Source organism: Sphingomonas psychrolutea (assembly GCF_014636175.1).
In the GTDB taxonomy this organism is placed as follows: domain Bacteria; phylum Pseudomonadota; class Alphaproteobacteria; order Sphingomonadales; family Sphingomonadaceae; genus Sphingomonas; species Sphingomonas psychrolutea.
In genome coordinates, this window is record NZ_BMDW01000016.1 from 1 (window position 1) to 93043 (window position 93043).

General features: G+C 64.4%; 88 protein-coding genes, 1 tRNA gene and 1 pseudogene. 36 read left to right on the forward strand and 54 right to left on the reverse strand.

Annotated features, from left to right (window positions below; all coding sequences use genetic code 11):
- Positions 1-139: 139 nt before the first annotated feature.
- The 3 genes and pseudogenes from IEV62_RS12695 to IEV62_RS12705 all read right to left on the reverse strand — a co-directional run bounded on the left by IEV62_RS12695 (position 140) and on the right by IEV62_RS12705 (position 2947).
- A pseudogene (locus IEV62_RS12695) lies at positions 140-1206 on the reverse strand (DUF4917 family protein).
- 62 nt (positions 1207-1268) lie between these two features.
- Positions 1269-2681, reverse strand: a complete 1413-nt coding sequence (locus IEV62_RS12700) for a DUF6538 domain-containing protein (RefSeq protein ID WP_188448042.1) — start codon at positions 2679-2681, stop codon at positions 1269-1271.
- Positions 2682-2860: 179 nt separating this feature from the next.
- Positions 2861-2947: transfer RNA gene (locus IEV62_RS12705), tRNA-Leu, on the reverse strand.
- Positions 2948-3083: 136 nt separating this feature from the next.
- On the opposite strand from IEV62_RS12705, the gene IEV62_RS12710 reads away from it, so the two are divergent.
- The 8 genes from IEV62_RS12710 to IEV62_RS12745 all read left to right on the forward strand — a co-directional run bounded on the left by IEV62_RS12710 (position 3084) and on the right by IEV62_RS12745 (position 12858).
- Positions 3084-4016 (forward strand): complex I NDUFA9 subunit family protein, encoded by a 933-nt coding sequence (locus tag IEV62_RS12710; RefSeq protein WP_188448044.1) that lies wholly within the window; start codon positions 3084-3086, stop codon positions 4014-4016.
- Between the two features lie 23 nt (positions 4017-4039).
- Positions 4040-4849, forward strand: a complete 810-nt coding sequence (locus tag IEV62_RS12715; protein WP_188448046.1) for an undecaprenyl-diphosphate phosphatase — start codon at positions 4040-4042, stop codon at positions 4847-4849.
- 156 nt (positions 4850-5005) lie between these two features.
- Entirely contained in the window at positions 5006-6448 is a 1443-nt protein-coding gene (locus IEV62_RS12720) for an NAD(P)-dependent oxidoreductase (RefSeq protein ID WP_188448048.1), read from the forward strand.
- The gene (locus tag IEV62_RS12725; protein ID WP_188448050.1) at positions 6445-6741 is read left to right on the forward strand and encodes a nucleotidyltransferase domain-containing protein; all 297 of its coding nucleotides are present in this window, start codon (positions 6445-6447) and stop codon (positions 6739-6741) included. The genes IEV62_RS12720 and IEV62_RS12725 overlap by 4 nt, the downstream gene beginning before the upstream one ends.
- A complete protein-coding gene (locus IEV62_RS12730; protein WP_188448052.1) occupies positions 6738-7217 on the forward strand; it encodes a hypothetical protein in 480 nt (159 codons plus the stop codon). Before IEV62_RS12725 ends, IEV62_RS12730 begins: the two co-directional genes overlap by 4 nt.
- Entirely contained in the window at positions 7214-11725 is a 4512-nt protein-coding gene (gltB, locus tag IEV62_RS12735; RefSeq protein WP_188448054.1) for a glutamate synthase large subunit, read from the forward strand. The genes IEV62_RS12730 and gltB overlap by 4 nt, the downstream gene beginning before the upstream one ends.
- A gap of 77 nt (positions 11726-11802) precedes the next feature.
- Entirely contained in the window at positions 11803-12474 is a 672-nt protein-coding gene (locus IEV62_RS12740) for a glutathione S-transferase family protein (protein WP_188448056.1), read from the forward strand.
- Positions 12475-12486: 12 nt separating this feature from the next.
- Positions 12487-12858, forward strand: a complete 372-nt coding sequence (locus IEV62_RS12745; protein WP_188448058.1) for a tRNA-binding protein — start codon at positions 12487-12489, stop codon at positions 12856-12858.
- Here IEV62_RS12745 and IEV62_RS12750 read toward each other — a convergent pair.
- The 12 genes from IEV62_RS12750 to IEV62_RS12810 form a co-directional block, all read right to left on the reverse strand.
- Positions 12850-14322, reverse strand: coding sequence for a glycosyltransferase family protein (locus IEV62_RS12750; protein ID WP_188448060.1), 1473 nt, complete (start codon positions 14320-14322; stop codon positions 12850-12852). The genes IEV62_RS12745 and IEV62_RS12750 overlap by 9 nt on opposite strands.
- A gap of 4 nt (positions 14323-14326) precedes the next feature.
- Positions 14327-14839, reverse strand: coding sequence for a DUF2306 domain-containing protein (locus IEV62_RS12755; protein ID WP_188448061.1), 513 nt, complete (start codon positions 14837-14839; stop codon positions 14327-14329).
- Between the two features lie 22 nt (positions 14840-14861).
- A complete protein-coding gene (locus IEV62_RS12760; protein WP_188448063.1) occupies positions 14862-15287 on the reverse strand; it encodes a hypothetical protein in 426 nt (141 codons plus the stop codon).
- 14 nt (positions 15288-15301) lie between these two features.
- The gene (locus tag IEV62_RS12765) at positions 15302-15838 is read right to left on the reverse strand and encodes a demethoxyubiquinone hydroxylase family protein (protein WP_188448065.1); all 537 of its coding nucleotides are present in this window, start codon (positions 15836-15838) and stop codon (positions 15302-15304) included.
- Entirely contained in the window at positions 15835-16305 is a 471-nt protein-coding gene (locus IEV62_RS12770; RefSeq protein WP_188448067.1) for a disulfide bond formation protein B, read from the reverse strand. The genes IEV62_RS12765 and IEV62_RS12770 overlap by 4 nt, the downstream gene beginning before the upstream one ends.
- A gap of 1 nt (position 16306) precedes the next feature.
- On the reverse strand, positions 16307-17644 hold the full coding sequence (locus IEV62_RS12775; protein ID WP_188448069.1) for a S41 family peptidase: 1338 nt from the start codon (positions 17642-17644) through the stop codon (positions 16307-16309).
- Positions 17645-17758: 114 nt separating this feature from the next.
- Positions 17759-18943: a murein hydrolase activator EnvC family protein gene (locus tag IEV62_RS12780; RefSeq protein WP_188448071.1), complete on the reverse strand. Its 1185-nt coding sequence runs from the start codon at positions 18941-18943 to the stop codon at positions 17759-17761.
- Between the two features lie 3 nt (positions 18944-18946).
- Positions 18947-19369 carry a 23S rRNA (pseudouridine(1915)-N(3))-methyltransferase RlmH gene (locus IEV62_RS12785; protein ID WP_188448073.1) on the reverse strand — a complete coding sequence of 141 codons (423 nt, stop codon included), beginning with the start codon at positions 19367-19369 and terminating at the stop codon, positions 18947-18949.
- Positions 19370-19521: 152 nt separating this feature from the next.
- Positions 19522-19923 carry a ribosome silencing factor gene (gene rsfS / locus IEV62_RS12790; RefSeq protein ID WP_188448075.1) on the reverse strand — a complete coding sequence of 134 codons (402 nt, stop codon included), beginning with the start codon at positions 19921-19923 and terminating at the stop codon, positions 19522-19524.
- Positions 19924-19931: 8 nt separating this feature from the next.
- A complete protein-coding gene (locus tag IEV62_RS12795; protein WP_188448077.1) occupies positions 19932-20549 on the reverse strand; it encodes a nicotinate-nucleotide adenylyltransferase in 618 nt (205 codons plus the stop codon).
- Positions 20546-20854 carry a type II toxin-antitoxin system RelE/ParE family toxin gene (locus IEV62_RS12800; protein WP_188448079.1) on the reverse strand — a complete coding sequence of 103 codons (309 nt, stop codon included), beginning with the start codon at positions 20852-20854 and terminating at the stop codon, positions 20546-20548. Before IEV62_RS12800 ends, IEV62_RS12795 begins: the two co-directional genes overlap by 4 nt.
- 257 nt (positions 20855-21111) lie before the next feature.
- Positions 21112-22371 carry a glutamate-5-semialdehyde dehydrogenase gene (locus IEV62_RS12810; RefSeq protein WP_188448084.1) on the reverse strand — a complete coding sequence of 420 codons (1260 nt, stop codon included), beginning with the start codon at positions 22369-22371 and terminating at the stop codon, positions 21112-21114.
- 78 nt (positions 22372-22449) lie between these two features.
- Here IEV62_RS12810 and IEV62_RS12815 point away from each other — a divergent pair, with 78 nt between their 5' ends.
- A complete protein-coding gene (locus IEV62_RS12815) occupies positions 22450-23499 on the forward strand; it encodes a DUF3667 domain-containing protein (RefSeq protein ID WP_188448086.1) in 1050 nt (349 codons plus the stop codon).
- A 3-nt stretch (positions 23500-23502) separates the two neighbouring features.
- Here the strand turns inward: IEV62_RS12815 and IEV62_RS12820 are convergent, their stop codons facing one another.
- The 14 genes from IEV62_RS12820 to IEV62_RS12885 form a co-directional block, all read right to left on the reverse strand.
- Positions 23503-23877 carry a hypothetical protein gene (locus tag IEV62_RS12820; RefSeq protein WP_229733110.1) on the reverse strand — a complete coding sequence of 125 codons (375 nt, stop codon included), beginning with the start codon at positions 23875-23877 and terminating at the stop codon, positions 23503-23505.
- Between the two features lie 136 nt (positions 23878-24013).
- The gene (gene ftsH / locus IEV62_RS12825) at positions 24014-25981 is read right to left on the reverse strand and encodes an ATP-dependent zinc metalloprotease FtsH (protein WP_188448088.1); all 1968 of its coding nucleotides are present in this window, start codon (positions 25979-25981) and stop codon (positions 24014-24016) included.
- 79 nt (positions 25982-26060) lie between these two features.
- Positions 26061-27113: a tRNA lysidine(34) synthetase TilS gene (tilS, locus tag IEV62_RS12830; RefSeq protein ID WP_188448090.1), complete on the reverse strand. Its 1053-nt coding sequence runs from the start codon at positions 27111-27113 to the stop codon at positions 26061-26063.
- 1 nt (position 27114) lies between these two features.
- Positions 27115-28080: a tetratricopeptide repeat protein gene (locus tag IEV62_RS12835; RefSeq protein WP_188448092.1), complete on the reverse strand. Its 966-nt coding sequence runs from the start codon at positions 28078-28080 to the stop codon at positions 27115-27117.
- A gap of 63 nt (positions 28081-28143) precedes the next feature.
- On the reverse strand, positions 28144-29124 hold the full coding sequence (locus IEV62_RS12840; protein WP_188448094.1) for a helix-turn-helix domain-containing protein: 981 nt from the start codon (positions 29122-29124) through the stop codon (positions 28144-28146).
- A 109-nt stretch (positions 29125-29233) separates the two neighbouring features.
- On the reverse strand, positions 29234-31504 hold the full coding sequence (ptsP, locus tag IEV62_RS12845) for a phosphoenolpyruvate--protein phosphotransferase (RefSeq protein ID WP_188448095.1): 2271 nt from the start codon (positions 31502-31504) through the stop codon (positions 29234-29236).
- 94 nt (positions 31505-31598) lie between these two features.
- The gene (locus tag IEV62_RS12850; protein ID WP_188448097.1) at positions 31599-32195 is read right to left on the reverse strand and encodes a hypothetical protein; all 597 of its coding nucleotides are present in this window, start codon (positions 32193-32195) and stop codon (positions 31599-31601) included.
- Between the two features lie 105 nt (positions 32196-32300).
- The gene (ruvB, locus tag IEV62_RS12855) at positions 32301-33320 is read right to left on the reverse strand and encodes a Holliday junction branch migration DNA helicase RuvB (RefSeq protein ID WP_188448099.1); all 1020 of its coding nucleotides are present in this window, start codon (positions 33318-33320) and stop codon (positions 32301-32303) included.
- Positions 33317-33670 carry a hypothetical protein gene (locus tag IEV62_RS12860; protein WP_188448101.1) on the reverse strand — a complete coding sequence of 118 codons (354 nt, stop codon included), beginning with the start codon at positions 33668-33670 and terminating at the stop codon, positions 33317-33319. The genes ruvB and IEV62_RS12860 overlap by 4 nt, the downstream gene beginning before the upstream one ends.
- Entirely contained in the window at positions 33667-33885 is a 219-nt protein-coding gene (locus IEV62_RS12865) for a type II toxin-antitoxin system HicA family toxin (protein ID WP_188448103.1), read from the reverse strand. The genes IEV62_RS12860 and IEV62_RS12865 overlap by 4 nt, the downstream gene beginning before the upstream one ends.
- The gene (locus IEV62_RS12870; RefSeq protein ID WP_188448105.1) at positions 33863-34084 is read right to left on the reverse strand and encodes a type II toxin-antitoxin system HicB family antitoxin; all 222 of its coding nucleotides are present in this window, start codon (positions 34082-34084) and stop codon (positions 33863-33865) included. The genes IEV62_RS12865 and IEV62_RS12870 overlap by 23 nt, the downstream gene beginning before the upstream one ends.
- A 20-nt stretch (positions 34085-34104) precedes the next feature.
- Positions 34105-34698: a Holliday junction branch migration protein RuvA gene (gene ruvA / locus IEV62_RS12875; protein ID WP_188448194.1), complete on the reverse strand. Its 594-nt coding sequence runs from the start codon at positions 34696-34698 to the stop codon at positions 34105-34107.
- A 115-nt stretch (positions 34699-34813) separates the two neighbouring features.
- Positions 34814-35299: a crossover junction endodeoxyribonuclease RuvC gene (gene ruvC / locus IEV62_RS12880; protein WP_188448107.1), complete on the reverse strand. Its 486-nt coding sequence runs from the start codon at positions 35297-35299 to the stop codon at positions 34814-34816.
- A gap of 142 nt (positions 35300-35441) precedes the next feature.
- Positions 35442-36185, reverse strand: coding sequence for a YebC/PmpR family DNA-binding transcriptional regulator (locus IEV62_RS12885; protein ID WP_188448109.1), 744 nt, complete (start codon positions 36183-36185; stop codon positions 35442-35444).
- Between the two features lie 180 nt (positions 36186-36365).
- Between IEV62_RS12885 and IEV62_RS12890 the strand changes: the two genes are divergently transcribed.
- On the forward strand, positions 36366-36908 hold the full coding sequence (locus tag IEV62_RS12890; RefSeq protein WP_188448111.1) for a hypothetical protein: 543 nt from the start codon (positions 36366-36368) through the stop codon (positions 36906-36908).
- Between the two features lie 2 nt (positions 36909-36910).
- Here IEV62_RS12890 and IEV62_RS12895 read toward each other — a convergent pair whose 3' ends face one another.
- Entirely contained in the window at positions 36911-37150 is a 240-nt protein-coding gene (locus IEV62_RS12895) for a DUF2312 domain-containing protein (protein ID WP_188448113.1), read from the reverse strand.
- A gap of 62 nt (positions 37151-37212) precedes the next feature.
- Positions 37213-37518, reverse strand: coding sequence for a DUF1244 domain-containing protein (locus IEV62_RS12900; RefSeq protein ID WP_188448115.1), 306 nt, complete (start codon positions 37516-37518; stop codon positions 37213-37215).
- A gap of 70 nt (positions 37519-37588) precedes the next feature.
- Here IEV62_RS12900 and pyk point away from each other — a divergent pair, with 70 nt between their 5' ends.
- Positions 37589-39061 (forward strand): pyruvate kinase, encoded by a 1473-nt coding sequence (pyk, locus tag IEV62_RS12905; protein ID WP_188448117.1) that lies wholly within the window; start codon positions 37589-37591, stop codon positions 39059-39061.
- Positions 39062-39190: 129 nt separating this feature from the next.
- Here pyk and IEV62_RS12910 read toward each other — a convergent pair whose 3' ends face one another.
- Positions 39191-39799, reverse strand: coding sequence for an HAD family hydrolase (locus tag IEV62_RS12910; protein WP_188448119.1), 609 nt, complete (start codon positions 39797-39799; stop codon positions 39191-39193).
- A gap of 5 nt (positions 39800-39804) precedes the next feature.
- A complete protein-coding gene (gene ykgO / locus IEV62_RS12915) occupies positions 39805-39930 on the reverse strand; it encodes a type B 50S ribosomal protein L36 (protein WP_010160916.1) in 126 nt (41 codons plus the stop codon).
- Positions 39931-40089: 159 nt separating this feature from the next.
- On the opposite strand from ykgO, the gene IEV62_RS12920 reads away from it, so the two are divergent.
- The 5 genes from IEV62_RS12920 (at position 40090) to IEV62_RS12940 (ending at position 44389) form a co-directional block, all read left to right on the forward strand.
- A complete protein-coding gene (locus IEV62_RS12920) occupies positions 40090-40701 on the forward strand; it encodes a DUF4136 domain-containing protein (RefSeq protein WP_308511043.1) in 612 nt (203 codons plus the stop codon).
- Entirely contained in the window at positions 40698-41828 is a 1131-nt protein-coding gene (locus IEV62_RS12925; RefSeq protein ID WP_188448120.1) for a M14 family metallopeptidase, read from the forward strand. Before IEV62_RS12920 ends, IEV62_RS12925 begins: the two co-directional genes overlap by 4 nt.
- A 118-nt stretch (positions 41829-41946) precedes the next feature.
- A complete protein-coding gene (gene gpmA, locus IEV62_RS12930) occupies positions 41947-42633 on the forward strand; it encodes a 2,3-diphosphoglycerate-dependent phosphoglycerate mutase (RefSeq protein ID WP_188448122.1) in 687 nt (228 codons plus the stop codon).
- A 66-nt stretch (positions 42634-42699) separates the two neighbouring features.
- Positions 42700-43191 (forward strand): 5-(carboxyamino)imidazole ribonucleotide mutase, encoded by a 492-nt coding sequence (gene purE / locus IEV62_RS12935; protein ID WP_188448124.1) that lies wholly within the window; start codon positions 42700-42702, stop codon positions 43189-43191.
- A 130-nt stretch (positions 43192-43321) separates the two neighbouring features.
- On the forward strand, positions 43322-44389 hold the full coding sequence (locus IEV62_RS12940) for a 5-(carboxyamino)imidazole ribonucleotide synthase (protein ID WP_188448126.1): 1068 nt from the start codon (positions 43322-43324) through the stop codon (positions 44387-44389).
- A 134-nt stretch (positions 44390-44523) separates the two neighbouring features.
- On the opposite strand, the gene IEV62_RS12945 is transcribed toward IEV62_RS12940, so the two are convergent.
- The 5 genes from IEV62_RS12945 to IEV62_RS12965 all read right to left on the reverse strand — a co-directional run bounded on the left by IEV62_RS12945 (position 44524) and on the right by IEV62_RS12965 (position 54492).
- Positions 44524-46416, reverse strand: coding sequence for a CocE/NonD family hydrolase (locus IEV62_RS12945; RefSeq protein WP_188448128.1), 1893 nt, complete (start codon positions 46414-46416; stop codon positions 44524-44526).
- 179 nt (positions 46417-46595) lie between these two features.
- Entirely contained in the window at positions 46596-46895 is a 300-nt protein-coding gene (locus IEV62_RS12950) for a hypothetical protein (RefSeq protein WP_188448130.1), read from the reverse strand.
- A 23-nt stretch (positions 46896-46918) separates the two neighbouring features.
- A complete protein-coding gene (locus IEV62_RS12955; protein ID WP_188448132.1) occupies positions 46919-49744 on the reverse strand; it encodes a M16 family metallopeptidase in 2826 nt (941 codons plus the stop codon).
- A 119-nt stretch (positions 49745-49863) separates the two neighbouring features.
- Positions 49864-52023: a penicillin acylase family protein gene (locus IEV62_RS12960; RefSeq protein WP_188448135.1), complete on the reverse strand. Its 2160-nt coding sequence runs from the start codon at positions 52021-52023 to the stop codon at positions 49864-49866.
- Positions 52024-52125: 102 nt separating this feature from the next.
- The gene (locus tag IEV62_RS12965) at positions 52126-54492 is read right to left on the reverse strand and encodes a TonB-dependent receptor (RefSeq protein WP_188448137.1); all 2367 of its coding nucleotides are present in this window, start codon (positions 54490-54492) and stop codon (positions 52126-52128) included.
- Between the two features lie 213 nt (positions 54493-54705).
- Between IEV62_RS12965 and clpB the strand changes: the two genes are divergently transcribed.
- A complete protein-coding gene (gene clpB / locus IEV62_RS12970) occupies positions 54706-57285 on the forward strand; it encodes an ATP-dependent chaperone ClpB (RefSeq protein WP_188448139.1) in 2580 nt (859 codons plus the stop codon).
- Between the two features lie 67 nt (positions 57286-57352).
- Here clpB and IEV62_RS12975 read toward each other — a convergent pair whose 3' ends face one another.
- The 4 genes from IEV62_RS12975 to xseA all read right to left on the reverse strand — a co-directional run bounded on the left by IEV62_RS12975 (position 57353) and on the right by xseA (position 62993).
- On the reverse strand, positions 57353-60226 hold the full coding sequence (locus tag IEV62_RS12975) for a TonB-dependent receptor plug domain-containing protein (protein WP_188448141.1): 2874 nt from the start codon (positions 60224-60226) through the stop codon (positions 57353-57355).
- A gap of 230 nt (positions 60227-60456) precedes the next feature.
- Positions 60457-61395 carry a M23 family metallopeptidase gene (locus tag IEV62_RS12980; RefSeq protein WP_229733114.1) on the reverse strand — a complete coding sequence of 313 codons (939 nt, stop codon included), beginning with the start codon at positions 61393-61395 and terminating at the stop codon, positions 60457-60459.
- Positions 61392-61589, reverse strand: coding sequence for a DUF2093 domain-containing protein (locus IEV62_RS12985; RefSeq protein ID WP_188448142.1), 198 nt, complete (start codon positions 61587-61589; stop codon positions 61392-61394). Before IEV62_RS12985 ends, IEV62_RS12980 begins: the two co-directional genes overlap by 4 nt.
- A 12-nt stretch (positions 61590-61601) precedes the next feature.
- Positions 61602-62993: an exodeoxyribonuclease VII large subunit gene (gene xseA / locus IEV62_RS12990; protein ID WP_188448144.1), complete on the reverse strand. Its 1392-nt coding sequence runs from the start codon at positions 62991-62993 to the stop codon at positions 61602-61604.
- Between xseA and purD the strand changes: the two genes are divergently transcribed.
- From purD to phbB, 5 genes are read left to right on the forward strand one after another with little or no spacing between them, the layout of a single operon-like run.
- Complete coding sequence (purD, locus tag IEV62_RS12995) at positions 62993-64285, forward strand: phosphoribosylamine--glycine ligase (protein WP_188448146.1); 1293 nt, start codon at positions 62993-62995, stop codon at positions 64283-64285. The two genes, xseA and purD, sit on opposite strands and share 1 nt — an antisense overlap.
- A gap of 40 nt (positions 64286-64325) precedes the next feature.
- Positions 64326-64859: a helix-hairpin-helix domain-containing protein gene (locus IEV62_RS13000; RefSeq protein WP_188448148.1), complete on the forward strand. Its 534-nt coding sequence runs from the start codon at positions 64326-64328 to the stop codon at positions 64857-64859.
- A 46-nt stretch (positions 64860-64905) separates the two neighbouring features.
- Positions 64906-67155: a xanthine dehydrogenase family protein molybdopterin-binding subunit gene (locus IEV62_RS13005; RefSeq protein ID WP_188448150.1), complete on the forward strand. Its 2250-nt coding sequence runs from the start codon at positions 64906-64908 to the stop codon at positions 67153-67155.
- Positions 67155-68195 carry a ferrochelatase gene (gene hemH / locus IEV62_RS13010; RefSeq protein WP_188448152.1) on the forward strand — a complete coding sequence of 347 codons (1041 nt, stop codon included), beginning with the start codon at positions 67155-67157 and terminating at the stop codon, positions 68193-68195. Before IEV62_RS13005 ends, hemH begins: the two co-directional genes overlap by 1 nt.
- A gap of 38 nt (positions 68196-68233) precedes the next feature.
- Positions 68234-68956 carry an acetoacetyl-CoA reductase gene (phbB, locus tag IEV62_RS13015; RefSeq protein ID WP_188448154.1) on the forward strand — a complete coding sequence of 241 codons (723 nt, stop codon included), beginning with the start codon at positions 68234-68236 and terminating at the stop codon, positions 68954-68956.
- A 313-nt stretch (positions 68957-69269) separates the two neighbouring features.
- On the opposite strand, the gene IEV62_RS13020 is transcribed toward phbB, so the two are convergent.
- Positions 69270-69719, reverse strand: a complete 450-nt coding sequence (locus IEV62_RS13020; protein WP_188448156.1) for a glycine zipper 2TM domain-containing protein — start codon at positions 69717-69719, stop codon at positions 69270-69272.
- A 162-nt stretch (positions 69720-69881) separates the two neighbouring features.
- Here IEV62_RS13020 and IEV62_RS13025 point away from each other — a divergent pair, with 162 nt between their 5' ends.
- Positions 69882-70880 carry an esterase-like activity of phytase family protein gene (locus tag IEV62_RS13025; RefSeq protein ID WP_188448158.1) on the forward strand — a complete coding sequence of 333 codons (999 nt, stop codon included), beginning with the start codon at positions 69882-69884 and terminating at the stop codon, positions 70878-70880.
- Positions 70881-70883: 3 nt separating this feature from the next.
- Here IEV62_RS13025 and rpmB read toward each other — a convergent pair whose 3' ends face one another.
- A complete protein-coding gene (gene rpmB / locus IEV62_RS13030) occupies positions 70884-71186 on the reverse strand; it encodes a 50S ribosomal protein L28 (protein WP_188448160.1) in 303 nt (100 codons plus the stop codon).
- 215 nt (positions 71187-71401) lie between these two features.
- On the opposite strand from rpmB, the gene IEV62_RS13035 reads away from it, so the two are divergent.
- From IEV62_RS13035 to IEV62_RS13045, 3 genes are all read left to right on the forward strand, one after another.
- Entirely contained in the window at positions 71402-71689 is a 288-nt protein-coding gene (locus tag IEV62_RS13035) for a hypothetical protein (RefSeq protein ID WP_188448162.1), read from the forward strand.
- An 83-nt stretch (positions 71690-71772) separates the two neighbouring features.
- Positions 71773-72201 carry a nucleoside deaminase gene (locus tag IEV62_RS13040; RefSeq protein WP_188448200.1) on the forward strand — a complete coding sequence of 143 codons (429 nt, stop codon included), beginning with the start codon at positions 71773-71775 and terminating at the stop codon, positions 72199-72201.
- Positions 72202-72279: 78 nt separating this feature from the next.
- Positions 72280-73593 carry a hemolysin family protein gene (locus IEV62_RS13045; protein WP_188448164.1) on the forward strand — a complete coding sequence of 438 codons (1314 nt, stop codon included), beginning with the start codon at positions 72280-72282 and terminating at the stop codon, positions 73591-73593.
- A 118-nt stretch (positions 73594-73711) separates the two neighbouring features.
- Here the strand turns inward: IEV62_RS13045 and IEV62_RS13050 are convergent, their stop codons facing one another.
- The gene (locus IEV62_RS13050) at positions 73712-75415 is read right to left on the reverse strand and encodes a class I adenylate-forming enzyme family protein (RefSeq protein WP_188448166.1); all 1704 of its coding nucleotides are present in this window, start codon (positions 75413-75415) and stop codon (positions 73712-73714) included.
- 108 nt (positions 75416-75523) lie between these two features.
- On the opposite strand from IEV62_RS13050, the gene lgt reads away from it, so the two are divergent.
- From lgt to pgeF, 4 genes are all read left to right on the forward strand, one after another.
- Entirely contained in the window at positions 75524-76420 is an 897-nt protein-coding gene (gene lgt / locus IEV62_RS13055; protein WP_188448202.1) for a prolipoprotein diacylglyceryl transferase, read from the forward strand.
- 88 nt (positions 76421-76508) lie between these two features.
- On the forward strand, positions 76509-77585 hold the full coding sequence (locus tag IEV62_RS13060) for a class I SAM-dependent methyltransferase (protein ID WP_188448169.1): 1077 nt from the start codon (positions 76509-76511) through the stop codon (positions 77583-77585).
- Positions 77582-78106 carry a GNAT family N-acetyltransferase gene (locus IEV62_RS13065; protein ID WP_188448171.1) on the forward strand — a complete coding sequence of 175 codons (525 nt, stop codon included), beginning with the start codon at positions 77582-77584 and terminating at the stop codon, positions 78104-78106. The genes IEV62_RS13060 and IEV62_RS13065 overlap by 4 nt, the downstream gene beginning before the upstream one ends.
- Entirely contained in the window at positions 78103-78882 is a 780-nt protein-coding gene (gene pgeF / locus IEV62_RS13070; protein ID WP_188448173.1) for a peptidoglycan editing factor PgeF, read from the forward strand. Before IEV62_RS13065 ends, pgeF begins: the two co-directional genes overlap by 4 nt.
- A gap of 113 nt (positions 78883-78995) precedes the next feature.
- Here pgeF and IEV62_RS13075 read toward each other — a convergent pair whose 3' ends face one another.
- Positions 78996-79376, reverse strand: a complete 381-nt coding sequence (locus tag IEV62_RS13075; RefSeq protein ID WP_188448175.1) for a VOC family protein — start codon at positions 79374-79376, stop codon at positions 78996-78998.
- 96 nt (positions 79377-79472) lie between these two features.
- Between IEV62_RS13075 and IEV62_RS13080 the strand changes: the two genes are divergently transcribed.
- Positions 79473-80807: a cystathionine gamma-synthase family protein gene (locus IEV62_RS13080; RefSeq protein WP_188448177.1), complete on the forward strand. Its 1335-nt coding sequence runs from the start codon at positions 79473-79475 to the stop codon at positions 80805-80807.
- Between the two features lie 11 nt (positions 80808-80818).
- On the opposite strand, the gene IEV62_RS13085 is transcribed toward IEV62_RS13080, so the two are convergent.
- Entirely contained in the window at positions 80819-82375 is a 1557-nt protein-coding gene (locus IEV62_RS13085; protein ID WP_188448179.1) for a DUF6311 domain-containing protein, read from the reverse strand.
- A 108-nt stretch (positions 82376-82483) separates the two neighbouring features.
- Here IEV62_RS13085 and IEV62_RS13090 point away from each other — a divergent pair, with 108 nt between their 5' ends.
- The gene (locus IEV62_RS13090; protein ID WP_229733116.1) at positions 82484-83512 is read left to right on the forward strand and encodes an adenosine deaminase; all 1029 of its coding nucleotides are present in this window, start codon (positions 82484-82486) and stop codon (positions 83510-83512) included.
- 143 nt (positions 83513-83655) lie between these two features.
- Here the strand turns inward: IEV62_RS13090 and murA are convergent, their stop codons facing one another.
- Positions 83656-84939 carry a UDP-N-acetylglucosamine 1-carboxyvinyltransferase gene (gene murA, locus IEV62_RS13095; protein WP_188448181.1) on the reverse strand — a complete coding sequence of 428 codons (1284 nt, stop codon included), beginning with the start codon at positions 84937-84939 and terminating at the stop codon, positions 83656-83658.
- 185 nt (positions 84940-85124) lie between these two features.
- Between murA and IEV62_RS13100 the strand changes: the two genes are divergently transcribed.
- A complete protein-coding gene (locus IEV62_RS13100) occupies positions 85125-85823 on the forward strand; it encodes a Crp/Fnr family transcriptional regulator (protein WP_188448206.1) in 699 nt (232 codons plus the stop codon).
- Positions 85824-85848: 25 nt separating this feature from the next.
- Here IEV62_RS13100 and clpS read toward each other — a convergent pair whose 3' ends face one another.
- From clpS to IEV62_RS13115, 3 genes are all read right to left on the reverse strand, one after another.
- Positions 85849-86196: an ATP-dependent Clp protease adapter ClpS gene (gene clpS, locus IEV62_RS13105; RefSeq protein ID WP_188448207.1), complete on the reverse strand. Its 348-nt coding sequence runs from the start codon at positions 86194-86196 to the stop codon at positions 85849-85851.
- A gap of 143 nt (positions 86197-86339) precedes the next feature.
- A complete protein-coding gene (locus IEV62_RS13110) occupies positions 86340-87143 on the reverse strand; it encodes a phasin family protein (RefSeq protein ID WP_188448182.1) in 804 nt (267 codons plus the stop codon).
- A 121-nt stretch (positions 87144-87264) separates the two neighbouring features.
- Complete coding sequence (locus IEV62_RS13115) at positions 87265-88986, reverse strand: PHA/PHB synthase family protein (RefSeq protein WP_188448209.1); 1722 nt, start codon at positions 88984-88986, stop codon at positions 87265-87267.
- A 106-nt stretch (positions 88987-89092) separates the two neighbouring features.
- On the opposite strand from IEV62_RS13115, the gene IEV62_RS13120 reads away from it, so the two are divergent.
- The 3 genes from IEV62_RS13120 to IEV62_RS13130 are packed head-to-tail and all read left to right on the forward strand — an operon-like array spanning position 89093 to position 91538.
- The gene (locus tag IEV62_RS13120; RefSeq protein WP_188448184.1) at positions 89093-90301 is read left to right on the forward strand and encodes an LL-diaminopimelate aminotransferase; all 1209 of its coding nucleotides are present in this window, start codon (positions 89093-89095) and stop codon (positions 90299-90301) included.
- A 26-nt stretch (positions 90302-90327) separates the two neighbouring features.
- Positions 90328-91110 carry a sulfite exporter TauE/SafE family protein gene (locus IEV62_RS13125; RefSeq protein WP_188448186.1) on the forward strand — a complete coding sequence of 261 codons (783 nt, stop codon included), beginning with the start codon at positions 90328-90330 and terminating at the stop codon, positions 91108-91110.
- A complete protein-coding gene (locus IEV62_RS13130; RefSeq protein ID WP_188448188.1) occupies positions 91110-91538 on the forward strand; it encodes an acyl-CoA thioesterase in 429 nt (142 codons plus the stop codon). The genes IEV62_RS13125 and IEV62_RS13130 overlap by 1 nt, the downstream gene beginning before the upstream one ends.
- Before the next feature lie 221 nt (positions 91539-91759).
- Here the strand turns inward: IEV62_RS13130 and IEV62_RS13135 are convergent, their stop codons facing one another.
- From IEV62_RS13135 to IEV62_RS18245, 3 genes are all read right to left on the reverse strand, one after another.
- The gene (locus IEV62_RS13135) at positions 91760-92047 is read right to left on the reverse strand and encodes a helix-turn-helix domain-containing protein (protein WP_188448190.1); all 288 of its coding nucleotides are present in this window, start codon (positions 92045-92047) and stop codon (positions 91760-91762) included.
- Positions 92048-92069: 22 nt separating this feature from the next.
- Positions 92070-92420 carry a type II toxin-antitoxin system RelE/ParE family toxin gene (locus IEV62_RS13140; protein WP_229733118.1) on the reverse strand — a complete coding sequence of 117 codons (351 nt, stop codon included), beginning with the start codon at positions 92418-92420 and terminating at the stop codon, positions 92070-92072.
- A 269-nt stretch (positions 92421-92689) separates the two neighbouring features.
- Positions 92690-93043 (reverse strand): hypothetical protein (locus IEV62_RS18245; protein WP_229733120.1); only part of this gene is annotated, 354 nt, incomplete at its 5' end.

The following is a 93043-nucleotide window of genomic DNA, read 5'->3' on the forward strand; positions in this document are numbered from 1 at the left end:
GGTCCTCAAAGCGTATTTGCTACGACAAACTGCTACGGAAAAATGGCTTATCTTCAGGCCGAAAGTCCCCAAAAACCGTCGTTAATGGGGGCCGTGTTTGCTACGCCGGTGAACGATGATCGTCCAAAATAAACGCCGCTTATGGCCCCCAAACATTCGCCGACTCCGCATCGTAGAACGAGACCTCAAGCGGCCACTTCACCTGTCGCAAGTTTGAAAGGGCTTCTGCACGCGCCATGATTGCCTCGTTCACAGGGTGTAGGGGGTCGCCGAATATCCCGACATACAGCTTCTTGAAACGTCCTCGGCCGATACGAGTAAGGATGTGGTCGTCATTTTCTGCCAGCGAATGACCAAAGATGAAGAGGCAGTGCCTACCCTGCTGGACGTTGGCGGTGAACTGCTTGAAGCCCTGATAAAGGTAGGCGTTGTGCCGGATTTTTGTTTTTTTTGGCCACTTGTACCCTCGGCGACAAACAATGGGAATGCACCGTTATTTAAGGCGCTTCTGGCTTGTTCAATCAACGGGACACCTTTGCGAACCCAAGTGTATTTGAGAAGCTCCTTACCAGAGTCGAACAGATGCAGCGCTCCATGCAAGAATATCACGCACGCACTATGGGCGTTAGTTTCACCTTGCCACACGACATATTCCGCGTCTGGCGCATCTTCATCGTTGCCGAACCCGTGGCTTATCGACAAATTGATCGGATTTTCAAAAGGCATGTCATCGTGCATCAATGCCCAATAAAGTAGCAAGTCATAGTTCAAAGTAAAAACACAACCTCCCTTCTCCCCTGCAAGAAAGTGCGCGAGAAATCGACGGCATGCCCAAAACCTGTCGTGAGGTATATCCGAAGGAATATGTGGATGGTTTCCAGCGATTGTTTGCACCAAAATCTCTTTTAGGGCAGCCGCATGTTCGATCATTTTGGCGACCGACGCAGCATCGTGGGGCGCATAAGCAGGGAGGATACCTGCCGCATTTTCCAGAGCGCGGATAGCTGCCTCGAAATCTTGGGTGCCCAACGCTTCGAAGACCGCGACCACCTCGGGCACTGCCGCAAAGTCAGCTTGGGCGAACAACGAGCCATAGTGAAAAATGTCGGCTCGGCACGCGATGCTGAAACCGTTCCCCAGTAGCAGATGCCGCTTGGAAAACTGGTCCGAATCTAAAACCGCGTCGGCAAATGTTGAAAGAGCCATTGAAAACTCGCTGTCGGTCGATAGTTAGCAGTATGGTGCACTCTCCCCTTGCTTAGTCAATGTTAGGCGCGTCGATCGACGACCCCATTATCAGAGCCCATACATAAATGGTGGAGATCGATGTGGCCGAATGAGAGCTTCCTCACCGACTCGTTAAGTGTTTCTACCCGATAGCCACTGCCATAGTTTTCATGGACTGCGCTTCTTGATGACCCCGATGTCCATCCGCCCAAAAATAGAGCGATGTCGTGATCGATTCGCGCGGCGCGTAGCTCGTCTCGGAAGTTATGCCGAAACGAGTGGAACGAAGTGCGGCTTCGTTGTGCGCCGCATGCCCGTAGGAATTGGGTGAACCATTTGCTGAAAGCGACCGGTCGCGAGCCAGTTGAGCCCGTCTCGATATCGTCGAAGAGCTTCTTCTCGCCCGCGTTCCGTTTTGCGTTAGCAAAGTGAAGTAGCCCGCAATCAATGAGTATTGGATGGACCGGAATCATCCGGTCGCTGGCGGTGGTCTTCAAATGCTTGTCGGTGCTCCCGACCAGCGACTCAAGGCTAACAACGATACAATCGACACCATCGACAGTGCGGATGTCAGTCGCATCAAGCTGGCAGATTTCGCCAAGCCGCGCGCCGGTGAACAAAGCGATCAGCGGCACCCAGAACCGCGCCATGCGCGGGCGCTGATTGCCGACCTTATTGTAGCCCCGCTCCCCGTCGATGCAGCCGCGATAGAGGGGCGCGTTGAAGATGGCATCAAGCTGCGCGCGAGCGAAAGGTAGGCGCTTGTCGCGCTTGTTAATGGGGTCAGGCAGACGAAGCCCGCGAGCCGGGTTACGCGTGAGCAGTTCCTCATTGACCGCCCAGTTGAAGAAACTGCTCATGTTCGAAATGAGCGAGTTGGCGTTCGCTGCGCTGATGATCTTGATGTCGCCGCGTACGCGCGCCCGATCCGCCGCTTCGCGGGGCGAGAGCTTCGGGAATAGCTTGCCCGCGTTGGCAGGGAGGAAACGCAGAACGTCCAGCAGATCACGGCAGTGCGCGCGAGAGAGCGATGCGATGGGAACTGCCTCACCGATCACCGCGATCGCCAGCTTCCGACTCGTCTCATATGCCTCCCGCGTGCTGGCGGTCCAAGCGCGGGTCGGATCGTCGATATAGTTGTCATATGCCTCGGCGAGCGTGAGGGGCCGATCGGGCTGAAAGATAGCAACGGCTGGAGGCGATATCGGGATCGGGCGCTCGGCAGAATCGTCTTTATACGGTCGGATAAGCGTCGCATCGATCGGCAAACCCGCCATTGCCCGAATGTGCTCAATTTCTGTTTCGATCCGTGCGACGACGCCCGGCAATCTGCGCAGGGCGATGGCGAGGCTGTCGGTCCCCAGCGAGCGCCAGATTTCTATCCGAGTGAACAGTGGCTGAGCATCAACCGGGACGGTGTGCCGATAATAAAGCGTGCGGCCTCGTCGAAACACGCCCTTGGGCCAATCTCGTAGCAGGTTCCCGTAGCAAACACGGCCCCCATTAACGACGGTTTTTGGGGACTTTCGGCCTGAAGATAAGCCATTTTTCCGTAGCAGTTTGTCGTAGCAAATACGCTTTGAGGACCGTCGAGACGACGATTTCGTAGCATTTTCAACGGTTTCTGTAGTGCTGGTGCCCGGAAGAGGACTCGAACCTCCACGCCCTTGCGAGCGCCAGCACCTGAAGCTGGTGCGTCTACCAATTCCGCCATCCGGGCACAAAAGTCGTCAAGCCCAAGAGCTTTAAACATCAGGTAGGGGGCGGCCCTTAGGGCGGCTGACTTGGCCTTGTCAACCAAGGGCGTGCTGGGGCAAGGGTCGGCGACCGGGATTTGCCCCCAAGGACATGCGCACATGACGGACACATTGGTTACGCTGATTGGCGGCGGGGGGTTCCTCGGGCGCTATGTCGCGCAGGTGCTGTTGGAAGGCGGCGCGCGGGTAAGGATCGCGCAACGCGATCCGCGGCGGGCGTTTTTCCTCAAACCCTTGGGCGGACTCGGCCAGACGCAATTCGTGGCGGCCGACATTTCCAAGCCCGAATCGATCGCGCATGCCGTCGCGGGGTCGGATGCAGTGGTCAATCTGGTCGGCATCCTCAACGGCAATTTTCAGAAGGTGCAAGTCGAGGGCGCGCGAATCGTCGCCGAGGCAGCAGCGCAGGCCGGAGTCGCTGCATTCGTCCATGTTTCCGCAATCGGGGCGGATGCGGCGTCCGCTTCGGCCTATGGCCGCTCAAAGGGCGAGGGCGAGGCGGCAGTGCGCGCGGCGTTTGCTGCGGCAACGATCCTGCGGCCTTCGATCGTGTTCGGGCGCGAAGATCAATTCGTCAATCGCTTCGCCGCGATGATCGCCAGCGCCCCGATCGTGCCCGTGTTGCGCGCCGGCACCAAGTTCCAGCCGGTCTATGTCGGCGATGTCGCGCAGGCGGTGGCGGCGGCGCTGGCAAACCCCGATTTGGCAGCAGGCAAGACGCTCGAGCTCGGCGGCCCGGATATCGTGTCGATGGGCGCGCTGGTCCGCTGGATCGCCAAGGCAACGGGGCGCAAGCGGGCGATCGTCGAACTGCCTGACGCGATCGGCGCGGCGATTGCCACCTTGGGCTTCCTGCCCGGTGCGCCGATCACGACCGACCAGTGGAAGATGTTGGCAAACGACAATGTCGTCACGGGCAGCGATGGGCTAAAGGCGCTGGGTATCACACCGACGCCGCTCGACGCCGTGGCGGCGGGCTGGCTCGTGCGTTACCGCAAGGGCGGTCGCTTCGCAGCACCGACGGCCACGTGAACGCGGCTCGATAGGGGAATTTCGTGACCGATATTATCAACATCATTCTGCTCGGCATTGTCGAGGGAGTGACCGAATTCCTGCCGGTGTCCTCGACCGGTCACCTTATCCTGGCGACCAAATTGCTCGGCTACGATGCCGAGAAATGGGCAGTATTTAACATCGTGATCCAATTGGGCGCGATTCTCGCGATCGTCGTTCTGTATTGGCGGACGTTCTGGGCGGTCGGGCTGGGGCTGTTGAAGCGCGATCCGGTGTCGATCCGCTTCGTGCGCAACGTGCTCGTCGCGTTCGTGCCGGCGGCCGTGATTGGTCTCGCAATCCACAAGCAGATCGAAGCGTTGCTCGGCAATGCCGAAGTGGTGTCGATCGCGTTGATCGTGGGCGGCTTCGCGATCATCGCGGTCGAGCGGTTCGCGCCCAAGAGCGATATCGTCGGCGTGGCGGAGATTCCTCTCGGCAAAGTGGTCGGCATCGGTTTCCTGCAATGCCTGGCGATGGTGCCGGGCGTCAGCCGATCGGGTGCGACGATCCTCGGCGCGCTGGCGCTCGGGGTCGAGCGGCGGACGGCGGCGGAATTCAGCTTTTTCCTCGCAATCCCGACGATGCTCGGCGCGACGACGCTCGAACTGGTCAAGAATCGCGACGCGTTGATGAGCGGTGTCGGCGTGGGGTTCGGGGCGATCGCGCTGGGATTCGTCGTCGCGTTCGTGGTTGCCGTAATCGTGGTGCGCGGGTTCATCGGGATCGTTACCCGCTTCGGCTTCGTCCCCTTTGCCTGGTATCGCATCGTCGCGGGCAGCGCGGCGCTGATCTGGCTCTTCACGCTATAGGTCCGATACGGTCCTGCTATTGGAAAAGATCGGTCGGTTTATCGGCTCGATCTAGCGACACTCTGCTTAATAGGACATAACTCCTGTCCTATTAAGCGTTTTCTGCGTGACAGCACAGGTATGTCGCGCTATCCGCCGCACTCGAAGGGGTGCACCATGGCCGACACGTCGCTGTTGAAGTTCGTCGATCGCGATCAAGCCTATCCGGCGAAGCGCGAGCCCGAGATCCGTGCCGAGGATTTCCGTGAGATCGCCGATCGCTATGCGATGCCCGATGCCGAGGATCAGGCCGGGCGCTGTTCGCAATGCGGCGTGCCGTATTGCTCGGTGCATTGCCCGCTGCACAACCATATCCCTGACTGGCTGCGGCTGACCGCAGAAGGGCGGCTGCGCGAGGCGTACGAGCTCAGCAACGCCACCTCGACCATGCCCGAGATTTGTGGGCGCATCTGTCCGCAGGACCGGCTGTGCGAAGGCAATTGCGTGATCGAGTTTTCCGGCCATGGCGCGGTTACGATCGGCGCGGTCGAGAAGTTCATCACCGATACCGCGTGGGAAGAAGGCTGGGTCGAGCCGCTCGTGCCGGGCGCCGCGCGCGGACAATCGGTCGCGGTGATTGGCGCGGGGCCGGCGGGCCTCAGCGCGGCGGAATATCTGCGCGTCAACGGTTATGACGTCCACATCTACGACCGTTATGATCGCGCGGGCGGTCTGCTGACCTACGGCATCCCCGGCTTCAAGCTCGAGAAGCCCGTGGTGATGCGCCGCGTCGAGCGGTTGAAGGCGGGCGGGATCGTGTTTCACGAAAGCTTCGAAGTCGGGCGCGACGCGAGCATGGACGAGCTGCGCCAACGCCACGACGCAGTGCTGATCGCGACCGGCGTGTACCGCGCGCGCGCCATCAAGGCCCCCGGCGTTGAGGCGGATGGCGTGGTCGATGCGCTCGCATTCCTAACCGCGTCCAACCGCAAGGGCTTTGGCGACGCCGTCCCCGCGTTCGATGATGGCAGCCTGAATGCGGCGGGCAAGCATGTCGTGGTGATCGGCGGCGGCGATACCGCGATGGATTGCGTCCGCACCGCGGTGCGCCAGGGTGCCGCCTCGGTAAAATGCCTCTACCGCCGCGACCGCGCCAACATGCCGGGTTCGCAACGCGAAGTGACCAATGCCGAGGAGGAAGGCGTCGAGTTCGTCTGGCTCTCCGCGCCCGAGAGCTTCGTCGGCGGCGAGACCGTGACGGGCGTCAAGGCGAGCGCGATGCGGCTCGGCGCGCCCGACGCGAGCGGCCGCCGCGCGCCCGAGATCGATCCGGCCGGCGGGTTCGACATCCCCGCCGATCTGGTGATCAAGGCGCTCGGCTTTGATGCCGAGGATCTGCCAACGCTGTTCGGCGCACGCGAGCTTGGCGTGACGCGCTGGGGCACCGTGCTGGTCGACAACAAGACGCTGATGACCAGCCTCGACGGCGTGTTCGCGGCGGGCGACATCGTGCGCGGTGCGTCGCTGGTAGTGTGGGCGATCCGCGACGGGCGTGATGTCGCGGCGAGCATGCACAAATATCTGAAGGCGAAGGCGAGCGCGGGGAGGAAAGCGGCGTGAGGCTTTCAAGCGATCAGATTTCGGCGATCAAGGTCGCCGCCGCATGCGCATTTGGAGCGGACGCGGTCGTCCGCCTGTTCGGCAGCCGCGCAGACGATGCCCGACGGGGTGGCGATATCGACCTACACATCGAGGCGTCCCCCGAAATGGCCGATGTCGATCATGAGGTGCAGTTCCGAACACTGATCTGGAAAGCGCTGGACGAAGAGCAGATTGACATTGTCGTGCATGCGCGCGGTGCCGACCCTCAATGGATTGACCGCGCTGCGTTGCGCGATGGACTCATATTGTGAACCCGGACGAAGTATCAGAAGCCACCACTGAGGCCGCTCAAGCCGCCGAACACCTGGCCGCCCATCTCGATCGGTTGATCGATCGGATGCGGCATTTACTGCCCGTCGATCCCGCCGATCTGCAGAATTGGGGAGACGATCCATGGGAGCGACTGCACGCTTTGTTGCGAATGTTCGAACAACTTTACGATTTGACGAGCCGGAAGCTATTTCGAGGCTATCTGGTACTTTCGGGGGAGACCGTCGTCGGCCTGTCTGCACGAAACCAGTTCCGTCGGGTTGAAGCGCTGGGTGGTATCGCGAGCGCTGATCGTTGGTTGGAAATCAGCGCAACGCGCAATATTCTCGTCCACGATTACCCAACCAATGTCGCTGCCCGCGCGCAACGCGCCAACCGCGCATGGGCCGATCTTCCGGATCTAATCTCCCAAACCCGCCGGACCATCGCCGCTCTGCGCACGGAACATCTGATATGACCGACCAACGCGCCTATCTCGCCGAACACGGCATGTATCGCCCCGAATTCGAGGGCGATGCCTGCGGCGTCGGCCTCGTCGCCGCAACTGACGGCACGCCGTCGCGCCGTGTCGTGCAATCGGCGATCGATGCGCTGAAGGCCGTGTGGCACCGCGGCGCGGTCGATGCCGACGGCAAGACCGGCGATGGCGCGGGCCTCCACATCGATCTGCCGCTCAAATTCTTCGACGATGCGATCGCCGCCTCGGGCCACAAGCCGCTGCCCAACCGGCTCGCGGTCGGCATGATCTTCCTGCCGCGCACCGATCTCGGCGCACAGGAAGCGTGCCGCACGATCATCGAAAGCGTGATCATCGACGAGGGCTATACCATCTATGGCTGGCGGCAAGTGCCGGTCGATGTCTCGGTGATCGGGCAGAAGGGCCTCGCCACGCGCCCCGAGATCGAGCAAATCATGATCGCCGGCCCCCTGCCCGACGAGGCCAGCGCCGCCGAATTTGAGAAGAACCTCTATCTCGTCCGCCGCCGCATCGAAAAGCGCGTGATCGAAGCGCAAATCCAGGGCTTCTACGTCTGCAGCCTGTCGTGCGTGTCGATCATCTACAAGGGCCTGTTCCTCGCCGAGAGCCTGTCGGTCTTCTATCCCGATTTGTGCGACATGCGCTTCGAAAGCCGCGTCGCGATCTTTCATCAGCGCTATTCGACCAACACCTTCCCGCAATGGTGGCTGGCGCAGCCCTTCCGCTGCCTTGCCCATAATGGCGAAATCAACACGATCCGCGGCAACAAGAATTGGATGCTCAGCCACGAGATCAAAATGGCGAGCCTGTCGTTCGGCGAGCATTCGGAGGACATCAAGCCGGTGATCCCGGCGGGCGCATCCGACACGGCGGCGCTCGATTGCGTGTTCGAGGCGATTTGCCGTTCGGGCCGCGATGCCCCCACCGCCAAGCTGATGCTGGTGCCCGAAGCAATGGCGCCCAACAGCGACATGCCGCCCGAGCATCTCGCGATGTACCAATATCTCGCCTCGGTGATGGAGCCGTGGGACGGCCCCGCCGCGCTCGCGATGACCGATGGCCGCTGGGCCGTCGCCGGCATGGACCGCAATGCGCTGCGTCCCTTGCGCTACGTCCGCACGATCGACGGTTTGCTGATCGTCGGGTCCGAAAGCGGCATGGTCGTCGTCCCTGAATCGACGATCATCGAAAAGGGCCGCTTGGGCCCGGGCGAAATGATCGCGGTCGATCTCGACAAGGGCGAATTGCTCCACGATCGCGCGGTGAAAGACAAAATCGCGGGCGAAGCCGATTATGCCGCGATGATCGGCGCGTTCACCACGATCGCCGATTTGCCGATGCCAACGGGCGAGGTCATCGCGCGGTACGATCGCGCCGAGCTGACGCGTCGCCAGGTCGCCGCCGGGCAGACGATGGAGGATATGGAGCTGATCCTGTCGCCGATGGTCGAAGGGGCCAAGGAAGCGATCGGATCGATGGGCGACGATACCCCGCTCGCCGTCATTTCCGACAAGCCACGCTTGATCAGCCAATTCTTCCGGCAAAATTTCAGCCAGGTCACCAACCCGCCGATCGACCCGTTGCGCGAACGCCATGTCATGTCGCTCCGCACGCGGTTCGGCAATCTCGCCAATATCCTTGACACCGAGGACCGGCGCGATGGCGTGCTGGTGCTCGAATCGCCCGTGCTCGATGGCACCGACTGGGCGCGGCTGAAGACGCATTTCGGCGCGCAGGCGGCCGAAATCGACTGCACCTTTGAGGCCGGTGGCGGCGCGGAAACGTTGCGCGCCGCGATCGCGCGGATCAGGGCCGAAGCGGTGACGGCAGTACGCGAGGGCCGGACCGAATTGTTCCTGACCGACCGCACGATCGGCCCCGACCGGATCGGCATTGCCGGCGTGCTCGCGGCAGCGGCCGTGCATACGCATCTCGTGCGGATGGGCTTGCGCTCCTACGCCAGCATCAACATCCAGACCGCCGAATGCCTCGACACGCATTATTATGCGGTGCTGATCGGCGTCGGCGCGACGACGGTCCATGCCTATCTGGCCGAGGCATCGATCGCCGACCGCCAGGCGCGTGGGCTGTTCGGCGATCTGACGCTCGACCAGTGTCTCGCGCGGCATCGCACCGCGGTCGAAGAGGGGTTGCTCAAGATCATCTCGAAAATGGGGATCGCGGTGATCTCGTCGTATCGCGGCGGCTATAATTTCGAGGCGGTGGGTTTGAGCCGGGCGCTGGTCAACGATCTGTTCCCCGGCATGCCCGCGAAGATTTCGGGCGAGGGCTATGCCTCGCTCCACCTCAACGCGCAATTGCGCCACGACAAGGCGTTTGACGAGGGCGTTGCGACGCTGCCGATCGGCGGTTTCTATCGCCAGCGCCACACCGGCGAGACGCACGCTTACTCGGCGCAATTGATGCACTTGCTGCAAAATGCGGTCGCGACCGATTCCTACTCGACCTATCTGCAATTCTCGCGCGGGGTGGAAAGCCTGCCGCCGGTCTATCTGCGCGATTTGCTACAGTTCAATTTCCCGGCGGAGGGCGTCGCGGTCGATCAGGTCGAGGCGATCACCGAGATCCGCAAGCGCTTCGTGACGCCGGGCATGTCGTTGGGCGCGCTCAGCCCCGAAGCGCATGAGACGCTCGCCATCGCGATGAACCGGATCGGCGCGAAGGCCGTGTCGGGCGAAGGCGGCGAGGACAGCGCGCGCTATCACCCCTATCCAAACGGCGACAACGCCAATTCGGCCGTGAAGCAAATCGCGAGCGGGCGTTTCGGTGTGACGGCGGAATATCTCAACGCTTGCGACGAGATCGAGATCAAGGTCGCGCAAGGGGCCAAGCCCGGTGAGGGCGGGCAATTGCCCGGCTTCAAGGTGACCGAATTCATCGCGAAGCTGCGCCACGCCACCCCCGGCGTGACGCTGATCTCCCCACCGCCGCACCACGACATTTATTCGATCGAGGATCTGGCGCAGCTCATTTACGATCTGAAGCAGATCAACCCGATCGCGCGGGTGTGCGTCAAACTCGTCTCCTCGGCCGGGATCGGCACCGTCGCGGCGGGCGTCGCCAAGGCGCATGCCGACGTGATCCTGATCGCCGGCCATGTCGGCGGCACGGGCGCGTCCCCGCAGACCAGCATCAAATATGCCGGCACACCGTGGGAAATGGGGCTTTCGGAGGTCAACCAGACGTTGACGCTCAACGGCCTGCGCGGGCGGATCAAGCTGCGCACCGATGGCGGGCTCAAGACCGGACGCGACATCGTCATTGCCGCCATCCTCGGGGCCGAAGAATTCGGCATCGGCACGCTCAGCCTCGTCGCGATGGGCTGCATCATGGTCCGCCAATGCCATTCGAACACGTGCCCGGTCGGGGTCTGCACGCAGGATGAGAAGCTCCGCGCCAAATTCAGCGGATCCCCCGAAAAGGTCATCAATCTGATGACCTTCATCGCCGAAGAAGTCCGCGACATCCTCGCCCGGCTCGGCTTCCGCAGCCTTGACGAAGTGATCGGTCGCACCGAATTGCTCCGCCAGGTCAGCCGCGGCGCGGAGCATCTCGACGATCTCGACTTGAACCCGATCCTCGCCAAGGTCGACGCGCCCGACGATCAGCGCCGCTTCAGCCTGACCGGGCGGCGCAACGAAGTCCCCGACAGCCTCGATGCGCAGATCCTCAAGGATGCCGCTGCGGTGTTCAGCCGGCGCGAGAAGATGCAGCTGACCTATTCGGTGCGCAACACGCACCGCGCGGTCGGCACGCGCCTGTCGAGCGAGATCACGCGCACTTTCGGCATGTCGGCGCTGGCGGACGGGCACGTCCATGTCCGGCTGCGCGGATCGGCGGGGCAATCGCTCGGCGCCTTCCTGTGCAAGGGCATTACGCTCGAAGTGTTCGGCGACGCCAATGACTATGTCGGCAAGGGCCTGTCCGGTGGCATCATCGCGGTGCGCCCGGTCGTCTCCTCCCCGCTCGCGAGCCAGGACAATACGATCATCGGCAACACCGTGCTGTACGGCGCAACCTCGGGCAGCCTTTATGCCGCTGGCCAGGCCGGCGAACGTTTCGCGGTGCGCAATTCGGGCGCGAGCGTCGTGGTCGAAGGCTGCGGCGCCAATGGCTGCGAATATATGACCGGCGGCATCGCGGTCGTACTCGGTACGGTCGGCGCGAATTTCGGCGCTGGCATGACCGGGGGGATGGCGTTCGTCTATGATCCCGAAGGCCGCTTCCCGCGCCGCGCGAACCCAGAGAACATCACGTGGAACCGGCTGTCCTCGCTGCATTGGGAAGCGACTTTGCTCGGTCTGGTGCGCGCGCATCACGCAGCGACCGATTCGAAATGGTCGGGTGCTTTGCTCGACGATTGGGGCCGCGTGGTCGAGCATTTCTGGCAAGTTGTGCCGAAGGAAATGCTGACGCGGTTGAGCCACCCGCTCGATGACCAGTTGGAGCAAATCGCGGCGGAGTGAGCGCCTACGCGCGGATAATCGGCGACGGCGCGTCACCGCGTCTTCCGTCTGGTGTCCGACGGGGCTAACGTCGCGCAATGTGGCAACTCCATCAATTCGCGCTCTGTCCCTTTTCACGCAAAGTCCGCCTTTTGCTCGGCGAAAAGGGCGTGGGGTGCGAACTCGTGCGCGAATATCCGTGGGAGCAGCGCGACGAATTCCTCGACATGAACCCGGCGGGGCAAGTGCCGGTGATGACCGACGCCGCACGCAGCCTGCGGCTGATGGATTCGATGGCGATTTGCGAATATCTTGAGGAAACTGTCGATAAGAATGCGATGATCAGCGGCACCGCGGTCAACCGCGCCGAAATCCGGCGGCTGGTCGCGTGGTTCGACACACAATTCTTTGCCGATATCGTCGCACCGTTGCTGCACGAGCGGATGGAGAAAAGGATCGTCACCAAGGCACCGCCCGATTCAAACAAGCTGCGTGCGGCGATGAAGGCGGCAGTACGCCACCTCGAATATACCGATTTTCTGCTCGACCGGCACAATTGGATGGCGGGCGCGACGATGAGCCTCGCCGATCTGGCTGCCGCCGCACAGATTTCGGTCGCGGATTATCTCGGCGGGATCGACTGGAAGCACCACGAGCAGACCGCGAAATGGTATCGGGGGTTCAAGAGCCGCCCGAGCTTCCGTCCCTTATTGTCGGAACGGATGGAGGGGATCGTTCCGCCCAAACATTATGACGATGTCGATTTTTGACGGGGTGGGCCGATGCACGCGACGCATGATCCCGCCGCCGAAGCGGCCCCGCTGATCGGCTTCGACGATTTCCTGAAGGTCGACATCCGCGTCGGCACGATCATCGAGGCACTACCCTTTCCCGAAGCGCGCAAACCCGCCTACCGGCTGCTGATCGATTTCGGCCCGGTGATCGGCATCAAGAAATCCTCGGCGCAGATCACCGCGCACTATACGATCGCGGAATTGCCTGGGCGGCAGGTCGCCGCGGTCGTCAATTTTCCGCCGCGCCAGATCGGGAAAATGATGTCCGAAGTGCTGACGCTCGGTTTTCCCGATGCGGCGGGCGAGGTGGTGCTGATCGAGCCGAACCGGTCGGTGCCCAATGGCGGGCGGCTATTCTGAGCGGAGACGATCGGCCCGCCGCGTCCACCACAGCATCAACCCCAGCAGCGGCAGCGCAATATCGAGATACAGCGCAAAGCCCCACCACGGCTGCCACCCCCAATAGAGATTGGGCACCGTATTGAGCTTGGCGTGCGCAAACAGCCCGACAAAATTGCGCGTCCACACCGGGGTGATCATCGTCTCGGGCGCGAAGATATCGGTCGCGGCCACCACCAAATTGAGCAGCATCGACGCGCCAAGCAAAGCCGCCGCCGCGACCTTCGCCCCCATCCCCCGGAGCGACGCCCAAAACGGCGCCAGACCAAGCGCAAGGAACGGGATCGCCGGCACCGAATGGCGCGGGCCTACGGATGCGCCCCCGTCCCAATAGGCGTATGACGCGTTGACCGCGAGCACGATCAGAATGACCGACAGCGCCAGCACCCCCAGATCGCGCGTTGCCGGCGCGCGGATCATTCGCGACACGCCGAGCGCGCCGAGCACGAGCACGGGTGCCACCCACAACATCCCGCGCCGCGTGCCGAACAGAATCTCCCACAGGACAGCGGGCTTGGGATAGGTCAGGCCGAACAATCCCTCATTCATCCCGCCAAAGCCGACCACGCCCTGATACCCCGTCATGAACGGCGTCCCGAACGCGAACTGGTTATAGGCGGCGAGCGGCAGGACCGCGACCAGCGCCGTGCCGACCGCGATCAGATACAGCCGCCGCCGCATCGGCCATGCCGCCTCGCGGCTACGCCACAGCGCCCACAGCCCGATCGCGATGCCGCCCAAGGCCGAGGGAAATTCGATCGCCACCGCCCAGCCGAGCGCCGCGCCCGCCATCAGCGGATAGCGCCAGCGCCCGATTTCCCGGTCGCCCGACGTGCCGCGCCAGATCGCCCAGGTCGCCATCAGCAGGAGCGCCGCGACGGGTGCATGGCCGAACAACGTGGTCGACCAGCCCCACACGATCGACCCCAGCGCATATCCCAAGGCGGCGAACAACCCTGCCGCTGGGCTCCCGGTGATGCCAGTGCCGAGATCGAGCAGCAATACCGCCGCAAACGCCGTCAGTAGCGCCGCGCCGAACGCCACGGCGAGCCCGAGGCGCAAGCGCAAGAAATCGGCGAGCTTCGGGTTGGTGATGTCGATCACCTGATCATAGGAATTGCCGCCGGTGATCCAATTGGTCGCCCACACCACGGGTGCCGCCATCAGCGTCACGCCCGGCGCCTTGTCCATGTAATAATGTACGCCGGATTTGCGCGTGAACTGCGCCTTGTCGATCGTCAGGGTTTGATAGCGATCGATCGTCGCCTCGCCGCGCTCGACCAGCGACAGCGCGCCGAACAGCCGGGTCGCGTTGTTGGGATTCAGCTCGAACGACCCGAACCAGACGCACGACAACCATACCAATGCGAACAACAGCAAAGCGACGCCGTGCGGCCCGCGAACAATCCCGTCCTGCTTGGTCATCCGGTCAGGCGAACAGCCACCGGCCGAGCAAGCGCCCGAAAGGCAAGGTGAAGAAGCCCGCGATCAGCAAGGCCCCGGTCACCATCCCGCGCACTTGGCTACGGTGTGCGGCGATCCGGTGGGTGCGCGCGCTCCACCACAGCAACGGGGTGACGATCACGACATAGGCCGAGATGAGATGGATGAAGCTGAAATTGCCATGATTGCTGAAGCGCACGAAGAACGATTCCACCGCGGTCAGGAACATTGCGGCGACCCAGACCCGACCGAGCATGCGATGCGTGGTGTCTCCACGCGGCCGCAGCAGCATCACGGGCGTGAGCGCGAGCGCCGTCATCACCGTGACGAGATGCCCCCAAACGACCAACGGCAATTGTCCCCAGTGCGCAGAGCCCTTGGCGAGCGCGAACAGGATCGTCACGAACAGCAGACCGGCGGCGATCGCCAGAAAGCGTTCATAGCTGTCGGACACCAGCGATTTGGCGGTGGACCGCGTTTGTCGTGCGAGTGTCGCCATGCCGCCCCCTCAGCGCATCAGATCAGGGAACGATCGCCGCATCGACCGCGCGCTGATCGGCCTTGTTTTCCTGTTTCTGCTTTTTGTAAGCGCGGCCAGCCTGAACGAAGCATCCCGTCGCACCGCCCGCCCCAACGTTCGAGCAGCTGCCGATGCCGTCCTGACCGACGCGATCGTTCGCGGACGCCTTGGCCGCCCAGCTTTCGTTTTCCGGGGTCACCTTCAGTTCGCGCAATTCCTTGGGAATGCGGAATTGTTCACCGGGCGGGCGCTTTACGCATACCACAATTTCATTGCCATCGGCATCGGTCGGGCATTTCTGGCTGCCGTAGATGATCAGCGGTGGCGCGGTGACGCCCTGCGCGACGGCGGGTGCTGCGGTCAGCCCGCCAAAAGCCGCCATCGTCGCTGCCACTGCCGTTACGGCCTTTGTCGTCAGGCTTTTCATGATCCCGTCTCCCGTCAAATCCGTTTCGCGGTCGCGATCGCGACCTTACACCCGAGGCGGATCAGGCCGCTCAACACCGGATAGCCCGGCGTGTTTTCTGCCCCCGCCGCCAGCGCGGTCTCGCGATGCTCGACCTCTTCGGCCTGGAAATCGCGGATCGCATCCGACAATTCCGGATCGCTATCGCCTAGCACAACGAGCTGTTCGGCATAATGCTTGTCGATCTCGGTCTCCACCGCAGCCGTACACGCCATCGCCGCCTCTGGCCCAAACGCTGCCGTCACCGCACCGAGTGCGAAGCCTGCGACGTTCCAGATCGGTTGCAGCAGCGTCGGGCGCACGCTGCGCCGCGCCATCATTGCATCGAAAAACGCACGGTGGCGGGCTTCCTGATTGGCCATGCCCGCAATCGCGCGCGCGGCAGGGCTGCGATCGCCCAGCACCGCCAGCTGACCGGCATAGATACGCGTCGCACCATATTCGCCCGCCTGATCGACTCGAACCATCGAATCGGTCAGCCGCTTGGCATCTCCCGGCTTCCATCCACTCATGCGCGTTTCCTCTGCATCAGGGCGAAGATGGCGATTGCACCGCCGATCGAAAAGAGCGCGTTGAACCCGGCAAGCGATATTCCCAACAAACGCCATTGCGCGACGTCGCAGCGCACGATCGGCGCGCTCATGATGCTGTCGAGCGTGACCGGACCCGACATCGTCGAGGTGCATGCGGTGAAGCCCTGCCACCAATGATATTCCACCCCGGCATGGAACACGCCGATCGCGCCGCTAAGCAGGATCGCAACCGCCGCCAGCCCAACCAAAACACCGCGCGCGGGACGCCCCGGCATGACGAAGGCGAGCGCCGCCAAGGCAAGCGCGGCGATATGCGGATAGCGCTGATACCAGCACAGCTCACACGGATAGAGATGCCCGACATATTGCGAGATCAGCGCACCGCCAAGCAGCGCCAGCGGCACGCCTAGCGCGAGCAAGCGCGCCGTATCGAACCGATCGCGCACGCTACTTCGCCGCCACCGCTTGCGGCGCGCCCGACAGACGACCGATCGTCTTCAGCGCATAGCTCAATTGGAAATCGTCCACGCCTTTTGCCTTGAGTTGATCGGCGGTGGCCGCGAAGCGCGGGTCGGGTTTGCCATCCTCTTCGATCGCGGCATTGTCGGCCTTGACCTCATTGATCAAATGACGGCGCAGATCGTCTTCGCGGAACACAGGACGCGACTTGTAATCGGGGTCGGAGATTTGCGGGACGGCGATATCGGGTTCGATCCCACCTTCCTGCACCGATCGGCCCGACGGCGTATAATAACGCGACGTGGTCAGGCGCAGCGCGGCATTGTCGCCGAGATCGATCACGGTCTGCACCGATCCCTTGCCGAACGACCGCTCGCCCATCACCAGCGCGCGGTGATGATCCTGTAGCGCGCCCGCGACGATCTCCGACGCCGACGCGGTCCCCGCGTTGGTCAGCACGATGATCGGCACGCCGTGCGCCAGATCGCCCTTTACATAGGATTCGGCGTAGAATGGCTCGATATCGGCCTTGTCGCGTCCGCGCTGCGAAACGATTTCGCCGCCGGACAGGAAATTGTCGGCGACCGCAATCGATTCGTCGCGCAAGCCGCCGCCATTGTCGCGCAGATCTACGATATAGCCGAGCGGATCATGGCCGAGCTGCTTCTGGATGCCCCTGATCGCCGCCGTCACCGCTTCGCCGGTATGTTCGGAAAAGGCGTTGATGTTGATCACGCCGACGCCGTCCTTGACGCTCCATTTGACCGGCTTCTGCACGATCTTCTCGCGCACCAGCGCGACTTCGATCGGCTTGGGCCGACCGGGACGGAGCAAGGTGAGCGCGATCCGCGTGCCGGGCTCGCCGCGCATCGCGCTGATCGCTTCGTCGAGCGTCTGGCCGAAAATGAGCTTGCCATTGATGTGCGTGATATAGTCGCCCGATTTGATTCCGGCGCGCCAGCCCGGCGAATCCTCCTGCGGCGCGATCACCTTCACTGCGCCGTCTTCCATCGTAACGGTCAGGCCGAGTCCGCCATAGCTGCCGAGAGTCTGGATCCGGAGGTTCTGATAATCGAGCCCGGTTTCATACGCACTGTGCGGATCAAGCGCGGCGAGCATCCCCTCGATCGCACCTTTGACCAGCACCTTATCATCGACCTTGTCGACATATTCGGCCTTCACGCGGTTATACACGTCAAGAAACACCGACATCTCGCGATACGCACCGGTATCGACCGCCGCCATCGCGCTGGTGCCCACGGGGACGATCGCGAGCACCGCAGCGATCGCGGATGCCTGGAGCAGCGAAGTAGTGAAGCGCGACATCGTCGGATACTCGTGACAGCGGGGTGTTGGGCGGGGTGTTTGGCAGACTGTAGCGGGGTTTGTCCGCGGATCAAAGCGCAGGTGGGATGAACGGCGGCTGACGTTCAGCCAGCCTCATCCGACCAGAGCGGTCAGATCGATCGCACGGTCGCGTCGCCGTAGCTCGACCGTGACGCGCGGGTTTGTGCCATTACCCGCTTGGCCGATCGGCGCGCCCTGTACGACCGTATCGCCGATCTGGGTAGAAACCACGGCGAGTCCGGAAACCAGCGACGTCCAGCCGCCACCATGATCGATGATTACGATGCTGCCATACGCGCGGAACGGGCCGGCGAAGGCAATCCGACCAGCGGCGGGCGCGACGATCTCGGCGCTGGCGAGCGGTGCGATCGTGATCCCGCGCGACCGCACGCCCGCATCCGAGACCTCCCCGAGGCCGGTGACGATCTTGCCCTGAACCGGCAGCCGGTATGGCGGCGCAGCGCGCGACCAGGCGATGCGGTCGATCGGCGCGACACTTTCGCCGGGGCGCGGCGGACGCGGAAGGGGGCCGGGGAGCGATTCGAGCGCCTCGCGCGTCGCGGCCTGATTGCCGATCGTCCCCATCAGATCGACGATATCGCGCGCCTTTTCGCCGAGCGCGATCGCGCGGTCGGATTCGAACAAAGCATCGCGCCCGAGCGCGCGCGAGCGCAGGCGGTGTTCCGCCTCAAGCCGGGTGAGCGCGAGCCGCTGCGCCTCAAGCCGGGCACGGCTTTCGGCGAGTGCTGCGGTCGCAACACTGGCCTGTGTCTGGAGCGCGCGGGTGCGCGCGAGATCGGCGCGCACATCGGCGGTGCGCGCGCGGATCACGGGCATCGTGTTGGCGAGCACCGCGCGGACATGGACCAGATCATCGACCGATCCGGGCTGGACCACGCTGATAATCGCGGGGCGTCGCGCCAGCGATTGCAGCGCCGCCATCAACCGCACGACCGGCGCTTGCTTCGCGGCCAGCCGCGCGCGCTGCTCGCCAAGCAAGCGCTCGACGATCGCGATCCGCGCCTGTCCGGCGGCGATATCGGTCTCGGCCTGCTGAACACGGGCGGCAATGGCGGCTTCCTGCGCGCGCGCTTGCTGCGCCTGATCGCGTTCGGCGGCGGCTTGCCGTTCCAGATTGGCCGAGCGAGCCGCTGCAGCCTCGGATTGCGCCTTCGCCTCGGCCAGGCGCGCGCGTTGGTCGTCGGGGGATTGCGCGAGTGCAACGCCCGCGCCAGCCGCGCCGATCGCCATCGCCAAGAGAAGAAGCCGCCCCCGCATGGCTCACCCTTCGCGGTGATACGGATGGTTGGCAAGGATGCTCGTCGCGCGCCACAATTGTTCGGCGAGCATCGCGCGCGCCAGCAAATGCGGCCAGGTCGCCCGCCCGAAGCTGAGCAGCAGGTCGGCCGCGCTACGCTGCGCATCGTCGAAGCCGTCGGCCGCGCCGATCAGGAAGCGCGCCTCGCGCACGCCCGCATCGCGCCACTTTTCGAGAGTCGCGGCGAAATCGCGCGAGGGCAGGACTTGCCCGGTCTCGTCAAGCATGACGATACGGCAGCCCGGCTCAACCGCGGGCATCTTGCCGCCGGTATCGGGCAATTCGGTCAGCTTGTACGGCCAGGACAACCGCTTGACGTAGCGCTCGACCAGTTCCGCCTCGGGCCCACGCCCGATCCGCCCGCGCGCGACGATGTGCAGGAGCATCCCCACCTCCGTTGCGAAGGGACCGTCCCCACGCTTCCCCGGCGAAGGCCGGGGCCTAGTTGCGACGGCTTCGGTCACGAAGCGCCGCGCTCGCCATCTCGCCGCGCGCTGCTGGACCCCGGCCTTCGCGGGGGAAGCGCGGTCGGGAAGCTCTAGTCCCCAAGCACCGGCACGACCGGCGGGGTCGGTGCATCGCCAAACGCCCACATCCGTTCGAGATTGTAGAAGCTGCGCACTTCGGGCCGGAACAGATGGACGATCACGTCCCCGGCATCGAGCAACACCCAATCCGCCGTCGGCAAGCCTTCGATCCGCGAAGGGCGGCCGAACTCGGCCTTGATCTTCTCGGCGAGCTTTTGCGCCATCGAGGCGACCTGCCGGGTCGAGCGACCGCTGGCGATCACCATATAATCGGCGATGCTCGATTTGCCCGCCAGCGGGATCGAAATCGTGTCGACCGCCTGATCGTCGTCGAGCGACGCGAGTACCAGCCGATGGAGCGCCTCGACCGCATCGGGTTCGGACGCGCGATACGCAGGAGAAGATGAGGCCAAGATGATTCCTATTCTGACGGTGGAGACGGAGCGGCTGGCAGGAAATGCCGCTGCCAGGCGGGATCGGCAGCACGAAGCTGTGTCGCGGAGCGCGGGTCGGGGCGGAAGCGCAACAGCACGAGTGCCGGCAATCTCCACTGCGTCCAGTTCTTCGCCTGGTATGCGGGCCGAACTGCGCGCCGCAACCAACCCATCGCGGGAGCCGCGAGAGCCGCCCGTTCATACCCCGGACGCGCGATAACCGCAATCGGAACCTCACGCGCGATCCGCCGCCACCCTTTCCACTGGTCGAACTGCGCCAGATTGTCCGATCCCATCAGCCAGATGAACTGTTTTTTGGGGTAGAGCCGCCGCAATTTGGCGAGAGTGTCGACCGTGTAGCGCGTGCCGAGTCGCTGTTCGATCGCGCTCACCCGGATTGGCGCATGCCGCGCGACTCGGACCGCCGAGGCGAAGCGCGCGGCGAACGGGGCCATGTCGCCGCTCTGCTCCTTGAGCGGATTGCCGGGCGAGACCAGCCACCAGACTTCATCGAGCCCGAGCGCATCGAGCGCGGCGAGACTGATCGCACGGTGCCCGCCATGCGCCGGGTTGAACGACCCGCCGAGAATGCCGATGCGGGTCATGTATCGCGCCAATGTTCGCGATAATGTCGCACGCGTCGAATTTCGATTTCGGCTTGGCGCACGACATAGAAGAGAAGAAACGGCGTTCCGCGGACCCTCCATTTTCGATAGCCCCCGTCGACGGGGGAGCCGATGCTCGGGTTTGACAGAAGCGATGTTGGCCCGTGGTCGATCCGCGCTGCGATGTCGTCAGCAAATGCGGGATCAATCGCATCGTAATAGTCGAGAATATCGAAGATATCGTCGCGGGCCGGAAACGACCATATCACGCGGGTCAAACGGGACGCTTCCGATTCTGCCTCCACCGCTCGACCTCGGCTACCATCTCCTCCTGAGTCAGATAATCCCCGCGGTCGATCGCATCCTCGCCTTCCTTAAGGGACGCCAAAAACGCACTCTCGTCTTCGACATATTTCGTGACCGCTTTGGCAACGAGCCATGCTCGGGAGCGATCATACTGCGTCGCCAGACGACTAAGACCCTCAGCAATATCTGATTCGACTCGTGCGGTGATGACAGCAGTCTTCCTCATGCATCGAATGTATACATCCGATACACCCGGTCAACCCCGCACCTGTCCCGTCCCGAGGCCGACCCATTTGTACGTCGTCAAACCCTCCAGCGCGACAGGGCCGCGGGCGTGGAGGCGGCCAGTGGCAATGCCGATTTCGGCGCCAAGCCCGAACTCGCCGCCATCGGCGAATTGTGTCGAGGCGTTCCACAGGACGATCGCGCTGTCGACTTGGCCAAGGAACCGGGTCGCCACCGCTTCGTCTGCCGCGACGATCGCGTCGGTGTGGTGCGATCCGTGCCGCGCGATATGGGCAATCGCGCCAGCGACGCCGTCGACCAGCGCGGCGCTCGCGATCGCATCGAGATATTCGGTATCCCAATCCGCCTCGGTCGCTTGCGGAAGCGCGTCGGACAGCCCCGGCCCGACACGAACCTCGCAGCCCGCCGCAACCAGCCGGTCGATCAGCGCGTGTGGATCGGGAAAAGCGCGATCGATCAACAGCGTCTCCATCGAGCCGCAAACCCCGGTACGCCGCAATTTAGCGTCGATCACGATTGCCGCCGCCATTGCTGGATCGGCCGAGCCGTCGACATAGACATGGTTGATCCCGTCGAGATGCGCGAGCACGGGCACGCGCGCCTCGCTCTGGACGCGCGCGACGAGGCCCTTGCCGCCACGTGGCACGATCAGGTCGATCGCTCCTGTTCCATTTGATCCGTCGGCGGCCAGCATCGCGCCCACCGCGGCGCGGTCGGTAACCGGCACCCATTGCGCTGCATCGACCGGCACGCCGCCCGCAACGAGGCCCGAAACCATCGCGGCATGGATCGCGCGGTTGCTCTCGATCGCTTCGGACCCGCCGCGCAGGATCACGGCATTGCCCGCCATCACGCCAAGCGCGGCGGCATCGGCGGTGACGTTGGGACGGCTTTCATAGATGATGCCGAGCACCCCGATCGGTACGCGCACGCGGCGCAGGACGAGGCCGTTAGGCCGCGTGGTTTCGTCGATCACCGCGCCGACCGGATCGGCAAGCCCCGCGACCGCAGCAACCCCGTCGGCCATCGCCGCGACGCGCCCGGCATCGAGCTGCAACCGATCGAGCATCGCGCCCGACAGACCCGCCTCCGCCGCCTTTGTCATGTCGACCGCATTGGCCGCCAGGATTACCGGTTCGGCCCCGCGCAGCGCCTCGGCGGCGGCGCGCAGCGCTTGCGCCTTGGTCGCGGTCGACAGCGTCGCGAGCATGCGTGCGGCCGCGCGGGCGCGCGTCGTAAACTCGGCGATCAGGGCGACGGTGTCGGTCATTGCGGGGGCGGTATCACGGGAGCGTGCAGTGCCGCAAAAACTATCGCTTCTGCCGCAGCCGGTGATATGTTGCGGTCCATGTCGGGGGAAATGGCAGCAGCAGGCGATATCGCCACGGGGGCATTGCTCGGTCGCGCGGTCGAGCCGCATGCGGGGGAGACGCGCGCCAGCGGGCAACACGAGCACGGCCTGTGTCTCAATTGCGGGACCACGCTGCGCGGCGAATTCTGTTACGCCTGCGGCCAGGCGGGCCATGTGCATCGTACCCTCGCCTCGATCGGGCACGATCTGCTGCACGGCGTCTTCCATTTCGAGGGCAAGATCTGGCGCACCTTGCCGATGCTGTTCACCCGCCCGGGCGAGCTGGCGCGGCGCTATATCGCAGGGGAGCGTGCGCGCTTCGTCTCGCCGCTCGCGCTCTTTCTGTTTTCCGTCTTCCTCATGTTCGCGACGATTCATACCTTCAGCGGCGACGTCGACGGCATTGGCCTAACGCCCAAGCAGCAACTGGTTGCGGTGGAGAACATCGACAAGCAGATCGCATTGGCGAAGGTCGCGCTTGCGGCGGCAGAGGCGACGCAGAAGGGCAACGGCGACACCGCGCGGACGATCGAGGCACGGAGCCAGTTGCGGACGCTCAACAAGGCGCGCAATCTCGTCGCGCCTGCCAAGGGCACCGCACAATTTTATACGAAATGGCCGATCCTCGACAAAAGTATTGCCAAGATAAATGCCAATCCCGGCCTAATGCTCTATAAGCTACAATCGAGCGCCTATAAATATAGCTGGGCGCTTATTCCGATCTCGCTGCCGCTCGTCGCCCTGCTGTTTTTGTGGCGACCGCAGTATAAATTGTACGATCACGCGATTTTCGTGACCTATTCCTTGTCCTTCATGATGTTCTTGGTCGTGGTCGTCAGCCTTTGCGGCACTATCGGTGCACCGGATTGGCTATTCGTTATCCTGCTATGCCTGGCCCCGCCGGGGCATATGTTCGCGCAATTGCGTGGTGCCTATTCGCTGCGCAAACGTTCGGCATTGTGGCGCACGATCGCTCTTCTGTCCTTCGCCGGAGTGGCGCTAACGGCGTTCGGGCTGCTTTTGGTCGTTATGGGATTAATGGGCTAACGCTCACTTGCAAGGGAAGCGGCGGTCCATCATCGCGTAGAAGGCGGCTTGAACGCTGACTTTGCGCTTGGCCAGCGGGATGGCTTCAAATTCCGCCATCACCACCTTCGAATCGATCTTGGCCTGGCCGACCGGTGGGGGACAGGCGCGGCGCGGCTTGCCGGCAAGGCGATCGGCCTCGATCTGCGCGCGGTACGCGGTCCCGGCATCCTTCACCTCATCGCGCAACAATGGCAGATCGGACGATCCAAGCGCGAAAGGCCCTTTGGCCTGCAACGCCTTCGCCTTGGACAGAAAAGTCTCGACCGTCATGGCCTCTGCCGCCACCGGCAGAAGCACGCCTGCGAGCACCAAAATCCGCAACCCGATCCGCATCATTGCCTCCCCGAAAAAGCACGCGCTTTTGGCAATTCTGCGCGTGAACCAATACTGAACCGTGCCACTTGCCGCACCGTCAAGAAAAAGCCGCGCCCGATCAACATCGAACGCGGCCTTTTCGGGACCCTTACGTAGCTCAGGCGCCGGCGGGTGCCGGGTTGCCAAACGGACCACCACCCTTGGGACGGCGCGTCTTGGGGATCGACGTCCCTGCCCCCGGCACCGCCGGGGTCGCCGCATCGGGATCGTCGCGCCCGATATCGCCTTCGAACGCCAGCCGTTTGATTTCATCGCCGGTCAGCGTCTCATATTCGAGCAAAGCGCCGGCAATGCGGTGCAACTGATCAATATGTTCGGTCAGCACTTCGCGCGCCCGCGTCAGACCGCCGTCGACCAGCTTGCGGATTTCGCTGTCGATCATCAGCGCGGTTTCGTTCGACATGTTCTGCCGCTGCGTCTGCGAATAGCCGAGGAAGGTCTCGCCCTGCTGCTCTTCATATTGCAGCGGACCGAGCGCGTCGGACATGCCCCATTGCGACACCATCGCACGCGCCAATTTGGTCGCTTGCTTAATGTCGCCAGACGCACCCGAGGAGACCTTGTCATAACCGAAGATCAATTCCTCGGCGACTCGGCCGCCCATGACGGTCGCGAGATCGGCATACATCTTATCGCGGTGGTACGAGTAATTGTCGCGCTCCGGCATCGACACGACCATGCCGAGCGCACCACCACGCGGGATGATCGTCGCCTTGTGGATCGGATCCGACGCCGGCTCATGCACACGGACCAAAGCGTGGCCCGCCTCATGATAGGCGGTCATGCGCTTTTCCTCGGGCGTCATCACCAGCGAGCGCCATTCGGTGCCCATGATGACGCGGTCCTTGGCGGTCTCGAACTGCGCCATCGCCACCAGGCGCTTGCCAAGCCGCGCCGCCATCAGTGCGGCCTCGTTGACGAGATTGGCGAGATCGGCACCCGACATGCCCGGCGTACCGCGTGCCAGCACGCGCGCATCGACGTCGGGCGCGAGCGGCACCTTCTTCATATGGACTTGCAGGATCTTCACGCGGCCCTCGATATCGGGCAGCGGCACCGTCACGCGGCGATCGAAGCGGCCCGGACGCAGCAACGCGGGATCGAGCACGTCAGGGCGGTTGGTCGCCGCGACGATGATGATGCCTTCGGATGCCTCAAACCCGTCCATCTCGACCAGCAACTGGTTGAGCGTCTGTTCGCGCTCGTCATTGCCATTGCCGAGCCCGGCGCCGCGATGGCGACCGACCGCATCGATTTCGTCGATGAAGACGATGCACGGCGCTGATTTCTTGGCTTGCTCGAACATGTCGCGGACGCGGCTCGCGCCGACGCCGACGAACATTTCGACGAAGTCCGAACCCGAAATCGTGAAGAACGGCACGCCAGCCTCCCCCGCAATCGCGCGGGCGAGCAAGGTCTTGCCGGTGCCGGGTGAACCGACCAGCAGCGCGCCCTTGGGGATTTTGCCGCCGAGGCGCGCAAACTTCGTCGGGTCCTTCAGGAACTCGACGATCTCCTGCAACTCCTCCCGCGCTTCGTCGATGCCCGCGACATCGTCGAAGGTCACGCGGCCTTCTTTCTGCGTCAGCATCTTCGCGCGGCTCTTGCCGAAGCCCATCGCGCCCGAGCCTGTATTCTTCTGCATCTGGCGCAGGACAAAATAGCCAAGCCCCAGGAACAGGAAAAACGGCAGCGAATTGACGAGCAAGACTTGCCAGATCGGCGCGCCCTCCTCGGGCTTCGCACTGATCATCACGCCCTTTTCGCGCAAGCGATCGGTGAGGCGCGGATCCTGCGGGGCGTAGGTGCGGAATTTGGAGGCATCGGCGAACGTGCCGGTGACGACGTCGCCCGCAATGTTCACGTCCTTCACGCCGCCTTGCTCGACCCGGTCGAGGAACGCCGAATAGGCGATCGCCGTCGAACCCGGGCTGGCCGAACGGTTGTCGATCAACGTCACGAACAGCGCCAGCGCCACGAGGATGCCGACCCAGATGAGCAGCGATTTCATCCAGGGGTTGGCCCCATTATTGTCGGAGCCTGGCTGCTTGTCGTTATCGTTCATACAGAAACGTACCTTTCTCGAGGCACCAAGATAAGCACAGCGCGATTAATGGCAATGGAACAGCGCCGCATTTCGTCGATCACACAGAGCGACGCGGTGGTTCTTCCACGAATCGCCACACATTGCCCTTTACCGACACCAGAATTCCGGCCTGAGTCGCGCTTTTCCCGGCTTCGAGCGCGTCGAGCAACGGCTCGATATTGGTCGAGTCGTCGAACGCCGGGCGGGCGATGGCGTTGACCGCGCGGACCGATTCGATCGCCGAGCGGCACATCCGGCGTTTCAGTTCGCGCGGCAAATCGGCGATATCGAGCCAGCTTTGGAAATCCGGATCTTCGACCCCGACCGGCACGATCTTGCGCGTCCGCCACAGCCAGTTTTCGATCTCGCGCAGCGTCGCATCGGCCTCAGCCGCATAGGCGGCAGATTTGGCGAGCTGCGACGGATCGAGCCACCGCGTCGCCTGCAACAACGCGCGGAAGCGGGTGCGGTCATAATGGTCGTCCGCATTACTGGGATCATCGACGAACGGCAGCGCGAGCGCCACCGCGAGCGCGCGCAGTTCCGCGACGCGCCAGTGCAGCAGCGGTCGCACGAGGGCGACCGTGCTGACATCGAAGACCATGCCGGAATCGCCGACCGGCTTCGATACCTCACGCGTTTGCAACGCGCGGATGCCGGCCAGCCCCGCGACCCCGGACCCGCGCGCGGCCCGCATCAGGAAGGTTTCGGCCTGATCATCGGCATGATGCGCGGTGGCGAGGTTTTTCGCGCCGCTATCGACCGCCCAGCGCAGCAGGAGCGGATAGCGCCGCTCGCGCGCCCGCGCCTGGACGGCGCTGGTGCCGATCTCATCCTCCACCGGCAAGATTGCGTGCGGAATCGCCGCAGCCTCACACCAACCGGCAACCATCGCCGCTTCGTCCGCAGATGCCGCGCGCAAACGATGATCGACCGTCGCCGCCACCACCTGTCCCGGAAAGGCTGCGTATGCCAGCGCGAGCATCGCCATACTGTCGGGCCCGCCCGACACGGCAAGCGCCACGCGCTCACCCGGCGAGACCGATCGGCCCAGCGCGCGCGCGAAATCACCGCGAAACCGCTCGACCGTGGCCCGGTCGAGCGCGTTCATCTCACGAACAGCTCGAATCCGCGCGGCCCTTGGCCACGCCCGCCTTCATCCGCGGATCGGCCTCGACCTTGGCACCATAGCTGCGCGTCAACTCGGTATAGACCTTGCAGACTTGCACAGCTGGTTTGCCGAGCTTCACCAGCGCCTGGGCGAGGTAATACAGGCTCTCCGGGGCACGATCGCCATCGGGCCATTTCTTGTAATTGTCATAGAAAGCGAGGCTCGCCAGCGACGGCTTGCCCTCTTCCAGATACGAGCGCCCAAGCAGATTTTGCGCGTAGCTCGCGCGTTTATGCGTCGGGAATTTCGTCGTGACCGTGGTGAATTGCGCCTCGGCCTCGGGATAGAGTTTCGCGGCCCACAAGCGATATCCATACAGATACGTGTCTTCCGCGACATCCCCGGTGGTGGGTCGCTCGACCGCAGCAACGCTGGTGCTGCGCGCAGGGTCAGTCGCGCCCACGGCCTTGGTTGTCGCGACGGCAGGAGCCTTCGGCGGAATCGGCTTGGTGACGACGGGCTTGTCGATCGGCGGTTTGGACGGAAGCGGCCGCTCGATCGGCCCCGCATCGATCGGCGCAGCCGAAGGGGCAGGGGCCGCCGCGGCACTCGCCTCCAGCGCCTTGATCCGCGCATCGAGCAGTTGGACCTTGTGCTGGTTGGTCTCGATCTGGGCGATCATGCCGCGCAACTGCGTCTCGAGCGAATCGACGCGCGTCGTCAAATCGGCGACCGGGCTGGTCGGCGATCCGGGCAGGATCGTTTCGGGGTTGGCCGGTCGATTGTCGGGCTGCACGTATTGCCCGCTGCCGCCGGGGAACACCTTGCGCTGAACGGCGCGCATCTCCCCCTCGAGCCGATCGACCCGCCCCTCGATCGCGCCGCGCTGCCCGCTTTGCGCGTGCGCCGGCGGCGCGGTCACTGCGGCTCCGCTCAGCAGGATGACGGACAGTATAAGGTTACGCATGATACACCCCCCGGTGCGGTAAAGTCTTGAGCATAGCGGAACACCGCACGGTGTCGCCAGCCTTCACGGTGTCGGAGTCGGGCCCGACGCAGGCGCGACGGGTTCGGGTGCAACCGGGACGGGTGCAGCGATGTTGAGCGGTGCCGACGCCGACGGGATCGCGCGGCTGGCACGCGGCGTGGCGCGCGCGGTTGGCCGGGATGGGATCGTGGTCGGCGCGGCGGACGGCGCAGCGGCGGGTACAATCGGCTGCGCCCCTGCCGCCGTCGGAACGCCACGCGCCGTCAGCGAGGCGGCATCGATCGCCACATCCTTGATCGCGACCCGGCCATCGCCCAGCGGCGCGACCGGTGCGCCGCCAACGGTGATCTGCAACTTGTCGGGCCGACCGACATTGATCAGCGGCGTCGTCGCATCGGCCGGGACGGTATAGACCTCCCCCGCCTTCAACGTGCCTAGGAACAGCGTCTTGCCCGCCGCGTCATAGACTTTGAGCCAGACCTCGCCAGTCGCGGTCAGCACAACCGCCCCGGTCGGGACGCTGGGCGTCGCGACAGCGGCGGGCGCGGGGGCCGCTTCGATCTTATTCTCGACGACGGGCGCCGGGGCAGACTCCTCGCCGCGGAACAGCGTGGTACCATAGAACAAGCCGACCCCGACCAGGAGCAGTACAGCGACGATCAATGCGCCGATCGCCAGCCCACGCGTCGGCACGCGCGACGGTTCGTCAATCTCATACGCTTCATATTCGGTGCGGCGGACAGCGCCGGGCTGATCGCTCGCGCCGCGCACTTCGCGCGCGATTGCAACCTCGTCGAGATCAACCGCACGAGCATAGGCCTTGGCGAAACCGACCGAGTACGTGATCGAGGGCAGCGCCGCGTAATTGCCCGCCTCGATCGCCTCGAGCTGCCGCACCGGCACGCGCGTGCGCGCGGCGATTTCGGCCAGCGACAACCCTTGCGCCTCGCGCGCCTCGCGCAGTTTTTCGCCGGCGGTCTTGGGAAACAGGGTCGCCTCTTCGGGCGGATTCGGGTCGGTCATCAGTCTCTCCGACAGGATGGGTGCGGCCCGATCATTGTCCTGTCCTGCCCGCGTGTCTCACAAAGGGACGCCGACAAGTCAACGGCCCGTGGCGTGATCTGCGCTGCGATCACGCCAGTTCGACATGGTTTTCGCTCGCCCAGGCGCCAAGCGCGCCGCGCATGTCGCGCGGGGGCGCCTTGAGCAGTTCGGCCATATGCGCCGTGAGCGCAGCGCGATCGAGCGAGCGGAGCATCGCCTTGATCGGTCCGACGGCCGCCGGCGTAATCGACAGCCGTTCGATCCCGAGGCCAATCAACGCCATCGCCTCGAGCGGACGCCCGCCCATTTCGCCGCACACCGTGAGTTGCACCCCCGCCGCACGCGTCGGTTCGACCAGTTTTGCCAGGAACCGCAAGATCGCCGCACTTAGCCAATCGTAGCGCTCGGCGAGCTTCGGATTGGCGCGGTCGGCGGCAAACAGAAATTGCGTCAAATCGTTGGTGCCGACCGACAAGAAGGAAATGTTGGGCAGCAACAGATCGAGCTGTTCGGCGAGCGCGGGAACTTCAAGCATCGCGCCGTAGCGGATTTCGTTCGGCAACTTCTTGCCGCGGCCGATCAGCCAATCGCGCTGCGCTTCGAACAGCGCGCGTGCTTCGTCGAATTCCCACGGCTCGCTCACCATCGGGAACATGACGCTGAGCGTCCGCCCGGCCGCCGCCTCGAGCAAAGCGCGCGCCTGCACCTTCATCAACCCGCCGCGTTCGAGCGCGAGCCGGATCGCGCGCCAGCCCATGGCGGGATTCTCTTCGTCGGCATCCTCTTTGTTGAGATAGGGCAGCGCCTTGTCGCCGCCGATGTCGACCGTGCGAAAGATAACGGGGCGATCCCCCGCGGCATCGAGCACGTCCTTGTAGAGCCGCTGTTGACGCTCACGCGACGGCAGCGTGGCCGAAACGAGGAACTGGAATTCGGTGCGGAACAGGCCGATTCCGTCCGCGCCAGTCACATCGAGCGCCGACACGTCATCGCGAAGTCCTGCATTGACCATCACCGTGACGCGGTGACCGTCCAGCGTCACCGGTGCCACGCTCTTGAGCGCAGCGAACACCGCCTTGCGTTTCTGGCGAAGGTCGAGCGCGGTTTCGAACGCTTCCTCCATCGCGGTCGAGGGCCGCGCAAAGACATTGCCCGCGGTCACGTCGAGCAGCAACAGATCGCCCTCGCCGATCAGCCGCCGCACATCGCGCACCCGCCCTAGCACCGGCACCCCCATCGCCCGCGCGACGATCGTCACATGCGCGGTGAGCGAGCCTTCCTCGAGCAGCACGCCCTTCAGCCGCCGCCGATCATATTCGAGCAGCTCGGCCGGCCCGAGATTGCGCGCGATCAGGATCGTGTCCTGGCGCAAGCCCATTTGCGCCGCGGTGCCCATCTGGCCCGAGACCGTGCGCAGCAGCCGGTTCGAAAGATCCTCGAGATCGTGCATCCGGTCGGCAAGCAACGGATCGTCGATTTGCCGCATCCGCATCCGCGTGCGCTGCTGCACGCGCTCGATCGCCGCCTCGGCGGTCAAGCCGCTGTCGATCGCCTCGTTGATGCGGCGGCTCCAGCCCTCATCATAGGCGAACATCTTGTAGGTTTCGAGCACCTCTTCATGCTCGCCACCGACACCGAATTCGGCTTGCGCGGCGATCCGCTCGATCTGCTCGCGCATCTTGTCGAACGCGGCATAGACGCGGTGGCGCTCGGCCTCGGTATCCTCGGCCACGGTATGTTCGACATGCACGCGCGGCTGGTGGAACACGGCATAACCGCTCGCCATCCCCTCGACGAGCTTCAGCCCGGCGATGCGCATCGGTGCGGTCGATTGCGGGCGCACGGTCGCGGCGCCGGTCGCATCGACCAGTTCGGCATTGGCGATCAATTCGCTCAGCACCATCGCAACGGTCTGCAGCGCCTCGATCTCGACATCGTCATATTTGCGGCTTTCGACATGCTGGACGCACAGCACGCCGACCGCTTGCTCGCGCCGGATGATCGGCACCCCGGCAAAGCTGTGGAAACGGTCCTCTCCGGTTTCGGGCTTATAGGCGAAATCGGGATGCGACGCGGCTTCGTCGAGGTTGAGCGTCTCGACTTGCGCGGCGATCGTACCGACCAAGCCCTCGCCCAACGCGAGCTTGGTGACGTGGACCGCCTCCTGCGCGAGGCCGCGCGTCGCGTAGAGTTCAAGCACGCCTTCGCGCAGCAAATAGATCGAGCAGACCTCGCTCGCCATCGCTTCGCCGACGATGCCGACAACGGCGTTGAGCTTGGCTTGCGGCGCTGTGCGCGACGCCATCACATCGTGAAGACGGCGCAGGATTTCTCGGGCGGAGGCAGCGGCGGAGGGCATTGCAACGGGGCTAACAGATTGTGGCCGCCCTTGGCTATCGTGCGACGCACAAGATTTGCTTTGGCCGACCCGTACGATCAAGCCGGGCGCGGCTTTAGGCGGTGGCGATCATCCGCTGGAACGCTTCGATGTGCCGAAGAATTTGCGTGGCATCGCCGCCGAGGGCGTCGAGTTGCTTCAGCCACGCCGCCCGTGCACGGCGCAGCGCACGCGGATTGCGGGCATGCGCCAAGGCCGCCTTGTACGACAGCATCAAATTGTAATCCGCCGTCGCCAGATCCCAGCGCGTGCAGACCAGCGAACGGCTGGTGGACAAGGCACCGGCGCACCCAAAGCTCTGGACGCGGGTGGCAGCGCGCGGATCAGAAACGCCGGAATCGGGCTCGTCCGCCGCCGCGAATTCCGGCCGTTCCGGTCGGGGTGCCGCAAAGAGCTTGGTGAGCCACGCGGCGGCCGAGCGATTACCGGCATCCACGGTTGCGTACGACGCGTCGCCAGTTCCATGAACCGAGGCCGCGACCGCCGCTTGCGCCGGGGCGGCACGTTCGGTCGACTTCCCATTTGCCAGCGAAGCCACGCCAAAGATCGCAGCGACCCCTGCCAACCCGGCCAATCCCATCGCGAACAGCACTTTCGGCGAGGCGCGCTGCGGTGTTCGAGCAAGCGGGCAGCGCGCGTCGGAACAGCGCACCAGCGCGGCCCGCTCGGCAGATTTGCTACAAAGGCTGCACCGTTCCGTCGCCATGATATCGGAACGCTAGTGAAACAGTGTTAAACTCGGGTTAGCCGGACATGCTCAATCGAACAGCCCGTCCTGGCTGCCGGCGGGCGGATTGAGCCCGAGATGTTTCCAGCCACCTGCATTGAGGCAGCGCCCGCGCGCGGTGCGCGCAATCAGCCCTAATTGGATGAGATAGGGTTCGATCACTTCCTCGACCGTGTCGCGTGGTTCGCTAAGGCCGGCCGCGAGCGTTTCCACCCCAACCGGGCCGCCGCGATAAATGTCGGCAATCATCATCAGATACCGCCGGTCCATCGCGTCGAGGCCGAGGCCATCGACTTCGAGCCGGTTGAGCGCCGAATCGGCGGCATGGGCATCGACTTGGGTCTGTCCGGCGGCATGCGCGAAATCGCGCACCCGGCGGAGCAAGCGCCCGGCGATACGGGGCGTGCCGCGGCTACGGCGCGCAACTTCGGTGGCACCCTCGGGCGAGATGGCGAGGCCGAGCAGCCCGGCGGCACGCGTCACCACACTGGTCAGTTCCTCGACCGTGTAGAAGGTCAGTCGCACCGGGATGCCGAAGCGATCGCGTAAGGGCGTGGTCAGCAACCCTTGTCGGGTCGTCGCGCCGACGAGCGTGAAGCGCGGCAAATCGATCCGCACCGAGCGTGCCGACGGCCCCTCGCCGATCATCAGATCGAGCGCGCGATCCTCCATCGCCGGGTAAAGCACTTCTTCCACGGCGGGTTGCAGGCGGTGAATCTCGTCGATGAAGAGGACATCGCCGTCCTCGAGATTGGTGAGCAGCGCCGCGAGATCGCCCGACTTGGCGATGACCGGCCCCGACGTCGCGCGGAACCCCACCCCCATCTCGCGCGCAACGATCTGCGCGAGCGTCGTCTTGCCGAGCCCTGGCGGGCCGAAGAACAGGACATGATCGAGCGCATCGCCGCGTGCCTTGGCGGCGGCGATGAAGATGCGGAGGTTTTCGCGTGCCGCCTTCTGCCCGACGAAATCGTCGAGCGACTTCGGGCGCAGCGCCGCGTCGACATCCTCGGGCGTGCGGGATGCGGTGAGGAGGGGGTTGTCGGTCATGCCCGCCACGCGCCCTCAATGAAGGCTGGGCGAAAGACCCGGGTGTCCCGTTCCTTGGGCTGAAGCGTCAGGACCACCGATTCTGGCCTGTTCCACCGCCGCGACATGACGAATTTGGCAAACTCGTCCTCCGACATATAATTCACGCCTGCGAGCCGGCACTCGTACTGTGGATGTTTGCTGCCACCTGCGTGGTCGGCGACCTCGACCAGGCTCGCGCCGTGGTGATGCTTGCTCAACCATTGCTGGATTTCGGCTATAGGGTCGCTGACAATCAGAGCTTTTTCATCCGCGAAACCAACGACCGCCGGGGAACGAGCGATTAGGGCAACCCCAGTAACTTTGCTCACTTCATCGCATCCAGCAGCTCGTCCACGGTGATATCTGCCTGATCGAGCATACCCGATAAAGTCCCAAGCTTAAGTTCGCGGCGTTCCGGCACGATACAGGTCAGCGATCCGCGTTTGAGAACGATGTGGCTCCCCTTTTGGCGGACTCGCACGAAACCAAGCCGTTCCAACGCCCGTATGGCCTCGCGACTGCTAAGCCGCGGCAGCCGACGCATTGTCGTTCACGGTGATCGTACTCAGAAGAATGTTGCCACGGACTCGCAACGGTGCCTCTTCGAGATAGAGTTCGACCGCCTCTTTGAGGTTAGCCAGCGCTTCCTCGATCGTTTCCCCATCGGTCGTCGTCATCGTCTCGGGATTGTGAGCGATATACCCGCCCTCTTCGGCGGGCGTCAGAACAGCGGATAGTTGCATGGTCGGCTCCTCATCTCTTGTTACCGCGTAACCTTGCGCAGCGCCAGCCGCACCAGCGCGTCGAGGCTCGCGCCCGCCCCCAGTTCCTCCTCCGCCGCCGCGACCGCGCCGCTGGCTTCGGCGGGACGGAAGCCGAGGTTGAGGAGCGCCGACACCGCATCCGCGCTGGCACCGGTCGGGGCAGCCAAAACGCCCGCGCCGCCGATTTCGACCCCGCCGATCTTGTCCTTCAATTCGCGCACGATGCGTTCGGCGAGCTTCGGCCCGACGCCGTTGGCACGCGCGACCATCGCTTTGTCCTGCGCCGCGATCGCGCGCGCGAGGTCGGCGGGTTCGAGCGCCGAGAGGATCGCCAGCGCGACGCGTGCGCCGACGCCTTGCACGCCCGTCAACAAACGGAACCAATCGCGTTCGGATGCGCTCGCAAAGCCGACCAGGCGGATGAAATCCTCCGCCACGAGCATCTCGGTATGCAGCATCACCGCTTCACCGATCGGCCCGATGCTGGCGAGCGTGCGCGACGAGCAGCCGACGAGATAACCGACCCCGCCGACATCGATCACGGCGTGGTCGAGCCCGGTTGCGTCAAGCCTGCCTTTGAGATGCGCGATCAACCCAGCCACCATTCGTCATGCCGGACTTGTTCCGGCATCCACCGGGCCGCAAGCGCCGCAGGCATTTCTATGCGGCACGGTGGACCCCGGAACAAGTCCGGGGTGACGGCGGTGCTCACCGAAGCGCGCGCGCGCTCGCCAGATGGTGCGCGTGGCAGATCGCTACGGCGAGCGCATCGGCGGCATCGGGACCGTCGATCTTCACGCCGGGCAGAAGGCGCGACACCATCGCATGGACCTGCGCTTTCTCAGCGTTGCCGGTGCCGACCACCGCCTTCTTGACCAATCGCGCAGCATATTCGCCGACCTCAAGCCCCGTGCGCGCCGCCGCGCACAGCACGACGCCGCGCGCTTGCCCGAGCTTGAGCGTCGATTGCGGGTTGGCGTTGACGAACACTTCCTCGACCGCGCACGCATCGGGCGCGTGATCGATCAGCAGCGCGGACAACATCGCGTCGAGATGCGCGAGGCGGCGCGGAAGCGGGGCGGCGGTGTCGGTCTTGAGCTTGCCGTTGGCGACGTGGCTCAGGCGGTTACCCTCGGCACGGATCAGGCCCCAGCCGGTGGTGCCGAGGCCGGGATCTAGGCCGAGGATCAGCATTCGCAAACTCCCTCTCCCTGCGGGAGAGGGAAGGAGAAGCGCAGCGACGGAAGGGTGAGGGCAGAGCGCGCGAGGGTGCTGCCCTCACCCTCCCATGCTGCGCATGGGCCCCTCCCTCTCCCAAAGGGAGAGGGGATTGGACTCACCCCAATTTCTCGAGGATCGCATCGGGCACGTCGTAATTGCCCCACACGGTCTGCACATCGTCATCATCGTCGAGCGCGTCGATCAGCTTGAACAGCGTGATCGCATCCTCTTCGCCGACTTCGACCATCGTTTGCGGGCGCCAGGCAAGCTTGGCGCCTTCGGGTTCACCGAGCACGGGCGTGAGCGCGGTGACGACTTCGTGGAGTTGGTCATTCGCGGTCCAGATTTCGTGACCGTCTTCGCTCGACGAGACGTCCTCGGCCCCAGCCTCGAGTGATGCCTCGAACACCTTCTCCGCATCACCCGCACTCACGGGATAGTTGATCAGGCCCATCCGGTCGAAGGCATGGCTCACCGCGCCCGACGCGCCCATATTGCCGCCGTTGCGCGTCATCGCGATGCGGACGTTGGTGGCGGTGCGGTTGCGATTGTCGCTAAGCGCCTCGATGATCAGCGAAACGCCGCCGGGGCCGAAGCCTTCATAGCGGATTTCCTCGTAATTCTCGGTGTCGCCCTTCGACGCCTTGTCGACCGCGCGCTGGATGTTGTCCTTGGGCATCGACTGCGCCTTGGCGGCGTTGATCGCCATGCGCAGGCGCGGGTTCATGTCGGGATCGGGCAAGCCCATCTTCGCCGCGACGGTGATTTCGCGGCTGAGCTTGGAGAACATGCCCGAGCGCTTCTTATCCTGCGCGCCCTTGCGGTACATGATGTTCTTATATTTGGAATGGCCTGCCATTTAGTCCTCGATCGCGAAAGTCGCGCTTTACGCGGTCACCGTTCAGTACCGCAACCCCTTGCCAGCCGCCGCAATCGGCGGTGAGATGGTATTATGCCGAATGAAAGTGAGCGCAATCGAGCGATACACCTCATCAGGATTCTGATCGGGGATGTCATTGCAGCCCGCGAGCGCCTCAACATGGCCGACACGCAGACAGCCCGCCGAGACGTTGTTCGCGCAAGCCTGGCCGCGATAGAAGGTGAGGTATGGCTCGCACGCGACCACGTCAGGGATACTCTACGGGGTTTTGACGAGCTGTCGCCTTTGGCGAATCTCGCATTAAGTGAGCAGGCTTATGTGGTGACGGAAAACGGCAAGCTGCTTGAGCAGACACGAAGTGTGCCGCTACCGACCGCGGTCAGATTGGTCGTCGCCCAGACCCAAATTATCTGTCCTGAGCTTGCTGTGGATTTTGCTGGTACCGGCTGGTCGAACTTCCGGCGCGCCGTTTCAATCCGCAACCGTATCACGCACCCTCGACCGGAAAACGACCTGAACGTCAGCGACGAAGAGTTGCACGCAGTAGCCTCCGGCCTTTCCTGGCTAGCAGCGACAATCGAATACATTATGGCTAGTACCAATCTGGCTCTGATCGACGCACGAACGTTTCTAGATCAACTCCTCGCGGGTAACGCGGACGCGCTCGAAAAATACCAGTCCGAACTCGAGCGCGGCGCCTAAGGCTATTTCATGCCGAGCGCTTGGAGATAGGTCTCCATCATCATCTCGGCCTCGTCGCGATGATGTTTTTCCATTTTGCGCAGCCGCACGATGGCGCGGATCGTCTTGGTGTCGAAACCGGTCGATTTCGCCTCGCCGTAAACATCCTTGATGTCGTCGGCGATACCCTTCTTTTCCTCTTCGAGCCGCTCGATCCGTTCGATCAGAAGGCGTAATTGGTCGGCGGCGATAATGTCGCTCACGGTAATGCTCCCCGCATGGAATCAGTGAAAGGCGGGCGCTTTAGGGCAGCGAACGCCTGGCGTCACGCATTCTTCGCAACGCTCTCCGCCATGCGCTGAAGTTGCTCAGGGCTCGCCTCGGCTTGGTGCTCGGCCTTCCACTGCGCATAGGGCATGCCGTAGACGACCGCGCGCGCGGCGTCCTTCGACAGCGTACCATCCGCCTCCTGCACCCAGTCCGACAGACAGTTGCGGCAGAAACCGGCCAGCCCCATCAGATCGACATTCTGCGCATCGTCGCGGTGGCGCAAATGCCGTACCAGCCGCCGGAACGCCGCCGCCGCGACCGCATCGTCAAGGCTGTCAAGGTCTTTGGCCAAATCGGTCATGTCATCGCTCCGCAGTTGATCGCGCGGAGATAGGGGTTAGAGGCAGGCGGGCACAAGCCAGGACCTCCCCATGACCAAAGCTTCCCCGACAAAGGCGTTTGCCCCACGTTCGCGCAAGGTGCGGATTTTGGCCACGCTTGGCCCAGCGAGCAGCAGCCCCGAGATGATCGCTACGTTGTTCGAGGCCGGGGCCGATGCGTTCCGCGTCAATATGAGCCACGGCGATCAGCAATCGAAGGTCGCAGTGATCGCGGCGATCCGCGGTCTCGAGAAAATCTACGGTCGCCCCACCACGATCCTTGCCGATCTGCAGGGGCCGAAGCTGCGCGTCGGCAAATTCGACGGCGGGCGGACGCTGCTCGAAAAGGGCTCCACCTTCACGCTCGACCGCGACCCGACGCCGGGCGATTCAACCCGCGTCGAATTGCCGCACCGCGAGATTTTCGAAGCGATTGAAGTGGGGGCACGCCTGCTGCTCGACGACGGCAAATTGGTGCTGCGCGTGACGGCCCATGACGCGACGACGATCGTGACCGAAGTCGTGGTCGGCGGCGCATTGTCGAACAGCAAGGGGCTTAACGTGCCCGATGTCGTGCTGCCGATGGCGGCGCTGACCGAGAAGGATCGCAGCGACCTTGCCTTCGCGGTCGATCAGGGGGTCGACTGGATCGCGCTGAGCTTCGTGCAGCGGCCCGAGGATCTGGCTGAGGCGCGGAAACTGATCGGCGGCAAGGCGGCGTTGCTCGCCAAGATCGAGAAGCCACAGGCGATCGACCGGCTCGAGGAAATCGTCGAGGCGTGCGACGGCGTGATGGTCGCGCGCGGCGATCTCGGCGTCGAACTGCCGCCCGAAAGCGTGCCGCCGCTGCAGAAGCGCATCATCGAAGTGTCGCGCCGGCTCGGCCGCCCGGTGGTGGTGGCGACGCAAATGCTCGAATCGATGATCACCTCGCCCTCCCCCACCCGCGCGGAAGTGTCCGACGTGGCGACCGCAATTTATGACGGGGCCGACGCGATCATGCTCTCGGCGGAAAGTGCGGCGGGCGCATGGCCGAGCGAATCGGTCGCGATGATGAACGCGATCGGCGAAGCGGTCGAACGCGACCCGACGCATGGCGACCGCATCCACTTCACCGTGATCCGCTCCGACCCGACCACGGCGGATGCGCTGTCGGAGGCCGCCAAAAACATCGCCAAGACGGTCGATGCGGTGGCGATTGTGTGTTTCACCACCTCGGGCTCGACCGCCCGCCGCGTCGCGCGCGAGCGGCCCGGCGTGCCGCTGATCGTGCTGACCCCCAAGATCGAAACCGCGCGCCGCGCTGGGTTATTGTGGGGCGCCTATGCGATCCACACCAAGGACGTCGATTCGTTCGAGGAGATGGTCGCCAAGGCCAAACGCATGGCGCTGCGCCACGGCCTCGCCAAGGCCGGCGATCGCGTCATCCTGATGGCGGGCGTACCGTTCAAGACGCCGGGATCGACCAACGTGCTGCACGTGGTGCGGATCGTCGGGGATGAGTTGAAGGGGTATTCGCACTGAGCGGGCTTCGCAACGCCCCACCCCGGCGGACGCCGGGGCCCAGTTGCGTAGCCCATCGTCATATGGCGCAGTGCCAGCCACTACCCGCCCGCAGCTGGGCCCCGGCCTTCGCCGGGGTGGAGTCGCACGTTAAAGCGGCAGCCCTAATTCCATCAGATCACCGCGCAACGTCGCCGAATCGCTGAACAACACGGCGTGCATCCCCACCCCCTGCGCGCCCGCAACATTGTCCGCGCGGTCGTCGACGAACACGCACTCTTCCGCACGCAAGCCGAAGCGGTCGAGCGCGAGAGAGTAGATCGCGGGATCGGGTTTGGTCAGCAGTTCGTCACCAGAGACGATAATGCCGCGGAAGCGATCGAACAGGTCCGCCTCGCGTTCCCGGAACGGTGGCCAGAATTCGCCCGAGAAATTGGTGATCGCATACAGCGGCACGCCCGCCGCATCGAGCTCCAGCACCAGATCGCGCATGCCCGGCAGCATGTTGCCGAGCTGTTCGGTAAAGCGCGGGCCCCACGCGGCGATCAGTGCGGCATGGTTGGGATATTGCGCGCACAGCTCGGCCGAGGTCTCGACAAACGGGCGCCCGGCATCGTGTTGAAAATGCCATTCCTTGGTCGCGACATCGCGCAGGAACGCATCGAGCGCCGGACCCGGTGGGGTCAGACGCTCGTACAGGAACCGCGGGTTCCAATCATATAAGACGTTGCCGACGTCGAAAACGACGGCCTTCGCCACGGGCTTTAACCCTGGCGTGCCTTGAACCGGCGATTGGTCTTGTTGATGATGTACGTACGGCCGCGACGACGAATCACGCGGTTATCGCGGTGACGGCCCTTGAGCGACTTCAGGGAATTGCGGATCTTCATGATCGATTCGCTTTGCAAATTCTGGAATGTGGAAAAGAGGGGCTGCGCATATGGTCGCCTTACGCCTAAGTCAAGCCGAAGGGCGGTGAAACGGCGCGGAACCCGCAGGCGGGGTCGAAGCGTTACACCCCTGCAACGGTTCCGTGGTCGAAGGATAGAATGATGAAGCTGGGTTTGGCATTGGCGCTGGCAACCACCGCTGCGCTTGGGGCGTGTGCAACGACATCGGTGGCACCGGTAGAGGTTTCGCGCTTCCATCTCGGCGCACCGCTCGAGACCGGCACGCTGACGACCGAGCCGCTCCCAAACGGCGGTCCGCCGAGCCTCGAATTCAAGACCTACGCCGCTGCGGTCGAAACCGAGGCGCTGCGCAATGGCTTCACCATCCCGGCAAGCGGAACCACGGCGCAATATCTTGCGGTCGTCGGCTTCAGCCGGACGCTGCGACAGGGCGCCCCGCGCGGCGGCGGGCTGACGATCGGGCTCGGCGGTGGCGGCTATAGCGGCGGATATGGTGGTGGCGGAGTCGGCGTGGGCGGCGGCGTGTCGTTCCCGGTCGGCAAGCGGCGCTACCGCGAAATCGTCGTCACGCAACTGACGGTGCAAATCCGCCGTCGCCGTGACGCGACGGTGATCTGGGAAGGCCGCGCCGAGACCAGCGCCGATGGCACCGCACCCGAAGCGCAGACTGATATCGCCGCCACCAAATTGGCGCATGCGATGTTCCAGGGCTTCCCCGGCGAATCGGGCCGCACTATCACGGTGAAATGACACACACCCCATTGCTCAGCATCAACGCCGCCTTCGACAGCGGCAATATCGCGGTCAGCGCGGTCGAGGGCGACCGCGTGACCCTCAATATCCGGCAGGATCATCTGTCGGATTTCTACCAATGGTTCCATTTCCGCGTGGCCGGTGCGCGCGGGCGGACGCTGACGTTCCGCATCGCCAATGCCGGCGGCTCGGCCTATCCGTTCGGCTGGCCGGGCTATAAGGTCCGCGTCAGCACCGACCGCGAGACGTGGCGGATGGCACCGACGCGCTATGTCGACGGCGCGCTCGAATTCGAATGGACGGGCACAAGCGAACTCGTCTGGTTCGCCTACTTTCAGCCCTATACAATGGAGCGCCACGACGCGTTGGTCGCGCGGATCGCCGGCCAAGCCGGCGTCACGCACCGCGAGCTCGGCCAGTCGCTCGACGGGCGGGCGATCGATTGCCTCGAGATCGGCAGCGGCCCCAAGCATGTCTGGCTCTATGCGCGCCAGCATCCCGGTGAGAGCATGGCGGAATGGTTTATGGAAGGCGCGCTAGAGCGGCTGACCGATGCCGCCGATCCGGTGACGCAAGCGCTGCTCGACAAGGCGACCTTCCACTGCGTACCCAATATGAACCCCGACGGCAGTTTTCGCGGGCATTTGCGCACCAATGCGGCGGGCGTGAACCTCAATCGCGAGTGGAACACGCCGACGCCGGAAAAATCCCCCGAAGTGCTGTGCGTGCGCAATGCGATGGACCAGACCGGCGTCGCCTTCGCGATGGACGTGCATGGCGACGAAGCGATCGCGGCTAATTTCCTCGCCGGGTTCGAAGGCATTCCGTCGTGGACCGACGCGCTCGGCGCGAAATATTACGATTTTGGCCGTCGGCTTGAGGCGCATACCCCCGATTTCCAGACCGCGCTTGGCTATGGCAAAGCCGCGCCGGGCAAGGCTAATCTGACGATGTCGACCAACCAACTGGCCGAGCGCTTCGGTGCGGTGTCGATGACGCTGGAAATGCCGTTCAAGGATCACGATCCCAATCCCGATGCCGAATTCGGCTGGTCGGGCGAGCGATCGAAAAAGCTGGCGCACGCGTGCCTCGAAGTGCTGGCGGAAATGATCGACGGGATTTGAGCTAACCCAATTGTTTGTCATCCCCGCGAAAGCGGGGACCCATCTCCAGCGGCACGAGCTGGGTCCCCGCTTTCGCGGGGATGACAATAGAACACGCCGAATACGGAGAACACGCAGAATGCCCACGCTCGTCCTGATCCGCCACGGCCAATCCACCTGGAACCTCGAAAACCGCTTCACCGGCTGGTGGGATGTCGATGTTACAGAGAAAGGCGCGGAGGAAGCGCGCGCGGCGGGGCGGTTGATGGCGGCGAAGGGGCTCGATTTCGACACCTGCTTCACCTCGCTGCAAAGCCGCGCGATCAAGACGCTCAATCTGGCGCTGGAAGAAATGCAGCGGCTGTGGTTGCCGGTCGAGAAGGACTGGCGGTTGAACGAGCGGCATTATGGCGGGTTGACCGGGCTCGACAAGGCCGAGACCGCCGCCAAGCACGGCGACGCGCAAGTCCATATCTGGCGCCGCAGCTTCGACATCCCGCCGCCGCCGCTGGAGGCGGGCAGCGCCTATGACCTGTCGGCCGACCGGCGCTATGCCGGGATCGCGATCCCCAATACCGAAAGCCTGAAGGACACGATCGCGCGTGTCCTGCCGTATTGGGAGGGTCGCATCGTGCCCGAACTCAAGGCAGGCAAGCGCGTGCTGATTTCGGCGCATGGCAATTCACTGCGCGCTTTGGTCAAGCATCTGTCGGGGATTCCCGATGACGCGATCACCACGCTCGAAATCCCGACCGGGCAACCGATCGTCTATGAGCTGGACGACAACCTTGCCGCCACCGATCGCTATTATCTGAGCGAGCGGTAGCGGCGACCAGACGGACTTGCCAGCGGGACGGTTGCCCTGCCTCGCACCGCCCGCTACGCATCAGAGATGAGATCGGCCGAGACCCCGCACATTGGCATCATCATGGGCAGCACCTCCGATTGGGAGACGATGCACCATGCCGCCGATTTGCTGACCGAATTGGGCGTGGCGCATGAAGCGAAGGTCGTCTCCGCCCACCGCACGCCGCAGCGGCTCTATGATTATGCGATGAGCGCCGCCGATCGCGGGCTGAAGGTGATCATCGCGGGGGCAGGCGGCGCGGCGCATTTGCCCGGCATGGCGGCGGCGCTGACGCATTTGCCGGTGCTGGGCGTGCCGGTCGAGAGCAAGACGCTGAAGGGCGTCGATAGCCTCTATTCGATCGTGCAGATGCCCGCTGGGGTGCCGGTTGGCACGCTGGCGATCGGCAAGGCGGGGGCGAAGAATGCCGCATTGCTGGCAGCGGCGATTTTGGCGCTGTCGGATGCGGAGCTAAGCGCGCGGTTGCAGGCGTGGCGTGGTGCGCAGACGGATGGTGTGGCGGTCGATCCAAGTTAAAAGTAGCGCACCCTCACCCTTCCCACCGCCTATGGCGGTGGGCCCCTTCCCTCTCCCAATGGGAGAGGGAGGGAGGAGCGCAGCGACGGAAGGGTGAGGGTGACTGGCGTTTGAAGAAGCGGAAAACGATATGACCCCCCTCCCCCCCGGCTCCACGATTGGCATCCTCGGCGGCGGACAGCTTGGGCGGATGCTGTCGGTTGCCGCCGCGCAGCTCGGCTATCACACCCGCGTGCTGGCGCCCGATCAGGAAGCCGTCGCAGCGCAGACCGCGTCGAGTTTCACCCGCGCCGATTATCACAGCCGCATCGTGCTCGACGAATTCGCCGCTGCCGCCGATGTCGTGACGTACGAGTTCGAGAATATCGCGCTCGATCCCGTGGTCTATCTCGCGGCGAAAGTCCCCGTCCACCCCGCCCCCGCGGCGCTTGGCATCGCGCAGGATCGCGCGCAGGAAAAGCAGTTCGTCGGCGAACTCGGCGGGCGCACCGCGCCCTGGGCCAAGGTCGAGACGCTCGCCGAATTGCGGGCGGCCGTGGCGGAGATCGGCTGCCCGGCGATCCTCAAGACGCTGCGGCTCGGCTATGACGGCAAGGGACAAGTGCGCATCACCACGCCCGACGATGTTCCGGCGGCGTGGGAAGCAATCGGGTCGCGCCCCGCGATCCTCGAGGGGTTCGTGACCTTCAGCCACGAATTCTCGATCCTGCTGGTGCGCGGGCGCGATGGCCAGATGGTCAGCTACCCGCCGCCCTGGAACGAACATAAAGACGGCGTGCTGGCGCGATCGACCTTACCCGCCCCGGCCGAAGTCGCGGCGTGCTGGGGCGAGGCGGCGGCGCTCGCCGGGCGGATCGCCGACCGGCTGGGCTATGTCGGCGTGCTGGCGTGCGAGTTTTTCGCCGGGCGCGATGGCCCGGTGTTCAACGAAATGGCACCGCGCGTGCACAATTCGGGGCATTGGACGATCGAGGGCGCGGTCTGTTCGCAATTCGAGAACCATATCCGCGCGATTTGCGGGCTGCCGCTGGGCGACACGGGATTGACCGCGCCGAGCGTGGCGATGGAAAATCTGATCGGCCACGACGCCGATCGCTGGGCAGCGATCCTGGCGGAGCCGGGCGCGCATCTGCACCTCTACGGCAAGGAAACCCGGCCGGGGCGCAAGATGGGGCATGTCACGCGGTTGGGGCGGTGAGCCATCTTCCCCTCTCCCATCGGGAGAGGGGCACGCCGCGAAGCGGCGCGGGGTGAGGGTCTGTTCACGAGCTCACCCTCACCCTTCCCACCGCTTCGCGGCGGGCCCCTTTCCTCTCCCAACGGGAGAGGGAGTTACTGTACCACCGGCAACGCCACGAAACTCGCATCCGCGCCGCTCACCACGATCTTCTGCGTCGCCTTCACATAATCGCCGGGCTTCGCGAAGAAAATGTTCGGCACGAAGCTCTGCGGGTTGCGGTCGTAAAGCGGGAACCAGCTCGACTGGACTTGCACCATGATGCGGTGGCCCGGCAGGAAGACATGGTCCGACGCGGGCAATGCGAATTCATATTTCAGCGGCACGTTCGCGGCGATCGGCTTGGGGTTGCCGAGTCCTTCGCGATAGCGGCCGCGGAAAATGTCCATCGCGACGGCCAGCTGATAGCCGCCCATCGCACGGTCGCCGGGCACCTGATCAGGATAAACGTCGATCAGCTTGACCACCCAATCGCTGTCGGTGCCGCTGGTCGAGGCGGTGAGATGGACGACCGGAACCCCCGCAATCTTGACCGGGGCGGTCAGCACCGCGCCGGTGAAGCTCAACACGTCGGGCCGCGAGGAGACCGGGCGCTGGTCGCTGGTCAGCCAGCCGGTCCAGTGATCGCCGTCATATCCGATCGGCGCGACCGGGCGCGGCACGAAGGTGACGGGCTTGGCCGGGTCCGACACGTAATCGACCGTCTGCACATCGCCCGGCGTGGCGTCGAAGCCAAGCTTCTCGCCGGGCTTCAGATAGAGCGGCGTCGTCGCCTCGGCGATCGGCCAACGGTCGCTGCGCCGCCATTCGTTGGTGCCGCTTTCGAACACCGTCACGGGCGCGACGTCCATCGGAATGCCCTTGAGATAATGCGCGAGGAAGGGGCTGAGCACCGTGCGCCGCCACGTCTTGCCGGTATCCTGATCCCATTTCACCGGCCCGAGGTTGCTCGCAGCACCGATTTCCTGCCCGTGATACCATGGCCCCATCGACAGATAGACCATGTCCCCGCCCGCATCCTTGGATTTCAGCGCGCGGTACACGGCGGTCGCGCCGTAAATATCCTTCTGGTCCCATTGCGAGGCGACCAGCATCGTTGGCACCTTGAGCGGTTGCTTGGCGAGCACCGTGTCCATCGCTTGCTCCGCCCAAAAGCTGTCATAGGCCGGATGCGCGACGATCTTGTTCCAGAAGCCGATCTGCTCGAGCCCGTGCGCCTTGCCGATCGCACCGGCCGACCCGCCGTTGAGGTAAAGGTCGTAATCGTCAGCATAGGACGAGATCCAGGGAGAGGAATTGTCCTTGGTCGCGACCTGCTCCCACACATAGGGCATATTGGTCTGACGGAAGGCGCCGTTGTGGAACCAGTCGTCGCCGCGCCAGCCATCGACCATCGGGTTCATCGGCACCGCGACCTTGAGCGCGGGATGCGGGTTGATCAGCGCCATCAGCGGCAGGAAGCCGTCATAGGAAATGCCGAGGATGCCGACCTTGCCGTTCGATTCGGGCAAATGCTTCACCAGCCAGTCGATCGTATCGTACGTGTCGGTCGAATCGTCGGTCTTGGTCGGGTTCCACTTGGTCCCCGCTTGCGCCGGGTTCATCATATAGATGCCCTGCGAGCCATATTTGCCGCGCACGTCCTGCACGACCCGGATATAGCCGCCGCCCACCACGACATCGGGCGCGCTGTCATAACCGTCGAGCACCGCGCCGAGATCGCCGCTTTTCTGCAAGGAAGTCAGGCCATCGGCATTGTACGGCGTACGCGTCATCAGGATGCCGGCATCCTTCGCGCCCTTCGGCACGAGAATGACGGTGTGCAGTTTCACCCCGTCACGCATCGCGATTTCGACGATCCGCCGTTCGAAATTGAACCCCTCGGTCGAGAGCACCGGCTTGGCCGGGCGTTCGTCATAGCTTTGCGCATGCGCGGCGAGGGGAAGGAGCGCGAGAACTGCCGCGCCGATGAGCCATCTAACCAACATCGCAATCCCCCATCGTCACCCCGGGCTTGTCCCGGGGTCCACCGGGCACGAACCCGACCGGTCAAACTGTGCGGCACGGTGGACCCCGGCACAAGGCCGGGGTGACGGCGTTGGAATAAAAAAGGCCCACGCTCCCCCCCGGGGAGCGCGGGCCGTCTTACCCTTTCGGATCGTCAGCTTTACGCGCGCGTGCCCGTCATCGGGAAGCTGCCGAATGCACCTGCGCCGACCGAACCGGTCAGCGTGTCGCCATCGGCCGTTGCCTGGCAGGTCAGCGTCATCGGCATCGGCACGACGATCGACATCGACCATTTGATCGTCTCACCCTCAACGATGCCGTCGGTGATCTGCGCCGTGCCCTGGTCGCCTGCCTGGCTTCCGGTCCAGCTAGCGCCGTCAGTCTTGACCGTCAGAACCGCCTTCTGGTCGCCCAGCGGCGACTTGACGACCGTGTTCCATGTTCCGTCGATTGCAGCCATTGTCTCTCTCCTGACTCGAATCTTCAGCGCACATCCGCGACGGATGCGGCGCTCACCACCTCAACCGGCAACCCAATACTGTCAAGCTGGGTGCGGACCTTCGAAGCATCCCCAACCACGATCCAGATGAACTTCGCTGGGTCGATTGCCGCGCGTGCCGCAGCGTCAAGCTGGACGACGCTCAGCGCACGATATTTTTGCGGGAGCGACGCGTAATAGTCGTCGGGGCGGTTGTAGAGATCGTTCTGCTGCATCGCGCCGAGCACCGCGCCCGAGGTTTCGAAATTGCCCGGCAGCGATCGGATCGCGTCGCTGACCGTGCTGTCGAATTCATCCTTGGTCACGCCATTGGTGGTCAGGAACGCTTTCACGTCGGCCTGCAGCGCTTTGATCGAATCGCCGGTCTTGTCGGCCTGCACCCCCGCGCCGATAATATAAGGCGTTTGAAATTGCCCGCGGCGGAAGCTGCCGCTGACGCCGTACGACCAATGCTTGGCTTCGCGCAAATCCATGTTGAGCCGCGCGGTAAAGTCGCCGCCGAGCGTATCGTTGGCGGCAAGCAAAGGAAGCAAGTCGTCGGTGCCGACCAGCGACGTGGGCGCGGCGCCGATAAGGAACGACTGCGGCGAATCGGGCCGGTCGACCAACACGATCTTTGGCGCGGCGGGCGTGGCGGCTGCGCTGAAATCCTTGGTTCCGGCCGCCCCGGTCGGTGACCAGTCCCCGAAGCGCGTATCGAGCATCGCTTTGACCTCGGCCAGCGGACGATCGCTGACCACGAAAATCTTCGCCTTGTCGGGGCGGAGCCAGGCTTGCTGGAACGCGATCAGATCATCGCGTGTCAGTTGTGCAACCGCCTTGGCATCGCCACTACCGATCCCCTTCGCATAAGGCGAAGCAGCACCGTAGACGAGCTTGGGCAAGACGCGCTGCGCCAGACCCTGCGGGCTGGTCAGTTCGGACGCAATCCGCGCTGCCTGCTGATTTTTGAGGCGCGCGACTTCGGCCGGATCGAATTTGGGGTGACGGACGATATCGGCGAACAGTTCGAGCGACGCCGCCAGATTGGCGCTCGGCGTGGTCACGCCCACGCCGGTGCGGTCCAGCCCCGACCCGCTGTTGATGCTCGCGCCCAGCCGCTCCTTGGCCTCGGCGATCGCGATCGAATCGCGCGACGTCGTGCCTTCGTCGAGCATGTCGAGCGTGAGCTGTTGCGTGCCCAGCTTGCCCGGCACGTCGGCGGCGACCCCGGCGTCGAAGACGATCGCTGCCTGCGTGATCGGCACGGCGTTGCGATAGGCATAGACCAGCTCGATCCCGTTTTTGAGCCGTGCGCGTTCGATCTTGGGAAAGACCAGCTCGGAAATCGTGCCGACTGCAGGCAGCGCGCCGCGCGTGCCCTTCACTGCCGGTTCTGCTGCCGTCACCACCTTGGCGGGCGGGGTCGATTCGACATAAGCGTCGCGCGCGCCGGGGACGACGGTCAGCGCATAGACCGGGCGCGTCAGCCATTTCGCCGATGCCGCCTTCACTTGCGCGGGCGTTTCTGCTGCAAGGGTGGCGAGCTGTTTCTTGTAAAAGCCGGGATCGTTCGAATAAAGCGCGCCCTCGGCGAGCGCGACCGCCTTGCCACCGAACCCGCCAACCGATTCGAGCCCGGCGATCGTGCGCGAAATGGTCGACGTGGTGGAGCGCTGCACTTCGTCAGCGGTCGGGCCGTTCGCGATCAGATCGGCGATGATCTCGTCGAGCCGCTTGGCGACCAGCGCCGGATCAACGCCGGGGCGCACATCGGCAAACACCGAAAACATTCCGACTTGCGAGAAGGATTCATTATTGGCGCTCACGCGCACGGCGAGCTTTTCCTTACGCACCAGTGCATTGTCGAGGCGACTGCTCGACAAGCCGCCAAGCACGCCAGCCGCAACATCGAGCGCGACCGAATCCGGGTCGTTGAGACCGGGCACCGCCCACATCCGGTAAATGCGCGTGTTCGAAACACGGTCCTTGATCGTCTCGGCCTTGGGCGCGGGAAGATCGGGCACTTTGGCGGCAGGGAGGACACTTTCAGGGCCCTTGGGAATGCCGCCGAAATATTTGGTGACAAGCGTCTTTGCCGTCGCGGTATCGATATCGCCCGACAAAACGAGCACCGCATTGTTCGGGCCGTAATGGCCGCGGAACCAGTTCTTCACATCCTCGACGCTCGCCGAATCTAGATCGGCCATCGACCCGATCGTGGTGTGGCCGTAGGGATGCGTCGCCGGGAACAGAGTCTCGATCTGCTTATATTCGACCAGGCCAAATGGCTGATTGTCGCCCTGGCGCTTTTCGTTCTGCACGACGCCGCGCTGTTCATCGACGACGGCGGGCGTGATCGCGCCGAGCAAATAGCCCATGCGGTCGCTTTCAAGGAACAGCGTCCGCTCGATCGCCGCGGACGGCACCGTCTCGAAATAATTGGTGCGGTCGAAATAGGTCGTGCCGTTAAGGTCGGTCGCGCCGATCTGCTTGGTGTAGGTGAAGTAATCGCCCGGCGCATTCTCGCTGCCGTTGAACATCAGATGCTCGAACAGATGCGCAAAGCCGGTTTTGCCCTTGGGTTCGAACTTCGAACCAACATTATACCAAACCGACACCGCGACGACGGGGGCCTTGCGATCGGTGTTGACGATGACGCGGAGACCATTGGCGAGGGTGAATTCGCTATAAGGAATATCGACCTGTTTCACCAGCGTCGCGACCGGCACCGGCTTCGGCGCGGGCGCGGGCGCGGCGGTCTGTGCGAAAGCGGGCATGGCAAGCGTCGCCAAAGCAACGCCCGAGAGCGCGAACAGCTTTACGGTCATGTGGGCATCCTCTTGGGAAGGCGGTTAGAAAACGGACTGTGCTGGCGGAGTATAGCGGGGCGTGTGGCGGAGGCAATCGGGGCAAATCTTATTCCTCCCCCGCGCAGCGGGGGAGGATTTTAAGGCCGATACACCCGCTCGACATTCCGCCGCAGATCCTCGCGCCAGAAGTGCACCGGCTTGGTCTTGTGCGCGACGAACAACGCCGCCTGATCGCTATAATGCGGTGATCCCGGCCGCGTCGTCGCCGCGCCGTACGGCTGGACCGAGCGTGACGCGACGCGGCCTTTTTTGTCCCATTCCATAAACATGATGAAGCTGTCGCCGTGATTGACGACCAGTCGCCCGTCATCCGCCTCGGTCCAGGTCGAGGCGGCGCGCAGCACGTCGGGCGCGCCGTCGAGCGGGAGATCCACCCCATTTTTGTCCGGGGCGCCGTGCCGCAGCCTGAGCACAGTGCCGAGCGGCGGATCGAGCGTGCCGAAATGCGTCTGCAGATACGCCGCCGCCTTCGCCAGCGCATCGCGCGGATCGAGTTCGGGTCGGCGCTGATAATGCCATTTCTGGCCGGTCCGCAGCAGGATCGCGGCGAGCGCTTGCCCGCCATGCTTGCCGTCGAAATCCCAGTTCCAGGCTCTTAGCAACGCCACCGCCTTGGTCAGTTGCACATCGCCTTTGGGGTCGATCGCAGCGACATCATTATACCAGCGCGCCGCCCAACTCAGCCGGCTGACGCCGGTATCGAATTTGATCCGGTCGAGATCGGCCGCCGAGATTGACGGGTGCTGCCCCATCAACTCGACCGCACGCGTGCCGCGATTGGTGGTGTCGGTCTCGATCCCGAGCAGCGGCGAATAGTCCGCCGGTTTGAGTTCCGAGCCTGCCCCTGCCGCCTGGAACGGCGTGTTGTTGGCGTTGACGAGATAGCCCGAGGCTGGATTCACGTTCTTGGGAACTTGCGCAAACGGCACCGTCCCCGCCATCAGATCGCGCGACGTGTCGCCCGGCAGGACATGCTTGTAATCAAACCCCGGCTTCCGGTTGGGGAAACTCGCATTATAGACATAGGCGATGTTGCCCTGCGCATCGCCGTAGAGGAAATTGGTCGCAGGCACGCCCTGGATCGCCAGCGCTTTCTGCCATTCGGCGAAGGCGCGCGCGCGCGTCAGGCGGTAATATTCCTCGACCATGCGGAGCTGATCCGCCCCGGCGTAGCGGATCGCGAACGCCCCGCTTTTGTTGACCACCACCGGCCCCTGCACCGCGCGATACGCCATTTTGGGGATCGGCAACACGAACGGCCCGAACGCGACCTTGAGCCACACGCGCTGCGTCTGCAGCGGCAGCCACTTCCCGTCGAAGCGGTATTGCGTGCCATCGGCATTGGTCACGAGCTTGTAGACATCGGTCAAATCGGGTCGGTTGACCGTATTGGTCCAGCCCAGCGTCTCATTATGCCCCAGCACCGGGAACGGCACGCCGGGAAAGGTCGCACCCGAAAAGTGCCAGCCGGTGCCCGATTGCACGCTCAGTTCGTACCAGGCGACCGGGCCTTGCCATGGCTGATGCGAATTCGAAACGACGCGCGTGAAACCATCGGCCGAGCGCTTCGGCGCGACGACGAACGCGTTGGAGCCATTAGGCATCGCCTCACCCGTGGCGGGCAGCGCGGTCGGATCGGGGCTGTCGGGCACCGCGCCCGCATCCTCGCGCGGCAGCGGCTTGTCGCCGGTCAGCGCGCCCAAAGTCTGGTCGAGCCCGAAAAAGAAGGGCGTCCGTAGGACAAAGCCGGTGGCGATATCCTCGCCATTGGCGGGGAACAGTTTCGACAGCCGCACCTCGCCTGGATGACGGCGGGCATAGGCGTTGAGGCCGCTGGCATAGGCATCGAGTAAAGCACGGACGTCGGCAGGTTGCTTGTCATAATCGCGGTGCGCGGTCTCGCGCGCGCCGAGCAAGGCGAGCGTGTAATCGACCTTGGCCCCGTCGGCTCCAGACATCGCGCCCAAGCGCCCGCGCGCCATCGCGACCGCCTCTTGCAGCGTCGCGAAATCATCCTCGGCATGGGCATAGGCCACGCCGTAGGCGACATCGGGATCGGTCTTGCCGAAGATGTGCGGCACGCCGTAGCCATCGCGCGCGATGACGCTGTTATAGATATGGGCCGGAGGCGGAGTGACCGCGCTCGCCGCCAGCGGCTCCCACACCGCAAGGCCGATCGCGGCCAGCGCCACGACCAGCGCCAACCCAGCTATTCCACGCCCAAACCAGCCCCGCATCCACCCCAACCTTTTATTGTTTGGCAGAGCTGTAGCGCGGGGCCGCGCGGTGTGCGAGCGGCTTGTGACGGTGCCACCCCGACCGGGGGCACCGTCACCGGATCAGAAGCCAGCCTTGAGCGTGACGAAGAACTGCGCCGGAGCACCCGCCAGCAACGTCTGATTGTCGCCGGCATAGCCAAAGCCGTTCGATCCGATCGTCGCGATATACTTCTTATCGAACAGATTGGTCGCATTGCCCTGAATTTCGAACTTGCGATCGGCGATCGTCACGTGCGCCCCGATCGTGGCATCGACGATCACGCGCCCCGGCACCGACTGGTCATTGGTGTAGGTGAAGTAGCGGCGGCTCATATAATTTCCGCCGATGCGCCCAAAGAACACCGAACCGGCATAGGTCAACTCGGCCTTGGCGAGGTTCTTCGGGCTGTCAACCGTGGTCTTGCCCTTGATCGCGATCGGCGTGCCGCCTGCGACCGGCACATCGTTGCGGTACGTCGAGTCGTTATAGGCGTAAGATGCGAAGATCCCGAAGCCGTATGGCAGCTTCACTTCGGCCGCCGCTTCGAGCCCGTAGGAGCGGACCGAGCCGACATTGGCGAGCGTCGCGAGATTGCCGACAATCCCGGCACCAACCGTGGTGCCGAGGATGCGGTTGCTGAAGTCGACATAATAACCGACGAGCGAACCGTTGAAGCGACCGCTCTTGAAGCGCGCACCACCTTCGAACGTGTCCGACTGCTCGGGCTTCAGCTTGTTGGTCGAGATCAGCGCGTTGAACCCATTCTGACCGGTCGAGAACGGACCGTTGGTCCAGGCCGAGACGAAGGCACGCTTCGATTCGGTGAAGTCGGCGAAGAGCTCGGCCGAATTGCTCAGCTTATACGCAACGCCCGCATGCGGCTGGAACCAGTCGGTCGCGTCGATCGACCCGACCGCGGTATCACTCACAACGATCTGGCTGGCCTTGTTCTTGACTTGGAAACCCTTCCAGCCAAGATCGACCGTCAACGCGCCGAACGTGAGCTTGTCCTGCACATAATATTGCAGCGTGTCAGTCGTGTACTTGCCATAGCGCTGCGTGAAGAAGGGGAGGTCCTGCAGTTGGAGCGCGCTGCGGGTCGGCACCGTCCGGCTGTCGAGCGCGTAGAAGCGCCGCGCTTGGCGGAAATCGTTGCGTTCGTACCAGCCGCCGACGGTCACATCACCGAACATGCCGAGATCGGTGCCGATCGATCCGAACACGCCCTTGCGGCGAATGTCATATTCGGTGGTGCGCACCGAAATTGGCACGCCCGAGGGTGAGGGAACATACGGCGTGAACCACGTGCCCTGGCCGTGGTTGGAATGGTAATAGGCCTTGAGTTCGCCGTGAATCGCCGAACCCTTGCGCGTCTCGACGCCGAACGACGCGAGATAATCCTGCCGCAGACCCGAGGCGTCGAAATAGGAATCGTCGACCGTGCCCGTCGCACCGTAAGGAGCGGGATAGACTGTGCCCGCGGCAGGGTTGGTCGGGCGATTGCCGGTCACATCGGAGAAGCCATCGGCTCCAAGCGCGCCGGTCGTGTTATTGCGCGTGTCGATATTGTTAGCGACATCGGCGATCTGCACGGCGAGCGGGAAATTGTTCGAGACATTGTCATTGTTGAGGCCGAGGCGGCTGATCTGGTTGAGCGACAGATCCTGATAATCCTGCTCGCGCCGATCCGAGAAGTTGAACGTGCCGACCAAGCGGACCGCCGGCGACAAGGGTGCCGTGAATTTCGCATTGACCTGGTTCTGCTTTTGCTTGCCGAACCCCTTCCACTTGCCCGTGGTCAGATAGCCATAGGAGACATAGGCCGCCGGGCCATTGTCGCCCAACACGCCGGTGTCGAGCCGCAGGAACGTGCGATAGGTATCGTTGCTGCCATAGGTGCCGTTCGCCTGAACGCCGAATTTCGCGGTCGGATCGGACGAGCGGAATTCGATCGTGCCGCCAAGATTATTGGTCGCCTGCGTGCCGATCGCGCCCGCGCCTTGCGAGACGATCGTCTGGCCGACATTCTCCGAGGAGATCGCGCGGCTGATGTGGAGGCCGTTGGTGTTGCCATACGACCCGTCGCCGAGCGGGATACCGTCGAGCGTGAAGCCGATCTGATTCTGGTTGAAGCTGCGGATCGAAACGCGCTCCGACCATTCATAGGCACCGAAGGCGTCGGCCGACTGGAAGTTGACGCTGGGGAGCTTGGCGATCGCCTTGAGCGGGCTGGTGCCCGGCGTCAGGATCGCAATGTCGGCCTGGTCGAGTTGCTGCACTTGCCGCGTCTGGCCCTTGCCGACGATGATGATATCGCTGTCGGCCGTCTCGGCAACGGGCGCGGCGTCGGGAGCGGGAGCAGGCGGGGTCGGCAGATCGCGCGCCGAGGCGGCAAGCGGCCAGGACAAAGCGACGCCGGCAAGCAGGCAGAAGGCAGAACGGTGCATGATATGAACCCCATTTGTGGATGTGGCGACACCACTCCCTGTGTCCCGGCCCAGCGCCTACCGATGCTGCGTTGCAACAATGCGTAAAATCCGAGACTTACGGATGATGGATTTGCGTCCGAAACATTACAGCGGGAATCGAACGCGTCCCGACCCTTGTGTTGCACATATGCAACACTACATCCGCTGCAACGAAGGAGGGACACTTCCACCATGAACATCGAAAAATTCACCGATCGCGCCAAGGGCTTTCTGCAATCGGCGCAAACCGTCGCGATCCGGATGAGCCATCAGCGGATCGCGCCCGAACACATTTTGAAGGCGCTGCTCGAGGATGAGCAGGGCATGGCGTCGGGCCTGATCGCCGCAGCCGGGGGCGACGCCAAGCGCGCGCTCAGCGAGACCGACCTCGCGCTGTCGAAAATCCCGGCGGTGAGCGGCGGCGGCGCGCAGCAAACCCCCGGCCTCGACAACGATACCGTGCGCATGCTCGACCAGGCGGACCAGATCGCGACCAAATCGGGCGACAGTTTCGTGACCGTCGAGCGGTTGCTGGTGGCGCTCGCGCTGTCGCTCAACACGGTGGCGGGCAAGGCGTTGAAGACCGCAGGCGTCACCCCTGAAGCGCTCAACACAGCGATCGAGCAAGTCCGCAACGGTCGCGTCGCCGATAGCGCAGGCGCGGAAGACAAGTTCGACGCGCTGAAAAAATTCGCGCGCGATCTCACGCAAGCGGCGCGCGACGGCAAGCTCGACCCCGTGATCGGCCGCGACGAGGAAATCCGCCGCACGATCCAGATTCTCGCAAGGCGAACCAAGAACAATCCGGTGCTGATCGGCGAACCCGGCGTCGGCAAGACCGCAATCGCCGAGGGGCTGGCCTTGCGCATCGCCAATGGCGACGTGCCCGATACGCTGAAAGGACGGCGGCTCATGTCGCTCGACATGGGCAGCCTGATCGCGGGCGCGAAATATCGCGGCGAGTTCGAGGAGCGCTTGAAGGGCGTACTCGACGAAGTAAAGGCCGCTGAAGGCGACATCGTCCTGTTCATCGACGAGATGCATCAGCTGATTGGCGCCGGAAAATCCGAAGGCGCGATGGATGCGGGCAATCTGCTCAAACCCGCACTCGCGCGCGGCGAGCTGCACTGCGTCGGCGCAACCACGCTCGATGAGTATCGCAAATATGTCGAGAAGGACGCCGCCCTCCAGCGCCGCTTCCAGCCGGTGTTCGTCGGTGAGCCGACCGTTCCCGACACGATCTCGATCCTGCGCGGATTGAAGGAAAAATACGAGCTCCACCACGGGGTGCGCATCACCGATGCCGCGATCGTCGCGGCGGCGACGCTGTCGCACCGCTACATCACCGACCGCTTCCTGCCCGACAAAGCGATCGATTTGATGGACGAGGCCGCGTCGCGCATCCGCATGGAAGTCGAGAGCAAGCCCGAGGAAATCGAAATCCTCGACCGCCGCATCATCCAGTTGAAGATCGAGCGCGAAGCGTTGAAGCGCGAGACCGATGCCGCGTCGCAGGACCGGCTGGTCACGCTCGAAGGCGAACTCGCTAATCTGGAGCAACAATCGGCCGAATTGACCACGCGCTGGCAAGGCGAGAAAGACAAGATCTCGGCCGAGGCGAAGCTGAAAGAGCAACTCGACGCAGCGCGGCTGGAACTGGAGCAGGCGCAACGCGCGGGCGATCTCGCCAAGGCGGGCGAGCTCTCCTACGGGCGCATCCCCGACTTGCAGCGGCAATTGGACGCGGCAGCGGGCGCTACCAAGGGCGCGATGCTGCGCGAGGAAGTGACCGGCGAAGACATTGCCGGCGTCGTCGCGCGCTGGACCGGCATTCCGGTCGAGCGGATGCTTGAGGGCGAGCGCGACAAATTGCTCGCGATGGAAGCGACGATCGGCAAGCGCGTGATCGGCCAGCAAAATGCGATCCGCGCCGTCTCGACCGCCGTGCGCCGCGCGCGCGCGGGCTTGCAGGACCCCAATCGCCCGCTCGGCTCGTTCCTGTTCCTAGGGCCAACCGGCGTTGGCAAAACCGAACTGACCAAGGCGCTCGCCGAATTCCTGTTCGATGATCCGACCGCAATGGTCCGCATCGACATGAGCGAGTTCATGGAAAAGCACGCCGTCGCGCGGCTGATCGGCGCGCCGCCGGGCTATGTCGGCTATGAGGAAGGCGGCGTACTGACCGAAGCGGTGCGGCGGCGGCCGTATCAGGTGGTGCTGTTCGACGAGGTCGAGAAGGCGCATTCGGACGTCTTCAACATCCTGTTGCAAGTGCTCGACGATGGGCGGCTGACCGACGGCCAGGGCCGCACGGTCGACTTCACAAACACGATCATCGTGCTGACCTCCAATCTCGGCAGCCAGGTGCTGACGACGCTGGGCGAGGGCGAGGACGTCTCGACCGTCGAGCCGCAAGTGATGGAAATCGTGCGCGGCCATTTCCGCCCGGAATTCCTCAACCGGCTCGACGAGATCGTGCTGTTCCACCGGCTCGGCCAGGCCGAGATGGCACCGATTGTCGACATCCAGGTCGCGCGCATCGCCAGGCTGCTCGACGAGCGCAAGGTCGGGCTCGAACTGACCGACGCCGCGCGCGCGTGGCTCGGGCGGGTCGGCTATGATCCGGTCTATGGCGCGCGGCCGCTCAAGCGCGCGGTGCAGCGCTATCTGCAGGACCCGCTCGCCGATTTGATCCTGCGCGGCACGGTGCTGGGCGGCGCGACGGTGAGGGTCGATGAGGGCGACGGAAAGCTCGAACTGCAGGTCGTGTGACCGCACACGAAAAAGGGGCGGCTCCGTTGCCGGAACCGCCCCTTCTCAGGCCCTCGCTTGGTACCTCTTAGAACTTGAAGTTCGCGCCGCCGCGGAAGGTGCGGCCGACGATACCCTGCTGCGTCCAGGTCGGGTTGTAATTGACCGCCGCATAATTGGCCGGGTTGATCGGCGCCGAGGCGTCGAGCAAATTCACCGCGTTCAGGTAGAAGGTGAACTTGTCGTTGACCTTGAACTGACCGACCAGATCGAGCGTGAAGAAGCCCTTGGTCCGGCAGAACACATCGCCCGTGCCGTAGAGATTGTCGGCGCAGGTGTTGGCCCCGTGGCCGCTCTGGTCGACCGCGACGTTCTTGTAACCGCTGGTGTAATAAGCGGTTGCCGTCAGCGTGGTGGCACCGACCTGCATGCTGTTCATCCAATTGGCACGCCAGCGTGGCGTACCCGCACCCGAGGACAGAACATACGGCGCTTGCGTGCCGACATAGCTGTCGATGATGCCATCGCCCGGATCGAAATCATAGGTCAGGATTTCGGTGCCTTCGAGCCGGCTGGTAAAGCGGTTGCCGCCACCGAACTTGAAATCGGCCTGGACCGACACGTCGATCCCCGAGGTCTGCAGCGACGACGCATTGGCATAAGGCGAATTGACGATCAGCACCTTGCGAATCGCGTTGGGGAACAATGGATCGGGATCGTCCAGCGTCACGGTGTAGCCGGCCGGCAGCGCCGTTCCGGCATAGTAATTGGCGATCGCCGTGCCCGCGAGCGGACCGCCCGAGATCACATCGGTCTTCTTGATGTTATAGTAATCCGCCGTGACCGACAGCCAGCGCGTCGGCTGGAAGATCGCGCCGCCGGTGAAGCTGCGCGACTTTTCGGGCTTCAGGTTCGGGTTCGATGCGCTGTTATAGCCGAGCGAATAGCTCTGGACATAGGCGTTGTTGCCGTGCGCCGCGACGACGGCGGCGGGCGGGGTGGCCGAAGTATAGCCGATCACCGCGCCATTCTGCGATTCGGCAAAGCTCGGTGCACGGAAGCCCTGCGTATAGGTCGCGCGCAGCGCAAGCGACCGGATCGGCGTAAACTTGATCGTCGCCTTGGGCGAGAATTTGCTGAACCCGTCCGAATAATGATCGAAACGACCGGCAGCACCCAGCTCGACCGACTTCAGCACGGGGGCCGAAATCTCGAAATAGCCCGCCGAAACCGTACGCTTGCCCGATGCGGTGACGGCGTTGAGGCCGAGGAACGCATTGTTGGCATTGGCATTGGGGTTGTTCAGCTCCTCGCGCCGCACCGATCCGCCGATGCCGACCTGGAGCGGACCCCCGGGAAGCTCGAAGAAGCTCTTGGTCAGCGAGCCTTGCAGGAAATACAGCTGCCCCTTGGCCGAGTTCGACTGGGTTGGCGAAACCTGATCGCGCACCGCCTGGCTGTTCTGCGACGGGTTGATGAAGTTGTAGCTGCCGGTGTTGATCGCGTTGGTCAGCCCGGCAATGTTGATATAGCCGGTGTTGGTGCCGACCAGATCGCTGCGCGCATAGCTAGCATCGAGCGAATAGGCCCAATCGTCGCCAAACTTGCCGGCAATGCCGGCGGCGACGCGGTACACGTCATTCTCGGTCGTCGATGTCTGCGGCAGATCACCGAACGCGTAGGAGATCTGCGCGCCGAGACCCGATGCCGCGTAGGGGTTTTGCGGGTTGAGCTGACCGTTGGCGAGCAGGGCCGGAAGCACGATGTTGGTGCTGTTGATCGGGTTACGCTGACGGATCGTGAACGGCGCCGCTGTCGAGAAGACGCGGCTGTGATAGTAAGTTCCGGTCACATAGGCCTGCGCCCGGTCGCCGACTTGCAGCGTGCCGTGGATCGTCGCGCCATAGCGCTCCTGCTCGGGCGCGATCGTGCCATATTGCGTCGTGTTCTGCTCGCAATAGGCGCCGGTTGCATCGTTGCGCGTGATCGTGCCGGTCACGCATCCAGCCGGGTTCAGGACTTGGGTCAGCGCACCCGGCACCGCGACACCCGAATAGATATTGCCGGGCGTATAGGTTGCAGGCCGCACCACCGCTGCGATCGCTGCCGACCGGTTGCCAAACGCACCCAGCGACGCGCTGTTGTTGTTCAGGCCGCCGATCGAGGTCAGATCGGCCGTGTTGTACGGGAAGCCGCGATCGGCGACCGAGATGAGATTGTCCTTCTCATATTCGCCGTTGATATAGACGTTGAAGCCCTGCACCTTCAGATCGCCATAACCAGCGGTCAGCGTCGCGCGGCGCTCGCCGCCGTCGCCGCGCTGCGAAACACCGGCCTCGACCGTGCCTTCGAACCCCTGGATTTCCTTGCGCGTGATGATGTTGACCACGCCGCCGATCGCATCCGCGCCATATGTTGCCGACGCGCCGTCCTTGAGCACTTCGATCCGGTCGATCGTGCTCTTGGGGATCGAGTTCAAGTCGACAAAGGCGCGCTGGCCGTCATCGGCATAGGGATAATTGACGGTGCGGACACCGTCGATGAGCACAAGCGTCGAGTTGACGCTGAGCCCGCGCAGCGAGACCGCTGCCGAACCCGAACCGAAGCCCGCGGCAAACGCCGTCGGGATCGACCCCGAGTTATCAGCCGAAATCGAGCGGACCGCATCGGCGACATTGGTGATGCCCGCGCGCTGCAGATTTTCGCTGGTCAGCACCGTGATCGGCGAGGCGGTTTCGGTATTGAGACGACGGAACAGCGTGCCCGTAACGACGATATCGCTGCCCTGGTCGCTTTGATCGGCGGCTTGCGCCTTCGGGTTGACCGGTGCCGCGCTGGTGGCGGCGGTCGCGCCGGCCTGCGCCTGGTCCTGCGCGAACGCGGGCGCTGCGCTCAGCGCGAGCAGCAGCGCGCCTGTGGCGGCACCGGACAACAAAACGGGCTTGCGGATGGTCGAGGTCATTCGGGTCACATGTGGTTCCTTGCGTGACGCGCGCACCGCTTTCGAAGCAGTGCCGCGGAGTGGCAAGTCTCGTGATCCGACGCATAAACGCATGCTCGGCCCCCCGAGACATGGCGGCTGAATGACTCCGCTGCGGATGGCTGTAAACCCGCAGCGGCGCGCGTTCCGGTACTTTAGAATGAGGCTGTCACTGAAAAGACACAAATCGTAACATCATCGAAACGAACCATTTACTCGGCGCGTGGCATCGGTCCGGCGACCAGCAGCGGGTCGATCTTGGCGTCGCGCCACTTGAGGCTCCAGTGGAGATGCGGCCCCGTCGCGCGCCCGGTCATGCCCGACAAAGCGACCGGCTGGCCGCGCAGCACGCGCTGCCCCACGTGCACGTCGATCCGCGAAAGATGCAGGAAGGCGGTGTTGAGCCCGGCGCCGTGATCGATCATCAGCAAATTGCCCTCCAGCGTGAAGGGATGGTCCGCCGCCAGGATCACCACGCCATCGGCAGGCGCGAGGATCACCGATCCGGTCGGTTTCGCAACATCGAGCCCCGAATGATACGATCCCGCCTCGTTATTCTTGTAAATGCGCTGCGACCCGAACAGCGTCGAAATCCGCCCCGTCGTCGGCCACAGGAACGGTTGCCGCCAGCCTTGCGAATCCGACTGGATGCGACGCGCGGCGTTGATCTGCGCGAGTTCGGCGGGGCGAAGCCGATCGAAATCGGGCTGCGGCAGCGGGATTTTGGGCAGGCTGTCGAGCCGCGACACATCCCAGCCGCGCGGCGCGATCGTCAGCGTATCGCGCACCCGCCGCGCATCGTCGAGCGTCGCGACAAGCGTCGCGGTCGGCGCGGCGTCGCGGTCGAACCCGATCAGGAACCGGCCATCGGCGGCGACTGGCACATCCACGCCGTTGAAGCTGAGCAAGCTGGTGCCAGCGGGCGCAATGCCGATGACGATGCCGCCCTGGATCATCGATCCGGAATAGCTGAAACTGTCGCGCACCGGCGCCTGGCGCGGCTGAACGGTCGGCTTGCGCGCGATCGGCGCGGGCGGGAGCGGTTGCACTTGGCGGATTTCGGGCGCGGTGGTGCAGCTGCCCAGCGCGATCAGCGCGGCAAGGCCGATCGTCCAGCGTGCCACGCGCAAGCGCCCCCCGGCCCGTTTCATCCGCTCATCGCCGCCGTCGCCAGCGCGGGCGTCGCATAGGCCTCCTGCCGCGCGACGCTCCAATAGCGCAAATCGTCGAGCGCGATCCGCACGCCCGATGTCGCGCAGACAACATGGTCGCCCGGGCTGAGCACGCGAAAACCGTTCGCCATGAAATGGAGCCGCGCTGCGCGATCGGTGTTGGACATCAGCATAAGACGCGCTCGCTACAAAAGGGTTGGTTGGTCGGGTTTGACTGCATCATAAGCTTTGCCGACGCTGCGCTCAACCTTCGCATCGACTTGCCCGTCGCGGAAATGCAGCGTGACCGCGCCCGCACCGCGCGCCGCCTCGGCGGATCCGACCACCGCGCCGGAGGGCCGCGCCGAAACGAAGGCGTAGCCGCGATCGAGGATCGCGTTCGGCCCGAGCGTTTCGACCAGCCGCCATGTCGCCTTTACCCGGTCCCGCGCGCGTTCGAGCTGGCGCTCCAGCGTCGACAGCCGCAGCGCCGCGCTTGAGCGATCGAGCTGCCCACGCGCGACGCCCACGCGCCGCTCTAACCCGCGGTCGAGCCGCGCGCCGAGATCGTCGGCGCGCTGCCGCTGCGGCCCGAGCAAGGCGTCGCGGCGCGGCAGCACACGCACCAGCGCGTCGAGCCGTTCGCGCCCGCGCTGGTGATAGCGCCGCACGCATTTCTCGCTGCGCTGGCCATAGCCGCCCAGCGTCAGGCGCAAATCGGCGAGCACCGGCACCGCCATTTCCGCCGCCGCGGTCGGCGTCGGCGCGCGCAGATCGGCGGCGAAATCGGCGAGCGTGGTGTCGGTCTCATGCCCGACCGCCGAGATGATCGGGATGCGGCACGCCGCGATCGCGCGGACGACGACTTCCTCGTTGAACGCCCATAGGTCCTCGATCGAGCCGCCGCCGCGCGCGACGATGACGAGATCGGGGCGCGTCTCCGGCGGCATCGCATCGAACCCGCGCACCGCAGCGGCGATCTCCGCGGCGGAGCCAGCGCCCTGCACCTTGACCGGCCACACCAGCACATGCGTTGGGCAGCGATCCTCGAGCCGGTGCAGAATGTCACGGATCACCGCGCCCGTCGGCGAGGTGACCACGCCGATCCGCGCGGGCAGGAATGGCAAGCGCTGCTTGATCGAGGCCGCGAACAGCCCCTCCCCCGCCAGCTTGGCCTTCAACTTTTCGAGCAAAGCCATCAGCGCGCCTTCGCCCGCCAATTCCATGCGATCGATCACGATCTGATATTTGGAGCGGCCCGGATAGGTGGTGACCTTGCCGGTCGCGATCACCTCCGCCCCGTCCTGCGGGGTGAAGCCCAATTGCGCGACATTGCCCTTCCAGATCACGCCGTCGATAACGGCATTTTCGTCCTTCAGGCTGAGATAGGCATGGCCCGAGGCAACGCGCTTATAGCCCGAAATCTCGCCGCGCAGCCGGACATGGCCAAATTCGCTCTCAACCACGCGCTTCAATTTGTTGGCGAGCTCGCCGACGCCCATCACCGAATTACCGGGGCTTACGTTGTCGTCAGGCGCGCTGTCGGCTAGCAGGCGCGCTGCTGCATCGAACAACACGTCGCTTTGAGGGTCCGCCATTGAATGTCCTGCTGATCGGTTCGGGTGGTCGCGAACATGCGCTCGCGTGGAAGCTGGCGCAATCGTCGCGCCTCGGTACACTGTTCGCTGCGCCCGGCAATCCGGGCATTGCGGCGCATGCGCAGATCGTCGCGCTCGACGTGTCCGATCATGCCGCCGTGGTTGCGTTTTGCGCGGCAGAAGCGGTCGAACTCGTCATCATCGGCCCCGAAGCGCCGTTGGTCGATGGCCTTGGCGATAGCGTTCGCGCAGCCGGCATCGCGGTATTCGGACCCGACAAGGCCGCCGCGCAGCTCGAAGGATCGAAGGCCTTTACCAAAGCAGTGTGCGACCGCGCGGGCATTCCGACCGCAGGTTATGTCCACGCCACCAGCCGCGCCCAGGCACGCGCCGCGCTCGACAAATTCGGCGTGCCGGTCGTGATCAAGGCCGACGGCCTCGCCGCAGGCAAGGGCGTGACCGTCGCCACGACGCGCGAGGAAGCCGAGGGCGCGCTGGCCGACCTGTTCGGCCTGCGTGGTGGCGAAGCGGTGATTGAGGAATTTCTGGAAGGCGAGGAAGTCAGCCTGTTCGTGCTGACCGACGGCACCGCCATCCTGCCATTCGGCACCGCGCAGGATCACAAGCGCGTCGGCGACGGCGATACCGGGCCGAACACCGGCGGGATGGGCGCCTACAGCCCGGCGCGCGTCCTCACACCCGAACTGGAGGCGCGCGCACTCGACGAAATCGTCCGCCCGACGGTGGCGGCCATGGCGGCTGCGGGGACGCCGTTTTCGGGCGTGCTCTATGCCGGGCTGATGCTGACCGCCGATGGCCCCAAGCTGATCGAATATAACGCCCGCTTCGGCGACCCCGAATGTCAGGTGCTGATGGCGCGGCTCGACGAGGATTTGCTCGATATCCTGCTCGCGGTGGCGACGGGCACGCTGGGGACGCGCGGTCCGGCCAAGTGGCGCGACGCGACCGCGCTCACGGTGGTGATCGCGGCCAAGGGCTATCCCGGCACGCCCGAGGCCGGTGCTATCCTTACTGGAATCGCCGAAGCCGAAGCCAAAGGCGCGACGGTTTTTCAGGCCGGCACACGCCTGGAAGGCGGTCAGATCGTCGCATCGGGCGGGCGCGTGCTAGCGGTCACCGCTTGCGGGCCGACGATCGCCGATGCGCAAGCCGATGCGTATCGCGCGCTCGCGGCGATCGATTTTCCCGGCGGATTCTACCGCAACGACATTGGCTACCGTGAAATTATGCGCAATGCGCACGGACGCGAGATTGCACGCGACGCGGGCTGACGCTTTACGCTAATCGGGTCGTAGATTCAGGAGCATGTCCATGGCCGCTAGCCCGCAAAACCCGAACCAGGCCGTCGACATGATGGTGCCGATCACGATCACCCATGTCGCGCTGATGCTGGTGCTGGCCATTCTCGCCATCGTCGGGATTTGGTGGGGAACGGTGCTGCGCCGCCGCAATGCCGCCGCGCAGAAGCGAATGGCCGAGGATTTCGCGATTGCCGAAGCGCATGGCGCAACCACAGAGCCGACCGCAATCTCAAGCGATGGCGCGGTCAGCGACGTCCCGATCGAACCTGTGGCGGACGCCCCCGCAGTCGAACCGCCGGCCGCAACCGAGCTGACCCGGATCAAGGGCCTCGGCCCCAAGCTCGCCGCCACGCTTGCCGACCTTGGCATCACCCGCGTCGAACAAATCGCGGCGCTTAGCCCGGGGACAGCGGCCGAGCTCGACGCCAAGCTCGGCTCGTTCCAGGGCCGCATGGCGCGCGATCGCTGGATCGAGCAGGCCAAGCTGCTCGCCGCCGGCGACACTGCCGGCTATGAAGCCGCGTTTGGCAATTTGGGCGGATAGACCCGCGGCCCTTTCGTCGCCTCCACACCCGCGATACAGCAGCAGGATGCCAGACCGCTCGCTTCCCCGGATCGACCGCCGTACGCTGCTGATCGGCGGTGGCGCCGGGATCGGCCTGGTCGTCGCGTGGGGCCTGTGGCCACGGCGTTATTTGCCCAATCTCACCGCCGACCAGGGAGAGACGCTGTTCGGCGCGTGGCTCAAGATCGGCAATGACGGCCATGTCACGGTCGCGGTGCCGCAGGCCGAACATGGCCAGGGCGTTTATACCACGCTGCCGCAAATCATCGCCGACGAACTCGGCGCGGACTGGCGCACGGTCGCGGTCGAGCCGGCCCCGCTCAACCCGCTTTACGCCAATCCGTTCGGTGCAGAAGAACTGTTCGAAGGCGGCGATGACGCGCTGTTCAAAGGCTGGCGGGATGCCCATGCCGTGCAGATCGGGTTGATGTTTACCGGCGGATCGAGCTCGGTGCGGAGCTTCGAAGAACCGCTCCGCGCCGCGGGCGCGGCGGCGCGGACGCTGTTGTGCAAGGCGGCGGCCAGGCGCTGGAAAGTCGATTGGCAAACGTGCGGCGCGATCGACGGCTTCGTCGTGCATGGTAAGGACCGGCTGCGCTTCGCCGAACTGGCGGCGGAAGCCGCGCGCGATTTTGGCGGCGGCGCGCTGCCCGGCCCGCTCCCCTTACGCGGCGATACCGACAACCGGCTCTACGGCCAGTCGCTGCCACGGCTCGATGCGCCGTCAAAGGTCGATGGATCAGCCAATTTCGCGGGCGACGTGCGCTTGCCCGACATGCTCTTCGCCAGCATCCGCCAGGGCCCGGTCGGCGACAGCACATTGGTGCGGGTCGATCGCGCGGCGGCGGACCGGATTCGCGGCGTGCTGCAGGTCGTCACCAACGACCAGTGGGTCGCGGCGGTCGGCATCAGCTGGTGGGCGGCGAACAAGGCGCTCGACGCGATGGCGCCGCGCTTCGAAACGCGCGGGGGCGTGGTCGACGATGCCAGCATCGACCGCGCGCTCAACACCGCGCTCGATGGACCGGGCACGCGAATCGCGAAGGCCGGCGACCTGTCGGCAGCGTTCAAGGGTGCCAAGCTAATCACCGCGGAGTATCGGGTTGGTCTTGCGCCGCACGCCGCGATCGAGACGATGGCCGCGACCGCGCAGTTGCGCGACGGCCGCCTCACCCTGTGGCTCCCCACCCAAGCGCCCGGTCTCGCGCGCGCCGCCGCCGCCGCCGCGATCGGCATCGCCGAAGACGCGGTGCTGGTCCACCCGATGCTGATCGGCGGATCGTTCGGCGCGAATCTCGAAACGCAGTGCGCAGCGCAAGCCGCGGTGCTGGCCGCAAAGTTGAACCGCCCGGTGCAATTGGTGTGGAGCCGCGCCGAGGATTTGTTGCACGATCGCTTCCGTCCGTCCGCGCGCGCGCGGATGGCGGCGCGGCTCGGGGCGAACGGGCAAATCCTCGGCTGGCTGGCCAAGATCGCCGCGCCCGCCACCGGGCAGCAGCTCGCACGACGGCTGCTGGCGCACGACGGCGGCTCCAGCGCCGCACTGGCGCTCGCGCCCTCGGGTGATCGCTATGCGGTGGCGGGCGCGAAGCCCGTCTATCGCATTCCGGCCTATGCGGTCGATCACCACCCCGCCGACATCGGCGTGCCGACCGGGCATTGGCGATCGGGCGCACACAGCTACACCGCGTTCTTCACCGAATGTTTCCTCGATGAACTCGCGCATGTCGCGGGGATCGAAGCGCTGTCGTTCCGAATCGGCATGCTCGGCGGCGATGCGCGGCTCGCGCGCTGCCTGTCGACCGTCGCCTCGCTCGGCGGATGGGAGGGCGGCGTCGCGGGCAGCGGTCAGGGCATCGCTTGCCACAGCTTTCGCGGCAGCCACATCGCGGTGCTGGTCGAGGCGCATATCGGCGAAGGACAAGCGGTCAGCGTCGACCGGATCGTCGCGGCGGTCGATTGCGGGCGGCAGGTCAATCCCGACATCGTCAAACAACAGATTGAAGGCGGGCTGCTGTTCGGCATGGCCGCCGCGATTGGCGGCACCACCGGCTTCACGGCCAATTTGGCGCAAGCGCGCAGCTTCGGCGCACTCGGCCTGCCGCGTCTGGCCGACACCCCCGACATCACGGTCGAACTGATCCCGAGCGAGGCCGAACCCGGGGGGGTAAGCGAACTTGCCGTGCCGCCCGTTGCACCGGCGATTGCCAACGCGCTGCAAGCCGCTACGGGGGGACGCTTGCGGCGCCTGCCGCTCGTTCCCGGAACCGTCTGATGCCGCCTGTTCTTCCGCCTGCCCTCCCGCCCGCGCTGCTCCCGCCCGAGCATCCGCCGGTCCGCCTGCGCAAAGTCGGCGTGCTGCTGACCAATCTCGGCACGCCCGACGGCCCCGACGTGAAATCGGTGAAGCGCTATCTGCTCGAATTCCTGTCGGACAAGCGCGTCGTCGAAATCCCGGCGATCCTGTGGCAGCCGATCCTGCGCGGCATCATCCTCAACACCCGCCCCGCCAAATCGGCCGAGGCCTATGCGCAAGTGTGGAGCGACGACGGCTCCCCGCTCGCCGCGATCACCAAGGCGCAGAATACCGCCTTGCAGGGCGCGTTCGGGCCGGGCGTGATGGTCGATTGGGCGATGCGCTATGGCAAGCCCTCGATCGCCGAGCGCGTGCAGGCGCTAAAGGATGCCGGATGCGACCGCATCCTGATCGCGCCGCTCTATCCGCAATATTGCGGGGCGACGACCGCGACCGCCAACGACAAGGTGTTCGAAACGCTCGCTAAAATGCGCTGGCAGCCCGCGATCCGGACGCTGCCGCCTTATTATGACGACCCGGCCTATATCGACGCGCTCGCCGAATCGATCGAGGCGGCGGTGGCGAAGCTCGATTTCGAGCCGCAAGCGATCGTCGCGAGCTTCCACGGCATGCCGCAGCGCACGCTCGAGCTCGGCGATCCCTATCATTGCCATTGCCAGAAGACCGGGCGCTTGCTTGGCGAACGGCTTGGCAAGCCGCTGGTCGTGTCGTTTCAGTCGCGCTTCGGCCGCGCCAAATGGCTCGACCCGGCGACCGACACCACGCTCGAGGAATTGCCGGAAAAGGGCATCACCAAGATCGCGATCTTCGCCCCCGGTTTCTCGGCCGATTGCCTTGAGACGCTCGAAGAACTGGCGATTCGCGGGCGCGAGAGCTTCGAGGAAAAGGGCGGTACGCACTTCGCGTATATTCCTTGCCTCAACGACAGCGATATCGGAATCGCCATGTTGCGTGCTTTACTCACAAGGGAACTTGAAGGCTGGGTCGCGCCCGCCTAGCGTCGGCGTTGGACACAAGATCCAACGAGGAGAGACAGATGGCACGCGTCGCAATCGTAACCGGGGGAACGCGCGGCATTGGCGAGGCGATCAGCCTTGCACTGCAGGAGACCGGCGTCACTGTCGCTGCGACCTATGCGGGCGACGACGCCCGCGCGCAGGCGTTTACCGCGCGCACCGGCATCGCCGCCTACAAATGGGATGTCGGCAATTTTGATGCCTGCCAGGAGGGCTGCGCCAAGGTCGCCGCCGAACATGGTGAGGTCGATATCGTCGTCAACAATGCCGGCATCACGCGCGACGGTACGATCCTGAAGATGAGCTATCAGGATTGGAAAGAGGTGATCGACACCAATCTTGGCGGGTGTTTCAACATGGCCAAGGCGGTGTTCCCCGGCATGCGCAGCCGCAAATGGGGGCGGATCGTCAATATCGGCTCGATCAACGGGCAGGCCGGTCAATATGGCCAGGTCAATTACGCCGCCGCCAAATCGGGCATTCACGGCTTCACCAAGGCGCTGGCGCAGGAAGGCGCGAAGTTCAACGTGACCGTCAACGCGATCGCGCCGGGCTATATCGACACCGACATGGTCGCGGCGGTCCCGGCCGACGTGCTGGAGAAGATCGTCGCGAAGATTCCGGTCGGGCGGCTGGGCCAGGCTGGCGAAATCGCGCGTGCGGTCACCTTCCTGTGCTGCGATTCGGGCGGGTTCGTGACGGGATCGACGCTGTCGATCAATGGCGGGCAGCATATGTACTGACCGGCGCAAGGGCGGCCACGTCCGCCCCGGTCGCGCGCCGCGCGAGCGCCCGGCACGGCCGGCGGACGCGGCAGCGCACTGATCCGGGCAACGGCTTTGCCGTCTTCACCCCACCGCACGCAAAACGGGGTCGGCCTTCTCGAGGAAAGGCCGACCCCGCCCCCCGGCTACGCAACACGGGGGTAACTCAGGAACTGTTCAGCGCCGGTCGGCAAAGCCGCCGTCGGACGGGCTCGCTAGGGCGACCCGCCGTCCGGTAGGGGCGCTGCTCGCTTTCGCGAGCGCCGGGGCGGACAGTGCCGCCCCGGTGCCCTTACCGGCACCCATCCCGCTGGATCGCGCGGCCGGCCAGCGCACCACCGCCCGCGCCCAGCACTGTGCCCAACGTCCGGTCACCCCGACCGGCGATCACGTTGCCAAGCAAACCGCCCGCAATCGCACCAATGATTGTTCCCTGGTCGCTGCGGCAGCGGTTGTGGGATTGGCTGTAATAGCGCCGGTTCTGATATTGGTCCTGATACTGATACTGGTTTTGATATTGGCGATATTGACGCGGCTGTTCGTAACGACGGTCGTCGCGGTAATCGCGACGGTCATCGCGCCGATACTCTCGGTCGTCCTGACGATTGTAGCCGTCCTGATACGCTTGGTCATAGGCATAGGCCTGGCTATTATCGTAGCGCTGCGCTGCAGCAGGCGTTGCGGCCAAACCGGCGGCGGTCATGGCCATCGCGGTGGCGGCGAGCGTAAGCTTCTTCATCATGGTACGTCTCCTGTTCGGGCCGGTTGGGCTGTGTCCGATGCCAGACGTATGGCCGAGTCGCCCTGAGACGAGGCTGAATGGGGTTGTTAGCCACCGTTCATCACGATGCCTGTGCCGCGGACGAAGGTTGCGTGATGTGCGCGCCTCCCGCAGGGGCGGGGTATGCGGATATTCTGGTCGCTCCTGCTCATGCTCTTGCTCGTCCCCGAAGGGTCGCGACCGGTCCATCGCCCGGTGCTGGGCGCGGTCGCAGACGTGCGCGCCACTCCGGTCGCGCTTGACCGCGCCGATCCGCGCCGCCGCCGCGTCGGCGATCTCGTTTGGCTCGGCGGGGTCAAGCTCTCGAGCCATGACCCGGCCTTTGGCGGCTTCTCTTCGCTGGCCGTCGCTGGCGACCGCTTCACGCTGTTGAGCGACGGCGGCAATATCGTGCGGTTCGCGCTGGGCCGCGACTGGCACTTGCGCGCGGCGAGCTTTGGTGATGTGCCCGACGGACCCGGCACTGGTTGGTCCAAGCGGAGTCGCGACAGCGAATCGATGAGCGTCGATGCGAAGACCGGCGCGATCTGGGTCGGGTTCGAAAATGCCAATGCTTTGTGGCGCTATGCTCCAGACTTCGCGCATGCCCAGGCGCGCGTCCGCCCGGCGGTGATTCGCCGCTGGCCCGAAAACGCCGGACCTGAGGCGATGGCGCTGCTGCCAGGCGGCGGAATGGTTACGATCGGCGAGCGCGAGCCGTGGCGCGGCGCAAAGGGGCGTGGCGGCGTCGTCTTTTACGGCGATCCGGTGCTCCACCCGCGCCGCGGCTTCCGCTTCAATTACCTGCCCCCCAAGGGGTATGATCCAAGCGACATGACCGTGCTGCCCGACGGGCGCTGGCTGATCCTCAACCGGCGATTCAGCTGGGCGCGCTTTTCAAGCGTGCTGAGTGTGGTTGATCCGGCGCAGGTGCAGCCCGGCGCGACGGTGCGCGGACGCGATATCGCAACGCTGGCGGCACCGCTGATCCACGAAAATTTCGAAGGGGTCGCGGCCACGCGCGAAGGGCGCGCGACCATCATTTGGCTGGTGTCGGACGACAACCAGCTCCCGGTTCAGCGCAGTCTGCTGCTGAAATTCAGGCTATCCCCGGCCCCGCCAACGCAGGCCAGGACGCAATAGCGCTTAAGCGGCGACCTGAGTCGCGGCGGTCAGCTTCTTGGAAACGTCACGCTTCAGGCGACGCGCACGCAGCGAGAGCTTTTCGTTGGTCGTCTTGACCAGCCAATTGTCCAGCCCGCCGACATGCTCGACCGAACGCAGCCCGTGCGCCGAAACGCGCAGCTTCACGCTGGTGCCGAGCGCGTCCGAGATGAGCGTGACGTTCTGCAGATTCGGCAGGAACGTGCGCTTGGTCTTGTTATTCGCGTGGGAGACGTTGTTTCCCACCATCCGGCCCTTGCCGGTCAGTTCGCAAATGCGCGCCATCGTGAATTCCTGAGTCGATGATCGAGCTCTTAATGAAGCTCGTGAAGGCGGGGCGCATACCGAAAGCGATCCAGCAGGTCAACATCTGCGGTCGTTACGACGTGTGCGTTGCGGCGCGAATACGTCTCTGTCATGCAACGAACACGCGGACTCGGCGTTTGGTTACGGTAACGATTCGATTTGCCCCGATGATTGGGCACTACAGGAGAAGTCCCATGCGTTTCCTTTTGGCCCTGGTCGGCCTTGCCGCGCTTGTTGTCGTCGCCCTTGTATCGCTTGGCATGCTCAAGATCGATACCAAGGCCGGGTCGCTGCCAAGCGTCAGCGTCAACGGCGGCAAAGCCCCCGAAGTGACCGCCAACATGGCGACGGTCGAATTTGGCACCACCAACAAGACCGTCGAAGTGCCGACCGTCGGCACCACCACCAAAACAATCGCCGTGCCAACGCTCACGCTGACCAAGCCGACCGGGGCGGATGGCAATACCGTCACGGCCCAATAACACCGGCGCACGATCGCGCCGACGATCTGGCGGTTTCGCACGCGGTGGGGCATGGGATCGCGGTGATCCCACTCCCCGCCCCGATGCGCGCTGCGCTCGATGCCGCCGCGCTGGCGGCAGCGGCGGGCGAAGTGCCGGTAGGTGCCGTCGTAATGCGGGGCGGGCGAATCATCGCGATTTCCTCCAATGCGCCGCGCGCCTTGCATGATCCGACGGCCCATGCCGAAATTCTGGCGATTCGCGCGGCGGCAGTGGCGCTCGGCACCGACCGGTTGAGCGATTGCGACCTGTGGGTGACGCTGGAACCTTGTGCCATGTGTGCCGGCGCGATCGCGCACGCCCGCATCGCCCGCCTCTATTATGGCGCAAGCGATCCCAAAGGTGGCGCCGTGGAACATGGCCCCGCGCTGTTCGCCCAGCCGACAATCCACCACCGACCCGAAGTGTTTCCAGGCATTGGCGAAGGGCAAGCGGCCGCGTTGCTGCGCGATTTCTTTGCCGCACGGCGCTGACCTGCCGCGCGCGACGTATCCGAAAGTAACGAGACGGTTGTGAAATCACCCGAATCGCGCGAAGGAAGCTGCAGCATCATGCACCCGCTCCCCCCCTTCCCGTGGATCGACGTCGCGATCATTTTCGCGCTGATCGTGTTGAACGGCGTTTTCGCCATGTCCGAACTGGCGATTGTCTCGTCGCGCAAGGCGCGGTTGGAGGCGATGGCGCGCGCCGGCAAGCGCGGGGCCCGCGCGGCCATCGCGCTGGCCGCCGACCCCGGCAAGTTCCTCTCCACCACGCAGATCGGCATTACGCTGATCGGCATTCTCGCGGGTGCCTATTCGGGCGCAAGCCTGGGCGGGCCGGTCGCGGTACGGATGCAATATCTTGACCTGAGCAGCGAAGTGACCCAATCGATCGGCTTTGCGCTCGTCATCGGCATTACCACCTATTTGTCGCTGGTGATCGGCGAGCTGGTGCCCAAGCAGATTGCGCTGCGTGCGCCCGAGCCGATCGCCGCGGCGATGGCGGGGCCGCTGATGGCGCTGGCCTGGGGTGCCGCCCCGGTCGTGTGGCTGCTCGATTCGTCGAGCGGCGCGCTGTTCCGCGTGATGGGGCTGAAGCGCGAGAGCGAGGAGCATGTCACCGCCGAGGAACTGCATCTGATCGTCGCCGAAGCGAGCAAATCCGGCGTGATCGAAGAACATGAACGCTCGATCATTTCGGGTGTCGTCCGCCTCGCCGATCGCCCGGTGCGCGAGGTCATGACGCCGCGCACCGACATCGAATGGATCGACGCGACGCTCGACGATGCCGGTCTCCGCGCGGCGCTGGTGCAAGCTTCGCACAGCCGCTTGCCGGTCACCGAAGGATCGGTCGATACTGTCATCGGCGTGGTGCAGGCGCGCGACATCGCCGTCGCTTTGTTCAAGGGCGAGCCGCTCGACTTGCGAAAGCTGATGCGTCAGGCCCCGGTGGTGCTCGATCAGATCGACGCGATGGACGCGCTCGACGCGCTGCGCCAGGCCGAAGTGCCGATGGCGCTGATCCATGACGAATATGGCCATTTCGAAGGAATCGTCACGCCCGCAGATCTGCTCGCCGCGATTGCCGGCGAATTCGTCTCCGACGCCGACCCTGCGGATGCGCCGACGGTCGTGACGCGGGACGACGGATCATTGCTGGTCGCCGGCCATATGGCAGCCGATGCGCTCGCCGAACGCCTCGGCATCGATCTGCCCGAGGAGCGCGATTATGCCACCGTCGCCGGCCTCGCGCTCGCGGTATTCCGGCATTTGCCGGGCGAGGGCGAGAGCTTCGTCGAACAAGGCTGGAAGTTCGAAGTGGTCGATCTCGACGGCCGCCGGATCGACAAACTCCTGATCAGCAGCGCGCGCGACGCGGGGTAGGGTTACCCCCTCCCGTTCGTCCTTAGCCTGTCGAAGGGCCGGTGCCACATGCGATGCCTCGCGTGCGGAGAGCAATGGTTCGACAAGCTCCGCACGAACGGAATTGAGGACCCGGTTGCTATCGCACCGCCGCCTCCGCTTCCGCGATCGCACGGTATTTCGTGCGCAACGACACCTTGTCGATCTTCTCGGTCCCCAGCCGCGGCAGCGCTTCGTCCACGAACCAAATCCGCTGCGGCACCTTGAACGCCGCGATATGCGCGAACAGGAACGCACACAATTCCTCGGTCGTCAGCGCCGCGCCCTCGCGCGCCAGCACCACCGCGCCCGGCACTTCGCCAAAGCGCTCGTCGGCCAGCCCGAACACCGCGGCCTCGGCCACGGCGGGATGTTCGTAGATCGCGGCCTCGACTTCCTGGCACGAGATATTCTCGCCACCGCGGATGATGATGTCCTTCTTGCGATCGACGATGAACAAATACCCGCCCGAATCGACATAGCCGATGTCGCCGGTCAGGAAATAGCGGTCGGGCGTGAACGCAGATGCCGTCGCATCGGGCCGTCCGTAATATTCGGTGAAGTTGCAGACCGAGCGGATCGCCACTTCGCCGCGCTCCCCTTGCGCCACCGGCTTGCCCGCGCCGTCGAGGATCGCGAGATCGACCAGCGGAAAGGACGCGCGTCCGGTCGAATTGGGCTTGGCGAGGTAATTGTCGCGGAAATTGCCGCAGCCGATGCCATTCGTCTCGGTCAGGCCATAGCCGAGCAGCGGCTTGGGCCCGCCCATTTCCTCGGCGATGCGGCGGACATGCTCGACCGGGCGCGGCGCACCGCCCGCCGCAAAATCGGTAACGCTCGACAAATCATAGTCACCGCGCTTGGGGTGCGTCAGAATCTCGAAACTCATCAGCGGCACGCCGACAAAATAGCTGACCTGCTCGGCCTGAATCAGCCGCATCGCTTCCTCGGCATCCCATTTCGGCATCAGCACGAGTTTGCGCCCCATCGCGAAGCTTTGCAGGAACACCGGCACTTCGGCGGTGACGTGGAACAGCGGCACGTTGAGCAAGGTCGCGGGCTGCCCGACCGGCGGGTTGCCGTCCTCGCTGGTGATACCGAGCATCACCAGCGCTTGCGCCAGATAATTATACACCGCTTGCGTCACCGCGCGATGATTGCTGATCGCGCCCTTCGACTGGCCGGTCGAGCCCGAGGTGAACAAGATCGTCGCAGGATCGGTCGGCGCGATGGTGGGGAGTGTCGCATCGGCGGCTCTGGTCAAGCCGGCGAGCGCGGCCGCCAACGGCTGCAAATCGTCGATTGTCACCACCTCGGTCTTGAGGTCGGGGATCGCTGCCAGCCGCTTGGCGCGGGGCGGATCGGCGAACACCAGGCTGCACTCGACATCGCTCATCGCCGCAGCCAGCTCCTCGGACTGCCACCAGCCGTTGAGCAGCGTCCCCACGCCGCCGGCCATGACGATGCCCATGTACAGCACGATCCACGACGGCGAATTGCGCATCGCGATGCCGATCCGGTCGCCCGGCTGCACGCCGTGCGTCGCGACCAGCGCCCGCGCGACCTGCGTAGCCGCGGCGTAGACCGTGGCGAAGGTCAGCCGCTCGTCGCCCGCGACCAGGAAGGTCTTGTCGGCATGGTCGGCGGAGTAATGCGCGAAATAGGGCGGCAGCGTCTGCGGTACGCCAGTGATGAGCGGCAGCTCGATCCCTTCGACCGTGACCGTGCCCAGCGCCAGCGGCGCGCCTGTGCCGGTCAGCGCGGCGAGCGCCGCATCCATCCGCAGGTCCAGTTTGCTCGGCATACACGCTCTCCACTTGGTCTTATTGCTTGTCGCCTTTATGGAGGCGCAAACCTCCGGGGAAAAGCCTTGATCCTGTCTCATCTTTCGCCAGTGCTCGGCCAGATCCCAATGCTAGGCCAGATCGTCGCCGCCGCGACGACGGTCTCCCCGCACCTGCATTTCACCGATCTGCACCTGAGCAAGGTCGCGCTCGACCTCGGTTTCTTTCAGATCAAATGGTATTCGATCGCCTATATCACCGGCATCGTCGTCGGCTGGTGGTACCTGCTCAAGCTGATCGCCCAACCCGGCAGCCCGATGGCCAGGCGGCATGCCGACGACCTCGTCTTCTACGCAACGCTCGGCATCATTCTCGGCGGGCGGATCGGTTACGCGCTCTTCTACGCCCCGCAATTGCTCGTCTCGACCGGCATTTTCCGGCTGTGGGATGGCGGCATGTCGTTCCATGGCGGCATGATCGGCACGTCGATCGGCATCATCCTGTTCGCGCGAGCGCAGAAGCTCGATTGGTTGCGCATCCACGATTATCTTGCCTGCGCCGTGCCGTTCGGGCTGTTTTTCGGGCGTGTCGCCAATTTCGTGAATGGTGAATTGTGGGGCAAGCCGAGCAATGTTCCCTGGGCGATCGTCTTCCCCGATACGGTGATGCCCGGCATCATCGATCCGGCGCGCCACCCGAGCCAATTGTACGAGGCAGGGCTCGAAGGAATCGCCTTGTTCGCGATTCTGTGGTTCGCCTTCTGGCGCACCAAGGCGCGCTACGAGCCGGGCAAATTGGTCGGGCTGTTCCTGCTCGGCTACGGCCTCGCGCGCTTCACGGTCGAATTCTTCCGCGAACCCGACGGTCAATTCCGCGAATGGGCAGGCGGCTTCTTCGCCAATACGATCCATATGGGCCAGGTACTGACGCTGCCGATGATCGTCGGCGGGCTGTATCTGGTGCTGACTGCCAAAGGCCGCCGCACCCGCGTCGAACCGATCGCCGGAGGCGAGAGCGTCGCGTGAGAAAATTCCCCTCCCGCTCGCGGGAGGGCACCTTCTTGCTCCCCTCCCGCTTGCGGGAGGGGCTGGGGGAGGGCATTGCGCACCTCAGATGTTCGCTGAATCCCCTCCCCTAACCCCTCCCGCAAGCGGGAGGGGGATTTTGGCCGACCGCCTCGCGCGCGCGATCACGCTGGCCGGGCCGATTTCGCTCGCCCAGTTTATGGCGGCCGCGAACCAGCATTATTATGAAACGCGCGATCCGCTCGGCGCGGGCGGCGATTTCACCACCGCGCCCGAGATCAGCCAGATGTTCGGCGAACTGATCGGGCTGTGGGCCGCCGATCTGTGGGACCGCGCCGAACGGCCGGAGGCGGCATGGGTCGAACTCGGCCCCGGGCGCGGTACGCTCACCGTCGATGCCCTGCGCGCGATGCGCAAAGCGGGCCTCGCGCCGCCCGTCCATTTCGTCGAGACCAGCCCGGTGCTCCGCGCAGCCCAGGCTGAGCGCGTACCGCAAGCGACCTGGCACGATGCGATCGACACGCTCCCGACCGATCGCCCGCTGATCGTGATCGCCAATGAATTTTTCGATGCGCTGCCGATCCGGCAGTTGGTGCGCGGGCGCGCGGGCTGGTTCGAACGGCTCGTCGCGTGCCAGGACACGCTGTTCCTGCCAATCGCGGGCAAGCAAATCCCCGATGCGGTGATCCCGGAACAATTGCGCGACGCCGCCGCCGGATCGGTGATCGAAACATCGCCCGCCAGCGTCGCGATCCTGCGCGGCCTCGCCCAGCGGATCGTGGCGCAGGGCGGCGCGCTGCTCGCGATCGACTATGGTTATGACGGCCCCGCAATCGGCGACACGCTCCAGGCGGTGCGCGGCCATGCCTTCGCCAATCCGTTCGAACACCCCGGCGAACAGGATCTCACCGCGCATGTCGATTTCGGCACACTCGCGGCCGCCGCCTTAGTTGAGCGCGCGCACGTGGCGGGCCCTACCGGCCAGGGCGCGTTCCTCTCCGCGCTCGGTATCGACGCGCGCGCCACCGCACTCGCGACGGCGGCACCCACCCGCGCGGCGCAGATTGCCATCGACAAAGCCCGCCTGACGCAGGACATGGGCGATCTCTTCCAGGTCCTCGCCGTCACCGCACCCGGCTGGCCCAACCCCGCAGGTTTTGCATGATCACCTACCGCGACGCCCGCACGATCGATGGCCCCGAGCTCGCCGCCATGGCGCGGCGCTCCTTTACCGAGACCTTCGGAACGCTCTACCCGCAGTCGGACCTCGCCGCCTTTCTCGACCAGGCGTTCGGCGCGAATGGCTTGCCGTCGCAATTGTCCGATCCCGATTTCGCGATCCGGCTCGCGCTGGCGGCCAAGGAAAATGGCGGCGAAGAGATCATCGGCTTCGTCAAGATGGGCCCCGTCACCTTCCCCGGCGAATGGCGCCCCGACGCGATCGAACTGTATCAATTCTACGTGCTGGGCGCGTGGCATGGCGAGGGCGTCGCGCAGCAATTGATGGCCTGGTCGCTCGAACATGCGCGCAGCCACGGCGCGCGCGAGATCATCCTCAGCGTCTATGTCGACAATCACCGCGCACACCGTTTCTACGAAAAATATGGCTTCGAAGATATTGGGCGGATCGCCTTTCGCGTTGGCGAGACGGTCGATGACGACAATTTGATGCGGCTGCTGCTGTGAGCGCGCCCCCGCCGGTCGCGGTCATCCGCGCGCCGTCATTGGACGGCGTCGCGCATGGCTTTCTCGGGCGGATCGGCGGGGTTTCTACCGGGCTTCATGCCGGGCTGAACGTCGGGATCGGCTCCGATGACGATGCTGCCGCGGTCCTCGAAAATCGACGGCTGGCGACCGCCGCCGTGCTGCCCGGAGCGGCGCTCACCACGCTCTATCAAACCCACTCCGCCGATTGCGTGACGGTACGCGCGCCCTTCGAGGACCGGCTGCGCCCGCGCGCCGATGCACTGGTGACCGATCGTCCCGGCCTCGCGCTCGGCATCCTGACCGCCGATTGCGCGCCGGTCCTACTGGCCGACGTGGCGGCGGGCGTCGTCGGCGCGGCGCATGCCGGGTGGAAGGGAGCGCTCGGCGGCGTGACCGACGCGACGATCCTCGCAATGGAAGCGCTGGGCGCAAAGCGCGAGCGCATCGCCGCCGCGATCGGCCCGTGCATCGCGCGCAGCAGTTATGAGGTCGACGACGCCTTTGCGCGCCGTTTCGCGGCGCACGACCCGGCCAATGAACGCTTTTTTGCGGAAGGCCGCGAGGGCCACTTCCAGTTCGACTTGGAGGCCTATGTCGCCCACCGCCTCGCCGAGGCCGGGATTGGCCGTGTCGCGCTGCTCGGACTCGACACCTACGCCGACGAAGCGCGGTTCTTCAGCTACCGCCGCGCCACGCACCGCGGCGAACCGGGTTACGGGCGGCAGATCGCGATCATCGGGCTGTCTGCGGGATAAGCCCCTCCCCTTCAGGGGAGGGGTTGGGGTGGGGCCGTGCCTCAAGCTTGACGTCGGACACGCGGATAGTCCCCACCCCCAACCCCTCCCCTGAAGGGGAGGGGCTTACATGACTATCGCGTCCTGAATTCCTCCGGCGCGGTAAGCTGCGCGAGGATCAGGCCATTGCCGTCGGGGTCGTTCAGCATCGTGAAACGCCCCCACGGCTGTTCGTCGACTGGCGACACCGTAATCCCGAGCGCGGACAGCCGCGCATATTCGGCATCGGCATTGTCGACGCCGAGCATCAGCCCCTGCACGCCGCCCGGCGGCATGCCCTGGAACCAGGTCACCAGCGCGATGGTCGCCCCGCCGTCTTTGGGCTGAAGCTGGATCCAGCGCATGTCCGGCCCCATTGCTTCGTCGCGCAACACCGCCAGCCCGATCACCTCGGTATAGAACGTCCGCCCCGCCACCTGATCCCTGACCGGGATCGACACCACCGCAACCGCCATACCGCGTCCTCCCCTGCGTTCGTCGCGAGATGGTATCTTTTGAGACTATCGCGCGGTAAGCGTTTCTATCATTTTTTGCAGCAGGACGGAATCCCGATGGCGAAGACCGACACGCACGAAACCGAAGCCGATCTGACCGGCGTCGCCGCGCGCACCAAGCCCAAGCCGTCGATTGAGAAAATCGGCGACCGCAAGCTCAAGCCGTCCACGCTGATGATGGGGCATGGCTATGATCCCGCGCTGTCCGAAGGGTCGCTCAAACCGCCGATCTTCGCCACCTCGACCTACGTCTTCCCCAATGCCGCGGCGGGCAAGCGCCATTTCGAGGGCGTCACCGGCAAGCGTCCGGGCGGGGCCGAGGGCCTCGTTTATTCGCGCTTCAACGGCCCGAATCAGGAGATTCTCGAAGACCGGCTCGGCGTCTGGGAAGAAGCGGAGGACGCGCTCGTTTTCTCCTCCGGCATGTCGGCGATCGCGACCTTGTTCCTGTCGATGGTCAAGCCGGGCGACACGATCGTCCATTCCGGCCCGCTTTATGCCGCGACCGAGACGCTGATCGCGCGGATTCTCGGGCGCTTCGGCGTGCATTGGCTCGATTTTCCGGCCGGCGCGACGCGCGCAGAGATCGATGCGGTGATGGCCAGGGCAGCGACCGGCAATGTCGCGCTCATCTATCTCGAAAGCCCCGCCAACCCGACCAACGCGCTGGTCGATATCCAGGCGGTGGCGGCGAGCCGCGACGCGATCTTCGCCAAGGCGGCGGTCAAGCCGCCGATCGCGATCGACAACACCTTTCTCGGCCCGCTGTGGCTCAAGCCGCTCCAGCACGGTGCCGACATCGTCGTCTATTCGCTCACCAAATATGCCGGCGGGCATAGCGATCTCGTCGCGGGCGGCGTGCTCGGGTCCAAGGAGCACATCAACACCATTCGCATGATGCGCAACACGATCGGCACGATCTGCGATCCCAACACCGCATGGATGCTGATGCGTAGCCTCGAAACGCTCGAACTGCGCATGAGCCGCGCGGGCGAGAATGCGGTCAAGGTCTGCGCCTATTTGCGTCAGCACCCGAAGGTCGAGCGCGTTGGCTATCTCGGCTTCTTGGCCGATACGCCGGGGATGGAGCGCCAGGCCGATATCTACGCGCGCCACTGCACCGGCGCTGGCTCGACCTTCTCGCTGCTCGTCAATGGCGGCGAGAAGGAAGCCTTCGCTTTCCTCGACGCGCTGAAAATCGCCAAGCTCGCCGTGTCGCTCGGCGGGACCGAGACGCTGGCGTCGCACCCTGCCGCGATGACGCATCTGTCGGTGCCCGATGCGCGCAAGCAAGCGCTCGGCATCACCGACAATCTCGTGCGGATCTCGATCGGGGTGGAGGATGCCGACGATCTGATCGCCGATTTCGAACAGGCGCTCGCGGCGATCTGAGTCGCCACCGTTCAGGGCGCGATGACCGTCACCCCGTCGATGTGCAGCGCGCGGCGGGCGAGCGTCGCGGGGAGCTTCCCGTCCTGGACGATCACCAGATGGCCGGGCGCGATCGTACCGCGCTCGAACGCCAGGCGTTCGGCGGCGGTGCGCAGGCGCGTCGTACTCGACGTGCGCGCGGTATAGGTGAAGCCGACCGGACGCCGCGCCACCACCGCGCGCCAAGTCACTTCCTCAAGCAGTTGCAGATCGATGAAGGGATCGGCCGGGGTGAAGTCGATCTGCTTGGCCTGCGCGACCAATCCCACCCAGCGCGGATCGCGGGTGCGGACGAAGACGGCGGGATCGTCCGCCCGCGCGCTCGTCGCGCGGATCGCCGCGAGCATCGGCACTAGATCGACCGCCTGTAGGGCGACGGCCGCGGCAAGGACGATCGTCGCGCGGCGCAAGGCCATGACGCTGATGACCGCGGCATAGGTCAGCGTGTAGGTCATCGGCCAGACCAGCCGCCCCGCAGCCCGCACCGGGTCCAGTGCATCGGTCAGCCAAAGCGGCAGATGCAGCGTCGCGACCGGTTGACCCCACAGGATCGGCTGCGGCCCGATCGCGACGAGCATCAGCACCGCAAAGCCCGGCAGCAGCCAGGCGAGCCGCCGCAGCCCCGCGCGCCGCGTTGCGCCTGCGACCAACACCACGAGGATCATCCCGACCCCGAGGTAATTCAATCCCTCATACCCGCGGCCATGATCCTGCGGCGGCGACGGCAGCAGCGCCGAATAGGTCGGATTGGCCGGGTTCCACCACCCATCGAGCGCCATTGGAAAAGCGCCGTACGTGCCGGTCGATTCGAAGCCGCCGCCAAACACCCCCTGGAGCGCGAGCAGCAGCACAACGACTCCGATCGTCGCCACCGCTTCGATCACGGGGCGCACGCGGCTGCCCGCGACGAACCGCCGCAGCAGCGCGCCCGCCCAGATACTCGCCACCATCAGCAAGAGATAGCTGTGCACCAGCGTCGCCGTCGCCAGCACCGCCAGCCACCATAACGGACGGTCGGTACGCCGCGGTTCGACATAGATCCACAACGCCCACAGGATCAGCCACTGCGCGCACAGGCTGACGTGCGGGAAGCGGTTGAACAGCATCGGCAGCGCCGCCAGCAAGACCGTGCCGAACCACGCCGTAAGCGTATCGGGGGCATGCGGGCGAACCAGCGCCCAGGCGAACAGTACCTGCAGCACCAGGCACGCGAACATCCACGGTCCGATGAATTGCAGCCCCGGCGGCAGCACGGCGGCAAACGGCCCCAACAGCAGCCCCAGCAACGGGATGCTGTCGGTCAGCAGCAAGCTCGTCCCCTCAGGCGCGGACAGCAAGGCGATGTGAAACGACGGCCAACCCCCGCCGGCAAGATAAGCGGCGAGCCCGATCGCGCTTTGCCCGCGATCATATCCGGCGAGCAACCAGCCGACATTGCGCGGATCGAGCGTCGCGAGCGGCATCCACGCCGCAAACAGCACGGTAGCGGTGGCAATCAGCGCGAGTACAAGAGGAATCCGCTTCATCATCGCCGCGTCTAACGATCGCCAGTCTACATCTTGTAAATTACGATCGCCGCCGACGCCGGGGTCCACTTTCCCCTAAACTTCCCCGTTCCGCCGACCTAAAGGGGTGCGATGTCGGCACCCGCACTCGCGCCTATGGGCGACTTCATCACCGGCCTGCCCAAGGCCGAACTGCATTTGCATATCGAGGGCAGCCTCGAGCCCGAACTGATGTTCGCGCTGGCCGAGCGCAACGGCGTCGCGATTCCTTATGCGAACATCGAAGAGATTCGCGCCGCCTATCACTTCTCGCGACTGCAGGATTTCCTCGACATTTATTATGCCGGGGCGGCCGTGCTGCTGACCGTGCGGGATTTCCACGACCTTGCGGCTGCCTATTTCGATCGCGCTGCGGCCGACGGCGTCGTGCATGCCGAAATCATGTTCGATCCGCAAACGCACACCGCGCGCGGCGTTAGCTTCGACACCGTCATCACCGGCCTACTGTCGGCAATGGAAGAGGCCGAAACCAAACACGGCATGACGACGAAGCTGATCCTGAGCTTTCTGCGCCACCTCGACGAGGCCGACGCGTTCGAGACGCTGGAGGCGGCGCGGCCGTGGCTCGACCGGATCGCGGCGGTCGGGCTCGATTCGTCCGAACTCGGCCATCCGCCCGAGAAATTCGCGCGCGTCTTTGCGGCTGCCCGCGCGCTCGGCCTCAAGTCCGTCGCGCATGCCGGCGAGGAAGGCCCGCCGGACTATGTCTATCAGGCGCTCGATCTGCTCGCCATCGACCGGCTCGACCATGGCAATCGCAGCCTTGAGGACCCGGTGCTCGTCGCCCGCCTGGCGCGGACGGCGATGACGCTGACGGTCTGCCCGCTCTCGAACCTGAAGCTGTGCGTCGTCGACGACATGGTCGCGCATCCGATCGACCGGATGCTGCGCGCGGGGCTGCGCGCAACGGTAAATTCGGACGATCCGGCCTATTTCGGCGGCTACATCGCCGATAATTACCGCGCAGTGGAGGCTGCGCGCGGCCTGACCCGCGCCGATCTCGTCACGCTCGCGCGGAACTCGTTCCTCGGCTCGTTCCTGCCCGACGACGCGGTTGCAGCGCATCTGGCGAAGCTCGATGCGTATGTAGCGCGAGGGTAGGGCAAGCCTCCTGTCGCACTTCCCCGGCGAAGGCCGGGGCCCCGTCGCGAAGGTCGCCGTAACGAAGCGCGATCCGCGCCTGTCGACGTTGCACTACTGGGCCCCGGCCTTCGCCGGGGAAGCAAGTCCTCCCAATCGGCCCCTCAGCCGTCCCCAACGCGCTCGATATCCGCCCCGACCGCGCTCAATTTCTCCTCCAACCGCTCATACCCGCGATCGAGGTGATACACGCGCGACACTTGCGTCTCGCCATCCGCCACCAGCCCGGCGATGATCAGGCTCATCGACGCGCGCAAATCGGTCGCCATCACCGGCGCGCCGGTCAGCCGCTCGACCCCGCGCACCACGGCGGTGCGGCCATGCACTTCGATATTCGCGCCCATTCGCGCCAGTTCGGGGACGTGCATGTAGCGATTCTCGAAAATCGTCTCGGTCAGCACGCTCGCGCCCTGCGCCAGGCACAGCATCGCCATGAATTGCGCCTGCATGTCGGTGGCAAAACCCGGATAGGGCGCGGTCGACAAAGTCAGCGGCTGGAGCGGGCCGGAGGCGGAGACGAGCAGATTGTCGCCGCGCTCCTCCAGCGTCACGCCGGCGGCGATCAGCGCATCGGTCGTCGCGTGCATGTCGGAGAGTTTGACGCCGACCAGTTCGAGCGATCCCCCGGTAATCGCCGCCGCGCAGGCATAGCTGCCCGCTTCGATCCGGTCGGGCATTACGCGGTAGGTGGCACCGTGCAGCCGGTCGACGCCTTCGATCTCGAGCGTCTCGGTACCGATCCCCGAAATCCGCGCCCCCATCTGCACCAGCAGATTGCACAGATCGACGATCTCGGGCTCGCGCGCGGCATTTTCGATCCGGCTGCCACCCTTGGCCAGCACCGCCGCCATCACGACATTCTCGGTCGCGCCGACCGAGACGATCGGAAAGGTGTATTTTCCGCCAGACAGGCGCCCACCGGGGGCGGTCGCCTTGACATAGCCCGCCGCCATTTCGAGCTTGGCCCCGATTGCTTCGAGCGCCTTCAAATGCAGATCGATCGGGCGGTTGCCGATCGCACAGCCACCGGGCAGCGACACCGTCGCCTCGCCCGCGCGCCCGATCAGCGGGCCGAGCACCAGGATCGACGCGCGCATTTTGCGCACGATGTCATACGGCGCCTCGGTCGCGGTGAGCTTCCCCGCGCGGATCGTCATCACCCGCCCGAAATCTTCGGGCCGCGCGCCCTCAATCCGGGTCGAACAGCCAAGCTGATTGAGCAGATGCCCGAAACTGTCGACATCGGCGAGCCGCGGCAAATTGCGCAGCGTCACCGGTTCCTCGGTCAGCAGCGCGCACGGCATCAGCGTAAGGGCTGCGTTCTTCGCCCCGGAAATGGGCAAGCGCCCCGACAGGCGGTTTCCACCGCGAATGAGAATACGATCCATGCCCCTCGTTTATCGCCTCGCTACGTCTGCGCAAGCCGGATAGAAAGGACCGGGGCGGACCGACTGCCGGAGGGGGCGGTTGATCGACTTTAATGCAAGCTTTGCGCCGCACTGCTTTTAGGGAACCATTCAAGGGGGATATTGCGCGCGTGTCAGGAAGTTGCTTCGCCGTTCGATTGGGCGACATGGTTGTGCTGACCGCAAACGAACGGCACGCGCTGGAGCGGCTGGAGGCGCGCGAACGCCATGTGCGGCGCGGCGCGACATTACAGCGCGATAAGGACCGCGCCGCGGAAATGTTCATCCTGCGCAAGGGGATGATGATGTCGTCGGTGCTGCTCGACGATGGCAGCCGCCAAATCCTGCGCTTCCATTTCGCCGGCGACATGCTCGCCGTATCGAGCCTGGCGTACCGCGCGGCGAGCGAGACGATCTCGGCGCTGTCGGATTGCGTGGTCTGCCCGTTCGAGCGGCCCGCCTTCGCGGCGGTCATTACCGACCATCCGAGGCTCGCTGCGTTGATCATGGTGTGCGACCAGATCGAACGCGCCGTGCTGACCGACCGCTTGGCGGTCCTCGGCCGCACCTCGGCCAAGGCGCGCGTCGCCGCGATCCTGATCGACTTGCGCAACCGGATGCGAATGCTCGACCGCGGCATTACGATGAGCTTCACGCTCGGCCTGACGCAGGAAGAACTCGGCGACGCGACCGGGCTGACCGCGGTTCACGTCAACCGCATGCTACGCCAATTGGAGGACGAAGGAATGATCGCGCGCGAGGCTGGCCGCGTGACCTTTACCGACGAGCGCGCACTCGAGCGCGCGGCGAATTTCGTCGATCGTTATGCCGGGCTCGATCTGGCATGGCTGCCGGCGGGGCGGTAAACCCCGGCCATAGCGACGTTCGACGCTACGCCTTTTCCAGCATGCATTGCAGCGGATGTTGGTTCTGCCGCGCGAAATCGAGCACTTGGCTCACCTTGGTTTCGGCGACTTCGTAACTGAAGATGCCGCACACGCCGACGCCCTTTTGATGGACATGCAGCATCACCCGCGTCGCCGCCTCCATATCCATGCGAAAAAAGCGCTGCAGCACGAGCACGACGAATTCCATCGGCGTGTAATCGTCGTTGAGCAGCAGGACGCGATACGGCGTCGGCTGTTTGGTCTTGCTGCGCGTCCGCGTCGCGACGCCGAGGCCCGTCCCCTCGTCATCGTTGGAACCCCCATCGTCGGGACCATCACGGCGCTCGGCCATCGAGATTGTGTTGCTGTCGATCATCTGTCGCTAAAATATGGCATTGCGGGGGGTGAGGGCAAGGGGGCTGATGCGTGCCGCCATACGAAAAGGGCGGCCCCTCGCGGGACCGCCCTTTTGCGTCGACGAAAAGCGCGATGCGCTTATGCGGCGATCTTCATCTTTTCAGCGGCAACTGCGACGCGGTTCGAAATCGGCTGAGCGATTTCACCAAGCAGCTTCAGGTAGTTCTCGGTGAACTTGGCGCTTTCAGCCATGAACGTGTCCATTGCCGACTTGGCATGCTCGCTCTGCAGCGCGAACAGTTCGGTTGGCGACTTGATCGCGGCGAACTGCTTGGCGGTCGCATTGGCCTTTTCGACCGACGCCTTGACGTAATCGTTCGTGTACTTGGCGATCTCTTCAGCGCCCTTGGCGGCGATCTTCGACGATTCGACCAGCGCCTCGACATTGCCCTTCGAGAATTCGTTCATGTCCTCGAACATTTTCGAACCCTTTTCCATGGCCGTCTTGGCGCGATCGTTGACATCGCCGAACAGCGACGTTGCCTGAGCCTGAACCTTTTCAGCGGCGGACTTGAGAGTATTTTCCATGGTGGTGACTTCCTTTTTGAGGATGGCCACCGCAGGTGCGGGGGCCGGCTTGCTTGCTTCGGGGGTAATGACGGGGGTCGGCTTCGGCGCGGCGACGACGATTGCGGGCTTGGCTGGCGCCGCCGCAACGACCGGCTTTGCGACGACCGCTGCGGGCTTTTCGGCGACCGGCGTGGGCTTTTCGACAGCCGGTACGGGCTTCGCTGCAACCGGTACGGGCTTCGCTGCAACCGGTACAGGCTTCGCTTCGGGCGCCTGCGCTGCTACCGCGGCTGTTGCCGGCGCGGCAACGGACTTGGTCGCGGCCTTTACGACCGGGGTGATGGCGTCGGATTTTGGACCTTTGCTGGCCATGATCGGATTGCTCCCGCGTTATTGCTGCACTGCAATATAAACGATGGAAGCCGCTTTACAAGCAAAAATGTTGCACCGCAACATAATGAAACGCAGGCGGTCCAACTACTGACGCGAAACCCTATCTGGCGCGCACATAGTCGCCGGGGGCATCGCCAAGCGCCGCGATCGCGCCGTGTCCGGGGATCCGTGCGCCGTTTGCGACAACCGTCGCCGAATCGCGTGCGCGCAGCCAGTCGATCCAGTCGGGCCACCAACTACCCTTGGTTTCGACCGCGCCTGCGACGAAGTCCGCCAGCGATTCGACCGGCACCGGGTTCAGCCAATATTGGTATTTTTGCGCGGCCGGCGGGTTGACCACCCCCGCAATATGGCCAGAGCCAGCGAGCACGAAGCGCTTCTCGCCCACAAACAGCCGCATAAGCGCCCAGACGCTCTCGGGCGGCGCGATATGATCCTCGCGTCCCGCCTGGATATAGCTTGGCGTGGCAACTTTGCCCAAGTCGATCGGCGTGCCGAGCGCGCTGAGCGCACCCGCCTTGCTGAGCAAATTGTCGCGGTAGAGATCGGTCAGATACTGCCGGTGCCACGTCGCGGGCAAATTGGTCGTATCGCCGTTCCAGTGCAGCAAATCGAACGGCGCATAATCCTTGCCGAGCAGATAATTGTTGGTGACGTAATTCCAGATCAGATCGCGCCCGCGCAGCTGATTGAACACTGCCGCCATATAGCGCCCGTCAAGAAAGCCGTCCTTCGTCACCGAATCGAGCAAGGCGAGCTGTTCGTCGCTCACGAAATGCAGCAGCTCGCCGGCTTTCTCGAAATCGACTTGCGCGGTGAAGAACGTCGCGCTGGTGACCTTCGCGGCCTCGCCCCGCGCCGCCAGAATCGCGAGCGTCGCGGCCAGCGTCGTCCCCGCCACGCAATAGCCGATCACATGCGCGGCCGGCACGTCGAGCAGTGCGCGCACCGTATCGATCGCGGCGATCTGCGCGGCGATATAATCGTCCCACACCACATCCTTCATGCTCGCATCGGCCGAGCGCCACGACACCATGAAGACCGTGATCCCCTGCTCCACCGCCCAGCGGATGAAGCTCTTCTCTGGCGTCAGGTCGAGAATGTAGAAGCGGTTGATCCATGGCGGGAAGATCACCAGCGGCACCGCCAGCACGCTTTCGGTCGTCGGGCTATACTGGATCAGCTCGTACAGATCGGTGCGCAGCACGACCTTGCCCGGCGTCATCGCCAGATTGCGCCCGACTTCGAACGCCCCTGCGTCGGTGTGCGTCAATTGCCCCCGGCCGAGATCGGCGAGCATGTTGTGCAGGCCCTTGAGCAGATTTTCGCCGCCGGTTTCGATCGTCTTTTCGATCACTTCGGGGTTCGTCGCGGGGAAATTGGACGGGCTCATCGCATCGAGAAAACCGCGCGCGGCAAAGCGCAGCTGTTCGCGTTGCTTGTCATCCACCCCCTGCACCGCCTCGACCTGCGCGAGCATTTGGTCGGACAGCAGGAAATAGCTTTGGCGGATCCAGTCGAACACCGGATTCTCGCGCCAGCGCGGATCCTTGAAGCGCTTGTCGCGCGCTTGCTCGGGGGTTTCCGCTGCCGCCGGCGCTTCGCCGGTGAGCATCCGCTGCCACAGCCCCAGGCTATCGGCCCAGAAATCCCGCGCCCGCGCCACTGTGTCGGGATCGGTCACGCCGGGGATCGGCGGCAAAGCCTTGCCCGCAACATCCAGCCCCTGCTCCAGCACCATTTGCTGCGCGCGCCCCAGCACCCATGTCCAATGCTGCATATCGGCCAGACTCGGCACGGCGACGTCGGGCATATCCGGCATATCGGCCATCAGGCGATCCTCTCGCTGCGTCTTAACCAGTCCGGTCATTCCCACCAAAGCGCGAATGCCGTAAGGTGCTCCCGTCTCTCTAACCGGAATCCCCGCAATGTCCGATGAATTCTATCGCATCAAGCGCCTGCCGCCGTACATTATCGCCGAAGTGAACGCGATGCGGGCGGCGGCGCGCGCGACGGGCGAGGACATTATCGATCTCGGCATGGGCAACCCCGATTTGCCGCCGCCGCCGCACGTGATCGACAAATTGGTCGAAGTCGCGCGCAAGCCCGACGCGCATGGCTATTCGCAATCGAAGGGCATTCCGGGCTTGCGCAAGGCCCAGGCCAATTATTACGGGCGCCGTTTCGGCGTCGAGCTCGATCCCGAAAGCGAAGTCGTCGTCACGATGGGCTCGAAAGAGGGTCTCGCCAGCCTCGCGACGGCCATCACCGCGCCGGGCGACGTCGTGCTCGCCCCCAACCCAAGCTACCCGATCCACACCTTCGGCTTCATCATCGCCGGCGCGACGATCCGCGCGGTGCCGACCACGCCCGACGAAAAATATTTCGAAGCGCTCGAACGCGCGATGGCGTTTACCGTCCCGCGCCCATCGGTGCTGGTGGTCAATTACCCGTCCAACCCAACGGCGGAGGCGGTCGATCTCGCGTTTTACGAGCGCCTCGTCGCCTGGGCGAAGGACAATCAAGTCTGGATCATCTCCGACCTTGCCTATTCGGAGCTGTATTTCGACGGCAACCCGACGCCGTCGATCCTGCAAGTCCCCGGTGCCAAGGATGTCGCGGTCGAATTCACCTCGCTCAGCAAGACCTATTCGATGGCGGGCTGGCGGATCGGCTTCGCGGTCGGCAACAAGAAACTGATCGCGGCGATGACGCGCGTGAAGTCGTATCTCGATTACGGCGCTTTCACCCCGATCCAGGCCGCCGCCTGCGCCGCGCTCAACGGCCCGCAGGATATCGTCGAGACCAATCGCCAGCTTTATCACAAGCGCCGCGACGTGCTGGTCGAGAGTTTCGGTCGCGCCGGCTGGGATATTCCCAGCCCCCGCGCGTCGATGTTTGCCTGGGCGCCGCTGCCGCCCGCGCTCGCGCACTTAGGAAGTCTTGAGTTCTCCAAACAATTACTGACGCACGCTCAGGTCGCGGTTGCGCCAGGGGTGGGCTATGGGGAAAACGGAGAAGGCTTTGTCCGCATCGCAATGGTCGAAAACGAGCAGCGCCTGCGTCAGGCCGCGCGCAACGTTAAGAAGTACCTCCAGTCGATGGGCGTCAACATCCCCAGCACAAAGGCCGGCTGAGCCGCGCCAATGCTGATCAACCCCCAATGCTGATCAACCCGCTGTATTCGCTGGCCGGCGTGCTCGTCGGGCTGATCGTCGGGTTGACCGGAGTCGGTGGCGGATCGTTGATGACGCCGCTGCTGGTGCTCGCCTTCGGGTTCCACCCCGCGACGGCGGTCGGCACCGATTTGCTCTATGCCGCCGCGACCAAGACCGTCGGCACCAGCGTGCATGGCTGGCGCGGCACGGTCGATTGGGGCGTCGTCGGCCGCCTCGCATTGGGCAGCGTCCCCGCCGCGCTGCTGACGCTGACGGTGCTGCATTATGCCGGCGAGCAAACCAAGGATACGGGTCGCGCGATTTCGCTCGCATTGGGCGTAACACTGATCCTGTCGGGCCTCGCCACGCTGTTTCGCGCGCACATCGTCCGCGCCTTGACGCGCGCGCTGGGCAAGATCGGCAAGGCACGGCTCGCCGGGCTGACCGTGCTGCTCGGCGTCGTGCTCGGCGTTTTGGTCTCGCTCACTTCGGTCGGGGCGGGCGCGCTCGGGATGACGGCGTTGCTGATCCTCTACCCCGACATGCCGCTCAACCGGCTGGTCGGCTCGGACATCGCGCATGCCGTGCCGCTGACCTTGCTCGGCGGAATCGGGCATTGGCTGCTCGGCTCGGTCGACGGGTTTCTGCTGGTGTCGCTGCTGGTCGGATCGATTCCGGGAATCGTGGTTGGCAGTGTGATCGCAAGCCGCGTATCGGACCGCGTGTTGGGGCCGATCCTGGCCGTGGTGCTGGCGCTGGTCGGTGTGAAATTATTGGGTTTGTTTTGATGGCACGTCCGGGCTTCGCGTTTTCCTGCCAGTTCAAAGTGCGCTATGCCGAGATTGACGGGCAGAAGGTCGTCTTTAACTCGCGCTATCTCGAATATGCCGATGTCGCGGTCACCGAATTCTGGGAGTGGACCGGCATCGCGGCGGCGCTGGGCGATACGTGGGCACACACCGAATTCCACGTCCGCCATACCGAGATCGACTATTTGCGGCCCTTCGTGCTGGGCGACACGGTCGCGGCGTTCGTGCGGATCGGGCGGATCGGCAATTCGAGCCTGACGCAGAGCTTCGAGCTGTGCCACGCGGAAACCGGCGCAGTGCATACCAAGATCGAGATGGTCATCGTCAACGTCCATCTGCCGACGGGGAAATCGCTCCCGATCGCGCCCGAGGTGCGGGCGTTTCTCGAGGCGTTGCCGGGGAGTTAGGGTGTGCACCCGTCAAAGGGGGGACAGGCCGTGCCGCTGCGCGCACTAGATGACGCGGATAACGAGTGGGAAGCACCCCGATCGCCACGGTCGAATTTGGTTTCGATCATATCCTTCGCAGCGGGATTCCAACGCGGCCGCTTGGGTCGCGTGGTTGGTGCGGTAGCGCGTCTTTGGTACGAGCCCGAGACTTCACGAGGTCCGGCCTTTGGCTGGAAGGCTCACGCTGGTATCTTCGCCATAATCTGCTGCACACCAGCGGGATCCGCCTCGATCATCCGCAAAAGCGTGACCGAGCTGCGATCCGGGGCGCGTCGTCCCTGCTCCCAGTCCTGAACGGTCGCGACGCTCAGGCGATACGTGTCGGCAAACTTGCTCTGGCTGAGTTTGGTCGCGGCACGAACTGCCTTTACATCCACGGTGGCAACGCGCCCGCGACTATGGTCCCCTTCGGCATAGGCAACGGCATCATCCAGCCCGCCCATGATCTTGTCGAATGCGCTCTTCATACTGTCTAGCCTTTCGTGGCTTTCATTTCTTAGTAAATGATGCGCGCAGCCGGTCTCCAACCCCCGCGAGCGCGTTCTGTTCTGCCTTGGTCAAATTGTCCTTCTCGCCTTTGCCGAACACGGTGAGCAGGAAGATCGGGATATCGCCGCCGCCAAAGAAATAGACGACGCGATAACCGCCCGACTTACCCTTGCCGCGACCGGCAACCCGAACCTTGCGCGCCCCGCCCGCGATCGGTGTCCCGCGTAACGGGTTCGTGGCGATCGCAGTTTTCACATCGTCGCACTCTTCTTCCGACATGCCAGCGGCCTTGGCATCGGCGAGATAAGTGTTGGTCTCGATGATCAACTGCACGCCCCTCATATGCGGCATTGCCGTATAGATTGCAAGCGAAATAGTACGGCAACGCCGTACATCCGCCCTACTCTTGTCTCGCACTGTTTCAAACACGCGACGAAACGAGAAACCCTATCGCCAGTCGATGTTGGCGACCCAGCCATCGCCTATGCATAAGACTGGGTGCCATTTGGGCGATTTACGCCGGTTCGCTTTCCCGCCTGATAGCGGCTGGTCGGCTCTTGGGCACGATGCACGCGCTGGCGACGGCAGAACGGCTATAGCTGGTGGAAAGCTGCCGTCACTTATTGCGAAAAGCCAACCAGCGTTGTCGCGCCACTTCGTTTGACAACCAGCAAGCGAACGCCGCCGCCTAGCTCATCTTGGTTGGAAACTTCTACAAGCCAAGCGTCGCGGTGGTCGGAAACATAGTAGGAAAGGTATGCGCCTTTAGCTGAGTATCTCTTGGGGAAGTGAGAGAAAACGTAATCTCTCGCCTTAACAATTGGATCTATGTGCGGCGCCATCGCTGGTTGCCGAACCACGAGCGCAAAACCTAAGAGCCCGTCTTGAATCTCAAGCGTAACGAGCGAGGCGTCGGAGGATAACGAGGGCGGCGGCAGCGTAGAGGAAGGCTGTTGCGGAACGGATGGTGTTTT

Bases quoted from the DNA above. Each gene is read 5' to 3' on its own strand.
- IEV62_RS12710 (WP_188448044.1), top strand. From the start codon at position 3,084: ATGACGGACACATTGGTTACGCTGATTGGCGGCGGGGGGTTCCTCGGG.
- IEV62_RS12720 (WP_188448048.1), top strand. From the start codon at position 5,006: ATGGCCGACACGTCGCTGTTGAAGTTCGTCGATCGCGATCAAGCCTAT.
- gltB (WP_188448054.1), top strand. From the start codon at position 7,214: ATGACCGACCAACGCGCCTATCTCGCCGAACACGGCATGTATCGCCCC.
- IEV62_RS12740 (WP_188448056.1), top strand. From the start codon at position 11,803: ATGTGGCAACTCCATCAATTCGCGCTCTGTCCCTTTTCACGCAAAGTC.
- IEV62_RS12745 (WP_188448058.1), top strand. From the start codon at position 12,487: ATGCACGCGACGCATGATCCCGCCGCCGAAGCGGCCCCGCTGATCGGC.
- IEV62_RS12750 (WP_188448060.1), bottom strand. From the start codon at position 14,322: ATGACCAAGCAGGACGGGATTGTTCGCGGGCCGCACGGCGTCGCTTTG.
- IEV62_RS12755 (WP_188448061.1), bottom strand. From the start codon at position 14,839: ATGGCGACACTCGCACGACAAACGCGGTCCACCGCCAAATCGCTGGTG.
- IEV62_RS12760 (WP_188448063.1), bottom strand. From the start codon at position 15,287: ATGAAAAGCCTGACGACAAAGGCCGTAACGGCAGTGGCAGCGACGATG.
- IEV62_RS12765 (WP_188448065.1), bottom strand. From the start codon at position 15,838: ATGAGTGGATGGAAGCCGGGAGATGCCAAGCGGCTGACCGATTCGATG.
- IEV62_RS12775 (WP_188448069.1), bottom strand. From the start codon at position 17,644: ATGTCGCGCTTCACTACTTCGCTGCTCCAGGCATCCGCGATCGCTGCG.
- IEV62_RS12780 (WP_188448071.1), bottom strand. From the start codon at position 18,943: ATGCGGGGGCGGCTTCTTCTCTTGGCGATGGCGATCGGCGCGGCTGGC.
- IEV62_RS12785 (WP_188448073.1), bottom strand. From the start codon at position 19,369: ATGCTCCTGCACATCGTCGCGCGCGGGCGGATCGGGCGTGGGCCCGAG.
- IEV62_RS12795 (WP_188448077.1), bottom strand. From the start codon at position 20,549: ATGACCCGCATCGGCATTCTCGGCGGGTCGTTCAACCCGGCGCATGGC.
- IEV62_RS12810 (WP_188448084.1), bottom strand. From the start codon at position 22,371: ATGACCGACACCGTCGCCCTGATCGCCGAGTTTACGACGCGCGCCCGC.
- IEV62_RS12815 (WP_188448086.1), top strand. From the start codon at position 22,450: ATGTCGGGGGAAATGGCAGCAGCAGGCGATATCGCCACGGGGGCATTG.
- IEV62_RS12820 (WP_229733110.1), bottom strand. From the start codon at position 23,877: ATGATGCGGATCGGGTTGCGGATTTTGGTGCTCGCAGGCGTGCTTCTG.
- ftsH (WP_188448088.1), bottom strand. From the start codon at position 25,981: ATGAACGATAACGACAAGCAGCCAGGCTCCGACAATAATGGGGCCAAC.
- tilS (WP_188448090.1), bottom strand. From the start codon at position 27,113: ATGAACGCGCTCGACCGGGCCACGGTCGAGCGGTTTCGCGGTGATTTC.
- IEV62_RS12835 (WP_188448092.1), bottom strand. From the start codon at position 28,080: ATGCGTAACCTTATACTGTCCGTCATCCTGCTGAGCGGAGCCGCAGTG.
- IEV62_RS12840 (WP_188448094.1), bottom strand. From the start codon at position 29,124: ATGACCGACCCGAATCCGCCCGAAGAGGCGACCCTGTTTCCCAAGACC.
- ptsP (WP_188448095.1), bottom strand. From the start codon at position 31,504: ATGCCCTCCGCCGCTGCCTCCGCCCGAGAAATCCTGCGCCGTCTTCAC.
- ruvB (WP_188448099.1), bottom strand. From the start codon at position 33,320: ATGACCGACAACCCCCTCCTCACCGCATCCCGCACGCCCGAGGATGTC.
- IEV62_RS12865 (WP_188448103.1), bottom strand. From the start codon at position 33,885: ATGCGTCGGCTGCCGCGGCTTAGCAGTCGCGAGGCCATACGGGCGTTG.
- IEV62_RS12870 (WP_188448105.1), bottom strand. From the start codon at position 34,084: ATGCAACTATCCGCTGTTCTGACGCCCGCCGAAGAGGGCGGGTATATC.
- ruvC (WP_188448107.1), bottom strand. From the start codon at position 35,299: ATGCTGATCCTCGGCCTAGATCCCGGCCTCGGCACCACCGGCTGGGGC.
- IEV62_RS12885 (WP_188448109.1), bottom strand. From the start codon at position 36,185: ATGGCAGGCCATTCCAAATATAAGAACATCATGTACCGCAAGGGCGCG.
- IEV62_RS12890 (WP_188448111.1), top strand. From the start codon at position 36,366: ATGGCCGACACGCAGACAGCCCGCCGAGACGTTGTTCGCGCAAGCCTG.
- IEV62_RS12900 (WP_188448115.1), bottom strand. From the start codon at position 37,518: ATGACCGATTTGGCCAAAGACCTTGACAGCCTTGACGATGCGGTCGCG.
- pyk (WP_188448117.1), top strand. From the start codon at position 37,589: ATGACCAAAGCTTCCCCGACAAAGGCGTTTGCCCCACGTTCGCGCAAG.
- ykgO (WP_010160916.1), bottom strand. From the start codon at position 39,930: ATGAAGATCCGCAATTCCCTGAAGTCGCTCAAGGGCCGTCACCGCGAT.
- IEV62_RS12920 (WP_308511043.1), top strand. From the start codon at position 40,090: ATGATGAAGCTGGGTTTGGCATTGGCGCTGGCAACCACCGCTGCGCTT.
- IEV62_RS12925 (WP_188448120.1), top strand. From the start codon at position 40,698: ATGACACACACCCCATTGCTCAGCATCAACGCCGCCTTCGACAGCGGC.
- gpmA (WP_188448122.1), top strand. From the start codon at position 41,947: ATGCCCACGCTCGTCCTGATCCGCCACGGCCAATCCACCTGGAACCTC.
- purE (WP_188448124.1), top strand. From the start codon at position 42,700: ATGAGATCGGCCGAGACCCCGCACATTGGCATCATCATGGGCAGCACC.
- IEV62_RS12940 (WP_188448126.1), top strand. From the start codon at position 43,322: ATGACCCCCCTCCCCCCCGGCTCCACGATTGGCATCCTCGGCGGCGGA.
- IEV62_RS12945 (WP_188448128.1), bottom strand. From the start codon at position 46,416: ATGTTGGTTAGATGGCTCATCGGCGCGGCAGTTCTCGCGCTCCTTCCC.
- IEV62_RS12950 (WP_188448130.1), bottom strand. From the start codon at position 46,895: ATGGCTGCAATCGACGGAACATGGAACACGGTCGTCAAGTCGCCGCTG.
- IEV62_RS12955 (WP_188448132.1), bottom strand. From the start codon at position 49,744: ATGACCGTAAAGCTGTTCGCGCTCTCGGGCGTTGCTTTGGCGACGCTT.
- IEV62_RS12960 (WP_188448135.1), bottom strand. From the start codon at position 52,023: ATGCGGGGCTGGTTTGGGCGTGGAATAGCTGGGTTGGCGCTGGTCGTG.
- IEV62_RS12965 (WP_188448137.1), bottom strand. From the start codon at position 54,492: ATGCACCGTTCTGCCTTCTGCCTGCTTGCCGGCGTCGCTTTGTCCTGG.
- clpB (WP_188448139.1), top strand. From the start codon at position 54,706: ATGAACATCGAAAAATTCACCGATCGCGCCAAGGGCTTTCTGCAATCG.
- IEV62_RS12975 (WP_188448141.1), bottom strand. From the start codon at position 60,226: ATGACCTCGACCATCCGCAAGCCCGTTTTGTTGTCCGGTGCCGCCACA.
- IEV62_RS12980 (WP_229733114.1), bottom strand. From the start codon at position 61,395: ATGAAACGGGCCGGGGGGCGCTTGCGCGTGGCACGCTGGACGATCGGC.
- IEV62_RS12985 (WP_188448142.1), bottom strand. From the start codon at position 61,589: ATGCTGATGTCCAACACCGATCGCGCAGCGCGGCTCCATTTCATGGCG.
- xseA (WP_188448144.1), bottom strand. From the start codon at position 62,993: ATGGCGGACCCTCAAAGCGACGTGTTGTTCGATGCAGCAGCGCGCCTG.
- IEV62_RS13000 (WP_188448148.1), top strand. From the start codon at position 64,326: ATGGCCGCTAGCCCGCAAAACCCGAACCAGGCCGTCGACATGATGGTG.
- IEV62_RS13005 (WP_188448150.1), top strand. From the start codon at position 64,906: ATGCCAGACCGCTCGCTTCCCCGGATCGACCGCCGTACGCTGCTGATC.
- hemH (WP_188448152.1), top strand. From the start codon at position 67,155: ATGCCGCCTGTTCTTCCGCCTGCCCTCCCGCCCGCGCTGCTCCCGCCC.
- phbB (WP_188448154.1), top strand. From the start codon at position 68,234: ATGGCACGCGTCGCAATCGTAACCGGGGGAACGCGCGGCATTGGCGAG.
- IEV62_RS13020 (WP_188448156.1), bottom strand. From the start codon at position 69,719: ATGATGAAGAAGCTTACGCTCGCCGCCACCGCGATGGCCATGACCGCC.
- IEV62_RS13025 (WP_188448158.1), top strand. From the start codon at position 69,882: ATGCGGATATTCTGGTCGCTCCTGCTCATGCTCTTGCTCGTCCCCGAA.
- rpmB (WP_188448160.1), bottom strand. From the start codon at position 71,186: ATGGCGCGCATTTGCGAACTGACCGGCAAGGGCCGGATGGTGGGAAAC.
- IEV62_RS13035 (WP_188448162.1), top strand. From the start codon at position 71,402: ATGCGTTTCCTTTTGGCCCTGGTCGGCCTTGCCGCGCTTGTTGTCGTC.
- IEV62_RS13040 (WP_188448200.1), top strand. From the start codon at position 71,773: ATGCGCGCTGCGCTCGATGCCGCCGCGCTGGCGGCAGCGGCGGGCGAA.
- IEV62_RS13045 (WP_188448164.1), top strand. From the start codon at position 72,280: ATGCACCCGCTCCCCCCCTTCCCGTGGATCGACGTCGCGATCATTTTC.
- IEV62_RS13050 (WP_188448166.1), bottom strand. From the start codon at position 75,415: ATGCCGAGCAAACTGGACCTGCGGATGGATGCGGCGCTCGCCGCGCTG.
- lgt (WP_188448202.1), top strand. From the start codon at position 75,524: ATGCTAGGCCAGATCGTCGCCGCCGCGACGACGGTCTCCCCGCACCTG.
- IEV62_RS13060 (WP_188448169.1), top strand. From the start codon at position 76,509: ATGTTCGCTGAATCCCCTCCCCTAACCCCTCCCGCAAGCGGGAGGGGG.
- IEV62_RS13065 (WP_188448171.1), top strand. From the start codon at position 77,582: ATGATCACCTACCGCGACGCCCGCACGATCGATGGCCCCGAGCTCGCC.
- IEV62_RS13075 (WP_188448175.1), bottom strand. From the start codon at position 79,376: ATGGCGGTTGCGGTGGTGTCGATCCCGGTCAGGGATCAGGTGGCGGGG.
- IEV62_RS13080 (WP_188448177.1), top strand. From the start codon at position 79,473: ATGGCGAAGACCGACACGCACGAAACCGAAGCCGATCTGACCGGCGTC.
- IEV62_RS13085 (WP_188448179.1), bottom strand. From the start codon at position 82,375: ATGATGAAGCGGATTCCTCTTGTACTCGCGCTGATTGCCACCGCTACC.
- IEV62_RS13090 (WP_229733116.1), top strand. From the start codon at position 82,484: ATGTCGGCACCCGCACTCGCGCCTATGGGCGACTTCATCACCGGCCTG.
- murA (WP_188448181.1), bottom strand. From the start codon at position 84,939: ATGGATCGTATTCTCATTCGCGGTGGAAACCGCCTGTCGGGGCGCTTG.
- IEV62_RS13100 (WP_188448206.1), top strand. From the start codon at position 85,125: ATGGTTGTGCTGACCGCAAACGAACGGCACGCGCTGGAGCGGCTGGAG.
- clpS (WP_188448207.1), bottom strand. From the start codon at position 86,196: ATGGCCGAGCGCCGTGATGGTCCCGACGATGGGGGTTCCAACGATGAC.
- IEV62_RS13110 (WP_188448182.1), bottom strand. From the start codon at position 87,143: ATGGCCAGCAAAGGTCCAAAATCCGACGCCATCACCCCGGTCGTAAAG.
- IEV62_RS13115 (WP_188448209.1), bottom strand. From the start codon at position 88,986: ATGCCGGATATGCCCGACGTCGCCGTGCCGAGTCTGGCCGATATGCAG.
- IEV62_RS13120 (WP_188448184.1), top strand. From the start codon at position 89,093: ATGTCCGATGAATTCTATCGCATCAAGCGCCTGCCGCCGTACATTATC.
- IEV62_RS13125 (WP_188448186.1), top strand. From the start codon at position 90,328: ATGCTGATCAACCCGCTGTATTCGCTGGCCGGCGTGCTCGTCGGGCTG.
- IEV62_RS13130 (WP_188448188.1), top strand. From the start codon at position 91,110: ATGGCACGTCCGGGCTTCGCGTTTTCCTGCCAGTTCAAAGTGCGCTAT.
- IEV62_RS13135 (WP_188448190.1), bottom strand. From the start codon at position 92,047: ATGAAGAGCGCATTCGACAAGATCATGGGCGGGCTGGATGATGCCGTT.
- IEV62_RS13140 (WP_229733118.1), bottom strand. From the start codon at position 92,420: ATGCCGCATATGAGGGGCGTGCAGTTGATCATCGAGACCAACACTTAT.